Origin of the sequence: Shewanella sp. ALD9 (assembly GCF_002836315.1) — a bacterium.
Lineage (GTDB): Bacteria > Pseudomonadota > Gammaproteobacteria > Enterobacterales > Shewanellaceae > Shewanella.
In genome coordinates this window covers 576715-692057 of record NZ_PJCD01000003.1, presented here as the reverse complement: position 1 = coordinate 692057, position 115343 = coordinate 576715, and the positions used below count along the sequence as shown (strand labels likewise).

Sequence of the window (115343 nt, the reverse complement as noted above, 5' to 3'; positions counted from 1 at the left end):
CGCATGCCGCGCTTTGAACGTGATTTTTTATTCTGTTGTACAGCCATTGGACCTGTCTCCTACGATTACTTGCTCTTCAGTTTTTCTAACACTGCAAACGGATTTGGACGCTCCTCATGAGCGGGTTCGATCTCGCCTACAACTATATCTTTCGATCCAGACTTACAACTATTATCATCGTGCATCGGGATGATAGGCATAGCGACTATCAATTCATCTTCAATCAATTGATGCAGACGTACTTCACCAATCTCATTACACTCAATTGGATCATACGCATCCGGGAGCTCATCGATTTCTGCCTCAGTCTTACAAGGACTAAAACAAAAGTCGACCGTAACCTCAGTAGTAAATTGTGTCATGCAACGTTGACATAGCAGAGTGAGCTCCGTCACAGCCTTCCCGCGAAGGTAGACTATCCCCTGTAAATCGACGCCACATTCCAACGACACAACTACGTCGGAACAGTCGCCGGCACATAACTCGCTTAATCGCTTAAGTTGCTTACCTAAAATGGTACCTTCATATCGAAGGCCGCTAGAGGCAGCGCGTATAGGATCAATTGAAACCGGTATCTTTACTGTTTGCATAAGGCGCGCATATTATAGTTTGAAAACGCTGGAGTCAAAGAAAATTTCCGTAAAAATACGGTAACCTCACCTAACAAGGAACTTTAGGTACTCTTTAAATCCGGCATTGAATTTGAAAGTTGGTAAATTTTACCGAACCCAACCCCATCACACAAGCATTACTCGAGAAAAATGATCCATTTGCATAGATGAATACAGTAAACTGACTAATATTCTGTTATTAGCCAATAAATAATGAAACAAAACCAATGAAATTCAATCTTGTACTTGCGTCAACCTCACCTTTTCGTCAACAACTATTGCAAAAATTAATGCTGCCTTTTAGTTGTGTTAATCCAGATATTGATGAAACCCCAATAAAAGATGAGACAGCATTAGCATTGGTTAAGCGCTTAGCCGAGCAAAAAGCATTAGCAGGCGCGAACTTAATTGATCAAACATCTGTGCCGCAATTAATTATTGGTTCCGATCAAGTCGCGCTGATTAACGGTCAAATTATCGGTAAGCCTTATACTGTAGACAATGCGATAGCTCAATTAAGCTCAGCATCTGGTCAAGCAATTACTTTTTATACAGGTCTTGCTGTATTCAATAGTGCCAATCAACAAATGATATCTTGTGTTGAACCGTTTACGGTTCATTTTAAACACTTATCTGCTGCGCAAATTCGCTATTACGTCGATGCAGAGCAGCCACTATATTGCGCGGGGAGTTTTAAATGCGAAGGGTTAGGCATTGCCTTATTTAGCCGTTTAGAAGGTGACGACCCAAATAGCTTAATTGGACTACCATTAATTAAGCTGATTGATTTACTCTCACAACACGGTGTAGATGTTCTTAGTACAGCAGCAGAATGCTCAATCAACGAATATTAATATCGAATACTAATATCGAATATAAGGTCGATACCGAATCTAAAAAGGTGCATTGATGAAGGTAATGGTGTTTCCGCTTGATGTGGGAACGATAACAGGTGTAACACCGAGATAAGCTAAGCAACATATAAAGCGTATGCTATGCAGAATCGAACACTTATATTCGATGCTGCATTACACATCTGGCAATACATCACCCACAATAATTAAACATAGTCATGTATCGCCGATGGTTGGTCGACAATCGCGCGTGGATTTAACGTTTTTAATCTAGCTTCATTATGTGCGCCGTAACTCACACCAATACTCGCCATGCCAGCATTATTGGCCATGGTTAAATCATGAATAGAATCACCAATCATGACGGCTCTATCGGCAGCAACATCAAAATATCTCAATAATGAATGCAGCATCTCAGGATGTGGCTTGCTCTTAGCGTCATCAGCGCAACGCGTCGCATGAAAATACTGTCCTAAGCCTGTTAATGCTAATACCTTGTCTAGACCGTCTCGTCCTTTACCCGTCGCCACAGCTAATTGATAACCAGCCGCATGTAGATTAATAATGAGCGACTCTACCCCCTCAAATAGAGGTGTAGGCTGCTCATTGGCAAAATGATGACGTCGATAACAATCAATAATCTGTTGATGGTTTTGGTGACCAGCAAATAAAATCGGCATGATTTTAGGTAAAGATAAGCCTATGACATCTCTAATTTGTTGCTCAGAGGGTATAGGTAAAATTAATTCTTGTGCTACATCTTGCATACAAGACACTATTTTACCTACGGTATCCATTAGCGTGCCATCCCAATCGAAAATGACTAGTTCATAAGCTTTATCTTTAATGTTCAATATCATGCCCTACTTCATTTGCACATATCTGTGGGTGTTATACTCTCTTCAATTTATCAAGAGTGCTCAATAACACTGGATCTAAAGGCGCTTTAACTTGCATGATTTCATCATTTTCTGGATGAGTGAATTTAAGTTCAGCCGCGTGTAAAAACAGACGGTCTAACCCTAAAGCACGCATGCTGTCGTCAAATTGTTGCTCGCTGTATTTATCATCACAAGCAATTGCATGGCCTGCATACTGACAATGTACTCGTATTTGATGGGTTCGCCCTGTAACAGGACTCGCCTTAACTAAAGTACACCCTTGGTAACGCTGCATGATCTTATAACGGGTTTCTGACTCTTTACCCTCTTTGTTAACCCGAACGATTCTCTCGCCCGACTTTAAGGTTATTTTTAATAGCGGTGCTTTAACCACTTTATCACTTGCTTGCCATTCACCACGCACCAACGCTAAATAATCTTTTTGCATGGTTTTACTGCGCAATTGCTCATGTAAATGCTTTAGTGCACTTCGCTTCTTGGCCACAAGTAACACACCCGAGGTATCTTTATCTAATCGATGCACTAGCTCTAAAAACTTTTGCTGTGGTCGCAGTGAGCGTAATCCTTCAATCACACCATAATCGACACCGCTGCCACCATGTACAGCAATACCAGCAGGCTTGTTTAACACGATAAGATGATTATCTTCATGGATAATACGATCTTCAAGCTGTGACACTCTGGATAAATTAGGAGATGGTGCCTTGCGATTGTCTTTTTCGGCAACACGAACAGGCGGTACTCTTACGATGTCACCAATTTGTAATTTGTATTCAGGCTTGATGCGTTTTTTATTTACCCGCACTTCCCCTTTGCGCACAATCCGATAGATCATGCTTTTAGGAACACCTTTTAATTTAGTTAGCAGAAAATTATCGATTCGTTGTTCAAAATGATCTTCGTCGATAGTCATGTATTCAACTTGGGGGGTAGTTTCAGTATTCATGATGCGCCATATAGTGATAACCCCAATAGTGTACCTTATCTTGCAAATGATTGGCTATTGCTGCATCAGACTTGAAATAAATACATGAAAGAATATAGGCTTTTGATTGCTGAAAATAACGTTTGTTGCTATATTTGCCCACAGGTTGAGAGTAAACAGTGGATAAAGTGTTCACAACTTTGACCAAATGCGAAACACTAGCAGTTAAAAAAATGAACCTAATCGGTAGCAACTCATTGATTTGCAAATTGTATTAATTAAAAAACGACAAAAACCGTTTGTGCAATTAAACCGTAAGTTTTGAATAAAGATTTCAATTTAACTGTAGTAAATCGCCCCAAATTCGAACAACATTTTAGCTTGTTATCAAACAAACCGATTCGACTTGGGCATTAACGGATTAAAATACCATAATTTATGGGGTTGGTTGTTAGTCAACCAATTCCTTGTTTTTGTAAACATTAGAAAATAAGCCATAAATAGGATGCGACACGCAGTGACTGCGTTTTACAGTAATGAGCACCTAATTGCCTGGATCTAGCCGTGAGGTTATACCGATTAATTCAGGCCCGTAATGCAGAAAAAATCGTGTTGTTTGATGACCTCATTTAGAAGAATCACGTCATCATGAAACGTATGTTAATTAATGCAACTCAATCAGAAGAGTTGCGCGTAGCCCTAGTTGATGGGCAAGAACTGTATGATTTAGACATTGAAAGTCCAGGTCACGAACAGAAAAAATCAAATATCTATAAAGGTAAAATCACTCGAGTAGAACCGTCACTTGAAGCCGCATTCGTTGATTACGGTGCAGATCGTCATGGTTTTTTACCCCTCAAAGAAATTGGTCGCGAATACTTCCCTAAAGGTTATTCATTCCAAGGCCGCCCAAACATTAAAGAAGTGGTACAAGAAGGCCAAGAAGTCATCGTTCAAATCGATAAAGAAGAACGTGGCAACAAAGGCGCTGCACTAACTACCTTTATTAGCCTTGCTGGCTCTTATTTAGTATTAATGCCAAATAACCCTCGTGCTGGCGGTATTTCTCGTCGCATCGAAGGTGATGAACGTACCGAACTCAAAGAAGCAATGGCTGAGCTAGAAGTACCTAATGGTATGGGCTTGATTGTGCGAACTGCTGGTGTAGGCAAAGAATCAACAGAGCTAAAGTGGGACTTAAAAGTACTACAACATCATTGGGACGCTATTCAAGAAGCTGCTCAAAGTAAAGCCGCGCCATTCTTAATTCATCAAGAAAGCAACGTGATTGTTCGCGCTATTCGTGACTACTTACGTCGCGATGTGGGTGAGATCCTTATCGATCACCCACGTATTTTCGAAGAAGCTAAATTGCACATTGGTTTAGTTCGCCCCGATTTTGTAGAACGTGTAAAACTATATGATTCTGAAGTACCGTTGTTTACTCACTTTCAAATTGAGTCTCAAATCGAGTCAGCGTTCCAACGCGAAGTGCGTTTACCTTCAGGCGGATCAATTGTTATTGACCCGACAGAAGCATTAACGTCGATCGATATCAACTCAGCCCGTGCAACTAAAGGCGGCGATATTGAAGAAACAGCGCTAAACACTAACCTTGAAGCTGCGGATGAAATTGCTCGTCAATTACGTCTACGTGACTTAGGCGGTTTAGTGGTTATCGACTTTATCGATATGACACCTGTTCGTCATCAACGTGAAGTAGAAAACCGTTTACGTGATGCAGTACACCATGACCGTGCTCGTGTGCAATTAGGTCGTATTTCTCGCTTTGGTTTAATGGAAATGTCGCGTCAGCGTCTGCGTCCATCGTTAGAAGAATCAGCAGCTCACTTGTGTCCACGTTGTCATGGCCAAGGCACTATTCGCAGTACTGAATCATTAGCGCTATCGATTTTACGTTTAATGGAAGAAGAAGCCATTAAAGAGAACACTACACAAATCGAAGCGATTGTACCGGTTGATGTTGCTGCGTTCTTATTAAACGAGAAACGTAAAGCAATTCGTATTACCGAAGAACGTCACGAAGTTGAAGTTTACATCATCCCAGATGCACACATGCAAACACCAGATTACCGCGTTGTACGTCGTAAGAGTGATGATGAAGTCAGTGAATCTAGCTATAAGCGAGTAGAACAACCAGTCGCCAAATTGTATGAGCCTCGTAAGCTTGAGCGTGCAGCGTCTCCTGAGCCTGCATTAAAAGGCTTTACTGCTCCACAAAAAGCCGCTGAAGATACAGTACAAGCAATACCTGCAAATGTCGCTCCGGTGGCAACGTCTAATCAGCCAGGATTATTCACTCGAATGATCTCAGCAATTAGCGCCTTATTTTCAGGTAATGAAGCTGAGGCCAAAGATACCAAAGCAGCTGAACCAACGAAAGAAACGGCTCAAACTAACACCCGTCGTAATACCCGTCGTAATGACACTCGTAACGACAGCACTAACCGTAATGACAAACGCAATGATAGTCGTCGTCAGCGAAATGACAGCGATAAATCAAAAGACAGCACAGAAGCTCGTCCTCAGAATAAGCGTAATGAACGTAATAGCAGAAATACGGTTCAAGATGACAACGCCAAAAACAAACCGAGAACTGAGAAAGTTGACAAGCCATTGCCTGTCAATGAAACCAAAGCAACAGAGGCTAAAGTAACAGAGTCTAAAGTTGCTACGGAAAAATCTCCAAAACAAGAAGCTGCTCGTGAGCGTCGCCAGCGTCGTAATTTACGTCGTAAAGTGCGTATTGAAAGCGAACAGAGTGAAACATTACCAACAACCGATGTTAATGATAATAAATCAACTGAGCAATCAGTTGAGGTAATGACATCAGAACCTAAAGCGGTAGAGTCAAAAGTAGCTGAAGAAAAAACATCAGAAACGAGAGCGCCACGCAGTCGTCGTCAACCTCGTAAAGAGAAGACTGAACAGGCGGTTGAAGCACCAGCAGAAAATGGAACAGAGCAAACAACTGATCCAGTTACTGAAGTAGCAAATGTTACCAGTACTGCTGCTCCAGTTGAAACTGACGCTACTGCCGTGGTTGAAGTAAAAACAGAAACAACTCAAGCAGATGTTGATACTGTCACTGAAACGGTAGTTGCTAACGCTGGCGTTGTAACTGAAACGGATGAGTCAAGCTCAAGCGCTGACGATGCTACATCAGACAGCGAAGCTGAAGGCCGTGAAGGTCAACGTCGTAGCCGTCGTAGCCCGCGTCACTTGCGTGCAGCAGGTCAACGCCGTCGTCGTGATGATGAAACGGGCTCTACTCAACCAGCCGTTTTCACACCTAATGATGAGCTAGAAAAGCAATTAGATGCTGAACAAGCTAGAGCTCAAGCGAAGACTCCAGATATTGAAGGTGAAGCAATTGCTGAAGTCGTTAATACACCTGTTGAACCCGTTACTAAGCCAGTTGAAGCCTTAGAGACAGAAGCTAACAAAGCTGATGCTGTAGCGGTTAATGTTGAAACAACTGAAACGCCAGTAGAAATAAAGGTGGCACCTCAAGCAGTAAAAGCACCTGAGGCCCCTGAACTTAAAGCTGAAGTAGAAGTTGCTAAAACAACGGTTGATGTTGAAGCTAAACAAGCACCGGTAGCGACACTGACCGAAACAACATCTATTGAAACTGAAAAAACCGCAGCGTTAACTAGCAAGCAAGATAAATCGGTTGCGGCCAATTCATCAGCGCCAATGGCTAAGCCTGCTGCAATTGTGCGCCAAGCTAAACCTGAAGTGGTAAAAGACGTCACGGCGGCAATAGCAGCCACGGTTGCAACTGAAGTTGCACCGTCGATAAAAGCACCTGTAAAAACAAGTCGCTTTGGTTCTATGGTGTCATCTGACACGACTAAACCTACGGTTGATGTACGTGAGCAGAAAGCTGTACCTCAAGGGCGTACTTATGAAGCCCAAGCAACTGAAAGCAACACTCCCAAAGTAGCAAAGAATAACAGTGCATCTGCTGATATGACTCGCCCTGGAGAGTAACGATAATAAGGGGCTAACTAGCCCCCCATTATTTATAAAGCCATGCATAGCATGGCTTTTTTATTGACAATATTAATAGAAAACTCAAAAAACAGTCTCATTGGATTGATATCATCATAGTTCAAAAAACAAATGTTTTTTGTTGAAATAACCCCTCTTTTTATTAACTTACAAACAAAACCAGAGGTTAAATGTTCGATCTCATTCGCCATAAAACAAGTAGTAGTAAAGCCGATATTTTGTCAGGATTAACCGTGGCGTTAGCCTAATCCCAGAAGCAGTTGTCTTTGCGTTCGTCGCCCATGTTGAACCTATGGTAGGACTATACGCTGCCTTCATTATGGGTTTAATCACCGCATTAATTGGCGGGCGACCAGGTATGATTTCCGGCGCTACAGGTGCTATGGCAGTAGTCATGGTGTCATTAGTGATTGAACACGGTGTAGCGGCATTTACCGATCTGGCTTTTGCTGTGTTTGTTGGTGTTATCGTATCTGCTTTGGTGTTTGCATGGCAACATGCAAAACACATCAACGTAGAGATAAGTGAAGACACAAATGGCTGGAAAATATATCGCTTAAATGGGCCATTATTCTTTGGCTCAGTGGCTAATTTCCTTGAATTATTTGATGCTAAAAATAATAACTAAGATGTGATTATTGATTTTCAAAATTCACGAGTGGCAGATCATTCAGCGTTAGAGGCTATCGATACCTTAGCTGAACGTTATGTGGTTGCGGGGAAACGTCTGCATTTACGTCACTTAAGCCAAGATTGTAAAGCGTTACTGCATAAAGCACGGGACTTGATTGAAGTTAATATTATCGAAGATCCCCACTACAAAGTGGCCGACGATAAATTAGACTAAACGGACATAATACCAATGCCAATAATTATCTGGTCATTCAGCGGGAGTTACTCAGGCTTTCCATTTCTTTGTTGCATTGTTTTACAAGGGAACAACCATTCTTTCAACAATGCGCCTCAAACTGGAGAACCTGAGAGGCTCTGATTGAGCGCATAATTAATGGAATTGATATAAAAAAAGGGGTGATTGAATATTCAATCACCCCTTTTTTTATTATGCTTAGCCCTAATACAAGAGCAAAAAATTTAGTTTACACTTTACGCTTATCTGCAAACTTACTCATGACTTTATCAAATTTAGGCTTAACCACTAATTGGCAATAAGGTTGTTCACCATGCTTTGCAAAGTAGTCATCATGATAATTTTCAGCAGGATAAAATGTGTCAAACGCACTGATTTCGGTCACTATCGGCCTAGGCCAAAGTTGTTGTTCAGTTAACGCATGAATAAATCGGTTTGCAGCATCTACTTGTTCACTGTTATGGGCAAAAATAGCTGAACGATACTGTGGCCCTTTATCATTACCCTGTTGATTAAGTGTGGTCGGATCGTGGCTTTCAAATAGTACGCTAAGTAAGGTGTCAAATTGAATAACCGCAGGGTCAAATTCAATATGAACCACTTCTGCATGAGCTGTTTTACCAGAACACACTGCGTCATAATTTGCATCTTTTGCTTCACCGCCACAATAACCTGATTTAACACTGTGCACGCCATTAAGTTGAGCAAAAATAGCCTCAACACACCAAAAGCACCCAGCGCCAAAAGTGGCCTTTTGGTAAGAAGCTACCGCCGAACTTGATTGCGCTAACTCATCACGGGATTTAAAAATCATCGATACTGAATTAACACAATGACGAACATTATTATCCGTTAAATGCTCGCCTTCAAACACATGACCTAAATGACCGCCACATTGTGCACAGGTGATTTCGGTTCGATGACCATCAGCATCAGGAGTATGTTCTACTGCGCCCTCGATTTCATCATCAAATGCAGGCCAGCCACAATGTGCATTAAATTTATGTTCACTGTTATAAAGAGGTGCATGGCACTTTTTACATAAATAAACGCCTTGCGCATCATGATCAACATATTCACCGCTGAAAGGCCGTTCTGTACCTTTTTGTTCAATTACATATTTTTCAAATTCGGTTAAATTATTCATTGTCGGCTCTCATTGAGTTGTTTGTCGCAAATATTAACAAAGGATACGTGAGATCCGCAGCATCAGTTCAACCAATACAACATGAAGACACGCAAAGAATTGCGACAAAGTGTGACTAAGGTTACCATTAGCAGTGGGTCAACACACTAATAAGAAAATATAATGAAACTAAATACAATTGATTACTTAGCACCAGATAGCGCTGAGCGCTTTGTTGAATCGCTTCAACAAACAGGTTTTGGGGTACTATCGAATCACCCTATTCAAAAGCAACTTGTCGAAGACATTTATAAAGAGTGGTACAACTTCTTCCAATCTGAACAAAAACATGACTTTTTGTTCAAGTCAGAAACACACGATGGATTTTTTCCTGCATCGATTTCTGAAACAGCCAAAGGTAACAATGTAAAAGATATCAAAGAATATTATCATGTGTATCCTTGGGGCCGTATTCCTGATTCACTTAGATCCAATATTCTTGCATATTATGAACATGCCAACACCCTAGCTGCGGAATTACTCAGTTGGATTGAAAAATATACACCTGCAGATGTTGCGGCAAAATATACGATTCCATTACCTGACATGATTGCTCAAAGCCAGCAAACCTTATTACGCATTCTTCATTATCCTCCAGTGAACGGAGATGAGGAAATGGGCGCAATCCGTGCCGCGGCGCATGAAGACATTAACCTCATCACCATATTACCTGCAGCAAATGAACCTGGACTACAAGTGAAAACCAAAACCGGTGAATGGATTGACGTACCTAGCGATTTTGGCAGCATCATTATTAACATCGGTGACATGTTGCAAGAAGCATCGGGTGGCTATTTCCCTTCGACATCACATAGGGTTATCAACCCTGAAGGGACAGACAAAACCAAATCACGGATTTCATTACCGCTGTTTTTGCATCCTAATCCAGAAGTCGTGTTATCAGAGCGTTATACCGCTGACAGCTATTTACAGGAAAGATTACGTGAATTAGGCGTCATTTAAACATTAATGCTTCATTTAGCAATGATACTAAGCGCCTTCGGGCGCTTTTTTTATGCATTTAATCTGCTAACGAGGTAGAATATCACTTTTGTATTTATTGTATTTACTCTCCGGTTTATAAGGCAACATCATGGCAATTCAGTGGTATCCAGGACACATGCACAAAGCACGTAAAGAGATCGAGGAGGCAATGCCTCAAGTGGATCTCGTTATTGAAGTGCTCGATGCACGTATTCCATACAGCAGTGAAAATCCGATGGTGTCACAACTACGTGGTGATAAACCCTGCATTAAATTACTGAATAAATCTGATTTAGCCGATCCTAAGGTTACCGCCCAATGGATTGAATACCTAGAACGTGAACAAGGCGTTCAGGCATCAGCAATCACAAGTTTACAACCCAGTATGGTAAAAAGCATTCCTGATCTTTGCCGTAAACTGGTGCCACACCGTGACATTATGGAAAAAGACATCCGCACCATGATCATGGGTATTCCTAATGTTGGTAAATCTACAATTATTAATACCTTAGCGGGTCGCACTATAGCCAAAACAGGTAATGAACCTGCTGTCACAAGACGTCAGCAACGTATTAACTTACGTAACGGAATAGTACTATCGGATACTCCGGGCATTTTATGGCCAAAGGTGGACAATGAAGCCAGTAGCTATCGCCTTGCTGTCACTGGTGCAATTAAAGATACCGCTATGGAATACGAAGATGTGGCAATGTTTGCTGCTGGCTATTTCCTTAAAGCCTATCCCGACGAAATTTGCGAACGTTATAAGCTTCAATCGCTACCCGCCAGCGATATCGAATTACTCGAAGCTATCAGTCGTTCCCGCGGAGCACTTCGCCCTGGCGCACGAGTTGATTACCATAAAGTATCTGAACTCTTACTACATGAATACCGCTCAGGGAAAATCGGACTATTAAGCCTTGAAACTCCAGCGATGGCTGAAATAGAAAAAGAGGAAGTTGCACGTAAATTAGCTGAGAAAGAACTCATTAAACAGCAGAAAATAGAGCAAGAGAAACTTAAACGCTCCGGTAAACGTTATAACGATTAAGCCGAACAAAGTCTAGGTCGTCAACATCAATGCCGGCCTAGCACTTATTATTCAGAAAGAACTGCCATGCTTAAGTAGCCTGAATTAAGTAACCATAATTAATTAACCTAGATAAGTAGCCTTAGTTAAATCTCCTTAGTTAATTGATTATATTTCAACGTTTAGCTAACTTAATCGCCAATGCCATTAAACTGGCCTCAAGCAAATCGATAACCATCTCAAATCCTCGCTCACCACCATAATATGGGTCAGGTACTTCTTCGACTAACGAATCACCATAGCTTAATATCAACTGTAATTTATATCGTAAATGGACAGGACACCTGTCTTTCAAATCATTTAAATTGGCAAAGTCTGCCGCTAAAATCAAATCAAATCGTTCAAAATCAGCATCGATAACCTGCCGAGCTGTCATTCCTGAAAAATCAAGTCCGCGCTTGTTGCCAGCAATAATACTGCGACTATCCGGAGCATGCCCTTGATGATAAGCAATAGTCCCTGCAGAATCGATATCAAGTTGAAGCGAGTGACGTTTCATTTGTTGCCTAAACACTGCCTCTGCCGTCGGCGAACGGCAAATATTGCCCATACAGACAAACAACACCTAGCGAACATTTAAAAGATATTTATCATCGATCATTGATAACCGCCATTTTCTCCAGTTTTATATCATCACTTAATCATGTTGCCGATACCTTAACCGGGGTTATGATCATTACTAATTGTAGTTTTACATTTAGTTCTACATTTAGTTTTACCATTATTATTTAATAATACACCACGCAACATGTCAGCAAGTTTGAGCGTTATTGTGATGGCCTTTGGCGTAGAAAAGTAGCAAATCTTGGTGTCCCTTTTTGAGTTAAGCCTAAATATTGATAAGTAATTATCGAACCAACTAAAGGTGGATTTTCTCGTTGTTTATCGCTTAAACCACTGCCTATATTAAACACGATCCCTGCAGGTGTTTTTACGATTAACGCACCTAGCTTACCTCTATATTTACCTTTACCTTCTGTATGACCAATCACTACAGCTTCAGCGTCATATTTGGGTTTGAGCTTAACAATATACTCACTGCGGCCGACAGCATAATGCGCTTGCTGATAATGTAACATCAATCCTTCACCGCCAGCATTAACGACGGAATCAAGCAGTGTAAACAAAGCTTCCGTTGAAACCACTGGCCCCTGCTTAATGACCTGTAAATGTATGGAGGCCGTTTGTTCTACCAACATTTTCATTGCTGAATAGCGATCAATAAAGGGGCCGGAATGTCGTGGCAAATCAAACATCATAAACTTGACTTCCAGCCACTCTTTATCAGGTACTTGCTGACGTCGAACCAATGCAGAAATATCTTCGAAACGATTACGACCTAACCAAAGTTCACCGTCAATAGCAGTATTAGGAAAACCAAGGGTAAACGACGCAGGTAGAGTCACTTTTCGGCCACTGCGAGTCAGCATATTACTGCCATCCCAATAGCCTCGAACGCCATCGAGTTTCTCGCTGATTAAGTATTCAGTGACGTCGATATCTTGTTGATACTTTGTTGCTAACTGAATAGGAGGAATTGATAACACTTCACTCTTTATCGTAAAACAATGCAGTGAACTAATGACCAAAATTAAAATATAAGGTAGCTTACGCATATGCAATCCTTGCTAATAATAAAATCCATTTAGTGTCTTTTCGTTTTCGTTTTTGTTCAAAAGTTTATTTCAATGCCTCAAGTGTTTACTGTATTGGGCATCAAGTCACTTCCGAGCAATACCGCTCAAAACACTGTTATAACACCTGCCATTCGTGACGAAAGACTTACGCCTGTTTAAAATGATTATCTGTAATGTTAAGTGAGCCTAGTACAAACAGAAGAATTATCCATTCATTGGTCGGGCTTATTTTGATATAAATCGATGCATGATGAGGGCAGATATCAGCACAACGATAAATGTTTTTTCTGCTCTACAGCACATCATAAGACCGAAATAACCGCTGGATGCATATGAACAGAATGTTACAATCTACGGAATGAACATCAAAAAGATAATGAGCAAAATGAAACCAGAGAACAATCATGGTCTAAAACGCGTATTTCGAGCGACAGGATTTTCAATGCTAGGGCTAAAGTCAGCGTGGAAAAATGAAGCGGCATTCAGACAAGAAACCGTGCTTGCTTGCCTAATGCTACCTATTGCACTACTACTCAATATCAGTAGTACTGATCGTATTTTGCTTATCATGACGGTGTTAATTGTATTGATTGTAGAATTGTTGAACTCCGCTATTGAAGCGGTAGTTGATCGGATTGGTGATGAGATCCATCCACTCAGTGGTCAGGCAAAAGACATTGCTTCTGCAGCAGTCTTTATCAGTTTAGTATTATGTGCCATCACTTGGGGCATCGTTATTTGGCCATTACTGTTTTAATAACAGCCAGACGAATATCATTTAGTGTGCTTAGCGGTAGTCAAAATTGAAATGGCTTGTTCAATATAAGCAAGTCTTTCATTTTCAGCCCAATAAGCAGCATACACATGCCGATGGATACATTTTGCATCATCGACAACATACAGAGTCCCGTTATCTAAATAAGGCTGTATGAGTGCCTCAGGCAAAAATGCACATCCGCCGTTATTAAGTATAAAGTCCAACGCCATACGAGCAGAACTTGTATGTAATACCGGCAAAGGTAACATGGTAAAATCCTGAGCATGAGTGATATTAAAGGCAGTCCCCCAATCTACTTTTATATAAGGTAAAGTAGGTGTTTGAGTAAGCTTAACGCCTGCTTGTTTGCAGACTAAATACAATTTTACTTCAGCAAGCTTAACTAATATAACGCCATCAAGCTTTGGAGGATCAAACGTAATCGCAATATCTAAGGTTCGTTCAATAAGTTGACGAGTCATTACTGCTGCAGGTAACACATCCGTTCTTAAAGCCACTCCTTCCAAGCCTAAATGTAATGGCTGTAAAAAACCTTGTAAAAAAGCATCCCAAATATTATCGCCAGCCGACAACGCTAACTGAGCACTGTGCTGCTGATTTAAAATAATATCTTGTTTTGCTCTTTCCCAGGCGTTAAGCACGGCCTCAGCATGGCCGAGCATTCTTTCACCTGCCGGAGTTGGTTGAATGTTGTTACGTAAGCGTTCAAATAACTCTATACCCAGAATATTTTCTAATTGCTTTATCCTAAAACTGACAGCACTTCGAGTGAGGTATAGATTTTCAGCCGCTTTACCAAAGTGTCGAGTACGGGACACTTCTAAGAAGGTTTTTAATAAATCTGTATCCATAAAAATTCTTTACCATTAAGGACAAAATATTTTGATTTAAAAAATGATAATACTAGCCAATACTCCAGTTGCAAATCTTTATATCTCATAATCTAGAAGGTATTAGCCATGTCTCAGCAATCATTTATCAATGCAAAACAAGGTATTGATGCTAACACCAATGGTCATAGCAACAGTTTTCAATCTACTAAACGCTTCTATGATGACGTGAATTTCCCAAAAGGATTTAAACGTTGTGGTGATTTTACCAATAAGGAAGCTGAGTTGCTTGAACAACACGGTCAAGCAATGAAAAATTTAGCCGATGGCTCGCAGTTACCTTGTCATGTTGACGAAGACCAATTTGTTAACGTTTTACAGGGTAAAAAACCTGCAACAACACCAATGGAGCTATTGTGGTCTAAATATTGTCGTCTAGCAAAAGGCAAACCATTTTATGCTGTTGTTGGGACAATTCACGCGCCAGCAAGCTCTAAAGTTGAAATTGAATTTGACGATGTAGAAGAAGATGCTTCTGACACCGATGAGTCAGAATAAACTATCTTTCAACGGCTAAAGTCGCCACATTAAACATGTAACATATTTGTTGCATGAGTAGTAAAAGTAGAGTCAACATCCTGCTCTACTTTTCTTGTTCTGTCACATTTTTGTCACCCACCGCAGATACGCCAATGCTCTGGCGCCTTTATCCGTGTTGACTTTTCGCTGGAATGGTTGTTTTTACACCGTTGAGTTCAAGCTATTAACGAAAACTTGATTTAGCGCAATAATTCTATACAAATACTTCACATTTAGTAGCAAGGTGCTAGTATATGCACTGAACAGTTTGTCGTTTTTATTTTAACTTAATGTTTATGGCTGCGCATTTTGATAATCCTTATTTGGGATATCAGCGCTGAATAGGTTAGGTATTAAATTCGACAAAAGCATCATATGAAGACGCATATCCTGTGATATAGAAAAAATAATAAATGCGGAGTTTCAATGATAAGATCTTTTATTTGTATAGTGTTGTTGATATTAGGTACTCGAACTGCTGCGGCAGAAACGGAACTATCAACTAACAACTCAACAGTTACCGATAAATATACCCTTGATATCGGTATGTTTTATGCTAATTCAGATTCAAACTTCATCGCTACAAACCCTAAAACAGGCGGAACATTCCCGGTAGACTTTGAAGATGAACTGCTACTTGCTGAAGAGCAATACTTACCCTACTTTGAATTCACATTCTCTTTTAACCAACGCCATAGTATTTATATTGATTGGAAGTCGTTGGATCGCAAAGCAGACACTGAAACGGTATCAGAAGATTTTATTCTTGAAGATATTGATGGAAAAGACTACCTGATTGAAACTGGCGCCAAACTGAATACCGAACTCAATATTGATATTCTGCGAATTGGCTATGGTTATGACATATGGCAAGGAACTCACTACGCTGTTGGAGTATCCGTTGGTATACATACCATGTTTATCGAAACCGCTTTTAAAGGCACTATCGGTATTTGCGTGCCAGACTCAACCTTAACCAGTTTATGCAACGATGCAGTAGCAACACCTGAAGTGATAGACGACACTCTAACGGCGCCTCTACCAGACATTGGCCTTTACGGCTCTTACGAATTTTATCCTGGTTGGACATTTGATGCTCACGCCCAATATTTTGCTATCAAATATGATGATGTAGATGGATCACTTATCGATATCCGTTTAGGTGTTGAAGCTAAGGTTTGCGATAATTGGTCATTAAAACTGGCTTACAACTATTATGATGTTGATGTCACAATCGAAAAAACACGTAATGTCGGTAATATTGAACAGCGTACTTTTGATTACAATATAAACTACAGCTTTACTGGCCCAATGTTTGCTGTCTCTTACGTTTTTTAATATGATTCAAGTCACTAAAAAAGCATCTTCGGATGCTTTTTTGTTATTTGTATCACTATAATATCATGGTACAAACTCTGCTATTATTGTTATATTTACTTCAATTGTAGATTTTTTAAAGTCTTTCCTTAGCCCGGATCATGAGGCACTTAATGTCGAACACTCTACTGCAAACCGCTGCAGCCAATTTGAAAAAAGCTGTTCCGTTAATGTTAAAATATAGAATACCCACAACACCAACAAACTACGCGCTTTGGTATGCTTACGTGGGTGAACAAAACCCGTTACTTAATCAAGAGTTAGATACTGCAGTAAAACAAAATCAAACCTGTTCACCAGTGACCAGCGAATTGTTATATCGTAAACATGTGGCTGATCCGGTTGAGCTAGATGTGCGCGACATGCGTAAGAACCTTGATGCTATGGTATGTGAGTTATCTCAGTCACTCAAAGATACTAATTTGGACACTGAGACATTTCAAAATCAAATTGATAAAGATTTTAAAAAATTAAGCGAGCTTGAAAATAAAGGTTTCTCTCTCGAGCAAGTGATTGGTATTATTAGAAATATCGTTAAAGAATCTTCCAGCATCCGTTCTAGTACCGTGAGTTTTACCGAACAACTCCAAAAAGCTCAATCAGAGATTGATACTCTCAAAACTCGTTTAGCTGAATCTGAAAAAGACATGCTATTTGACGCCCTAACCAATGTGTTAAATCGCCGTGCATTTAACACTGACATTGAAGCGCAAATAAGTTCAGCCCCTGCGGGTACCTGCATGATTTTAATTGATATTGATCACTTTAAAACCTTCAACGATAATTTTGGTCATCAACTTGGTGATTTAGTCCTAAAAACCGTTGCGAAACGGATCCAAGAAGCCTGCCGTGACGGAATTAAATTGTACCGTTTTGGTGGTGAAGAGTTCGCCATTATTGTGCCAAGTAGTCAGTTTAGAGTTGCTAGACAATTAGCTGAAGGCATTCGCAGAGCGCTCGAAAAACTCAGTGTCAAAGACAGACGCAGTGACAAGGTTATTGATTCGATAACCGCATCTTTTGGTGTTGCTGAATGGAAACCTAAGCAAAATGTATCGCAATTAATTGAAGCAACCGATAAGTTACTGTACGAAGCAAAACGCTTAGGTCGTAATAGAGTGATGCCAATCGCAAACTAATCATTCTGGTAATATCAATTGATTGATCGCCCGCTTTTGCCTGCTCATACTGAAAAGCTAACTGCGGGCAAAGTTGGGCTTAATATTTTCGACTACGAATTATTTCGGTAATTGCAGATAACTCGCGGCATGTTCAGCTGTTGCATTGGCTAAATGAGGCACATAACCTAAAAATGGTCCCTGCATCATCTGCTGTAAACTGTTGAGGTTATCGTCAATAAAAGCCATATCAGGGTCCACTTGATTAGCAACCCACCCCGCTATCGACAATCCGTCGGCCAACACAGCCTCTTGAGTTAATAACGCATGGTTTAAACAGCCTAGTTTCATGCCTACAACTAAAATAACCTCAACCTGAGATATCGCCTGTTGACCTTGAACCAGCTGAATTTGTTGTAGCTTGGCGTGCAATAATTTAACAGTCTCAGATAAATACTCACCATTACCTAGTGGTAAACGCCAGCCACCAGCACCTTCTATCAAGGCAAAATCTGCATCTAACATCGCGGGATGGTACATAGTATCAAGTACACGTTGAGCCGTTAATGTTTGATTAGTTTGTTTGGCAGCAATGTGCGGCGCTATAGCGGGTTCAAAACAAATAGGATTCACCACTTGATACGGTAAATCCATATTCGACTGAGCTATTAGCATTAAGGCATCACTGTTGCGTAAGCCCGCGTCGGTGGATATACATCCTGATGCTATCGGTTTAAAGCCACATTTATGGCCTTGAGCCTTGGATAATAATGCAGCCGAAACTAAGGTTTTACCGCTGTCGGTATCGGTTCCTGTCACAAAGTACAACATCGTTTCAACCTCGCTTGGCGCGGATATACGCAATTTGATAAGTTAATGGCAAGCCTTTATCGGTACGCATTGTTTCTGCAAGTACGATGCGTTGCTGCCATTGTTGCTTTGTGAGTGGCTGATGCTGTGTTGAATTGTTTTCGTCTTGTTGAGCAAACGACGCACCCACCCCCTTTATTGAGTACAGCAAGCTGCGCAAATCATCAAAATACACGCTAATACTCTCAACATGGATATCAATGCTGTGCCAATCATCCACAGTCGTATGAGATGCACTCAATGCGGCATTAAGTGCCGATACGGAATAAAATGGGTTAACTCTAAAGCCTAATGTTTGTAATTCAGCCAAACTGCCATCAACAACTACACTAAGATGACACTCACCATTTTGTCGCAATACTCGATGAAACTCAGCAAATGCTTGTGGTAACGTTTGGCACCATTGCAAGGCTAAATTAGAATAGATACTGTCAATGGAAGCACTCTGTAATCCAAGCGCCTGTGCGTCGCTGCATATCGGTAAATAATCAGGGTGTTGTTTGGTTAATTGCTTAAGCATGCCATGAGCGATATCAACCGCAACGACCTGCTTAACATCAAAGGCATGAAAACTCGTACCAGGACCGGCACCCACATCAAGTAAGGTGCCAAATAGATGCGCATTGTCTAATAATTGCTTAGCGGTAATACGTTGTAATACATCATGTTGCTTGTAATGAGATGCGGCGATTGAAAATTTGCTTGCCACTGGATTATCTAACGTCATGAGAGTCTCATCGATACGATTTATTTAGCCACTGTTTGTGACGCTAATGCACCTAGCTTTGCGTCAGTATCACTATATTGGTGAATAAGCTGAGTTAAAGTGCTCACAAGTGATTGAATATCAGCGGCTTTATGCTGTGCATTTAACGTAATCCGCAAACGCGCCTGACCTTTTGGCACGGTTGGTGAACGAATAGCACCAACTAAAAAACCTTGTTGTTTTAACTGCTGCGCAATAGCGATAACCTGATGATTATCACCGATCATAATCGGTTGAATTGCGGTAGTAGAAGACATAATACTCAATTTATTTACTAATGCGAGTTGCCTAAACAATGCAATATTAGCCGTTAATTGTTCCAATAATTCTGGGTGAGTTTGTTGCCAATTAATTGCCGCTAATGCTAATTGAGCATTGGCTGGCGCTAAAGCAGTTGAGTAAATATACTCACGACACGTCGCAACCAAGTAATCAATCACTTCTGTGGAGGCTAAAATAGCGGCGCCTTGACAGCCTAGCGCCTTACCAAAGGTGACGACTTGAATATCGACATTATCGGCATTAACAAACGAGCTTGGTAATACCCCAAAACCATGGGCATCATCGACAATGAGCCAACAGCCATGTTGCTTACATAAATCCGATAGCTCAACAATGGGGGCTATGTCGCCGTCCATACTGAATACGCTCTCGGTAACCACTGCGGTATTGGGATTTCGTTCAATAATGCGTGCAGCGCTATTGATTTCGTTATGCAAAAATCGGCTAATTTTGCTGCCGCTGTCTTTTAAACCGTCAATGACAGAGGCATGCACCAATTTATCAGCAATGACCGTATCATCGGGGTTAAACAAGGTTTTCATTAACGCGCTATTGGCACTAAAGCCTGAACTAAACAGCATACAAGCTTGGTGACCGGTAATCTCACATAAACCTTGTTCCAGCGCCACATGGGCTTGGCTATAACCACTTACAAGCGGTGATGCCCCACTGCCCACACCATATACTGTTGCACCGTCGTAAAGTGCTTGTGCTAACGCTGGTTCATGGGCTAAACCCAAATAATCATTATGACTAAAATCAATCAATACTGACTGTTGCGACGTTGCTGTCACATGTCGCTGGCGTAAAAGACCTGCTGCGTTTAGTTCAGCAAGCTTTTCACTTATCCGTAAAGCTATTGGGTGTTTCCCAATCGCAGGCAGGCCTAATGACGTCATGCTTAATTACAGCGCTGCTGCGTCAAAAAACTGCTTGGTCGACTTATCTTGTATGGCGTTAGCTTTGGCTAATAATGCGTTATCTGTTTCGATGTGGACTTGTGGGCCTTGTTCCGGGTGCAAACCTAAACGACGGAACAAATTCATATCATCGTTTTCTTCTGGGTTTGCTGTAGTTAATAGCTTACAACCGTAGAAAATAGAGTTAGCACCAGCAAAGAAACACATAGATTGCAGTTCATCACTCATGCTTTCTCGTCCTGCAGATAAACGCACCCGCGACTTAGGCATAATAATGCGGGCTACAGCAATGGTGCGCACAAATTCAAGCGGGTCAAGATCATCTATATTCTCAAACGGCGTACCGGCCACTTTGACTAACATGTTGATTGGCACCGAATCTGGATGTTGTTCTAAATTGGCCAATTGTTGCAATAAACCGGCGCGATCTGTGGCTTGTTCGCCCATTCCAACAATGCCGCCAGAACAGACTTTCATCCCAGATGCACGTACGTTTGTTAGCGTATCTAAGCGACTTTGATAGGTGCGAGTGGTAATAACGTCGCCGTAATATTCTGGTGAGGTATCAAGGTTATGGTTGTAGTAATCCAAACCAGCATCGGCTAATTTCCCGGCCTGCTCAGATGACAACATGCCTAATGTCATACAGGTTTCCATGCCTAAGGCACGAACATCTTTTACCATTTGCGTTAAATATGGCATATCTTTGTCACGCGGGTTACGCCAGGCTGCCCCCATACAAAAACGCGATGCTCCAGCAGCTTTAGCACTTTTAGCCTCGGTTAATACTTTATCAATTTCAAGCAAACGTTCTTTTTCAAGGCCTGTGTCATAGCGTGCGCTTTGTGGACAATATTTACAGTCCTCAGGGCATGCACCGGTTTTAATTGATAAAAGACGGCTTATCTGCACTTCGTTAGGGTCAAACGTTTCACGATGAATACTGTGAGCCTTAAACAATAAATCATTCATAGGCAGCGCAAACAATGCTTCAATTTGTGCTTTTTGCCAATCGTGACGAACTTCAGCTAACGACATGGTTCATTCCTTTATTTTGATTTTATGTTGGCTAGGATACCCTGAGCCCGTAAACTGTCAACGCAACAACCACTTTGCGCTTTACTAGTGGTCAAATGATGAGCACCTATAATTATGGCACTTCCCGACACAAATACCACTATCGATTACGCTTTCGATGCACAACATATATGGCACCCTTATACCTCTATGACCCAGTCTCTGCCTGTATATGGAGTCATTTCCGCTCAAGGTTGCGAGTTGACTTTAGACGATGGCAAGGTACTTATAGATGGCACCAGTTCGTGGTGGTCTTGTGTGCATGGTTATAGTCATCCGACCATTTTAGCGGCTATGCAAAAGCAGTTATCACAACTGAGTCATGTGATGTTTGGTGGCATAACCCACCAGCCAGCCATTGAAACCTCAAAACGCTTAGTGCAGATGACGAGTGATAATTTAACTAAGGTTTTTTTAGCCGACTCGGGCTCAATTGCAGTAGAAGTTGCATTAAAAATGGCGCTGCAATATTGGCAAGGCCGAAATCAACCACAAAAGCAGCGGATTATGACCGTAAAAAGTGGTTATCATGGCGATACCTTTGCCGCAATGAGCGTATGTGATCCTGATGGTGGAATGCACACCATGTTCGGTAATAATGTCACTGAACAAGTCTTTATCCCTGCGCCAACGTCTAAGTTTAATGACCCCCTTAATCAAACAGATTCACTGGCTTTAGATGCTGCATTTGCTCAACATCACCAAGATATTGCAGCCGTAATTATTGAGCCCATCATGCAAGGCGCTGGCGGAATGCGTTTTTACTCCCCAGCGTATCTGACTAAACTTCGTCAACTTTGCGACCAATACGATGTGCTACTGATTTTAGATGAAATAGCGACTGGATTTGGCCGCACCGGCACCCTATTCGCTTATGAACATGCCAATATTGAAGCGGATATTTTGTGTGTTGGTAAGGCCTTAACCGGTGGATATATTAGCCTCGCGGCCACCTTATGCAGTGACGAAGTAGCTAATGGTATTAGTGACTCACCTGCAGGTGTATTTATGCACGGTCCTACCTTTATGGGTAATCCATTGGCATGTGCAGCAGCGACCGCCAGCTTAGATTTATTGCTTGCAGGCGATTGGCAACAGCAGGTAAAAGACATTGAAGCGCATTTAATACGTACCTTACCTGCTGCCATGACGTCAAAAGAGGTTAAAGATGTACGAGTACTTGGCAGTGTCGGCGTAATAGAAATGCACTCGCCAGTGAATACCGCAGCCTTACAAAAAGCCTTTGTTGACTTAGGTGTGTGGGTAAGGCCATTTAGCCGCTATATCTACATCATGCCGCCTTATACTATTAGCGCTGCCCAGTTATCCGAACTAACCTCTGCCATGTTGTTAGTTGCCGATACCCTTGTTCCTACCGAAGAGAATCAAACGTTGATTAGCCATGGATAATCAACGCTAGGCTTTTCTCTGCATGGGCAGGTCTCAATTTTGGTCATTCTCAGTTTAGGTAGATCAAAGTTTAGCTTAATCTAATACCTCTTGAGCGTGGGAAATGATGGCATCTGAAACGTCTTTATAGACACCTTTAAGTAAAATCCAATGTTGCCAGTAGAGCGTTTCAGTGATGACATGGTCTTTACATATGTGCACTAACTCACCTGAGGCTAGCTCTGGTTTAATTTGCGTTTTTGGCACTAAACAATGGGCAGCGCCATGTTTAGCAATGGTCACAAAAGCATCTGATGAACGTACAGCATGTAATGGGTATTCACCTTGCATCAGACTAAAATGCTGTTGAATATAGCGTGTGTGCATATTGTCTTTGTGATCAAACGCAATACCCCGAGCTTTTCTAAGACTGTCTGCACTAATTCCATTAGGGAAGTAATGACGACTAAACTCAGGTAACGCCACTAGCAGATAGTCGACACAGCCTAATCGAGTTAGTTGACAACCTTTAATCGGTGTAGATAGCACCGAAATGACGCCAAAAGCTTGGCCATCCTTTAACCTATTAATCGTACGATCTTTACCTTCAACATCGTTCAAAAATGTATGGCGAAATCAGTACCAAATTGCAACACATATTACAGCAGCTAATAGTCGTAAAAAAATTATCGGCACCACATTTTCGGTCACCTTGCTTAACCCTCATGTGTATTTAAATACTGTGATGATATTAGGTAGCGTGGGCGGCACTTTTGATGGTAACGAAAAATGGGCATTTGCTATAGATACCATACTGGCGTCGGTTTTGCGGTTTTATACTATTGCACTTGGCGCCGCTAAACTTGCCCCTTGGTTAGGTGCGCCGAAAGTTCAACGCGTGATTGATGTCTTAGTCGGCACAATTATGCTTTTTATCGCCTATTCAGTATTTAATACTTTATTAATAATACCAACAAATTTATAGCGACAGACAACACATGAAAATCAAAAGATATTCATAAAAATAGTAAAGAATTAACTCTCCATCGGCACAAACCCAGCTTGCTGTTTTATGCGTATTAACCATTGATTAATCTTTGGGTAATGGGCTAACTCAAAGCCACCTTGATGAGCTACATGAGTGTACGCAAACAAAGCAATGTCCGCTAAGGTAAGCTGCGAACCACACAGAAAGGGTTGCTTAGCAAGTTCAGCCTCCATAACCACAAGCGCTTTATGGCCTTTAACGTGCAGTGAGTGATATTCAACTAAACGATCATCAGGCAACCCTAAATACAACTGAATAAAGCGTGCAACGGCAATATATGGCTCATGACTATATTGTTCAAAAAACATCCACTGGTACATTTTCGCTTTACTAAAGACATCAGTTGGGATCAACTCAGAGCCCTCTGCAAGATACCCCATAATGGCATTAGATTCAGACAACACTCTGCCATCATCGAGTTCAATTGATGGTATTTTTCCTGCTGGATATTTAGCTAAAAACTCTGGTGTCTGCGTTTCACCTTTCGTGATACTCATTTCTTGCCATAGATGCTCAACACCTAGCATATTCAGCACCAGCTGCACTTTATAACAATTACCTGACATGCTATCGCCATAGGCTGTGATCATTAGTTGTCCTCAACGCTAAATAACTCACTTACTTTTTGACCAGACTAGAAATTAACGCGCGTAATGCGGCAGGTTTAACCATCTTAGCCATATAGTGATAGCCGCGTCTTTCGACATCATCAACCAACTCTTTATTGGTATTGGCAGTAATTAATATTCCAGGTAAATGTTCACCATAACGACTGCGAATACCATTCATCGCATCAATACCATTTTGATCATCATCTAAATGATAATCAGCTAACATGATGTCAGGGGCAACCCCTTTAAGCCCTAACTTAATTCGAGCGTCAGCAAGATCTTTGGCACAAATAACCTCGCATTGCCAACGACTTAATAACGACTCTAGCCCCGCGAGAATGGCATCTTCATTATCAATACACAATACTTTAATGCCAGCTAAAGGCTGTAATAATGTTGGTAAAGGCTTAATGCTTATTTGGCTGACCGTTTCACCTAATGGCACGAATATAGAGAATAGAGAACCATGGCCTAAGGTTGAACTTACATGAATTTGATGATCAAGTACTTTGCTAATCCGATCGGCAATCGCTAGCCCCAGCCCCAAACCACTGACATTACGACTACTGGGATGATTAAGACGTTTAAACTCTTTAAAAATTTCTTGTATATCAAACTCATTAATCCCACAACCCGTATCGAGTACTTGAATCTCGATAAAGTCACCTCGATGTCGGCAACCAAATAACACTTTACCACCTCGAGCATAACGATAAGCGTTGGTTAAAAAGTTTTGTAAAATACGCCGCAACAATGAAGGGTCGGAGTTCACCGTCGCGGTAGAGGGCACCATCGAAAAAGAAATTTGGCTGTCACTTGCCATTGCATCAAATTCAACCGATAAACCATTAATCACTTCAGCAATAGCAAAATCACGGCGGTTAACGTCCACCATGCCAGAGTCGAGCTTAGAAATATCGAGCAAATCGGTCAATAACTCTCCCGCTATTTTCAACGAACTATTCACATGAGTTAAGGTGGTGCGGGCTTCAAGATCCAGATTAGGATATTGTGATAACGATGCTGTAAATAATCTCGCGGCATTTAGTGGCTGCATTAAGTCGTGGCCCACTGCGGCTAAAAAGCGAGTTTTAGACGCGTGTGCCATTTCTTCCTGTGCTTTAGCTTCAAGTAATTCACTGTTTAACATTGCCAATTCATAGGTTCGTTCTTGTACCCGACTTTCTAATGTTTCATTGGCTTCCAGTAACGCCTTCTCTTGTAAGCGATATTGGGTAATGTCAGTAAATGTCATTACAAAACCGCCATCAGGCATTGGGTTTCCTTGAATTTTAATCACTTTACCATCTTGGCGTTCACGCTCAGATGTGTGCGGTGTTCCATTACGCATATGTTGAACTCGCACAGCAACCTGGTTTTCAATGTCTCCAGTACCACAAAAGCCGCGCAATGCATTAAATCGCACCACATCAGCAATAGGCATTCCTTGGACTAAAAAGCTTTCAGGGTACTGGTATAGCTCGACATAGCGATAATTCCAGGCAACTAAATTAAGATCTTTATCGACCACACTCATGCCTTCATAAGCATGTTCAATTGCGCCACGTAACATATCTTGGCTTAAAATAATTTTAGAGGATGCTTCATCAACGAGACTGAATACCTCATCCAGCGCCAAATCGCGGCCTTGCAGGACTGAGTCCATCACTAATGATGCACTTGATGCACCTAAAACCCCTGACAACATATGTTCGGTGTGGGCAATTAATTCTTCTGGGGCAGCTTTGTACCAACTATCACTTTTTACTGCATCGGCTGAAAAACGACTAAAACTCTCATAAGCACGAGTAGGACTCACAAATCGGCTAGCCAAAATTAACAAATCTTGTTGCGAAATAGGCCCTTGACGTTTTTTTGAATCTTTTTTTGATGACCAAGGTTTAACAAAATTACTCGCTTGAATGCGCTCAGCAACACCCGCTCTAAACCAAATAGACCCTAGTACATAGCAAAATATATTCGCTAACAAAGCAATCAAAGTATCACTAACATTTGGGGTTATCGAATTGAGTAAGCCTGACTCACTACCAATCAAACGGGCTTCACCGGCACCTTGAAGTAAAATAAAACACCACAGGCTAAAACCGACAGCAAGGCCTAGATAGACACCAGCTCGATTGCCGTGCTTCCAATATAATCCGCCGACTAGTGCGGGCGCTAGTTGAGAAAATGCACCAAAGGACATCATCCCCAAATGTGAAAGTGAATCACTGTCGGTAAACAGTAAGTAACTCAAATAGCCGAAGCCTAAAATAACCACAATCGATAAACGGCGTACATTTAACAATAATTGAGAAAATTGGCTGAAGTTTTTTTCCCTTATTTGCCCCGTTCGCAGTAAAAATGGCACCAGCCACTCATTACTGACCATCACACTGATAGTCACCACAGCAACAATCACCATCCCCGTTGCTGCAGATAAACTACCTAACAAGGCAACAACCGCTAATATTGGTTGGTCTAGTGCCAAAGGCAAATTAATCACATAGGTATCAGCAGATACCGAATCACCCAAAATAATTTTACCGGCTAATGCTAATGGCGCGACAAACAAGCCAAACAAGGCTAAATAAATCGGAAATATCCAACGTGATTTATTTAAAATATGCTCGCCGCCACACTCGACCACCATCACATGGAACTGCCTTGGCATACATAAAAAAGCGGCCATTCCAACAAATAGTTCAGGGAGAAACGACTCTAAACGAATGTGACTATTTTCGATTAATGCTTTATCTGATGCCTGCTGCCAAATATCGCCAAAGCCATCAAAAACACCAAAACTAATTACCACGCCGACTGAGATAAATGCCGCAAGTTTAACCAATGACTCAAACGCAATCGCGACCATCATTCCAGGATTATGTTCAGTCGCATCTAATTTACGCGTACCAAATAAAATGGCAAAAATGGCCAGTAACATGGTGATCAATAATGGCACCGCCACTGGGCTTAAGGGGGTATCATCAGGTTGAAATAAGTTAAGGCTAAACACCATTGCTTTAAGCTGTAGTGCGATATAAGGCATGATGCCAAACAATGCAATAAGCGTGACTAAAGCCGCTAATAACTGTGACTTGCCATAACGAGCAGCAATAAAGTCGGCAACTGAAGTAATGTTTTGTGCTTTAGACACTACAACCATTTTTCGTAGCATGCCAAACCCAAGGGTAAACACTAATATTGGGCCGACAAAAATAGGTAGAAATGACCATAAATCATTGGCAGACTGACCTACTGTGCCTAAAAAACTCCATGATGAGCAATACACCGCTAAGCTGAGCCCATAAATCCATACTTGAGCTTTTTGGTTTATTTTACTAAACCATCGCTCGGCACCCCATGCCAAAATAAACAGCAATGACACATAACACACCGCAATCACGGCCACGATTAAGGTTAAGTTCATGAAACGTCCGCTATCACTTTATTATTATTAAAAATCTGTTTTATTTTCATCTAAAACATCATGTATTGAGCAGAAAACAACCTACATAAGAGAATCGATATAAATAATCGACCAAATCTGCAGCAATCATTACCATATTAACACGTGCAACAGACTAAATATTAAGGATATTTTAAAACTAGACCAAGGTCTAATAGTGCAAACAGCCCGTTGCAGATGATACTTTAACCACGCCATTTTTAGAAAGGGAAGCCCCATGACCCCGCAGTCTCTTTACAAAGTTCCTAGTGACATTGCAGAAAACGCACTGGTTAATAACGATCAATATAAGAAAATGTACCAGGAGTCCATTATTAATCCAGAAGGTTTCTGGAGAGAACACGGCAAACGTATTGATTGGATTAAACCTTATACCAAAATTAAGAAAACGTCTTTTGATGATCATAATCTTTCGATTAATTGGTTTTATGATGGCACGCTCAATGCCTCGGCCAATTGTTTAGATCGTCACCTTGAAGAACACGGCGATAAGATTGCTATTATTTGGGAAGGCGATGACGCCAACGAACAACGCAAATTAACTTACGCAGAACTGCATACGCAAGTGTGTAAGTTTGCCAATGCGCTACGTAGCCAAGGGGTTAATAAGGGCGATATCGTCACTATCTACATGCCTATGGTGCCTGAAGCTGCAGTAGCGATGCTGGCTTGTGCTCGCATTGGTGCTGTTCATTCAGTGGTATTTGGTGGCTTCTCACCAGACTCGATAGCGGCAAGAGTAATTGATGGAAAATCAAAAGTCTTAATTACCGCCGACGAAGGTGTTCGTGGTGGCCGTAAAATTCCTCTAAAACGCAGTATCGATGAAGCAATATCAAATCCTGATGTTACGTGCGTCGAAAAAGTCATTGTATTTAAGCGCACTGGTGGAGATGTAGATTGGGTTGAAGGCCGAGATGTTTGGTGGCATTCACTCATGGAAGTTGCTTCAGAATTTTGCCAACCAGCAGAGATGAACGCCGAAGATCCATTATTTTTGCTTTATACCTCAGGTTCTACAGGTAACCCTAAAGGTGTGCTGCATACTACTGGCGGTTATATGGTATATGCCTCGATGACACACGAATACGTGTTTGACTATAAAGCAGACGAAGTATATTGGTGTACAGCCGACGTAGGCTGGATTACTGGCCATTCGTATATGGTATATGGACCTTTTGCTAATGCCGCCACGGTATTAATTCATGAAGGCGTACCTAATCACCCTACTCCAGCTCGATTAGGTGAAATGATTGATCGACATAAGGTCAATATCCTGTATACCGCGCCAACCTTAATTCGCGCATTAATGGCTGAAGGTAAAGAACCTTTTAGTAGCTATAAAGGCGATTCATTGCGCATTATGGGTTCTGTGGGTGAACCGATAAACCCAGAAGCTTGGCGTTGGTACCATGAAGTGATTGGTCATGAGAACTGCCCTATCGTCGATACTTGGTGGCAAACTGAAACTGGTGGCATTCTGATTAGTCCATTACCTGGCGCAACTGATACCAAACCTGGCTCAGCGACTCGACCATTTTTTGGGGTACAGCCAGCACTGGTTGATAACATGGGTGATATTGTTGAAGGCACTGGTGAAGGTAACCTAGTTATCCTTGACTCGTGGCCAGGCCAAATGCGAACAGTGTACGGTGACCACGATAGATTTGCGCTGACGTATTTTAAAACATTCCGCGGTATGTATTTTACCGGTGATGGCGCGCGTCGTGATGAAGATGGCTATTATTGGATTACAGGCCGTGTCGATGATGTCATCAACGTTTCGGGACATCGCTTAGGTACTGCTGAAGTGGAAAGCGCTTTAGTGTCGCATGAACTCGTTGCTGAAGCGGCCGTTGTGGGTTACCCCCATGACATTAAAGGCCAAGGCATTTATGCATACGTCACCCTAACTCGTGGCATTGAGCCAACAGAAGAGTTACGTCAAGAACTTCGTCAATGGGTTCGTAAAGAAATTGGTGCACTTGCAACCCCGGATCTTATCCAATGGGCAAGTGGTTTACCTAAAACGCGTTCAGGCAAAATTATGCGTCGATTCTTACGTAAAATTGCGGCTAATGAAGTCACTAACTTAGGTGATTCTTCTACTCTGGCAGATCCTGCAGTGATTGATACCTTGATTGAGTCTCGCTTAAACAAAACAGAGTAATAAAATCAACTTATGATGTTCTATCCACCCTGAGAAATCCTGACCAATTTCTCTTTTCGCCCCTCGATTGAGGGGCTTTTTTTATCTAAAAATTAAGATTCATTGACGTTTTTATTTATCTGAAACCTTAGGCTGTGGGCCATAAGCAGTATCAATGGTGACATTATATGAATGATCATTTAGAGTCATTTTATAGCTCGTTGATTGGCCCACTTTAATCGTTATGGCTTTGTCACCTAATAGATCCGCACCATCATTAGATTCATCACGTAAACTTATCAACAAATTAACCTTATTATCACTATTTGCTGTCGACACTATGGTCACGCCATAGTCTCCTTCGACACTAAGTGACACAGATTCATTTAATCCCATCACAATTTTTGAAGCCGATGCAGTAGCATCATCTGAATGCTTAACCGTTTCTTCAATAGATAAACCAATGACAAGACCTTCTTCGGCAACGGCGAGGTGGCTAACCATTAACAGAGCGGCTAACGATAAAAATTTCATAATGTGTTCTTCCTGATGGTGATAAATTTCATTTTTATTAGTATCAATATCATCTTATTTCAATAGATGAATCTACACCAACTGATATAAAAAAACAGCGCTTAACACGCAAAAAGTACCATCCCAGTGTATTTATCATCTTTAACCATGACCAATTGATTTATTTAACGCATTTAAAACATCATGGTCTATCAATCATTGGCTATGTTAAGCTTTGTATAAACCAAAATAACACTACTCGATAACGTGAAACATTCATCTACTCAACCCGGAAATATCACCTTACGCGACTATCAGCAGCAATCAGTTGATGCGGCTATCGCTCATTTCAAGCACAGCCAACAATCAGCGGTGTTAGTGTTACCTACCGGTGCGGGAAAAAGTATTGTCATTGCCGAACTGGCACGTATTGCTAATGGTAATGTGCTGGTGCTAACCCATGTAAAGGAATTAGTCGCTCAAAATGCTGAAAAAGTGGGTTTGCTCACCCAAGAGGCCAATATCTATTCAGCAGGATTAAATCAAAAAAAGGCTAATGGCAAAACCGTGGTAGCCAGTGTTCAATCGGCCGCTCGCGCCCTAGAAAAATTCACTCAAGCATTTTCATTAGTGATCATTGATGAATGTCATCGAGTCAGTAATGAGTCTACCAGTCAATATCAACAACTGCTCACGCACCTTAAAGCGCGTAATCCTGACATTAAACTGCTTGGGCTAACCGCCACGCCTTATCGTTTAGGTTTAGGCTGGATTTATCGGCACCATTATCATGGGAAAGTAGGTAATACTGATAAACCTGTATTCGAAAAATGCATTTTTGAACTCCCAATGCGACCATTAATCAAGAAAGGTTACCTAACCAAACCGACCATTTTTGACGGGTTGAGTGCGCAATATGATTTTAGTGAACTGGTGGCGCATGACAGTGGTGAATACCCACAAATGGAAATCGATTCTTTATTGCATCATCAGGGACGAGCAACCACTGCAATTATCAAGCAAGTAAAACAACTTGCCGAATGCCGAAAAGGTATTTTAATTTTTGCAGCTACGGTCAGACATGCCAATGAAATCATGACTCTGTTAGACAACGATGCCGCCTCAATTACCGCTCAAACGCCACATAACGAACGTGATGACATCATCCATCGCTTTAAAGCCCAGAACCTCAAATACATTGTTAACGTTGCCGTATTAACCACAGGCTTCGATGCTCCTCACGTCGACCTTATCGCAATTTTGCGTCCCACTGCATCGGTGAGCCTATTCCAACAAATGATTGGCCGAGGGTTACGTTTAGCTCCCAATAAAGCAGATTGTTTAGTCATTGATTATGCGGCTAATGGTTACGACTTATTTTACCCAGAAGTCGGTCAAGCCAAACCCAATAGCAAATCAGTGCCAGTACAAGTGCATTGTCCTGTGTGTCAATTTGCTAATACTTTTTGGGGCCTAGTGGATGGCGATGGTGATATTGTTGAACATTATGGCAGACGCTGCCAAGGATTAATCAATGAGCAACAACAGTGTGATTTTAGATTTCGATCAAAATCATGCCCAGACTGTGGAGCGGAGAATGATATCGCGGCTCGCATTTGTCATAGCTGCCAATCGACCTTAATTGATCCCGATAAACGCCTAAAACAAGTACTTAATGCTCAGCATCATCATTTATTTAAATGTGAGCAAATGTTGTTGCACGATCAAGACAATAAGTTGCTTATTCAATACATTGACATTGAAGGTAATGATTTTAAGCAAACGTTTAACTTCGCGACACCAGCACAACGAAAAGCTTTTTATGCGGTATATGTTCTCAGTCATACCCGCACGCCAGGTATTCCCCATCCTCAATATAAGAAAGTCACTGATGTATTGGCGGATCAAACTCGATTCAGAAAACCCGATTTATTATTACTGAAAAAAAACAAACATCGTTGGGATTTAGTTGATTCATTTTTTGACTATCAAGGCAAATATAAAATCGATATGAGTTAAAACAAAATTAATTGCGTTGAATTATGATTTGAAAAGTACTTATGGTATAAATTGGCCATATCATTAAACAGGAGTCACCATGTTTGTAGTTATTTTTGGCCGCCCAGGTTGCCCATATTGTGTTCGAGCTGTTGAATTATCAGAAAAGTTAGCGGCGCAAAGTGAAGATTTTAAATTCAAATATATTGATATTCATGCCGAAGGCATCACTAAAGCGGATTTATCAAAAAGTGTGGGTAAAACGGTAGAAACTGTTCCACAAATCTTTGTTGATGAACAACCTATTGGTGGTTGCACCGAATTTGAAGCTTATGTTCGTCAAAACAACTTACTCAATTAAGTAAGCTTCTTAAATTTAAACTAAAAAGGCAACCGATCTGGTTGCCTTTTTGTTATCTGCTCAAATACTAAAGAGCATATTTCGCCGAAAACATAATCCGATTTAGGTCGCCATCAGAACCGTCTTCACGTTCATTTAAGGCATGCATAAACTCAACCCCAAATGTTAGTGGCTTTGAAGGTGAAAACAATAAGTTAACGTAACCAGAGTAAGCCTCTTTATTAACTGCACCACCGGTAAGCGCCACATCATTATCTGCGCTAAAACCTGAGAACGTCACACTAGAACGCCATTGCTCCGACCACCAGTGACGATATGACACAAAACCACCAAATGATTTAATCGCTTGAATTTCCCCATTGGTATCAAGCACGCCAGCGTTGGCATAATTTAGCGCCATATAACGACCTAACCCTTCCCCGTAAGTTGCAGTAAATTTGAAGTCATCTTTACCGACAGGAATAACACCCGCGAAACTGACACCATAACCTAGTTCTGATGTGTCATACGTTGTGGTACCAACAACTTGCTCTAGATCTAATTGCCTTACAATCGCCGCAACTGAAAATGCAGAACCACTGGCAGCACTAAAGTTATAGCGACCAACAAAATCAGGAACAACGCCACTGCCACTAGTAATTCGACCACCGCCGCTCAATGGCGTCACAGTTGTTTCAGGATTCTCAATTGAGAACTGCCAATTGCCACTGGTATAACGTAGTTGTGATTGTCTCACAAACGGTGTTCCATCAGCCGCACCGACAAAGTCTAGGTTTTCCGGTAAAGCACCAGGGTTTTGGAAAGTAGTCCACGTTTGCCCTACAGTCCAATTGTCATAACTTACAAATGCATGGCGAATACGTGGAGAGTAACTATTAGAAACTCGTTCATTACCATCTGTATGCGTCATAAAATCCAGTTCAATAAAACCAGTCAGTGTATGCCCTTCAACATCAGTAACCGTCTTAAAATTAAAACGTGATTCACGAGCTTGAAAGTCGACTACTTGCTTACCATTACCCGTCGTACCATAAATAGTGCCTGGCACATAAAACTGACGAGATAACGAACCTGAATCTGGCGCCCCATTGCCATAATCACTAAACATCACATCGGCTTTAATGTAACCACCAAAAGTCATATCTGTAGCAGCCTGAGCTCCCCCACTCATCGCCAATAACGCGCCTGCAACATAAAGACTGAGTTTTTGCTTTTTCATTATTATCTCCCTATTGATATTGTTCTAATCTTGAGCAATATGAGCCAATTAACAGTCATGTAACATTAGCAATAGGTCTATGAGACAAAAGTAGACAAGCAAAAACTAATAAATAGACTACTTCGAAAACAAGATGTTGTTTAATACAATGTAGATCTTGATGAGTTTGGACACTAAAGATTTATAAGAAATTAAACGCTAAATAAGCTGATAACAAAATACATCGACCAGTTACGACCTGGATTGGTTTCGTATAGCATCTTAGGCTCGCTGGAATATAATCATCGAACGCTATACAAATCTTGTAACGTAATAATAAGATTTAACGTTGATAAAAGGGATTATTAGAGGACATAACTAAAGGAGTAAAATAGTGGGTGATGAAAGGTTTAAACATTGGGGAAATGATTCAAAAGTCAACGGCAGCAGTTGATTTCACACAGAGTAACTGAACTGACGATCCATCTTGATTTTGCAAAACCTAATTAAAACAAACTATCCAGATTTAAACATCTGAAAATATACCGAGCTATTTTAGCCAATGATAAGTCTGGTATTCTGTGATGATTTAGAAATAATAGTGAGGGAATAACAGAGAAAGTGGTGGGTCGTGAAGGATTCGAACCTTCGACCAATTGGTTAAAAGCCAACTGCTCTACCAACTGAGCTAACGACCCATCTTGGTGTTGCGATATTCATACTCTTGCTGGAACAAAAGCCAACTGTCTCTATTTCAAGACCAACTAAGCTAACGACCCATCTTGGTTTTGCAAGAACTGATATTCTTACTGAAACAAAAGCCAACTGTCTCTATTTCAAGACCAACTGAGCTAACGACCCATCTTGATATGACATTTAAATTCTTTAACCACGATTTAAAAAGTGGTGGGTCGTGAAGGATTCGAACCTTCGACCAATTGGTTAAAAGCCAACTGCTCTACCAACTGAGCTAACGACCCATCTTGGTTTTGCAAGAACTGATATTCTTACTGGAACTAAAGCCAACTGTCTCTATTTCAAGACCAACTTAGCTAACGACCCATATTGATATGACATTTAAATTCTTTAACCACGATTTAAAAAGTGGTGGGTCGTGAAGGATTCGAACCTTCGACCAATTGGTTAAAAGCCAACTGCTCTACCAACTGAGCTAACGACCCATCTTGATATAACATTTAAATTCTTTAACCACGATTTAAAAGTGGTGGGTCGTGAAGGATTCGAACCTTCGACCAATTGGTTAAAAGCCAACTGCTCTACCAACTGAGCTAACGACCCATCTTGGTGTTGCGATATTCATACTCTTGCTGGAACAAAAGCCAACTGTCTCTATTTCAAGACCAACTGAGCTAACGACCCATCTTGGTTTTGCAAGAACTGATATTCTTACTGGAGTGAATGCCCCATTTTATAACATTTAAATTCTTTAACCACGATTTAAAAAGTGGTGGGTCGTGAAGGATTCGAACCTTCGACCAATTGGTTAAAAGCCAACTGCTCTACCAACTGAGCTAACGACCCATCTTGGTTTTGCAAGAACTGATATTCTTACTGGAGTGAATGCCCCATTTTATAACATTTAAATTCTTTAACCACGATTTAAAAAGTGGTGGGTCGTGAAGGATTCGAACCTTCGACCAATTGGTTAAAAGCCAACTGCTCTACCAACTGAGCTAACGACCCATCTTGGTTTTGCAAGAACTGATATTCTTACTGGAACAAAAGCCAACTGTCTCTATTTCAAGACCAACTAAGCTAACGACCCATCTTTGTTTTGCAAGAACTTAAGGTTCTTACTGGAATGAAACAAACTGCCTATATTTCAAGTCTTGTTAAATTATCATCCCATTTTGTTGTTTGTTAATAACAACTCATATTACAGTAACTGTAGACTAAGTTATTATCACATCAACACACCCCAGAAGGCTCTGCCGTTCTGAGGGCGCCTATAATACCTTTTTCAATTTCTCATGCAAGCCCAAATTTATAATTTCTTGTTGTTTGCATGAAAAACAGACTAAGAGGCTGTTTTTTGGCTTAATTAGCCTTTCAATGCTGATAATTGCTGTTGTGCAAGGCGTGCGGAGGCACTATCTGCGTACTCTTTTAAGACTTTGTTATACAGTGCTCTTGCACCCGCAGAGTCATTTTCTTTTTCTGCAATCATGCCAAGCTTAACTAAACTATCGCCACGCTTATTTGAATCTGCAAATTTACTGACAACTGTACTAAAAGCTTGTTTCGCATCATTGTACTCACTTTTATTGTACAACAATTGGCCTAACCAATAGTTTGCATTAGCTGCATAATTAGATTCTGGGTATGTCGATATAAAACTACGAAAAGCAGGAATGGCTTCATCATACTTGCGTTCTTTAAGAACCAAGTTAACGGCGGCCTCATAGCTTCCTGTTTCACCTAACGTTGAACTGGCTGCGGCAACCGTAGTGGCATCAGCTTGAGCTGGCGCTGCTGGGGTTGATGACTTAGCAGTAAGATTAGCAATTTCCTCGTACAGCTGTCGTTGACGCTGTAACATCTGATTCATTTGATAATTTTGTTGCTCAGTAATGCCTCTTAAATCTAACACTTCATTTTGCAATGCATCCATACGACGTTGCATGTCGAATTCGCCTTGTTGCTTTGCTTTAATGATGCGTTCTAATCTTGAAATTCTGTCATCATTTGAACCACCAGATGCATCCGAAACCGGTGCTGGTGCAGCAAAAGCCGTGGCCGTTGTAAAGAACATCGCCGCAACTAATATGGCTAGTTTCATTTTTATCTCCTAAAAAAGGCCAACCGATAACGGTTGGCCTTACACTTCTTACGCTTTAGTAAACTAACACACCACGACGGTTTTTAGCAAAACCAGTATCGTTACGTGAATAATCTAATGGCTTTTCTTCGCCGTAGCTCACGATGCTCATTTGGCTAGGTTGTACACCCATACCTTGTAAATACTTAGCAACCGCTTTAGCACGACGTTCGCCTAGTGCGATGTTGTATTCTGGAGTACCACGTTCATCAGCATGACCTTCAATCAACACTCGAACATTTGGATGCTCAACTAAATAGTTACCATGAGCTTGAATGATCTCAGCATTTTCACTTTGAACTTCACTGCGATCAAAGTCGAAGTAAATGATATTTTGACGACGTAATTCTTGTTCTTTTAAACGCTGCTGTTCTGCAGAGCTCAGTACAGGAGCTACACCACCAGTTTCAATACCACCATTACCGTATTCACTACCAGTACCACTCATAGAACCGTTAGCGTCAGTTTCAGAGTCTGAAGTTGAGCTACAGGCACCCAGTGCCATAAGCGGAACTGCAACCAACATAGCTTTAAACAACTTATTCAGATCCATTTTAAATCCTTATCAATATCTATTTAGAGAAACGGAGACCATGCTGGTGACTTCACCTCGCCCTGGCCGACAGGCAATCTTGCTTTAAATCTGCCGTCCATAGAAACAGCAGCTAACACTTGTTTACCTTGATGGGTTGTACCGTAGATAACCATAGTGCCATTTGGAGCAACACTTGGTGATTCATCAAGTTGAGTTGATGAAAGCACCTGCATAAAGCGTGTTGCAAGATCCATTCTAGCAATATGGAATTTACCGTTAGTACGGTTTACAAAAATCATACTACGACCGTCTGGGCTAATTGAACCGCCTAGGTTCCATTCACCTTCAAAAGTCATACGCGAGACTTTATTTGTATCTAAACTTACGCGATATAACTGTGGTTTCCCACCACGTTCAGAGGTAAATAAAATTGATTTACCGTCTGGGAACCAAGAAGGTTCAGTATCGATTGCGTAATGCTCTGTAATACGTCGAGTTGCTTTAGTCGCAATATCGACGACATAAATTTCTGGTTGGCCATCTTTTGACAGTGTAACAGCTAATTTTTTCCCATCAGGAGAAAATGCTGGTGCACCATTAATACCGTCAAAACTACTCACTAATGTACGAGTTTGGCTGTAAATGTCTTGAACAAAGATTTCAGCTTTTCTATTTTCAAAACTCACATAAGCTAAACGACGACCATCAGGAGACCACGTTGGTGACATCAATGGCTCTGGTGAACGTAGTAACATTTGTTCATTGTAGCCATCGTAATCCGCAATCATTAGATGGTAAGGCGCTTTTTGACCTTGTTTAACCACAACATATGCAATACGAGTTAAAAATGCACCACGAATGCCGGTGAGCTTTTCATACACAATATCACTGATACGGTGGCTGTACTGTCTAAATTGGTTTGCGCTAATAACCGTTTCACGGCTTTCAAGTAATAACTCATTGTTATTCTGAGGCCCTTTACCCGCTTGAAGTTGTGCTTTGACTAAATCAATCAGCTCAAAACTCACTAAATATTGATCGGCGCCATATGGCTTAACCGTACCAACCACAAGCGCTTCCGCTTCTACATTAGCCCAATTTTGAGCAGTAAATCCATTTACAGACGAAATAGTTGATTGTGGCAATGCACGCACATCAAGTGTCTTAAATGTACCACTGCGAGACAAATCAGATGCTACCACATCAGAAATAGATGCAGGAGCTGGACCTTGACCTTGCCATACAAAAGGTACAACAGCAATCGGTCTTGCTGCATCAACCCCTTCTGTAATCACAATATCTAACGCTGCGCGAGCGGGTGTAGTTAACACTATTAATACCAGTGTTAGCCATTTAGCCAAATTATTCATGCGACTCCTTTTAACTCCATTCCATCATTAAATACGATTGATATTAATTAAATTCCGGTGAAACGGTTAAATTAATTTCTTTTAATTGCTGATAAACAGCCGGTTCAGGCGATACTGGTAACCGTCCCGCTTTATTTATCGACGCTTTGGCTGCTCGACAAACTACCTGATCACCATCTAACGTTTGGCTTGTTGTGACAAAACCATCTGACGCTAGACGAATAAAGACCCTGCAGCTTTTCCCACGCATTGACTCATCAACAACTAAATTTCGTTGAATAGTGGCAATAATCATGGCCTTATATTTATCAACTTCTGACAACACTTGCTTGTTACGTGTTTTAGAAAGTGAATCTTGTTCAGCAGCCATAGCCTCTGCCATTTCACGTTCTTGGCGCGCTTTAGTATCAGCTTCTGCTTTACGTTTACGCTCAGCATCTTCTTTACGCTTACGTTCATCATCAGCACGTTGACGCTCTTCTTGAGCTTTTTTCGCAGCAGCCTCTTCTTGCTTACGTTTTTCAGCGGCTTTCTTAGCTGCGTCCTCAGAAGCTTTTTGCTCTTGTTCTTTTTGCTTGCGTACTACTTCAGCTTTATCTGCTCGCTCTTTTTCTAGCACTTGCTTTGCCTGAGCGGCTTTAGCGGCATCATTAGCCTTTTGAGTTTCCTGCTCTTTTTGTTTACGCTGGATCTCTAAAGTTTTAATTTTTTCTTGTTCACGTTCACGCTCACGGCGAGCTTCTGATGCTTTACGTTCTAGTTCTGCTTGACGGGCTTTTTCTTGCTGGGCCACATCTTGCTTTTGTTTCTTTAATTGCTCAACTCTGTCATTCACTTTCTGTTGATCAATTACAATTGCTTGAACGGCAGGTGCACTTGCTGCTGCCGTTTGCATTTGCTTGGGCTTATCATCAAAACTAATGCCTAAAGCAAGAATGACGATAAATCCAATATGAATACCAGCAGAAATAGAAACTGGTACGGTTAAATCTGAATTTCCAGCCACCTATTTCTCCTTTGGTGAATCGGTCATTAGCCCTACGGCAGGCACACCAGCACCTTGCAAGCTAATCATTAATTGAATAACGCTTTCATAAGGTATCGTGCGGTCCGCTTTTACAACCACTGGCCTTAACGGTTCAAGTTGGATTAATGCTCCAACTTCAGTTGATACTTGCTCTAAGTCCATAACTTCAGAGTTAGAACTACTGCCGATATTCAAAAAATATTGTCCCTCTGCATCAATCGATGCAACGATAGGAGGCTTACTATCAGGTGGCAACGACTCCGCATTACCTTGAGGCAATTCTACTTTGACTCCTTGCGATACAATAGGCGCTGTCACCATAAAAATAATCAACAACACCAACATCACGTCGATGTAAGGTACCACGTTGATTTCTGCAACTGGACGACGACGTTTACGCTGATACATTAAACAGCTTCCTTCTCGCTATACGCTTGACGTTGCAATATGTTGGAGAATTCTTCCATAAAGTTAGCATAACTCATTTCAATTTTATCAACTTGCGTTGTAAAACGGTTATAACCAATAACGGCAGGTATTGCAGCAAACAAGCCCATTGCAGTTGCAATCAATGCTTCTGCAATACCAGGTGCAACCATTGCCAATGTGGCATTTTCTACCGCGCCCAGTGCAATAAAGGAATTCATAATTCCCCATACCGTACCAAACAAGCCAATGTATGGACTGGTTGAACCAATCGTTGCCAATAACGGTAAATGGTTTTCAAGTTTCTCCATTTCGCGCGACAAACTCACTCGCATTGCTCGAGACGTTCCATCCATAACCGCTTCAGGAGCTTTACTGTTTACTTTGCTCAAACGAGTATATTCTTTGAAACCAGCCACAAACATCGATTCTAAACCAGAGATAGCACTACCACGCGCAATTAATTCTTTGTAAAGACGATTTAAATCAACACCAGACCAAAACGTTTCTTCAAAACGTAATGACTTAACTCTTGCAGAGCCTAATAATTTGTTGCGTTGAATGATCACTGCCCATGAGGCAATCGATAATGCCAACAAGGTCAGCATAACTAACTTTACCAACACACTGGCTTCTAAAAACAAACCAATAAATGAAATTTCAGCGTGCACTGTCAAACTCCTGAACAATATTTAGGGGAATAGCACGGGGACGCATACGTGATAAAGATATACACGCGACAACAACAGTCGCTTCACAATAGCAATCACCTTGATGATCAACTAGGCGCTGGTGAAATACCAACGACACTTTTTTTAATTCTATAACCTTGGATTCAACCACGAAATCCTGTTCAAATTTTGCAGCTTTACGAAAATCTAATTCTGCATGTTTGACGACAAAAGCAATATCTTCTGCCAACAGTTCAGCTTGGCGAACACCCATTGCTTTTAACCATTGCGTTCGGGCTCGTTCAAAAAATTTTAAGTAATTCGAATGGTACACAACACCGCCGGCATCGGTATCTTCGTAATAGATTGAAATAGGCCAAACAAACATAATCTGAACATCAATTTTTAGGTTGTAAAAGTTGGCTTACTATACCGAGTACCAACACGCTTGTGAATATTGTACCGAGGGAAAAGCAGACTTTATTTTGCTCAAAATGCGCTAAAACACACTAAAAACCTCAGGAACTGTAAGAGATGAAGCTTTATTAATGTGTTTACCCAAAAATTTAACAATTTATTAAACAAAACATGCCATATAAATAGAATTTTTCCTGGTAACAACAGCCTACTTTTACGGCCTAAAGCTCACAAAAAGACAATAATCAGGTAAAAGTAAACTGCGAATCCCCCTTACCATCGCACACTTTGCAAAATGTAAACGTGAATAAATGTTAAGCCGGTAAAATTCAGCAACCTCTTTTTAGCAAATACATTATCAATTGTTAAGTTAATAGCATTATCTTACTCGTCTTGATGACCATATGCTGTGTGTTAAACATCAAGAAGAGATAACCGTAAAATCCCACCTTAAATATGGGTAGAATAATCATATTCATAGTGGTGTAGAGTAATATTTAACATATTAAAAGGAGTAAGCAGACTTTACAGCATGACGGGATATATACTATTTGTTAAATATTATTGTCGCCTAATTAACTAATCCGAATAGTTATGCATAAAAAATAAGTAATAACCTAATAAAGCGCTATATAAGACGATTAGAGTATAAATAACATATCACCACCGCCACAAAGCATTAGCTTTACTAATGATAACGCTTAATTTTTCTAGTTTGTCAGATTAGTGTATACATTCTATTATTGCCTTGTTTTCAGGACACATCTGATTCAGATGTTGAAAACCAAGAACTCCAAACTGATGTAACCCAATACCTCAGTTATCCCTAGTTCTTATGCTTGACTTCCTTCCTTAAATTTGTTGATTGCAAATTATTTAGCCCACTTGGATTAAGTGGGTTTTTTTTACCTTTTTTTTAGCATCTTTATAAACCCAAATGAGAAGCTTTGCGAAAAAAATTGTAAATTCGAGCGCTACTGATAGGTTGAACCCTTTCAAATGATCACCACGCAAAATACCCTTACATGTTTTATTGATTAGGCTCTTAAAGGAACGATGGTTCATTTATAAAAGAGTATTGTCGATTTGGCTCAATTTAGTGTTACGAATGTTGAATAAATGCCGAGTAAAGCAGACTGATAAACACAGGGAGACTTTGGCTATCGTATCAATACTATTTATTAGAAAAATAGCTGACTCAAGTAAATTGATATCTCAATCATATCCAGTAATAAGGACTACTGCCCATGGCTGAGCAGTGAGTGATACATGAATGGGTTTATATAGGCTTGGTTATTTTAATCACGACTCTGCGGTTCATCTTACGTTCTTCTGCAAGATCATTGCCTGTTACATGGCGTTTTTCACCATGACCCGATGTATGAATCCGATCTTTAGGAATACCACTAGCAATGAGAATATCTTTCACTGAATCCGCACGTTTATCTGACACCTTTTGGTTAACCGAGCGTCCACCGTAACTGTCGGTGTAAGCATCAATCAGTACAAGCTCGACTTCAGGGTCATAAGACAAATAACGCTGTATTTTCTGTAATTGTTGGGTAGAAAAACGAGTCAGCTCTACCCCGCCTTCTTGGTAATTTAACACTGTAAAAGCAATATCATCAAAACTGTAAGGCAGTAAATTAGCCAAGCAGGCGCGAAATTCACGGTATTTACCGCCAAAATTAGCTGACGACAATCCCACGGCAATTTTAGCGTTGTGATTATACCAATCCGCATAATAAAACGTGGGCTCCATTCCTTGACTCAATTCATTCAACATCGACCAAGCGGCTTTTTTGGGTACTTCACCATTAAATTGCTTATTGTAAGTCAGTTGAGTGATTTCTTTAGAATTGTGTCCAGGACGCCAACTAGGGGCTCGACTAATTAATGTCGCGTTGGTCACCGAATCAGGTTTTAACCACATATCTAACGTAAAATGTAAATTTAGCTCTTTACCGGCATTACTGGTAAACACAGCACGCCCATAGTCAGGAATATCATGTTCAAGACGGCATTCTATCGGATTGTTCTCACCGATACGCCATGCTGAGTTTTCCAGTGACGCAACGTAGTGCCTCAAATCGGCATTAGCCGTTGAGCAAAGACACAAACTTGTGAGGACCATCAGTTTTCGCCACATAAAACCACCCTTTATACCCGATTACATTTGTTCTATCGGCCATAAAGTCAGTTCCTTTAGTAAACAATCATGTTTAATCGATGATAAAAACCACAATCAAACATGACACTGCGCTTGAGTTTGCGCATAATACTCGGCTTATATCATTTGCACCGATGAATGATAGCTATTGAGGATAAAAACTGTAATGACTGATATTTGCGACGCTAATAAGTTTAAACACCGATTTCGTGGTTATTTCCCTGTTGTTATCGATGTCGAAACTGCTGGGTTTAATGCTAATACCGATGCGTTGCTTGAAATTGCCGTCAGCTTACTAAAAATGAATAGTGATGGGATCATTGTACTTGATAGAACCCTTCATTTTCATATTGAGCCTTTTGAAGGTGCGAACTTAGAGCCTGCAGCTTTAGCTTTTAATGGTATAGACCCCACTAATCCACTTCGTGGTGCAGTAGACGAAAAAGTCGCTTTTTTAGAGATTTTTAAAGAAGTAAAAAAAGCCCAAAAAGCAGCAGATTGTCATCGCAGTATCATTGTCGCGCACAATGCCGCTTTTGATTTAGGTTTTGTTAACAAGGCTATTGAACGAAATGGTTTAAAACGTTCTCCTTTTCATCCTTTTGCTAGCTTTGATACCGCGACACTTGCAGGCCTGGCTATTGGACACACAGTATTAGCTAAAGCCTGTAAAATGGCAGGGATCGATTTCGACAACAATGAAGCCCATTCAGCATTATATGATACCGAACGTACCGCCGAACTATTTTGCCTTATAGTCAATCGATGGAAAGCATTGGGTGGTTGGCCATTAGCGGCTGTGGAAGATGATACCGACTCAGCAAACGAATAATGAATACTCAGCCCTTTGATCTCATGCCAGCCATCTTCACTTGGCTAGTGCGATAACAAAGTATTAATTTTATCCAATAAAAAAGCTGCCGAAGCAGCTTTTTTATTATCTCTAACTTGCTAGATTATAGCTTGTCAGAATTATCTTTTAGATATGCAGCAACACCTTCAGTGCTTGCAGTCATACCTTTTTCGCCTTTTGACCAGCCCGCTGGACAAACTTCACCGTGCTCTTCATGGAACTGAAGTGCGTCAATCATACGGATCATTTCATCAACGTTACGGCCTAGTGGTAAATCGTTAACCACTTGGTGACGAACTTGGCCTTCTTTGTCTACTAAGAAAGAACCACGGAAAGCCACACCAGCTTCTGGATGCTCTACGTCGTATGCTTTACAAATTTCGTGCTTAACATCAGCAACTAGAGTGTACTTAACTTGGCCAATACCACCCTTGTCTACTGGAGTGTTACGCCATGCGTTATGAGTAAACTGTGAATCAATAGAAACACCAATCACTTCAACACCACGTTTAGTGAACTCTTCCATACGGTGATCAAAAGCAATTAGCTCTGATGGGCATACAAAAGTAAAATCGAGTGGGTAGAAGAAAATAACTGCAGGCTTACCTTTAATTGCGGTAGCAAGGTTAAATGTGTCAACAATTTCACCAGAACCAAGAACGGCTGCTGCGGTAAAATCTGGGGCTGGACGGCCTACTAATACGCTCATTATCTATCTCCATTTAATGGCTTAAACACTCAACAACGGTATATGCGTATCGCAAAATGATGATCCACCAAGCAATTACCCATACCGTTGGGACTTATATCAGTCGTATACCATACATCTAAATTAACGGACTTATAAGTCATTTCAGATGAAAGTTGGTTTACTTGCTGAAAAATAAAACATGATGACCCATTAAATAATAAGTTTCAAATATGACAAAATGATTTGATAACAAGATTTCACTCATCACTATCAACAACCATATGTTAAACAGCAAATAATTCTGAGCTAACTATCAGCAAAAAATACCTAAAAAAGCGATATGCGCTGGACAAATAGACACTAGACAGTCAAGAATAGCGGCCTCACTTACTTTTAAGAAAAATGATTATGAATGCGGTTGTTATCGCGGTTTGCTTAATGCTGTTTTTAAGCTTTATTCGAATTAACGTTGTGGTCTCACTAACCATCAGTGCTGTTGTCGCCGGTTTAGTCGGTGGATTAGATATTCATCAAACAATTGCAGCCTTTAATGATGGCCTAGGCGGCGGCGCTCAAATAGCCCTAAGCTACGCATTGCTTGGTGCATTTGCAGCAGCTTTGTCACATTCAGGCTTAACAACATTGATTTCTCATTCAATTATAAAGAAACTCGGTAAAGAACCTAATAGTAGTAATACTCAAGTTGTACGTTGGTTGTTATTGGTCACAATATTATTGATGGCGGTTTCATCACAAAATATTTTGCCTATTCACATCGCTTTCATACCCATTCTTATTCCACCATTACTGCATGTCATTTCAAAGCTACATATCGACCGCCGTCTTATAGCCTGTATTCTCACATTTGGCTTGGTCACCACGTACATGATTCTACCCATCGGTTTTGGCGGTATTTTCCTCAATGATATCCTGTTGGCAAATTTAAATACAAATGGGCTAAATGCAATCCGTGAACAAATTCCTAACGCAATGCTATTACCTGCTATGGGCATGGTTGTAGGTTTACTCACCGCAATATTTATTAGTTACCGCAAACCTAGACAATATATGATTGAAGAACCAGTGGTAAGCGACAATATTGAAACCACGATAAGTCGAAAAAGCCTAGTGATATCACTCTCAGCAATAGTGGTCACTTTAATTGTTCAATTACAAACTGATTCGATGATATTTGGTGCATTAAGTGGATTTATTATCTTTCGTTTTTCTGGAATCATTAAACACGAAGTAAGCAAAGACCTGTTTAATCAAGGTGTGCACATGATGGCCAGCATCGGCTTTATTATGATTGCAGCAGCAGGCTTTGCTGCAGTAGTTAAATCTACCGGGGAAGTTGGCACACTAGTGACCTCTCTAGGTGACATCATTGGTGACAACAAAGCGTTAGCCGCATTACTGATGCTTATTGTTGGATTATTGATCACCATGGGAATTGGCTCTTCGTTCTCAACCATTCCCATTATTGCCACTATTTACGTGCCTTTAGCGCTCAGTTTTGGTTTTTCTGTCGCTGCAACAATTGCGCTAGTGGGTACCGCTGCAGCGCTTGGTGACGCGGGTTCGCCAGCATCAGATTCGACACTAGGTCCCACAGCTGGTCTTAATGCCGATGGGCAACATGATCATATTCGCGACAGCGTGATCCCAACGTTTATTCACTATAATATTCCACTGCTTGTTTTTGGTTGGATTGCTGCGATGGTGCTTTAACATTCAACAGATATCTACGGCTTATCAAGATAAAAAATAAAAACGGGAGCCTCATTAAAGGCTCCCGTTTTTATGGTCTCGTACATGATATTAATCATATCGAGCCTGGGTATCTATAATCTCGGATAACGAACTATTTGGTACCGAATATCTTATCGCCCGCATCACCTAAACCTGGCAAGATATAACCTTGCTCGTTTAAGCAATCATCAATCGCAGCGGTATACAATTCAATATCAGGATGCGCGAGTTCAAGTGCTTTAATACCTTCTGGTGCAGCAACCAAAACCAACGCTTTAATTGAAGTACAACCACGTTTTTTCAGCAGGTCGATAGTCGCAATCATTGAACCACCAGTTGCTAACATTGGGTCAACCACTAAAGCAATACGCTCTTCAACATTACTGACTATTTTTTCAAAGTAAGGTATAGGTTGTAGTGTTTCTTCATCACGATAAATACCCACTACAGAAATACGCGCACTAGGAAGATGCTCAAGAACGCCATCCATCATACCTAAACCCGCACGAAGAATAGGCACTACGGTCACTTTCTTACCTTTAAGTTGCTCAATAGTAACAGGGCCATTCCAACCTTCAATTGTCACCGTTTCAGTTTCAAAATCAGCGGTAGCTTCGTAGGTTAATAAACTGCCAACTTCAGTGGCAAGTTCACGAAATCGTTTGGTGCTGATATCAGCTTCACGCATCAAACCGACTTTATGACGTACCAGTGGATGCTTTACTTCAACGACTTTCATTTCTTTCTCCTAGATTTCTGACTATTTCAGGCAAATTTGACAAATGTTAGTCGATTTATCCTCTCTATAAAACATAAAGTTTCAAAATTGCAGTAAATCGTGACCTAAACCAATAAAAAATAGGCAATTCATCGTTTTCTTTATAGGATAAAGTAAAAACATGGCTTCCGACTAGCAGCACAAACTGGTAGAATATTGCCGCATAAAATTCCATAAAACGATGTACCCTAGAGGATCCTCCGTGACCACTCCTACCCCCCTAAGTTACAAAGACGCCGGCGTTGATATCGATGCAGGTAATGCGTTAGTAAACAACATTAAATCTGCGGTAAAACGCACTCGCCGTCCAGAAGTTATGGGCAATTTAGGTGGTTTTGGCGCATTATGCGAATTACCAACTAAATACAAACATCCAGTGCTTGTTTCGGGCACTGATGGTGTTGGCACTAAATTAAGATTAGCCATTGATTACAAAAAGCATGACACCGTCGGTGTTGATTTAGTTGCTATGTGTGTCAATGACCTGATTGTTTCTGGCGCTGAACCGCTTTTCTTCCTCGATTACTACGCGACTGGTAAGCTTGACGTTGAAACGGCAACCTCAGTTGTTAGCGGCATTGCAGAAGGTTGTTTCCAATCTGGTTGCGCATTAATCGGTGGCGAAACGGCTGAAATGCCGGGCATGTACGAAGGCGAAGATTACGACCTTGCCGGATTTTGTGTTGGTGTTGTTGAAAAAGCAGACATCATTGATGGTACCAAAGTCAAAGCCGGTGACTCACTCATAGCACTTGGTTCGAGTGGTCCTCATTCAAATGGTTACTCATTAATCCGTAAGGTATTAGAAGTCAGCAAAGCAGACCCTCAGCAAGATCTTGCTGGTAAGCCATTGATTGACCATTTATTAGAACCAACAAGAATATATGTTAAGCCTTTGTTGAAACTGATTGAACAATCAGACATTCACGCTATGGCGCACATTACCGGTGGTGGATTCTGGGAAAATATCCCACGAGTGCTTCCTGATGATTGTAAAGCTGTAATCAAGGGTGACTCTTGGCAATGGCCAGTGGTGTTCGATTGGATAATGACAAACGGTAACATAGCACAACACGAAATGTTCCTAACATTTAACTGTGGTGTGGGTATGGTTATTGCGCTGCCAACAGACAAAGTCGATGCTGCATTGGCATTATTAACAGCAGAAGGCGAAAATGCTTGGTTGATAGGTGAAATTGCTACGCGTCAAGGTGACGAAGAGCAAGTGGAGATCATCTAATGAGCCAAAGCTGTCGTGTTGTGGTACTGATTTCCGGTAATGGCAGTAATCTTCAAGCTATCATTGATGGCTGTGACGATAACCTAAAAGCTGACATTGTTGGTGTGATTAGTAACAAGCCGGATGCTTATGGGTTAATTCGCGCTCATCAAAGCGAGATTGATACCAGTTGCGTTATTCCTTATACCAATGAAGTACGCAGTGATTATGATGCGCGTTTATTGAAATCAATTGAAAAATACCAACCGGATCTGATTATTCTTGCAGGTTTTATGCGTATTTTGACAGATGATTTTGTAAGTCACTTCCTTGGAAAGATGATTAATATTCATCCATCATTATTACCTAAGTATACCGGGCTTCACACGCATCAACGGGCTATTGATGCCGGCGATAAAAAGCACGGCGCTAGTGTGCATTTTGTTATTCCAGAGCTCGATGCCGGACCGGTAATATTACAAGCTAAAGTCCCTATTTACCCTGAAGATAATGCTGAAGTATTAGCTGAGCGTGTTCATGAACAAGAACATGCCATTTATCCTCTTGTAGTAAAATGGTTCAGCTTAGGTCGTTTAGCGATGGCTGATGGTAAAGCTTACTTAGATGGCGAGTTAATTGGTCCATCTGGTTACGCACCAGATTAATATCGATGACTAAGTTACTAAGTTACTAAGTTACTAAGTTACTAAGTCTTTATGTTAAAAACAAAAAACCTCGCTAATTCGCGAGGTTTTTTTATACAATAAACATTGTCGATATACAGTGCTAACGTACCGGTAATGTAATGTCTGCAAACATTTCATCAATCAGTTGTTGATCACGAAGCGCGACCGCTTTTTCTACCACATCTCGGGTTAAATGCGGTGCAAAATGTCGCATAAAGTCATACATGTAACTGCGTAAAAAGCTACCACGTCTAAAACCAATTTTGGTTGTACTATGAGCAAACAAATGACTCGCATCAATCGCGACTAGATCTTTATCTACTGCTGGATCGATAGCCATTGAAGCAATAACCCCTACCCCTAACCCTAAACGTACGTATGTTTTAAGTACATCAGCACTGGTTGCACTAAACACCACCCGAGGATCAAGATCCGCCCGCTTAAAAGACTTTTCAATTTCAGAGGCTTTATCAAAACCAAACACATAAGTCACCAGCGGAAATTTGGCTAAATCTTCAATACTAATTTTTGTCGATTGAGTCGCGAATGGATGGTCACGAGTCACAACAATTGATCGATTCCAATGATAACAAGGCAGCATAATTAAATCGGTATACAAGTGCATTGCTTCAGTAGCAATGGCAAAATCAGCATCACCTCTAGCCGCTTGTTCACTAATTTGTGACGGCGTACCTTGATGCATATGCAAATTCACTTTCGGATATCGTTTAATAAACTCTTTAATAATTTGTGGCAGAGCATATCGAGCCTGAGTATCAGTGGTGGTAATATTTAAATCACCCTGATTAGGCTGAGTATATTCTTCAGATACCTTTTTAATGCTATCGACCTTGCCAAGTATATCATTTGCAATATCAATAACTTGCTGACCTGCTGGAGTCACGTGAGTCAAGTGCTTACCACTTCGACCAAATATTTGAATACCTAATTCATCTTCTAGCATTCTAACTTGCTTACTAATGCCGGGTTGTGAGGTATAGAGGTTCTCAGCCGTTGATGACACATTTAGGTTGTGTTTAACAACCTCTGCAATATATCTAAGTTGTTGCAGCTTCATGGTTTTATCCTTTATTTAACCAGCACTCATCAGCAAAATATGCAAATAAGAACAAATCGATCTATGTTTCACATGGCAAGAACAGTTGTTCAACTATAATAAAACGTTATATGACAATTGAAATGTAATATAAATAGGAATAACGAGCAAGTAAAAATCACCTGCAATTTAATTGACTTAGCTTTTGATAAACATCCTTACTCAAATGTTTAATGATTTATCAACAAAACGACTTATTATTCAACGACAGCCGCGATAACATACGCTAAGATATATAATCATTTTGATGCAGTTTTATTGCAACAATTTATTCCAGCATCAAAATAACTTTTAGCCATTGTCGTTTGGCTATATTTACCATGAGATATGAAAGATAAAATGGAACCTTTATGTCCTTAATTTTGGTATTAATTCTTATTGGTGCACTCTTATTGCTGATTATCGGCTTTAGTATTGTCCAACAACAAAAAGAGCGTGCTGAAGCTGAACGTCGAGTAGAAGTATCTCGCCAACGCGCCATTATAGATGAAACCGATGCAGTATTATCCAACACAGGTATGACCCCGTCTTCTAGCCACATTATGTTAGTACTCTATCGCCGCATTCAAGATGCTTTAGAACAATCTGTTATCCATGCATCAGGCCAATTAAAATCGGATTATGAGCGTCGCCTAGCTGACATTAAAATGCAAATAGCCACAGTATCGAATTCACCAAGCCAAGTCCCTGCAATTGAGAATTTTCGTTTACCTGATAATGATAGACAAGTTTTAGAATTAGTAAAAACACTGAAGAAACTTAAAGCTATTTTACGTGCAGAACATAATAAGGGAAAAGTTGATCCGTCTATTTTTGCTGAAGAAGAAATGCGTATCGACAATCTGCAATTAAGGATTAATGTTGATTCTATGATTAGCCGCGCTCGTGCAGCATGCTTTATGAAGCAGTACGGTTCCAGTAAACAAATGGTCACAAAAGCATTAAACACGTTGCACACTATTAAAGCGCAAACGCCAAATGATCCTTTTATTGCTCGTAAAGTCGATGAAGCTAAGCAGTTACTCGATGAAATAATGGGCGCTCAAAAACACAGTGAACCGAGTGCTCCAAAACCAAAAAAAGAAGGCGATGATCTTGATATGCTGTTTCAACCGAAAAAGAAATGGTAATTATCTTTATCTTCGCTAACTAAAAAACCAGGTCTCCTTAGGAGGCTTGGTTTTTTTATACGCAAAATCTATTTAATATAAAAACTGCGTTATTTTTTAACCACACATAAAAAATGCAGTAATACAGTGAGTTAGTAAAATAACTTACGTTCGTCAACACAGTTGTCCACAGAATCTGTGGATAACTGTGTGAGACATTCCTTATCACTATGTTTATTAGCAATAATAAATCGGTATGAACAAACACTCTCTATCGTTGTTTCTATACAAGTCTTGTGCGTTGATACAATTAACTTATGACATGTCATTTTGATTGCGTCAAGCCATTAACTACAAAAGTATCCTCATTTGTAGTTAATCGAACAAATAATAGCTTATCAGTAAACTGAAATGAACCATTGATACTTTCAATATATTACAAAATATGAGCATATAAGGCTTTACGCTACAATTATTGATAATGATATTATTTAAATCGAGCCTATCCTTGTAAGCTATAGCATAAATCGAGATACTAGATAAAAATTATAATATCAGCAGTAAAAAAGCCTTATGTTAAAAATGACTTCCATTAAAATATTCTCTGTATTTCTACTGTTCATTCTCACTGCTTGCGGACAATCAGATGAATTTGGTCAACCTCAACTCACACCAGAACAAGTTTCTTTGGGTTTCTTCGAAGCTATTTATGTCGATCGTGATGTAGAGAAAGCTAAAAAGTTTGTCGCACCTGATATACAGGATGTTATGGATCATTATCATATAGCATCAGCGGTGCAACGACACGTATTAGGCTTATCCATGAAGCAAGTGACGATGTCTATTGATGAAATTGATATCGATTTTTTCCGAAAATTTACCGATGACGTGACTGTAATCGTTAAAATGCAAGGATTAAAAGGTGGAAGACAATGGATTGATGATCGAACCATTCGTCTGCATAAACAAGGCAATACCTGGATTATTGTTGAGATACTACCCGAAAAAGGTCGTATTGAAGGTTAGTATTGAGTCAAAACAGATTACCAAAATTAGCTAAGTTTAGTGTTTAATCATGATGGGAGATCAAAAACAATTATCGTTCATTTCAGATACTCACCACTATGCGATATGTTTAAGCATTATAAATAATTGATAAAATAAACAATGAGCAATAACCAATAAAAATAGCAGCCTAGGCTGCTATTTTTATTTTTTGTCGGAGTATTTAATGCATCAACTGAGTTGCCAAAGCATTAATAAGCTCGTTCAATCGTCTTATTCTTCGTTAGAAGGTAAAGACTCTAACACGTCATCTTTCACTTGATAGTAAGCGTTTTCGTATTCATGAACTTCCATAATAACTCCAATCTTTTAGGTCGTTTTGTAGGTGTGGGCCTGTCTTTTTATAAACAACAACACGATATTGAATCCTTAATACTGACGACATCGTGTTAATGCTGGGGGGATGACATTTGCCTTACAGAGAGAAGAGTACCAATCACTTTCTTCTTGGCGATGAGTATATCAATAGTCAGATCACTTTCAAACCACAATTACGAAAAACTTTCAGTTCTGTTTTGCGGATAGTCTAAATGTGACTTAAAATTGAGATTTTGCACTAAAAAAACAGAAAGTCTTTCAGAAATTGAGACGTAATCGACGTGACAACATACTAGCGCATTGCGATACAAGTCGACGGTTCCATTGCTGCTGTTAAGGCTAAATACCTATTACTATGCCCCTATAACGGCAACTCAAACTCTATAGTTCTGATTATTTATTGAAAGAATAATGCCCTTAAAAGATGAGGCCACAACATGATGAAATACCTGAGTGCCTCACTCAAAAATAATGCCCTGCACTCAGCCTGCACTATCAAAGCATTTAACGAATATGGCTAAGCTTTTGGTTTAAAATTAATCGTTAAAACGGATTAGTTGCCAGGAAATGACAGGTCTTACAGGCATAACTAAAAATTGAATCAATTTGGGATAATAAAAAACCGACATCACCTAAGTGATATCGGTTTTATTCGCATCGTCATGCGATAGAGCAACGCATCAAGGTTACACTTGACTGATGGAATTCAATACTCGCTTTTCTGAAATAGGATAAGCGGTACCTAATACCTGAGCAAAACAAGATACCCGGTACTCTTCTATCATCCAACGAGCTTCAATGAGTGCCTCTGGGACCGGTTGTGAACGCGGCACTTTGGCTAATTGAGCCGTTAACGCCTCTTGTACTTTTGCAATACTGTGCATGTGTAATCGATCACGTGTTGGGTCAACAGGTAGCTTATCGAGTCTATTTTCAATAGCTTTCAGATAACGAACAACATCCGTTAACCGTTGCCAGCCACAGTCTTCGACAAATCCTTTATACACAAGGCTATCAAGCTGAGTTTGAATATCACTCATTGCAAATGCAATATCTAAGCTAATTTTGCCCTTAAGACGTTTTTTAATACGTTGATAAATTGTCAAAATTTGTTCTACATTGAGCGCAATATTCTCTGCTGTTGGGTTAAGCTCTTGGCGAACCCACTCTTTTGCTTGCTCGAACTGCTGCTCATTGCGAATGTCTAGTTGCTTTTGATCTAACAACTGCTGTACCGCTGCATTAATAATATCTTCGATTAATATCTGCACTTGTCCAAATGGATTAAAGTACATTGCTAGCTTTGCTTTATTAGGCAAAGCTTGTTGCAAATGTTTCACTGGCGAAGGAATGTTTATCAACAGTAATCGGCGTAAGCCTACTCGATGATGACGCTTTGCTTCATGTTCATCATCAAATAACTTAATCGCCACATCGGTTTTATTATCAATCAATGCCGGATATGCTTTAACTTCGTAATTACCTTTGCGCTGCTGATATTGAGCGGGTAAATCACCAAATGACCATGTGGTTATTGCCTCTTGCTCAATGCCTTTGTCAGCTACTTTACGTATTGCTTTAGCCACAACACCTTGCAGTTGGCCTTTTAATAGCTCTAAATCACGACCTTGGGCAACTAAACGACCATGGTCATCCTCAATCTTAAAGTTCATCTTAAGATGTTCTGTCAGTTGAGTTACATCAAAGTCGTCAGCAGAAATGCGTACACCGCTCATGCGCAGTAACTGTTTACACATGGTAGCAAGCATCGATAACTCAAACGGCTTCATCGCTTGATAACATGCCCGAGCATAATCTGGGGCGGGAACAAAATTACGACGCAAATTTTTAGGCAAAGATTTAATCAGTGCAATCAACTTTTCTTGTCGTAACCCAGGCACTAGCCAATCAAAGTCACTGTCATCAATTTGATTAATCAGTGCAACAGGAATATGCACTGACACGCCGTCATCAATACTACCCGGTTCAAAATGATAACTGACAGTTAAGCCGAGATTACCTTTATGCCATATTTCTGGAAAATCGAGCGCAGATATATGGTCGGCACTACGCTGCATTAATAAGGCTTGGCTGTAATCGAGCAAGTCTGGCGTTTGTTGACGCGCTTTTTTCCACCAGGCAAAAAATAGTGGCCCATTATAAATGCCAACGGGTATTAGTGGTTCATAAAAATCCACCAACACTTGTTCATCGACCAAAATATCTCGGCGGCGAGATTTATGTTCTAGCGACTCTATGTCATTAAGCAATTTTTGGTTATTAACAAAAAACGTTTCTTTCGTCTGTAACTGCCCTTCGGCTAAAGCACTACGCACAAAAATCTCTCGAGCTTCTATAGGGTCAATCGGCCCATATTGTACTCGACGGCGATTGACTATGGTCAAACCATAAAGTACCTGGTTCTCCAGTGCTATAACGCTTGCAGCTTTGGCTTCAAAATGCGGTTCTAGATAATTCTTTTTCACTAAATGAGATGCGAGTGATTCTAACCATTCAGGGTCTATTTTGGCACAACAACGCGCAAATAAACGTGAGGTTTCAGTCAGCTCAGCAGCCATTATCCACTTAGGACCTTTTTTCGCTAAAGGCGATCCCGGAAACACAAAGAATTTACGGTTACGCGCCCCTAGATACTCGTTGTTCTCGCCTTTAAAACCAACATGGCTTAACAAGCCTGATAATAATGCTCGATGTAACTGTTCATAACTGGCTGCACTGTCATTAATACGCCATTTCAATTCATGGACGGCTTGTTTCACTTGAGTGTATAAATCTTGCCATTCACGTACGCGTAAATAGGCGAGATATTCGTCACGACATTGTTTTCTAAACTGACTGGCTGATAGCTCATGCTTTTGATCTTTAACGTGATCCCATAACTTCACCCAGCTGGCAAAGTCTGAGTCTTTATCCGCATACCGGCGATGGAACTCGTCTGCAGCTTGTTTCTTTTCTGCGGGACGTTCACGCGGATCTTGAATCGACAAACCTGCAGTAATCACTAATGCTTCGTGCAAACAACCCAATTTGTTCGCTTCAATAACCATTCGGGCTAAACGCGGATCGAGTGGGATTTTCGCTAAATCTTTGCCTAATGGCGTTAACACTAGGTCGTTACCGGATTTTTTAACCGCTTGTAATTCTTCAAGCAATAAAAAACCGTCTCGAATATGCTTTTGGTCCGGTGGTTGAATAAATGGAAATCCGCCAATATCACCTAATCCAATCGCCAGCATGTGTAAAATAACCGAGGCAAGGTTAGTACGCAAAATTTCAGGATCGGTGAATTCGGGGCGCTGAATAAAATCCATTTCATCGTAAAGTCGAATACAAATACCTGGGCCTACACGACCACAACGTCCTTGACGTTGATTGGCACTGGCTTGCGATATGGGTTCTATCGGTAAACGTTGTACTTTCGTACGGTAACTATAACGGCTTATGCGTGCGGTACCAGGGTCGATAACATAACGGATCCCAGGCACGGTTAATGACGTTTCGGCAACGTTGGTAGCTAATACAATACGACGGCCAATATGGCTTTTAAAGACTTTAGATTGTTCACCGTAAGAAAGGCGCGCATATAGTGGTAAAACTTCAGTATCGCGATATTGCTGTTTATTGAGTAAATCAGCGGTATCGCGAATTTCACGCTCACCATTCATAAATATCAATATGTCGCCAGGACCCGCGGCCATTAACTCGTCTACGGCGGCAAAAATGCCATCACTAACATCTAAATCTTCATCAGTGTCGCGCACTAAAGGACGATAACGCGTTTCAACTTCAAATGTACGTCCAGACACTTCAATAACAGGTGCATTATTAAAGTGTTTTGAAAAACGATCTACATCTATGGTAGCCGAAGTAATAATAACTTTTAAATCAGGACGTTTTTTTAATACCTGCTTCAGATATCCCAATATAAAATCAATGTTTAAGCTGCGTTCATGCGCTTCATCAATAATAATCGCATCGTACTGGTTTAAAAATCGGTCCGAGGTGAGTTCGGCGAGCAAAATACCGTCGGTCATCAGTTTAATGTAACTGTTGTCGCTCATGGCATCAGCAAAACGAACTTTAAAGCCAACAACTTCGCCTAATGGGCTGTTAAGTTCATCAGCAATACGGTTCGCAACACTTCGAGCAGCAAGACGACGAGGCTGAGTATGGCCAATTAAGCCTCTCGTTCCTAATCCCAATTCAAGACAGATTTTAGGTAACTGAGTGGTTTTACCAGATCCTGTCTCCCCCGCCACAATCACCACTTGATTATTGGCAATAGCAGAGGCTATATCGTCACGTTTTTGCGACACAGGCAGTTCATCTGGATAACTAATAATAGGTCTAGACTGCAAGCGCTGCTGCGCTTTTTGATAGGCTTGCTGCGCAGCTTCCGTTAATTGCGCTAACGTTTGGGATTTTTTTTCAGACTCGGCTTCTTTATTGACACGATACAAACGACGACGAATTTTAGCAGCATCGGTTTGATAACAAAGATTGAGATACGCCTTAGATAGCGGGTGAAGGTCCGAATTCAAATCTGATTCCCTTGCTTACATCAAAAAAAGCGATCCTAGCAAGGAAAACAGCAGAATGGTATTGATTTTAACGATTGTTAAGCTGGAGATAAGTAACACTGTTGCATATAAATATTCATCGCCTTAAGCACATTGGTCCGATTAATGGTTCCAATGACTTTTCCGGCACTCAATACAGGATAAATTTTTGGTTTAGAGCCTAACATTTGTTCAGCTAATTCCAATATACTTTCATCGGGAGCAACTGATAATACAGGGCTTTTCATACAATCTGCCACTGTACTGGTCATATCACAGTGGTAGCTACTTTTTAACATCACTGACAAGCAATCTTGTTGGGATAAGAACCCCACTAACTTTCCAACACTATCCACAACTGGCGCGCCGCTCTTATTACTTTCGAGTAGTTTCTCAACCGCTATTGCCAGTGACATATCTGCGGTTAACAGTATCGGACGTCTATCCATGTGATCTTTAATTTTTATTGAATCCATATTGCCCCCTAAATGCACGCTAATTGACTACGTGCTTAATAAATCTCGTCAATCAATTCAAAATGAATCAACATTCAAGTACTGACTTAATTTAAGTTTAGTCAATAATGGCTCAGTGGATAGAAAATAAAACCGATTGTTTTAATCGGTCTTTATCATCACAGCTAGGACTTACTTGTCACGCCAGATCATGACTGTGGCAGCTTGGCCTTTGCTTCGAGTTGCACGATACATACCTTCGGTATTAAATGGCGTTGCGATATTGCCACGCGGATCAATTGCTATCACGCCTCCAGTTCCACCAGCTGATATTAAACGTTGATTAATGACTTCATCAGCCGCTTGAATAATCGATACTTGTTGGTATTTAACTCTAGCGCATATGTCACCCGCCACTTGATAACGGATAAAATACTCACCGTGCCCTGTTGCAGATACCGCACAGACACCATTTTCAGCATACGTTCCGGCGCCAATGACCGGAGAATCACCAATACGGCCAAAACGTTTTGCTGTCATGCCGCCAGTTGATGTCCCTGCAGCAAGGTTACCTTGCTTATCAAGTGCAACAGCACCCACGGTGCCGTATTTATAATTGGCTTTTAACTGTTCTACTGACGCCTGATAATCTCCGCCATTATTTTGCTCGGCTTCAATGATACTCGCCTTAGCATCAAGCAACTGTGCATAACGATGTGGGGTATCAAAATGACTGTTAGGCACTAAACTAAATTGTTGGGTTAGCGCAAATTCTTCCGCCCCTTGTCCATAAAGCATCACATGGGGTGATTTTTCCATCACCTTTCTTGCTAAATCAATCGGGTTTTTAATATGTTTAACCCCAGCGACGGCACCTGCATTCATAGTGTTACCGTCCATGACTGAGGCATCAAGTTCATGGCCACCATCAAAAGTATAAACAGCGCCAACCCCTGCATTAAATAATGGGCTATTTTCTAACACATTTATCGCAGCTTGAACCGCATCGAGGCTGTCGCCGCCTTTATCTAACACTTTATATCCGGCATCAACTGCCTGTTTAAGTTTGTCGCGAATGGCTTTCTCTTGCTCAGGGCTTAGACTGGCTACTGAAATAGTGCCGGCGCCACCATGGATTGCTATAGCAAAAGGTGTATCGTCTTTAGCAAAACTGCTATTGGACGTTAAGCTTAAACATAGCGCAATCGTTAAATATAATTTATTCATGTTAGAAAAATCCTTGAAGGTGGTTTATCTTTGTAACCATTTCTGTTTGTAATTTCAATCATATCCTTGCGACTTTTATACTTTGTAGCGACAATGGTCATCATCATCAATTTTGGAAAAGTTAGCTTAACTTGTCGACAAAACGCCTTAAAATTAGCCAATTCCTATTGCTTTCGTTGACATTACTGATGTCAGGCTTGGTGCTGGCCGACGAAAATTGGTTAACGATTAACGTTACCGGCGTGCCGAAAAAAATTGAAAAGAACATTTTTGCTCATTTAGGCACATTGCCAGATAACGATGTTCAGCGCCGAGCATTTTTATTTACCGTTGACGATAACACCCATGATGCGCTTGAATCCATGGGCTATTACCATGCAATTTTAGATATTGATGTTAAAGAGAATGATAAAGGCCCTTGGGAGTTAAGCCTCAATATAACCCCAGGTGAACCGGTCATTATTCAATGGGTGGATATTAATTTTCAAGGTGACATGCTCCAAGATAATACTTTTTCGCTGTGGCTTAATAGCTTGAAAATAAAACCTGGTGATACCTTAAACCACGGTGTATATGATTCGATAAAATCACAGTTAATCACGTTAGCGCTGGCAAGAGGATATTTTGATGGTCAATACACCAAATCAGAAATCAACATTAATCGTGACTTAAATACCGCCCAAATTAACCTACAGTTTAATTCTGGTAAACGCTATTTATTTGGTGATGTTGACTTTGAAGGCAGTACTCTCAATGATGACGTTGTTGAATCATTGATTCCTTTTGATGCTGATGCGCCTTACGCCACACAGCTATTAACTGAGTTTAATCGTAATTTATTAGATACTGGTTATTTTAGTAATATCAAAGTATTGCCACAGCTAAACAAAATAGATACTGGGGTAGTTCCGATTAAAGTTGAGCTAAGCCCTCGACCTAGCCATCTTATTGAAGTGGGTTTAGGTGCTGATATAGGTAATAGTACAGAAAACAGTGTTGATCCTCGTGTGCGAGTCACCTGGCGCACGCCGCAAATCAATCGCTATGGCCATTATCAAGAAACCACTGCTGAATGGTCACCTGAGCGACCTAAGATTTTAACCACTTATACTATTCCGTTAACTCATCCCTTAGATGATCAACTGAAAATAAAACTCGGATTATTACGCGACACCTATGGTGTCACCCAAGATTACGACGCTGATAAACGCCAATTTAATAATACCGGGCAATTAGAGTCTAAAAAGTATCTCGTTGGCTTAACGCGTCAAAGGCGATCTAAAAGTAATTGGTTACATGGATATTCAATTGAATCCGTTAGAGAGTTTTATAATCAACTCGATACAGATTACGATCCACGTTTTTATTTGTTGGGTTTCAACCTCACCAAAACAGTTCGTGGTGACAACACGCTAGATCCCAAATCTGGGTATCGTCAAACTTACAGTGTTGAATACGCCGACCCGTCCTTAGGCTCCACCATCCGCCTAGCACGTTTACAAGCCCGATTTAAATGGGTAGAGACTATATTCGATAAACATCGTTTTGTTGCTCGAGTCGATTTAGGAGCCAATATTGCTGATAAAAACGATATGGCTAATATACCGCCATCGTTACGATATTTTGCCGGTGGCGACCAAAGCATACGAGGTTACAGTTACCAAGAATTAGGTCCCTATATTGACTACACCAACAGTGAAGGCGGCTTATCTCGACAGGTTGTCGGTGGGCGCTACTTGGCGATTGGCAGTGTTGAATATCAATATTATCTTACCCCGACATGGCGAGTTGCCACCTTTGTCGATGCTGGTAATGCTTTTGATACACAACAGTTTGAACCGGTAGTATCGGTTGGTGGAGGATTACACTGGATATCACCTATTGGCCCGATTCGAATGGACCTAGGTTTTGGCTTAAAAGAAACCGAGACAGTTGCACGTTCATATCGTTTCCATTTAACCATGGGAACTGACTTATGATAGATAAACATACTGAACAAAGTACTTTGCAACATAATGAGCAAAACGCTCAGTCAGAAGAATCACTCAAGCCAAGTAATAAAAAAGCACCTAAATCAACCCGTCTATCTGCAAGAATTTGGCGCAGTATTAAGCTATCTACCCGAATACTGATTTATGTCCCTTTGGTATTATTGATGCTGTTTGCCATCATCATGGGCACCCCATTTGGCAGTAAAATGGGGGTGATGTTCGTTAATCAATTTGTCAGTGATATCGATGTTGAATATGCTTCAGGCACCTTAAATGATGATATCACGTTGCATCACTTGTCATGGTCAATGCCAGGGATTAGCGTCGAAGCTGATGATTTAACTTTAAAATGGCTGCCAACATGTCTGATTAACAAACAGCTTTGTGTCACAAATCTGCTGGCATCAAGTATTGATGTGAACATTATCAGTGATGATATTCCAGTAACCAAAAATACCGTTGAAACGGGGGATATCGTCGATCCCTTTACCGAGCTTAAATTACCGATTAGTATTAATCTCAGCCACGCCCAATTGGCCAATATTAATGTAGATGTTAATGGTATGACTTTTTATGCCGACAATTTAACGACTCAAGCTATCTGGAATAACGCTGGCCTTGTGGTTGAATCACTCACCAGCCAAGGGCTAATCGTCAACATCCCAGATGCAACATCAACAAGCCAAACACGTTCTCAGCCAAATAATAAAGCAACAAACCAAACCGCCGCGCCCAAAGAAACTTCATGGCCATTGGCTAACTTACCACAGGTGTTTATGCCTTTTCCTGTCAATGTGAGACAGTTTAATGCCACCGACAGTCAGCTCATTATCGGCCAGCGCAACGACCATTTTAGCCATATCGCATTAGCTGCCAGTTTTCGTCAATTTCAGCTTGGGATAACCCAACTAGACATTCAACATGATGATGGTGATGTGAGTGTTATCGGTGATATTAGCTTACACGATCATTACCCACTGACATTAAAACTACTTGCTAATGTCGAAAATCTGCCTGAGTTGCCAGGGCTTCAACAGCAACAACTCCGTGTAGATCTTACCCAAGACTTAAGCCAATTAAATATCAACGCCATCGCTAAAGGCGATAGCCATTTCAATCTTGCAGCCGACATTAATCTCACCACGCCGGCGCTTGAATACCAAGTAACACTGACCGATGCCGCTTTGCAATGGCCGTTAAAAAATCCCCAGTACACCAGCAACATTACCCACTTTACCAGTAAAGGTAATATAAAAGACCAAGTGGCGCGGTTTGAAGGGCAACTGACAACACCTTACCACCCTACTTTGGCGGTTATTGCAGATGTTGTTAACCACAATCAAAAGTTGGCCATCAATACACTCAATTTACAGTCAATCGCTGGCAACCTAGATCTAACTGGGCAGCTATCATATAAAGATGACATAACCTGGCAAACCAAGGTGCTTACCAACGACATTCAGTTGCAATATATTGACTATATTAATCAGCAAAATCCGATCAAAAGTAAATTCAGTGGCCATTTTAATAGCACGGGCAGCATTGCCGATAAGCAGTGGCAAGTGGCCATTCAAGACGCCGATTTAACCGGTCGATTAAATGGGTACCCGTTGAACTTGCAAGGCGATATTTCATTAAATCAAGATTTTGCGATTAACGCGACAAACCTGCAGGCCAATGCCCTTGGCGCTCAATTAATCATCAATGGCCAAGCCGACAAAACATGGGACATCGATGCCGAACTTAGCGTTCCCGATGTCAGTCAGTGGCTAAAAGGCGGCCGCGGCAATATTTTTGCAAAAGTTGATGTTACGGGTGATAGTGCCGACCCAATTGTGGATATTAATGCGCAAATCAGTCAATTCAGTTACCAAGGAAGTAAAATTGACAGCCTTGATTTACTGGCTAATTATCGTCCTTATTCGCAGCATCAATATCGGATAGAACTGCATAATAATAATCTTGTATGGGACAGCTATAAGCTAACAGATATCGCATTCATCAGTGAAGGCAATCAACATCAACAACAAAGCACACTTAATACTCAAGGTGATGTGGTCATCAATACTCAAATGGCCAGTAGTAGTAATATTGATAAACAACAGTTCAATGCCACATTAACAGAATTCAATATCAGTAATGCTCTTGGACAATGGCAACAAGATAAACACATTACCTTCAGCTGGGATCAGCTCAATCATAGTGGCAGTGTAAGCAGTTTTTGCTTAGTTCATCCCCACAATAAATTGTGCTTAATCAATGATGTTAATCTAGGTCACACCGGCCAGGCCAATATCACCTTTACCGGTAATCCCGGAAAATCATTGGCACCTGTGTTGTCTAAAAAAATCACCTGGAGCGGTGAAGCAGCGCTAACCAGTCAAGTTAATTGGGCTAAAGGTAAAAAGCCCACTGCTAATGTTCAGTTTACGCTTTTACCGGGCAATATTAAGCTAAGCCGCGCCAAAAACAACACCATCAGCATCGACTACCAGCAGTTACTATTACAAGCATCGCTTGATGAGAAACAAATTACTAGCTCATTGAGTTTCGATTCATCCGGAATCGCCAGTTGGCAAAGCCAACTAAGTGTCAACATCACGCCCGATCGGACCTTACAAGGTACGATTAATGTTAATGAACTTAATCTCGCTCCTTTTGGAGAGTTCTTTCCAAGGCTAGAAACCTTAGAAGGCATGTTATCCAGTCGATTAAATTTATCCGGCACCCTTATGGACCCGAGTGTCTCGGGTAATATCAAACTCAGTGACGGTGCATTTGCCTTATCCACTAACCCAACATTAATCGATAAACTGTACTTGTCACTGGCTCTAGAAGGTCAGCAAGGACAACTCAATGGCCAATGGCATATGGGTGACGGGCAAGTGAGCACGACAGGTACCCTTGCTTGGCCTCAAGGGAAATTTAGTGGTGACATTGATATTAAGGGTGAAAATTTAGCGGTAATTCAACCACCAATGGCAATATTAAATGTCTCTCCAGATATTAATATGACCTTTGATGAGCAACTGTTTGCGATAAAAGGCAACGTCAACGTGCCATCAGGACAAATAAAAATTACTCAGTTAGCTGAAGGAGGCGTTGCGGTATCGAACGATGTGGTATTTAACGATTCAGTGTCTGAACAAACCGTTAAAACCAGTCCTTACGCCGTTACAGCCGATTTGAATATCAGTGTCGGTAAACGCCTTACTATTGATGGTATGGGTCTTAAGGGAAGGCTAGAAGGCGATCTGGTACTAAAACAGCAAGCTTTTAAGCCGCCCATGTTATTTGGTGATATTAAAGTCAACAAAGGGACTTATAAGTTTATGGGGCAAACCTTAAGTATTAATACTGGTGAAGTCCAATTTATTGGTCCAACAGAATTGCCAAACCTAAATATAGAAGCAACTAGAGACATTAAAGAGAGCGATATCACCGCCGGTGTTCGAGTCACTGGTACCCCAATGCGCCCAGTGGTCACCTTATTCTCTAATCCAGCAAAAGAGCAAGCCGAGGTGCTTTCTTATATTTTGACGGGTAAAGGTTTTACCAGTACAACCAACCAACAAAGTAACTCACTAATGATGGGAGCCGCGCTCAGTTTAGGTTCACAATTTGATGGTGGAGCAATGAATAGCATTGGCAGTACTGCGACAGGACTGATTGAAAAGTTTGGATTTTCGAATGTACAACTTGATACTAATGATGACGGAAAAGTGGCCGTGAGTGGGTATATAGGTGAAGACTTAATGATTAAGTATGGCGTGGGAGTATTTAACCCCGGTTATGAAATGACCGTACGATATTATTTGTTTTCACAATTATATTTAGAGAGTGTGTCTAGCACCTTAAGTCAATCACTGGATATCTACTATAGCTTCGAAATCGATTAGCATTTGGCATTTGGCATTTGGCATTTGGCATTTGGCATTATAAGAATAAATTTAGCGATAAACATTCAGTCATAAAAAAAGCGCCCTAAGGCGCTTTTTTTTCACATTTGCGATTAAGCAAACATAAAGTCAATGTGTTCAACCAATTGCTTGAATGCGTGACGTTGGATAGCTTTTACACGAACTTTAACTTCTTTACCTTCAATAGAAACGGTTAAGTCAGTTGTGTAAAAGTCATCATTTAACTGGATGTTAATGATGTCTTTGTGTTCAAACTTGATTGATACAGGCTCTTTACCTGGACCATAAATTACTGCAGGAACTTTACCGGCATGACGTAGGCGGCGGCTCGAACCTTTCCCGATTTCTGTGCGGGTTACTGCGTTGATTGTGTAAGACATTAGTCACTCACTTAATAATTAATAAGGTATGAAGGCGTCATCATTTTCGACCAACGATGACTCAAATAAAGCGCGCGGATATTACCACAGCCATTATCAACCCACAAGAAGATATACCAATCCTATTAAATATGTGCTCTTTCAGCGGGAGTTCAAAGTGCTGTAGGCAAGGCAGATGATTGAAACGAATAGTGATGATCGGTAACAAGCTCATGCGTTACTCTACCTCTAGCATCTAACCGCTAGCATCTGACCGCCATGAATAGTGGGAATGTCTTATTTTTATGGAAATAGACCATGCAGTCGTATTTTGAAAGCATCTAACAAAGCATAAAGTACTTTGAAACCCGCCAGAATAGAGTCTCTCAGGTATGCCACTTCTGTGTTGCATCGATTTAAAAGGGAACAACCATTTCTACATCAATACGCCTTGAAATGAAAAACCTGACAGACTCTGAACTGACCAGATATTTAATGATATTGGTATTAATTAACCCCAACGCCTCACTGGCCCACAATCAATATGCACAAACCCATCTCGAGGATAAAATCCTACACCACCTAACTTAAGCGACTCAGCAGCATCGCGTAAGTGTTTAGTTTTCACTCCGGGTAAAGCAATATCCATCGCCATGCCTTTCATGTGATAACTTTTCTTGGCAACCCCATTGCTTCGCGATGCGAGCATTTGATTTGTTTTGGGTGAACGATAAGCTGAAATAACATGGATTTCATCTTGATTATCTAATGTAACCTGTAATTTATACAAATATTCAAATAATCTTTTATCAATCGGTGCGGCTAAATTTTGGCGATGATCCCGTAATACTTGATTAAATTCAGTCAACGTTTCTGATTGATATTGACCATCAACCCAAAAACTTCCTTGGCTTCTTTCACCAGTATGCAAATTATAAAAACGTAAATCTTTAACACCAAGAGTAGAACGACTTGCTTGCGCGGTATTCGGTAACAGAGTTACCACTGCGGCACCGCTTAAGCCTAATAATAACTGCCGACGAGTTAGGCACTCTATTGTCATTTATACACCACTTAAATTATCTAAATTACGATACTTATCGGCTTTAAAAGCACGATTTCATCTTCACAGCGCTTTTCATTGCGTTGTTGCTTTTTTATCCAACTGGCGAATAAATTAACCATTAATGCTGATAAATGCAAGTATGCCTATGTTGAGATGTGCATTAAACACACTAACTTACATAAGAGTGTGATATAGCTCAAGTACTTAGGGATGAAGTAAAACCTCATTAACTTTGTTTCATCAATTATGATTATTGCACAATATCGTTACTGGTGACTTTATGGCTTAATAACTTCATCGACTCTACTGGGGTTAATTGATAAATGTCATCTCGGTACTGCGCAACATGCTGTTCATCGACCCAAGCGCGCCAATATACCATGTGAACAGGCAAGGTTGATGATAAGGCAAACCATTGAGTTTGAGTGTGATTAGACTGCAAATGGGCCCAAGTACGCTTATCAATAACTAAATGGTTGGCAAACCAGTCGGCTAACTGTTGTACTTTTTCAATTCGCACACAACCTGATGATACATCCCGCTCCACATGTGCAAACATTTCAGGTGTTGGCGTATCATGTAAATACACGCTCTGGTCATTGTTAAAGTGGAATTTATAACGGCCTAATGCATTACCGTTACCGGGGCGCTGAACCACTCTGTACGGGAATTTCCCTTTTGCAGCCTGTTGCCACTGTTGAGGTGTTTTATCGACACGATGACCTTCATAATCAAACACATCAAAATGTCTATCGGTAAAGTAAGCACCATTTAATCTAACTTGCGGTAAAATATCCTTACGTAAAAGTTGTCGAGGTACTGTCCAGGTGGGATTGATAACTATATTAGAAATTTGCCCCGTCATCACCGGAGTCTGTCGATATGGCTTACCCACAATCACTTTCGACGTCAACACCACTTCATTTTGATCGACTAATACCATTTGAAAAGCCGGAATATTAATCAACAGATAAGACTGAGGGAGCTGGCTTAAATAGGTCGTTTTTTCGACAAAGCTTTTTGCTAATAAAGAGGCTCGTTGTTGTGGAGTTTGATTTAACCAGAACAAGGTTTTAGGACCAATAACCGCGTCGGCCTTTAACCCATGCCGAGACTGAAAGCGTTTAACACTTTGCTCCAAAGCCGGTTGATATTTATCTTCATCCGCAAGGTATGCGTACGCATCACCTAACAACCACAAACGTTGATTAATTTGCTTAATGCTTGGGTGACTATCTCCAGGGCGCAACAGCCCTTCAAGCGTGATGGTTGGCCAATCTTGCGTTTTCGATAACCACATTAACTTACGCAGATCATTTATTACCCCAAGGTAATCATCTGCAGCAGGCTCCAGTGCAATGTTTTTATCACGTAACGAAGTGGTGTTAGCTATTGAATCAAATGGCAGGGGTACTTGTTTATTATGCCAAAAAGCGGCCACACTCTGTTGAATGTTGTCGATATATTCTAATTGTTCAGCAGCGGACCCTGTCTGTAATATCGCTAAATATTGTGCCCGCTGTGCTGTGGGCTCAGCCAAATACTGTAATTGCAGATGTTGAGTCAAATTGCCGTATTGCTCTTCAGTGTTAGCCAACACAAATGGCGACACACACAAAAGCAATATACCCATTATGCTAACGTTTACAGACAGTTTCAGTTTGCTGAACATGCTATTCCCCATTGGCCCCACACAATGATATTGTCATGTTTTTTCACGTAAGTGAAATGAATATAGCCATTATGATTAATAATAAATGTGCTTGGGTGCAAGAAACAATTAATCAACAAAAGTGAATACCAAAGCGTTACCTATTCGCTACCTAAGCCTTACCTAAGTCAGTGAAAATTAATCATCTAGATGAAAAGTAACCAGTTAACATTAATTTATGAATACACAACTAGGAAGGGCCATGCTGAATTGTTATAAGGTGAATAAGAAGTACTGAAGCAATAGAGAATCACATGAATAAAAAACAACTCACTCAAACCATGGCCAACAAAATGGACATTCCTCAAGTTCAAGCTAAGCAACAACTTGAACAAATCCTAGCGGTTATTCATCAAGGTTTAGCAGAAGGTGAAAAAATTTACATCCCCCAATTTGGTACATTTGAATTACGTTTTTACTTACCAAAACTAGGTCGTAATCCACAAACCGGTGAAACCATAGAAATTGACGGATTTAATCAACCCAGCTTTAAAGTATCACCCGCATTAAAAGCATTGATTAACGCTTAAGCCAAAGTGGTAGAAACCTTATAAGCCTAGGTACTAGAACGCTTCGCGGCTAGAGACTATAACTGCGTCACGAGAAAACGGTTTGCGGATTATTGTTGCATGCTGAGCGTAGAGTGCTCAACGTCTGGAGATTAAAAGCCTAGGTACTAGAACGCTTCGCGGCTAGAGACTATAACTGCGTCACGAGAAAACGGTTTGCGGATTATTGTTGCATGCTGAGCGTAGAGTGCTCAACGTCTGGAGATTAAAAACCTAGGTACTAGAACGCTTCGCGGCTAGAGACTATACCTGCGTCACGAGAAAACGGTTTGCGGATTATTGTTGCATGCTGAGCGTAGATGGCTCAACGTCTGGAGATTAAAAATCTAGGTGCTAGAGCGATCGTAGCTAGAGGCTATACCTGCAGTTATCCAGTTTAACTCTACCTAACTGAAACTAGCCAACGACTTTCCCAATAACCCGCTCTTATAGCCGCGTAGCGAACTAGTAGGACGAAGTCCGCCCTAGCATCTAGGCTCGTTCGCTCTTATCGCTCTCACCTTTTTTAGCGTTTGTTACCGTTCACAACCAAATTTCAGACGTAAAAAAGCCCCAACATAAGTTGAGGCTTTTTTACACCACTCTCTATTGCTAGAGATTATAATGGTACCCGAGGCCAGACTTGAACTGGCACGCTTATTCAGCGAGGGATTTTAAATCCCTTGTGTCTACCGATTCCACCACTCGGGCAAACTGAGCGTGTCTTGATAACAAACATCAAATCACTTAATTCATATTTGCATAAGATAAACAGGGTTACTTTCGCGTCCCGCTTAACTTGGTGACACTTTACTGTTTTTTTTTGGCCAAGCAACTAAAATATTCATCACATCGAACTGAACGCTTCAAAAAACGTCAATCCGATGTAAAATCCAACAAAACAAGATGCTTAGCACAAAAATGATTAATTAGCTCTAACAGGGGTTAACCCTTTACTGCGATTGGTGACAGCTTCCTCAATTTCAAAACCTGCTTCGCTCCACACTTGTGCTTCTTCAACATTAAACGATTCTTTAGCCCAAATGGTCGCAGTATCTAAATTGAAGTTGGCTTTTATCCAACCATCAGATTCTGTAGGGCCAAAACCTCTTACGCGCCAATTTTGCGCTTGGGTTGAATCAAAGCCTATTGCTTTCCATTGGCTGATCTCACGTTCAGACATTCCTTGCCAGCTAGGAGCTGACGCGCATGCTACCAATAACGATACTAACAAACCTAACAATAATTTTTTCATACAGTCCTAATAACCAATGTAAATGCTGCGGCGCATAAATCGTCGAAAAACAGCACAATAAGTCGTAAATTTTGAGAATCATATCTGAGAAAAAACTTTTGACAAGTAGGTGAGCAATAATTAATTTTCATCGAAAAAAACTAACAAAAAAGGCCGCATCCGCGACCTTCTATAAAGTAACCTAAATATCAATATTAGCTACGCTGACGAGTTGGTTTACCGTGATTACCAACCACTTTATGCTTATGAACTGCACGGCGGATTTTAGCACTTTTAACTTTAGAACGAGCAACACTGTGTTTATCCGAACCTAAAACAGATCGTGTTTCAGCTTCTAAACCAGCAAGTTGGCGTAAATAGTTAACTTGGTCCATTGGCAACTCAATCCAACCACCACGCGGTAATGTTTTTGGTAACTCAACTTTGCCATAACGTACGCGGATTAAACGGCTGACCTGCACGTCTTGTGATTCCCACAAACGACGAACTTCACGATTACGTCCTTCGCGAAGAGTGACATGCCACCACTGGTTTATGCCTTCGCCACCAGCAGCTTTAATGGTATCAAACTGTGCTGGACCATCTTCTAAAGTCACGCCGGTACGTAAACGCTGTACAGCTGCTTCTGGCACTTCACCAAATGTACGCACAGCATATTCACGCTCTACTTCATTTGAAGGATGCATTAAACGGTTAGCTAATTCACCATCACAGGTAAATAACAGCAACCCTGAAGTATTAATATCTAAACGCCCTACCGCAACCCAGCGAGCATCGCGCACTTTAGGTAAACGTTCAAACACGGTAGTACGGCCTTCAGGATCTTTGCGCGAGCAAATCTCACCTTCAGGTTTATGGTATGCCAGTACACGACAAATAATGTCGTCAGCTGATTTTAATGAAATAGCACGGCCATCAATACGTATTTTGGCGTCAACCTCTACACGATCACCTAAACCAGAAATTTCACCGTCAACACTAACTCGGCCTGCAGCAATCCATGCCTCCATCTCACGACGGGAGCCATGGCCTGCACGGGCCAAGACTTTCTGCAATTTTTCACTCATTAGCGGGGACTCTTTAAAGAAATTTTATAAAAAACAAAAGGTTAATTACTCTTGCTTTATTGTCTTTTTAGGATTGTACCCGCCAATGGCGCATACAATTAGAAAAGTGCGTAGATTATACGCTGAATGGGGCTTGTGAGCAAAAAATACCATCACTAAGCTTAACTCAGGATAACAGATGCCATAAACGCTTAGAAATCAGGCTGTTTAACCTGAACTCGATGTATGGACTCCTTTTGTTTTAGACTCCACCAATCTACGACCGTAGAGTGGTGGAGTCCATACATCGAGTTACGATTGCTTAATACTTTTATCAGCCTGCCTAACCCAAGCCAATAGATTTATTCAGCCCATAAAAAAAGCTGCTAACATTATCCGTCAGCAGCCTTAATCATTTAATAAACAATTCGATATTACGATTAAATATAAAACGTAGCGCTTAGCGAGTCACGTTAAGATTAAACACAAGACTATACATTACCGGCAACACCACTAAGGTGAGTAGAGAAGCAAAGCCCAAACCAAAAATGATGGTGATGGCCATAGAACCAAAGAAAGCATCACTAATTAATGGGATCATGCCTAACATAGTAGTAATGGCCGCCATCATCACCGGGCGAACACGGCTCACACACGAATCAACCAGTGCGAATCCAGGTTCTTTACCTTCTTCAAGTTCGAGATTGATCTGGTCCACTAATACAATGCCATTTTTAATCACCATCCCGGAGAGACTCAACAACCCAAGTAGCGCCATAAAGCTGAATGGGGCATCGAACAACAGTAATCCCGCAGAAACACCGATGACCGCTAATGGTACAGTGAACCAAATGACTAAAGGTTGCCTAACTGAATTGAACAAAAATACCGTGATTAAAAACATGGCTAAATAACCCATCGGAATCGAGCTAAAGACGGCTGTTTGAGCTTCTCCTGCTGATTCAAACTCCCCGCCCCACTCTAAGCGATAACCTGCCGGCAGCTGAATGTCCTCCACTTTACTTCTGACTTTTTTATGTACCGAGTCTGCGGTTTCATTAGATCCCAATTTGGGATCGCCCAATACTGCCAACATACGAATTCGGTCACGGCGCATCACGAGAGGGTTTTCCCATTCAGTGCTGAACTCACTAACAACTTGTGTTGCGGGTACAAATATATTGTTCTCTGTGCTCCATATTTGCATTTTCCACAAGCTATCAGCTTGAAGACGTTCGGCTGCAGGTGCACGAGCAACAATCGGTAACAGATGGCTAGTTTCACGATACAAGCCAATTTGTTTACCACTAAAATTAACCAGCAAGGCATTATCTAAATCTTGCTTACTGATGCCAGTTTCACGCGCTTGAGCATTTTGCAGTTGCGGGCGAATGAGTGGCACTTGATTGCGCCAATTATGGCGAACACCATCCATTGTCGGCTCATTTCTAAAAACAATTTCAGCTTGTGCGGCCAAATTGCGCAGCACTTGAGGATCTTCGCCATAAAAACGGGCTTCGATTTTAGCCGCTGGAGACGGACCATTTTCCATATTTTTTAAGCGATATTGTGCTTGGGGAAAATGGCTATTTAACAGCTGTTCAACTTGCGGCATATAAGCCTTAACGGCTGCTAAATCACGCATTTCGACGATAAGCTGAGCAAAAGCTGGATAACCTTTTTCAGGCTGATAAGGTAATACAAAACGCTGGGCACCCTGGCCGATGACAGATGTCAGGTGCACTAAACCTGTGTCATTAAGCTCACTTTCTTGCAGTAGCTTTTTCTCTATTTCGCCGGTAAAACGTTCAGTTGCTTTAATGTCTGTCCCTTCTGGCATCCATACATCAACAAAAAATATTGGCGTATTAGATGCGGGAAAAAATACGTTTTTAATATGACCAAAGCCTATTACTGCTGTGACTAACATCGCCAACACCACTGACAATGTAACGAGACGAAAGCGCAATACAAAGTACAAAAAACTGCGATAAGTGGTAAATAACCAACCTTTATAAGGGTCTACCTGCTCAGCTTGTGGCGAGGTCTCTTTGAATAGTAAATTACAGAAAAACGGTGTTAAGGTGATTGCCGTTATCCAACTGATAAACAGTGAAATCATCAACACTTGGAACAATGAACGACAAAATTCACCGGCAGCATTTTGTGACAAACCAATGGGTGCAAAAGCAATAATGGCAATCACAGTGGCACCTAACAATGGCCACTGCGTTTGCGATACCACTTGCTTGGCCGCTTCAAGACGGGTTTTACCGCGTTGTAAGCCAATCAAAATACCTTCGGTCACCACAATGGCGTTGTCGACCAACATGCCTAAGGCAATGATCAGCGCGCCCAGAGAAATAAGCTGTAATTCAATGTCTAATACTTTCATCACAATGAAAGTACCTAGAATAGTGAGTAGCAGAATTAGGCCCATCAATAATCCAGAACGAAGGCCCATAAACAATAATAATACCGCGATAACAATCGCAATCGACTCTAAAAGGTTAATCAAAAAACCTTTTACGGTATTATCGACAGCAGAGCTTTGGTTATAAACGGTATCAAGGCTCATCCCTAACGGTCGTTGTGATTCAAGCTCAACTAAGCGTTCACTAACACGTTGACCCACATCGACTACGTTTACGCCGCCAGAAAACGCAATACCTAACGATAACGCCGCCTCACCACTATTGTGATAAAGCACATTGGGAGTGTCGTCATAGTCTTTTTCAATGTTGGCAATATCCCCAAGATAAATAAGCTCAGTGCTGCCAGGTGAGCTCACCACTAAACGAGACAATTCCTCTACCGAACTAAACTCACCGGTAGGATGTAAACGGATACGATTATCACCAATGACAATACTGCCAGCATTAGACACCACGTTCTGATTGTTGACTAATCCATAGATGTAATTTTGATCTAAGCCTAGCGCTGACAATTTTTGTTGTGAAATCTCAATCACCACTTGCTCTGTCACATCACCCACCACAGAGACTTTTTTTACCCCGGGAACAAGCACCAGTTCGCGGCGTAAATAATCTGAATAGTTGCTCAGTTCTCGGTTACTAAAATCGTTACCTGACAAGTTAAGTAAAATACCGTATACATCACCAAAGTCATCAATCACTTGTGGCTTTGCGGTGCCGGGTGGTAAACGCCCTGTAGTGTCATTAACTTTTCGACGTACCTCGTCCCACACTTGTGGTAAGCGATGTTTGTCATAACTGTCTTTAATTTCAACCTGAATTTGTGATAGTCCAGCACTGTTAATAGAGGTGATATGTTTAATACCATCAAGCTGCTGTAATGCATCTTCAAGCGGTAATGTCACCTCTTCTTCTACTTGTTCAGGCGACGCACCAGGGTAAGCGGTGATCACCAACGCTTGCTTAATGGTAAATTCAGGAAATTCTAATTGTCCTAATCCAGTAAAAGCAACACTGCCGCCAATAAGCAGTAAAAACGCGAACATCCAGCTAATGACTTTGTGATTGATGGAATACTCAGCAACATTCATCAATTACACTCCTCGTTGCCAGCGTAAAGGTTTTACTTTCATGCCTTCAGATAATTGCGATAATCCTGCGGCAACAATAGCATCGCCTTTTTGGAGCCCAGTTAACACTTCTACGCCGTCAGTACTCACCCGCCCGAGAGTCACTTTTACCGGGCTAACATCTCCACTCTCTGGCTGATAACGCCACACGGTTACATCACCATTTTGGTCTTGTTTGTCTACGGCTGAAATAGGCACTATGGTACTAAAGCCTTTTGGGGAGTCATTTAGCGTCGCTAAAGTTAATTCGGCACTCATGCCTGGCAATAGTTGTACATTGTCAGGTTGTGGTAATGAAAACACTACTTCGTAAGCTTGTGTGCCTGGTGTCACTTGAGTTGAGTATTCTTTAAATTTTGCATCAAACACCATGTCATCTAATGCGCTAAAACGAACTTTTGCAGCTAAACCATTGGCAATATCTTGAGTTAATACTGCCGCCATTGCTTCAGGTACCTGAATGCTGACATCAAGTAACTGATTATTTTGCAGGGTCATCACACCTTGGTTTGCTTGAACAATTTGGTGGTTATCTACCAAACGTTTTGCAATGGTGCCGCTAAATGGCGCTTCTAAACGGGTATAACTGACTTGATCATTGGCAGCAGCTAACGCTGCTTTGGCCGATTTAAGTTGGGCTTTACTGCTGTCAAATAGCGCTTGCGAAATTAATTTACGTTCTAATAAGGTTTGATTACGGCTAAAGTCTGCGAGCAACAAGTCATACTCGGCCTCACGAGTCATTAAATTATTATGCGCATCGCGATCGTCTAATTGAGCCAGTAAAAAACCTTGTTTAACATGTTGCCCTTCAACAAGATCCAGTCTGACAAGTTGGCCTGAAATCCTAAATGATAATTCTGCACGGCTATTTGCTTCGACTCTTGCAGGAAACTGACGAATGGTATTGCCTGATGACTGTGTCACATCAAACAATTTTACTGGGCGCACCAGTACATCTTGTACGGCGCTTTCAACAGGCGTACAACCGACTAAAATAAGAGAAATAAGCAATGCCAACGGCAACGTTGAGTGATATTTCATCGACTATGATCCTTGAGAACTAAGCGTTAAAAAGACGTGGTGACAACAATATTCCCCTTTTCAGGGATAACAGTTAATTCACAATTGGGCCGAACAATACCCTGAATTATAGTTGCAATAAATGGGTTTATTTGGGAACATCAATCCCATTATTTGAGTTTGACTTATTTGCCATAATCAGAGCAATCCACATGAAAACCGAAGACATTGCATTATTTCACCGGATTGTCGAAACCGGCAGCATACTTGAAGCCGCTAATTTGTTGAATTTACCTAAATCGACGGTCAGCAGACGCTTACAATCGTTAGAAGAGTCATTAAATTTAAAGTTGTTTCATCGCCAAAGTCGCGCAATAACACTGACCTCTGCAGGCAGTCATTTCTACGAAAAAACCTTGGTAATGTTAGCTGACTTAGATCGAACTCTTGCAGATATTACCGACAACAAAGCAGAGTTGACTGGCCACTTACGGATTTTGATATTTCCTATCCCGCAGATAATGGATATCGTGAGTAAAATATTTGCCTTTATGGATGAAAATCCTAAGTTTTCGCTTGAGATCATTACCAGTACCGAGCCCTTAGACATGGTGCGTAACAATATTGATATCGCATTTATGGTGAATGAAACGTTTAGTGAGCTCGACATGGTGGCCAAACCGGTTATCAGTGAAGATATGTGTTTCTTTGCCAGCCCAGAATACTTAGCCAAAGCTGGCATGCCTGTCACCTTGAGTGATATTGAACAACACAACTCAATTTTATTTCGCTTCCCAAATGGTAAAACCTTCAGTGAAGTGCCACTCGCCAATGACGCTATGCAGGCCGTAAAAGGCAATTTATGCACCAATAGCATTCAACTGGCTTATGAAGCTACAAAATTAGGCCGAGGGATTGGTTATTTACCCAAAAAATTATGTCAGGATGACGTAGAGCAAGGGGCGTTAGTGCGCTTATTTAATGATTTAGCGCCTTATACTGGCGTGGTATTTCTAGTGTATCCGTCAAGACGATTTTTAAGCCTAACGGGTCAGCGCTTACTCGATTACATGCTCGCCCAGCTCCCTGTTCAAACTAGCGACAAAGGGGCGGCAAACAATACTAAAGTGTGGATTTAATGGGTTAGATTTTGGCTGTTTTTAACAACATCATCGGCTTCGTCGTCTACATCATCAAGTTCATTTGTGGTTGTATCACTGCTGTTTTCGCTATCGTTTTGCTCGTCATTAACTTGTTGACCATCGTCTTGGTGATCATCACTACTGGCATCATCTGTAGGCTCATCGAGAGCAACTTGCACTTTATCAAATAACCCTTGCAGTGATGCTGCATCGGTTAATGCAGGTAAATCGGCAAGTTTTGTTAAATTAAAATAATCCAGAAATGCAGGGGTGGTCGCATACAATGCTGGTTTACCAGGTACTTCCTTATGGCCAACCACTTTAATCCACTGCCGATCCGCTAAGCTTTTTATGATATTACTGCTAATCGCAACGCCTCTAATATATTCAATATCACCACGCGTTACTGGTTGCCGATATGCAATCACCGCCAACGTTTCAAGCGTTGCACGAGAATACTTAGGGGATTTGTCTTGCCACAGAGGTTGTAAATAAGGGCTGAGTATTTCTTGAGTTTGAAAACGATAACCACTAGCGACTTTAACTAGCTGTACGCCCCGCTCTTGATAATCTTGCTGTAATTCATCAAGCGTTTCCTGAATGCGCGTGCGCGATACACTAAAGTCAGCTAACACCGTTTCTTTAATGGCTTTTACCGACAACGGCTTAGCTAAGACAAACAAACTGGCTTCAATAAGCTGTTTTAACTGAATAGGATTAATGGGCTTCATGGATCTCTTCGAATATCGTTAATTAATACGCTTTTACATAGATGGGTGAAAACGGTTCATTTTGCACTAACTCAACGAGTAACTCTTTAACCAGCTCCATGAGTGCCAAAAAACTCACCACTACACCGGCTCGACCTTCACTGACATCAAACAAACACTCAAAACCAATGTATTCTGTACTGGATAATTTAGCTAAAATTTGGCTCATGCGTTCACGGGTAGATAAATGTTCACGCTTTACATGATGATCTTCGTTGGCATCAATGCGTTTTAGCACTTCGCCAAACGCACGAGCTATATCCACCAGCGAAACATCTGGTGGTACCGTCACCGGTTTAATGTCTGGGGCTGCGCTAACAGATGCTGGAAACACATCTCGTTCAATCCGCGGTAACGTATCAATATCCACAGCAGCTTGTTTGATCACTTCATAGGCTTTTAATTGCCGTATAAGCACCACGCGAGGATCTTCTTCCTCATCATCTTCACTGGCCATTTTAGGTAACAATAATCGGGATTTAATCTCCGCTAATGTTGCCGCCATCACAAGGTAGTCGGCAGCCAGTTCAATGCGCGCTTCAGTGAGAATTTCAATATAGAGTAAATATTGTTGGGTGATTTGTTGAATAGGCAAATCAACCACATCTAATTTTTGTTTGCGGATTAAATATAATAATAAATCTAATGGGCCTTCAAAGGTTTCAAGAAACACTTCTAAGGCCTCAGGCGGAATAAACAAGTCTAGGGGCATGCTATTAAGCGCTTGGCCACGAACCATTGCTAATGGCAGGCTTTGCTGACTGCCTGGCATGTTTATCTTAGATGATTCGTCTGCGGGTATCACGTTGGTTTATTCAAATGCACTGGTATCGCCAGCACCATGACGTAATATCACCATCTCATCTTCAGACATATCAATCACTGTCGTTTGATTTTCAGGTAAATAACCACCGTGAATAATACCGTCTACCAAGTTATCGAGTATATCGCGAATATGTTCAGGGTCAGATTCAGCAAATTGCTCATTTGGCATCACTAAACTGGTGGTCATCATTGGTTCACCCAATGCTTCAAGTAACGCGAGCGCAATGACATTATTAGGCACGCGAATACCAATAGTGCGCTTTTTGTCACACTGTAAACGACGTGGCACTTCTTTAGTGGCTTTGAAAATAAACGTATATGGACCAGGCATACAGCTTTTTAATAAACGATATGCTTGGTTATCAACGCGGGCAAAATTGGCCAGCTCAGAGAGATCACGACACATTAATGAAAAATTAGTGTCATTTTCAATCTGGCGAATGCGCGCCATACGCGTCATGGCATTTTTTTCGCCAATCATACAACCCAATGCATAACCTGAGTCAGTGGGATAAACAATGACTCCACCTTGTTTAAGAATCGCCACAGCTTGGTTAATTAATCGTGCCTGTGGGTTCTCATCATGAATATACCAAAATTGACTCATGCTCTTTTCGTCCAATGTTGTGATTGCCAAACCCATTCCACACCTTGTGGTTGGAATAAGTTTTTACCTAACTCGATCCAATTACTCGGGAAGTGGAAATCGCTCCCCACAGAAGCAAGTAGGTTATTTTGCTTACTTAATGCGATAAGGTTATTACGGTCGTCTAATGTTTGCTGGCCTAAAATAACTTCCATCGCATCGCCACCGGCCTCTGCAAATTCACGCACTAAGCGCTTAAGCCATTTGGCCGATAATTTATAACCGCTAGGGTGAGCTAATACTGCAACACCACCGGCTTGATGAATATGCGCTATCGCATTGGCCATATCGCCCCAATTATTGGGTACATAACCTGTTTTTCCACGAGCTAAAAAGCGTTTAAACACACTAGGCATATCTGTCGCATGACCATTATCGGCTAACCATCTAGCATAATGGCCACGACTCAGCGCTGCATCGCCGGCAATAGCTTTAGCACCGTCATAGGCACCCTCTATCCCCGCTTTAGCTAAACGTTCACCAATTTCTTGGGCTCGGACTTCACGTAACTCACGTTGATGAGTTAAAAAATCCAATAATCCCGTATGAGCGATATCCAAGTTTAATCCGACGATATGAATATCAAAACTGTTCCAACGAGTCGAAATCTCACAACCATTAATTAATACTAATGGCGTGGCATGGTTTTGATTAGCAAGATGCGCTTCCGCTAACCCTCCGACAGTGTCATGGTCAGTAATAGCAAACATCTCAACGCCTTTTTCAATAGCGCGAGTTAATAATTCTGTTGGTGTTAATTGACCGTCTGATGCGGTCGTGTGGCTGTGAAGATCGGCCAAGAGAGTCTCTGTAATCATGTGGTTATTGTACTAGAGTGGCGATTAAAATACTGCTTGGATTTATGAATAAATGATGGCAATTGATGAATTATTTATGCATAAGTTAGTTAGAGGGCTCAATAAGTAGACTAGATTTGTCCATATTGCCATTTTTTGTTAGCTTTTGAGAAATATTCAATTGACATTAATCTCCAGCTGGGTTTTCCTATAGGCATTAAACACAGACACAACATAGCGATTAACAATGACACACTCTTTAGCTTCATTACACATTACTTGGTGGTGGCACTTCCCAAATTAACGGGTGGTGTGAAGCGTTGTGCTCATTTTTAAGAGACAAGATTTTACCAAAAAGCCCGCAGAGATGTGGGCTTTCTTGTTATTTGGCCCACTCACTTTAGTCACTCGGGTTACATAATATTAAAGGCCAACAGATGATAAACAAACAGGATACAAGGAGCGGCGACATAGTGATGACAACAGTGACCACACCAAACCAACTCGCTCAGGTTAGCACGCAAAAGCAGGCATTAACCTACCATACTGATCCATTAAAACTGTATCAGCAAGTGACTAATAATGCGCCTCATACCATGCTGTTAGAATCAGCAGAGGTCGAAAGTAAAGACCATTTAAAAAGCATCGTACTCACTCATGCGGCAATGATGATACGTTGCGACGGTTATCAGCTCAGCTTCAGCGCATTAACTCAAAATGGTGCAGCGTTATTAACGCCAATAGCCAACTTCTTCAGCGATGCACAGCAACAACGAGATAATAATACTCTCATCGTGACGCTGCAAAAGGCCACCGAGTTACAAGATGAAGATGCACGTTTAAAGTCAACATCTCCTCTTGATGGTTTAAGAATGTTTATTAAACACATTCAAACCAATAATCCGCTTAAATTTGAAGATTTATTTTTAGGTGGTGTATTAGCCTATGACTTAATTGATACTGTCGAGCCACTCCCTGCAGCGCCCAACGCTCACAATGATTGCCCAGATTATTTATTCTATCTTGCTGAAACACTTATTTTAATTGACCATCAAACTCAGCAAGCCGAGATTGTTAGCCACCAATTCGGTCAAGATGAAATGATTGCACAACAATTAGTTCAGCAACTGCAACACGTTATCGAACAATGTGCCGATCTAGGTGATATAGCTCAATTAACACCAGTGACAACCGACGAAGAAGTTAACATCACCGACGAGCAATTTAAGCAAACCGTGATTGATTTAAAAGAACACATTGTCGCCGGCGATATTTTCCAAGTAGTGCCATCTCGTTGTTTCAGCTTACCTTGCCCAAATACACTCGGGGCTTATCGGGCTTTGCGTTTAACTAATCCAAGTCCGTATATGTTCTATTTTAGAGGTCCTGATTTCACCTTATTTGGTGCGTCGCCAGAAAGTGCCCTGAAATACGATGCGGCCAGTAACCAAGTTGAAGTGTATCCCATTGCTGGCACGCGTAAGCGCGGTAAAAATGCTCAAGGTGAGATTGATTTTGACCTAGACAGCCGTATAGAGCTCGAGCTGCGTTTAGATAAGAAAGAATTATCAGAACATTTAATGCTGGTCGATTTAGCCCGTAACGACATTGCTCGCATCAGCCAAAGCGGTAGTCGTAAAGTGGCCGAACTGCTAAAAGTTGATCGTTACTCGCACGTGATGCATTTAGTCAGTCGCGTCACTGGTCAATTACGTTTAGATTTAGATGCCCTGCACGCTTATCAAGCTTGCATGAACATGGGAACCTTAGTGGGTGCGCCAAAAGTGCGTGCATCGCAATTAGTTCGCCAAGCGGAGCAAGCTCGTCGAGGCAGTTATGGTGGCGCAGTGGGTTACCTCAATGGTCTCGGCGACATGGATACCTGCATTGTTATCCGTTCAGCGTTTGTTAAAAATGATGTTGCTCATATACAAGCAGGTGCTGGAGTGGTGTTTGACTCAGATCCACAAGCCGAAGCAGATGAAACACGTCAAAAAGCCCAAGCGGTCATTTCTGCGATAAAAATGGGAGGTGGGCTATGAGCACCGCAACCACACAAAACGATCAACGGATGAAAATATATTTACTCGATAACTTCGATTCGTTTACTTACAATCTAGTCGATCAATTCCGCAGCCTTGGCTGTGAAGTTGTCATTTATCGTAATGATGTCAGTGCCGATTATGTTGCTGAAAAACTCATGAATGAAACGGGTAAAAAGGCATTAGTGCTATCACCCGGACCTGGAGCTCCTCACGAGGCTGGCTGCATGATGGAACTCATTGGCAAAGTGGCTGGTAAAGTCCCGATGCTTGGCATTTGTTTAGGTCATCAAGCCATGGTTGAATATTATGGCGGCAAAGTAGAGCGAGCGCCGTTTGTTGTCCACGGTAAAGCCAGCCCGACCTTCCATAATGGTCAAGGCGTATTTGCAAACTTACCCTCACCATTACCGGTGGCCCGTTATCACAGCTTAGTTGCGACTAAGGTACCTGACTGCTTAGACGTTATTGCCACCACAGATGACATGCCAATGGCAATATTACATCCACAACATCAAGCTATGGGCTTTCAATTTCATCCAGAATCAATTTTAACCACCCTAGGCAGCCAGTTACTCACGCAGACATTAGCGTATTTAACCCAAGACCATGCCTTTACTGGAGGAGAATAATGGATAATCTGCAAACGTTATTCGACCATCTGTATCAAGGTAAGCCATTAACTCGTGAACAAATGGCACAAGTGTTTAGCGCTATTATTCAAGGTGATATGCAACCTGCAACCATGGCGGGTATGTTAGTGGCGCTAAAAATGCGTGGCGAAACCATTGATGAAATAGCCGGAGCGGCTGACGCATTGCGCCAAGCAGCTAAACCCTTTCCACGAAGTGATGCCTCAAAGCAAACTGGCATTGTTGATATTGTCGGTACTGGCGGCGATGGCCATAACACCATCAACATTTCTACTACTGCCGCTTTTGTTGCAGCAGCAGCAGGCGCAAAAGTAGCTAAACACGGTAACCGCAGCGTCTCAAGCAAGTCTGGCTCTTCTGACTTACTGTCACATTGCGGTATCGCGCTCACCATGGCGCCAGACGCAGCAAGCCAGTGTTTAGATAAGCTTGGCTTATGTTTTCTATTTGCGCCGCATTACCATGGCGGGGTGAAACATGCTGTACCTGTAAGACAAGCGTTAAAAACCCGTACTATTTTTAATGTGTTAGGCCCATTAATTAACCCTGCAAGCCCAGAATTTATGCTGTTGGGCGTATATACACTTGAACTCATCGAACCTATTGCACAAGTGTTACATGCCCTTGGCGTTAAACGCGCAATGGTGGTGTATGGCAGTGGCTTAGATGAAGTGGCGCTTCATGATAATACTCATGTGGCAGAACTAAAAGACGGTGTGGTGCGTACTTACCAACTGAGCCCTGAAGATCTCGGCGTTAACCGTGCAGACATATCGCAGTTAACGGGTGGAGAACCAGCTGATAATGCCTTAATCACCCAAGCCATTTTACAAGGTAAAGGTCTACCAGCACATAGAGATGCGGTGGCGATTAATGCAGGTTGTGCTTTGTATATCAGTGGTATTTGCGACTCAGTTCAAGCCGGTACTCAGCTAGCGCTCACGACACTCGCCAGCGGTACAGCTTTTACCTTATTAACCGATTTAGCTGCCGCGAGCCAAGCTGGAGAACACCATGAGTAAGCCAGAAAGTAATGTATTAACCCGTATCGTTGATACTAAAGTGGCACATATCGCCGCGCTAAAACTGCGTTTCCCTGAAGCCAGTCTACAGCCTAAAATATCTGACCGTAGCTTATACGATGCCCTGAAAGCACCTAATGCTCAGTTTATTTTTGAATGTAAAAAGGCCAGTCCTTCTAAAGGGCTTATTCGCCCTGTATTTGATGTTGAAGCCATCGCAGATATTTATGTCAATTACGCTGCAGGCATCTCTGTACTCACCGATGAACAATTTTTCCAAGGTGACATGGACTACATTCCAAAAGTCCGCGCCAGAGTGACTCAGCCCATTATCTGTAAAGACTTTTTTGTCGACCCGTATCAAGTGAAATTGGCGGCCCATCAAGGTGCTGATGCTATTTTACTCATGTTGTCAGTGCTTGATGATGAGCAATATCGTTTATTAGCCAGCGAAGCGGCTAAGTATCAATTAGATACCTTAACTGAAGTGAGTAACCAAGAAGAATTGATCCGAGCGATTGATCTCCTTGCCCCAATAATTGGTATTAACAATCGTAATTTACGCGACTTAAGTACTAATTTGGCGACAACTGAGTTATTAGCGCCACAGATCCCCGCAGACAGAGTCGTTATTAGCGAATCAGGTATTTATAACCATCAACAAGTTTGCCGCCTAAATCCATTGGTTGACGGTTATCTTGTTGGCAGTTCAATTATGGCGCAAGACGATATTGATTTAGCGTGCAGACAACTTATTTTTGGAAACAATAAAGTCTGTGGTTTGACTCGAATTGACGATATTGAGGCGGTGGCAACTGCTGGGGCGGTATTTGGTGGGCTAATTTTTCATCCCAAATCACCTAGAGCCGTAACACCAGCACAAGCAAGTGAATTAGTCGCCCAAATGCAGCAACGTAATATTGGCTTAAATATGGTGGGTGTGTTTGTTAATCACCCCGTTGCAGATATCGCTTCATTGGCCCAAACACTGAATCTTTTTGCAGTGCAATTACACGGCAATGAAACTGAACTTGAAATCACCGAATTAAAAGCGTTATTGAATCAACAGCAGCTAAAAACCGAGATTTGGAAAGCCGTTGCAATTGACAGCAACAGCGACGAAGTGAGTCAACAACCTGCTGGCGCCGATCGTTATTTATACGACAGCAAATCAGCACAACAATTTGGCGGCACCGGAAAAACATTCAACTGGCAAGCCAATATTGATGATAAACAAGATGCGATGTTGGCCGGTGGATTAACCCCTGACAATGTTTATCTAGCAAGCCAACAAGGATTTTATGGGGTCGACTTAAATTCAGGAGTAGAATCTACCCCTGGCCATAAAGACCATCAAAAACTGATTGCTGCATTTACTCAATTACGCCGTAATTAATTTTCTATTTACCACACCATTTTTAGTTAAAAACATGATTACTCGAAGGGAATATTTATGACCGAGCTCAAGCTTAACCCTTATTTCGGCGAATACGGTGGGATGTACGTACCGCAGATTTTAGTGCCTGCATTAAAACAACTCGAAACGGCCTTTGTTGAAGCACAACAAGATGAAAGCTTTATCGCTGAATTTACCGACCTGCTAAAGAACTATGCTGGCCGCCCAACAGCGCTAACACTGACCCGTAATTTAAGTCCAAATCCGTTGGTAAAAATTTACCTAAAACGTGAAGACTTACTTCATGGCGGCGCCCATAAAACCAACCAGGTATTGGGACAAGCGTTGTTAGCCAGACGCATGGGTAAAAAAGAAATCATCGCTGAAACCGGTGCGGGTCAACACGGCGTAGCCACTGCTCTAGCCTGTGCGCTTTTAGGCTTAAAATGTAGAGTCTACATGGGCGCTAAAGACATTGAACGTCAATCGCCAAATGTGTTCCGCATGAAATTAATGGGCGCTGAAGTTATACCGGTTACCTCAGGTTCATCAACCCTAAAAGATGCGTGTAACGAAGCCATGCGCGACTGGTCGGGCAGCTATGATAAAGCACATTACTTATTAGGCACCGCTGCTGGACCGCACCCATTCCCGACAATTGTGCGCGAGTTTCAGCGCATTATTGGTGAAGAAACTAAAAAACAAATTCTTGAAAAAGAAGGCCGTTTACCCGACGCCGTTATTGCCTGTGTTGGCGGAGGCTCAAATGCTATTGGTATGTTTGCTGACTTTATTGACGAAGCATCGGTTGAGTTGATTGGCGTTGAACCTGCAGGTAAAGGCCTTGATACGGCAATGCACGGCGCGCCGCTTAAACACGGTAAAACAGGTATATTCTTTGGCATGAAATCACCGTTAATGCAAAACAGTGACGGACAAATTGAAGAATCGTATTCAGTTTCTGCCGGACTTGATTTTCCATCGGTAGGCCCACAACATGCACATTTAAACGCTATTGGTCGTGCTCGTTATGAGTCTGCAACCGATGATGAAGCACTTGAAATGTTCCAAACACTCGCTCGTTGTGAAGGCATTATTCCTGCATTAGAATCAGCCCACGCACTTGCTTACGCCGTTCGCATGGCAAAGGAAGCCACTAAAGAAACCATTTTAGTGGTTAATTTATCAGGTCGTGGTGACAAAGATATTTTCACAGTGGCAGATATTTTAGAGGCCAAACAAAAACAACAGGAGAGCGGCAATGAGTAACCGTTATCAAGCAAAATTTGCTGCACTGAAAGCACAACATCAAGGCGCATTTGTTCCCTTTGTGACCATTGGCGATCCAAGTCCTGAATTATCGATGAAAATCATTCAGACCTTAGTTGATAATGGCGCTGATGCACTTGAATTAGGTTTTCCTTTTTCAGATCCATTAGCCGATGGCCCGGTGATACAAGGTGCTAACCTGCGCTCATTAGCGGCAGGTACTAAACAAAGTGATTGCTTTGACATTATCGCTAAAATACGTGCGCAATATCCTGAGCTGCCTATCGGATTATTGCTATATGCCAACTTAGTATTTGCTAATGGTATCGATTCATTTTATGCCAAAGCACAAGCTGCTGGTGTTGATTCTGTATTGATTGCCGATGTGCCTGTAGAAGAATCAAAACCCTTTAGTTTGGCTGCAAAAGCACATGGTATCGCGCCTATCTTTATTGCACCGCCTAATGCTGATGCTGACACCTTAAAACTGGTTAGTGAACAAGGTGAAGGTTATACCTACCTATTATCTCGTGCCGGCGTAACGGGCACTGAATCCAAAGCGGGTGAGCCAATTGAGAATATTCTGGCGCAACTGGTCGAATTTAATGCCCCACCGCCACTATTAGGTTTTGGTATTGCTGAACCGGAGCAAGTACGCGCCGCCATCAAGGCTGGAGCCGCGGGTGCTATTTCAGGTTCTGCCGTGGTTAAAATCATTGAAGCGCATCAACATGATGAAGTGACATTATTGGCCAAACTCGCCGAATTTACCGAAGCAATGAAAGCGGCTACATAACGACCAATTTCAGGTTGAAAAAGGAGCGATTTTATTGCTCCTTTTTTTATGTCCGTTATACTAGGATAAATATCAACCAATTCGGTATTATATGAAAAGTTCGTTAATAGGGATTTTAACGATTGCCATTCTATCTGTTATCTGCAGTTTTAAAACTGTGCCGACGTCTGAACAACCTAAAATTATTGTCACTTATAATGCTGCAATTCAAGGCACTGATCCAAAACAGGCATATTTTGTGTCGTTACTTGAACTTGCGTTAGAGAAAAGTCGCGATAAATATGGCGACTTTCAAATGAATGCCGCCATGATCCAAATGCCACAGGGTCGAGCACTTAAAATGGTGGCTGATAACACGATTATTGATGTTGTCTGGACCATGACCAGCATTGAACGAGAAGATCAATTACAAGCTATTTATGTGCCATTACTTAAAGGACTAATGGGTTACCGAATTGGGCTAATCCGTAAAAATGATCAAGCTAAATTTGACAACATAAACGCCATAGAAGACATCAAAAAGACCTTAATTGGCCAAGGCGCTGATTGGCCAGATGTACCTATTTTGCACAGTAATGGTTTTACCGTCACATCTGGCAGTGATAGTCGTTTAATAGCCATGTTACTGAAAGGTCGCTTTGACTACTATCCCCGCTCAATACACGAACCATGGCGAGACTTGGACCGTTATCCAGACCTAGCACTTGAACAAAAAATCTTATTAAAGTATCCCGCACCCATTTATTTTTTTGTCAGTAAAGACAACACATCCTTAGCTCAGCGCATCGAATACGGCCTCAGAAAAGCTATCGATGACGGTAGCTTCGATGACTTATTCTATAACCACCCAATCACTCAAGGTATGCTCAGTAAATCCGAATTAGATAACCGCACCGAATTTGTGCTGCATAATCCCTTTTTATCTAAAAAAAGTGCTGATCTACTAAGTGAAACTCAGTTATGGCTCACCTTAAAACAACAATGATCACTAAGGTTGCAATTGCACAACTGCTTATGGTTCATAAACACTATCTCATCATGTTACAATCGGCGTATATTGTCGTAGTGACAGCTGTTTGTTGTCCTTTTTCTGCAAGAGATTTTTATGAAACAACTGTTAGACTTTTTACCACTGGTCATTTTTTTTGCCGTTTACAAATTCTATGATATCTACGCCGCAACAGGAGTATTGATTGCTGCCACGGCTATTCAACTCGTCATTACGTATCTGATTTATAAACATATTGAAAAAATGCATTTAGCCACCTTCGCCATGGTGACTGTATTTGGTTCACTCACCCTATTTTTCCACGATGATGCTTTTATCAAATGGAAAGTCAGTATTGTTTATGCCTTGTTTGCTATAGGGTTAATTACCTCACAAATCATGGGGAAATCAGCGCTTAAGAGCATGTTAGGCAAAGAAATGAAAGTAGACGATAGAATATGGACTCAAGTCACATGGTATTGGGTTGGATTTTTTGTATTATGTAGTTTCGCCAATATATATATTGCGTTTAATTTACCTTTAGAAACCTGGGTTAACTTCAAAGTATTTGGCTTAACCGCCCTTACCTTAATTAACACAGTGATAACGGTAGTGTATCTGTATAAAAATATGCAAGATGACAACTCGCAACCTACTGATAACCAATAATTGTTTATGTAAAATCAAATAAAGGAAGCAGCTATATGTGGTATATGATTTCATCTCAAGATATTGAAAACAGTTTAGAAAAACGTTTATCTGTTCGTGCTGAACATTTAGCCCGTTTACAAGTTTTAGCCGATGAAGGCCGTTTATTAACCGCTGGACCACATCCTGCTATTGATAATGAAAATCCTGGTGAAGCGGGTTTCACAGGGTCATTAGTGGTTGCTGATTTCCCTTCATTAGAAGATGCACAAGCTTGGGCAGATGTGGATCCTTATATTGGTGCTGGCGTGTACAAAAGCGTTATCGTTAAGCCATTTAAACGAGTGCTTCCTTAATGAAAATAGTTTCTTTTAATATCAATGGTATTCGTGCTCGCTTGCATCAACTGCAAGCTCTCATCGACAGTCATTCACCCGATATAATTGGCTTACAAGAAACCAAAGTACATGACGAAGCTTTTCCTGTTGCTGACGTTGAGGCTATGGGGTACAAAGTCCATTATCATGGTGGCAAAGCACATTACGGTGTCGCTATGCTGTCAAAAGCAGAACCTCTTGAAATCATTAAAGGGTATGAAACCGATGATGAAGACGCGCAACGCCGTCTTATTATTGGTCAGTTCACACAAGATAATGGCCGTATATTAACGGTTTTTAATGGTTACTTCCCACAAGGTGAAAGTATCCATCACGAAACGAAATATCCAGCTAAGCGCAAGTTTTATCAAGACTTAATGCTGCATTTAGATAAACATCACAATCCAAGTGAAGACATCGCGATTATTGGCGACATTAATATTTCGCCAACCGATTTAGACATCGGTATTGGTGAGGTTAACGCCAAACGTTGGTTAAAAACCGGTAAATGTAGTTTCCAACCAGAAGAACGTGAATGGTTAGCGCGTTTACAGCAATGGGGCTTTATCGACAGTTTCCGTCAATTACACCCTACTCGCACTGAACGTTATTCATGGTTTGATTATCGTAGTAAAGGTTTTGATGATAACCGTGGACTTCGAATTGACGTCATTCTGGTCACAGAGTCAATGTTGCCACGTTTAGTTGAGTCAGATGTAGATTACGAATTACGTGGTATTGATAAACCATCAGACCATGCGCCAATTTGGAGCACATTTAGTTAATCGAAGTGGATGTTAACTGACCCTTAGATTAAACGATATGATGCTTGAACAAAAACGCTATGCCTAACAGCATAGCGTTTTTTTATGATTGTTGACTCTGCGTTAGCCATTAGCCCATGCTTGTAGTTAACCCATATTAGCCGTTAACTAACCTAAACTTGGAATAATAAACACCTTTCAAACTGCCCCTATCTTGCTAACTTTATCTTGCTAACTTTATTGAATTAACTTGCAGTAGGCTTAACTAAAAAAAGTAACGGCTAGATAGTTGCCATTGTTGCTCAAGCAGTTCGACCGATTCATTAAGATACGCTCTAGCAGGTCTAGTTGAATCGACAGCATTGTATTCAAATTGAATAAACCACGGTCTATCGAGTTGATATTGATATGCAAGGGTCAATGATTGGCCATCTTCATTATTATTATCTTCAGGAGTAAGATCATTATCGGTAACAGAAAAGTCTTCAACTCTTAAACTTAATCTGTGCTTGTCCCAACGTTTACTCAATAACACGTAACCCGACTGAAAATCATTATCGACCACAGGATAACCATCAGTGTTGGTCATTAAGGTGGTTCCTTGCATAAATTGACTGATTAAACTGACACCAAAAGGCAAACGCCATTTTGCGCCAACATGACCAAATCGGGTCAACCACACATATTGACCTTGCTTAACAATATGCGTATTGGCGTTATTGTCATAATAACCGGCTTGAACACTGCCTTTATTACGCCAAGTCCACTTTGCGAGTACATGCCCACCAATGCGGTCGTCAAGTTCAGTAAAAGGGTCTGAGTTAGCGGCTTGGGCCTCTAACATACCCCCCTCTGCCATTGCAGGAATGGCAGCGATGGGAATGGTTTGCTGCACTAATGTTTGTCTTGAGGTTTGAGTCCAGCCGTGCCAAGCCAGCATCGCGCCGGTGGTATCGTTAAACATAAAGGCTTCTGCAGTTAACGAAAAATCATGCTCTGATTGCCGATATTTCCCTAATGATTCAACCGTTGTCGACAGGCCAATGTGCCTAACCTCTTCGGCCAGCCAACTATTCATGGTTGAATAGTTTAAGGTGAAAGGTGATGCCCATGCGGTAGCAACATTTTCTAACGATATTTGCGGATACATCAAGCCAAACTGAACATCAAACCGAATACCTTGCTCACTCGGAATATCCCGATAACGTAAAATGGCTTCAGTGATACCTAACCCATTATTGATACCATCAACATATCCATTAGCCACAATACGACTCGACCAGGCATCGCCCCATTGGCTGTGATAACTTAACCCCAGTTGTGATAAGGCTAAGTGCGCGCCATAATTAACGCCAAACTTGCCCAATCCACCATCCAAATAAGAATCGATGCTATCGGCATAACCAACACGGACATCTATCACGCCACTGAAATCATGCTCAACATCTGCATGACCAATCACGTCATTATCCAATGGTTCGGCATAAATACTGCTACTCACACACAGTAAGCAACACACTATCCTTGTACGTAAGCCGCAAATAATCAATTCTCCTACAGGTAATCAGATTGCCCTAACCAGTCATTAAACTGTTGTTCAGGCAATGGTCGCGACAAATAAAAGCCTTGGCCCATTTCGCAGTTTAGATTGGTTAACCATTCTAAAGTAGCCTTGTCTTCAATGCCTTCGGCAACCACTTTAAGGCCTAAATTATGAGCTAATTGTAACGTCGATTGCACAATGATTTGGTCTGCTTCATTTTCAAGTAACTTTTGCACAAACGACTTATCAATTTTAAGTTCATCGACCGGCAGCTGTTTCAATTGTGCCAATGAAGAATAGCCAGTGCCATAGTCATCTATTGATAACGTGAGTCCATTTTGACGCAATAACGTGAGCTGTTTTATTGCCAGCTCGGGATCAGATACCACCGCATCTTCAGTTATTTCTAACGTCATCGCGGTAACAGGTACATTATGCTCAGCGAGGGCATTAATGACCCAGTGGCAAAACTGCTCGTCTTTTAAATTTTCAGCCGAAATATTTACTGCTATACACATATCAATGCCCAGTAATTGCCAACGATGATATTGAGCCATAGCTTCGGTAATCACCCAGCGGGTCAATGCATCCATTTGCATGGTTTTTTCAGCGATAGGAATAAACGTATCCGGTGGAATAATGCCTCTAGCGGGATGATCCCAGCGAACTAACGCTTCAACATGGGTAATTTTTTGTTTGGCTAAGTTTAATTTTGGTTGGTAGTAAAGCACTAACTGATTTTGCTCAATCGCCACTTTAAGCTCGTTAATGAGTTGAAAACGTTCAATGCTATTTTTATCGATATTGGCATCGTAGATTTGATAATCACGCTTATTTATTTTAGCGTGCTGCAAAGCCGTGTCAGCTTGTCTTAGCAGGGTAACAATATCTACGTTTGGCTGATAAAAACTGACACCAGCAGTAAACTGCAAATGTAACATTACATCTTGATAGTGATAATCTTGGCCAATCTGATCTTGGAGCTTTTTGAGAAGCACATCAAACGATTGATGTTCACAATGCTTAAATGCTAAAACGAACTCATCACCCGACAATCGATAAGCTAAGGCATCGGGATTAACCTCACATAAACGTTTAGCCACTTCTTTAATTACTTCATCACCTACAGCGTGACCTAAAGTGACATTAATTTCAGTCATACGGCGAATATTAATTAAACACAGCCCCATGGTTGACCCCGATACTAACCAAGGTTCAATCATGCGCTGTAATTCATTACGATTGCCTAAATTGGTTAATGGGTCATGATAGGCTTGATGAGCAATGGCTTTTTCTCGTTGTAGAATAGCTTGCTGCATCGAGGTAAATTCATTGGCTAATTGCTGTAGCTCAATACTGGAATCGACACTCACATTAGAATCATAATTACCTTGTGCGATAAAACGTGCCTGGGCAATTAACTGTGTAATAGGTCGAGTGATACTGCCCGATATCCAAAACGCCAACAGTAAGGACACCGGTAACATCATGACTAACACCGCAACTTGTTGTAACCACTGTGACTCTATTGAAGCCAATAAATCAGAGCGGGATTTATACATATAGGCATGTAGAGACTGACCATCGACTTCACCTAAAGATTGCTTCCAGAGAATATAATCGTGGTTGGTTTTCTCTTCAATGATATAACGCGATAATAATGAGCTTTCATCTTCAGGCAACGACAGACCTGAATGACCAATTTCAGTGACTTTACTTTCAGTTGTTAACATAAAACCGCTGTTTAAGCCGGTGAGCTTCTGCAACGAATTAGCTAAGGTATCATCGATAAGAAACCCAAAACCCACCCAACCGATAACGCTATTACCGCCACTAGTGAGTGGTGAAAACTTAATTTGATACAGTTTATTATCTAATAAATAGAATGGACTTAGTGTTTCAAATTCAGAACCTAACTTGTATCGAAACACCTCGTTCTGCTCCGAGCCCAGAGCAACGGCTTCACGACCTAATTCACCTTGTGAAGCCACCAGCTGGCCAATAACTTTACCTTCAGCAGACACCGCCATTGCTAAAGATGCATTAATCCGACTGCGATGATTATTTAACGCCACTAGAAAACTACGATTATCGCCATCAATAAAGATATCTTTTAAACCAAAATCCTTTGCGGCCGTCGCGGCAAATGCCGCCAAATAATAATTTCGGTTATCATATTGCGACTCGAAAACTAAACTCGCTACTTCAAGTTGATTGGCCACATACTGTTGCTCTAACCTTTGATTAGATTGATACGTTAACCAAAAAGACAAACTCAGTACGGCAATGATTAGCAATACAAAAAAAGCAAAAATCCGAGTTTGCAACCGATTAAAAAATAGCAATACTAGTATCCTTCTAAAAATTCAAATTCATCTAAACTTTGCTGGTTGGGAATATTATCAAATTCTGCCTGTAAGGTGATAGTCATAGCGTTATCTCTAGGGAAATGAACAGTTTTCACTTGCTGATTATCAGGCATTTTTAGCTGTGGATGCCACACAACCAGCTTGAAGTCATCAGCAGGTAAATCCGCAAATGTTACTATCCCTTCTAAATTGGTCACAGCATAATACGGGGTGTCGACCACCAATAAATGTCCAGACATCCAGTCATGAACATTGCAGCCCATAGACACATGCCCTGTTTGCTCAAATCTCAATATTTGCTGTTGTTGCTGATGACGAAGTTTGAATGAAAAACGCTTCGGCCCTAATGCAGAAAAAATATGATGAGTAATATCATCTTCATTGACAAAAGCCACATCATTGCCTTTTTGTACAACAGTAATATAGGGAGAAAACTGCTTATCTTTTTGATGAACTTCAGCTTTTGGCGGAGCAACGGTGGTAACAATATTGGCAGGGTCGCTGGGGAGTAAATACACCACCATGTTTTGTGCTGGTTGGCCTTGGGCATTTAACACCGCAATACTCTGCGGTGCTGCGATCGCGGCAGAGGTACTCAATAATACACAGCTTAAGGTCAGCGCGATAACAACGCGCGTAGAGATAATAATCATTGATACTCCTAATGATGTTTGCCGAATAACACAATAAAGCGCCGCAATAAGGTGGCGATGACACATACACCATGCTATTCACAGATATCTAATAGTATAGTGCGACTAACTCAAGTGGTGTTCGACGACTAAATTAGAGTCAATACACTTAAACCACCACTTAACAACTTAGTAACAGACCAGATACCTTAGTACTTTATTTCAAGCTAATCAAAAATATATCAACGATCTCCTCTTTAATGATAAGGCTGTAAGCGCTAGATTTTATATTGACTTAAAATCGCAGCTAAACCTTTAGACGATTGATTCAAATCTTTAGCTAATACACCAGCTTGTTTGGAAGTACTGCGAATCGTTTCCGATTGATGACGAATTTGATTAAGTTGTGAGGCGATATCCCTCGCAGACATGCTTTGTTGTTCCGCGGATGCGGCTATTTGGCTGCTCATATCGAACACCGCATTAATAGACTCAGCCATATGAGTAATATCATCACCGACCGCCTTAATGCTCGCACTCCCTTGGTCTGCTTCAGCAACAATCACATTGGTAATACTGGTCAGTTTTTTAGAACCTTGTTGCAACCCTTCAATCATGTTTTGAATTTCTACGGTGGCTTTTTGGGTACGCCCCGCAAGGGTTCGCACTTCGTCCGCCACCACAGCAAAACCACGACCTTGCTCCCCGGCACGCGCCGCTTCAATGGCAGCATTTAATGCCAATAAATTGGTTTGTTCAGAAATACTATCAATGGTAGTAACAGCATCATTAATTTGGGTGGCATCGCGGGAGAGCTGCTCGACAGATGAAAACGCTTCAGCGATACGCTCAGACAAATAGCTAATACGTTTGACGGCATCGTTAATCTTACTTTGGCTTTGATCCATTTGCGTTGCATTTTGCTTAGTATTTAATGAGGTATCACTCGCGTGATGTGACACATCGGCTATGGCGGCCGTCATTTGATCCATGGCGTGTGCCACTGAGTCTAAAAAGTGATGTTGCTGATCAATCAGCTCGTCGTTGGTACTGGCTTGATGATTAAACTCGTTAGCGGCAACAGCCAAGGTTTCAGCATTACTGCGGATAGCACTGACCATTTCACTCATATTATCGGCGCAACGATCAATATCTTTGGCGATTAAACTGAAGTCGTCTGTACCAAAAAAATTTAACCTCATGGTTAAATCACCGTCAGCTAGACGCTTGATTGCCATGTACATTTCCCATAAACCTCCCCCTAATGAGGTTGAGATCCAGTAACTCAACTGAAATAAGGGTAATAAACCCACCAATGCGATTATTAACATAAAACTAGTTTGGCTTAACGGCTCTTGTTCCGACGGTTGTACATTTTGACTCATCGTTAAAAATTGGTTGCCCACACTCGCCGATGCCGTCACTACATCGCCACTACGTAACGTATTGTCGCGCCCAGATAGCTGCAATTGATTTTCTTGGGCAAATTGCTTAAGGGCATCATTTGCTAAACCTTGATTATTAGCAACCGAAGCATAACTTTCAATACTTGCTTTAACACGTTGTAACGATGTTTGTTCAATTAAGTCGTTTGTTTGTTGGTAATTCATTAGCGCTACAACACTGGTGATCAATGCCACAAGTGAACAAACCACCCAAAATTTTCCATTTAGGCTGAATTTAATCAAAATTGCATCAATTTTTCTAAACTGGATTTGCTTCATATAAGCTTCCTAAGGCAATTGGCCATTATCTCAACAGTGAGAACAAAACGACATAAACGAATAACACCCACACAAACGCCAATTAATATTATAGAAGAGTCTGATTATTCAGATTCAATTACTATTCAATAACCAACATTTTTAAATTTTTTTGTTTGCACACAATAATAATGCCTAAGTGCGCATACACTTAGGCATTTGGCTTATTTATTATCGGCTTAAGATAATAAAACTTAAGTGCTATAGCTCACGAAAATGGCTAGATCGATAAAAACTTATTAAGCGGTAAATCGCGATATCTGATCCCCGTGGCCGCAAAAATTGCATTGGTTAAACTCGGTGCAACAGGCGGTACGCCTGGCTCACCAACACCGGCAGGTTTTGCCGTAGACTCAATAATATAGGTCTCAATATCTGGGCATTGCGGTAAACGCAATAACGGATAATCATGGAAGTTAGATTGTTCAACCTTGCCATCTTTAAAGCTGATTTCGCCCATCATGGCTAAACTTAGCCCAAAAATGATTGCGCCTTCTAGTTGTGATTTAACCCGATCAGGATTAACCACTCTACCGGCGTCAATCACCGCTATGGATTTCAATACTTTAAGCTGTTTATCCACCACTTCAACTAATGTTGCTACCGCAACATAGCTAACAAAACTGCGATGAACAGCCATACCCCAACCTTGGTTTTCAGCCGCTTTAGGCGCATCTGCCATTGCAGCTTCTAACTTATCTAACACCTTATGATAACGGCCCACATCAACGGGATGATCCGCTAACTCCTCACCGTAATTACCATAAGTAAAAGCTTGATTTTCAAACGGCTCAATTCGAGATGGACCTAATAAATCACGCCACATTTGCACACAGGGTTTGTTAGCATTTACCGCTATTTCGTCGACAAAACTGCCAATACCAAAAGCATGTTGAATATTACATACTGATCGCATCCAACCTATACGAGTGTGTGCAGGAGCTTTAACGGCTTCAAGTTGGATATTTTTAAGGGCTAGCGGTACATCGCTAAAACCTAAATCAAGTTCGCCAGCTGAAGGATATTCAACACCTTCGGCAAATGTTGAACTAATTGAAGGGAAACCAGTACGCGCTAACAATGCTGTCGGCATCTTATTGCTGTCTAATGCAACTTGATACATCTGTGCACTGATCGCATGGTAATAACCGTTTTGAATTTCGTCTTCTCGACTCCAGCAGACTTTGATCGGCTTATTGAGTTTTTGCGATAAAATAGCAGCTTCAACACTAAAGTCCGGCTTAGATTTACGTCCAAAACCACCGCCCAACAAAGTCACATTAACCGTAACTTGCTCTTCTTTAAGCCCTAACGCACCTGCCACATTTTGCTGGGTACTTTGTGGTGTTTGGCTCGATGCCCACAACTCACAACCTTCAGCCGTCACATTCGCCGTTGCTACTGGCGGCTCCATCATTGCATGAGTTAAATACGGAACGGTATAAACGGCCTTAACCGTAGAAGCTTGTGGCCAATCAGTAACAGACTCACCTAATTGACGCATCACTTTACCCGGTTGGTTAACTCGCTCGACCAAGCCTTGCAAATATGTCTCTGAGTCATGACTATCATTAATCGATTTAGACCAGGTAATGGTTAACGCTTTACGTGCTTCAATTGCACTCCAGCTGTTTGTTGCAATCACGGCAACCCCACCTAGAGCTTGGAATAATGGCGCACCTTTAGGCACTGGCAAAGTAATAATATCAACCACCCCAGCAATCTTACGGGCTTTTGCATCATCAACACTAACCACATCACTGCCTAATACTGGCGGACGAGTGATACTGGCATACAACATTCCATCGAGTTTAATATCATATCCGTATATTGCTTTACCCGTTAGCATCGCATCCATGTCGACAATGGTGTGGGATTGACCGATATGAGTGAATTCACTTTCGGGCTTGAGCACAACCGAATCTAACTCTGGCATCGCTAATGTCGCTGCAACTAGTGCTAACTCACCGTAAGTAAGACTCTTTTTACTGCCTTTGTGATGGACTTTATGAGCTTTAGCGTACACTTCAGTCACTGGAACTTGCCATATTTGTGCTGCGGCTTGTTCAAGCATGGTTCTGGCGGTTGCGCCCATTTGGCGCATACGTTGATAATGCTTACGGATACTGCGGCTACCATCGGTATTTTGGCTGCCGTAACGTTTATCTGCTAAACCTTGAACCACGACAACCTTATCCCAATCAGCTTCCAATTCATCAGCTAAAATTTGTGGTATGCCCGTTCGGATCCCTTGTCCCATCTCAGAGCGATGACAGGTCAAATACACCTTATTATCTTCCCCAATGGCCACAAACAAGTTCATCATTGCTTGCTTGTCTTGAGCTAACGCCATTGGGCTCCAACTTAAGCCTGTTGCGCCTAACGCTAATCCACCACCGACTGCACCAAATATCTTTAATACGTTACGACGACTAATATTTTCAACTGCTGTGAATGTGGTCATGATCACGCCTCCGAAGCCGATTGAATAGCGGCTTTTATCCGTGGATAAGTCCCACAACGACAAATATTACCCGACATGGCATCGGCTATTTGTGTTTCAGTAGGTTTGGGCGTCGAGGTTAATAACGCAGCAGCAGACATCAACTGCCCCGCCTGACAATAACCACATTGCGGTACATTATGTTCTAACCAAGCTTGCTTTAACTTTTCAGCCTCAAGACCTTCAATAGTGGTAACTTGCTTGCCTTGCACTTGTTTTAAACTGGTTAAACACCCGCGCATAGGACTACCGTCAACATGAATAGTGCATGCCCCACAGAGCCCTGCGCCACAACCAAATTTGGTACCAGTTAGGCCTAATATGTCACGCAATGCCCAAAGAACGGGCATATTAGGGTCAGCATCGAGGGTGAAATCCTTTCCATTTACCATCAGTTTTTGTGTTGGGGTTGTCATAATTAATCCTTATTATCTAACCAACGAGCTAAGTCAGCTGGTGTATCAATATCAAATTGCGCTTGTTCCATCTGAACAACGTTCAAGCTATTATTTTTATCATGTTGTTTTAAAATGCTTTTAGCACCTTTATCGCCATCAATCGACATCAAAACATTAATATCTTCAGCTAAAAAAATAGCTGGAACACCCACATTTTGCAGGTAAAAAGCGCAAGTAGTTAAGTTATTACGAATATAGGCTTCTATCAATTGCAAATACTCTGTCTCTTGCAAAGCCACTTGGTCGGCTAATACGATTAACAATGCTTCTGCTTGTTGGCTTTGAGCATATCGCCCTGCAAGTTTTACCGAGGTTGATAAGCCTAACTGCCAATTATCATTGATGAGCCGATGATGATCCGCGGTGATCGCCAATACTTCATCCGTTTGATGTGCACCTAACATTACCACCGCTGGGGCGATACCTACTGCGGTGGTGACGCGATCGAGAGTCTGCAGGCAATGCTCAAGTAAGCTTAGTTCGCCTTGCACTTTAGCGACAATTTTAGCACCGTTAAAACGACTGCTAGCGCCAGCGGCTAAGATTACAGTAACAATTTTAGGCTTCATGAATGCATGTACTCTGAGAGTTTATGACAACATCACCGTATCAAGGCTGGTTAACTGACTTTGATACAGCACGCCATGGCATTGGGATAATATACTGAGCCCAACCGAACCAGGCAGCTCGCCGCCTAATGCTAACCCTGCAGGTGCCGAAAAATAGCCACTAAAATCATCGACACTGAGTTCAGCCATGCTCAACACCTTGTCACGACGATGGGTAGGACCCAATAACGAAATATAAGCCAAAGGTATGGTTTGGAGTACCTGTAATGTTTTAGCATCAATTTGTAAATTATGGCTCATCACAAAGGCGGCATCTAAACTAGCCAAAAGTGTTGTAGACACTTCTGCTGTTGGTTTCTTGATGATCTGACATCCAGGAAAATCATAAGTACGCGCATAAGCAGTACGTTCATCAAACACACTGACTTTCCAACCAAGTGTTTGCGCCATTTGTGCAATAGGTTGTGCATCTAAGCCACCACCAAAAATACCAATGTGAACTGGTGGTCTAACTGGAATATGCAACACAGTATTATCTTGATCGACTACAGCGCGAGTTTTACTATTGAGAGTGACAGATGTTGATAGCTCGGCGTCTTGTTCGACAAAGTGACCACTTAGTTTATTGACCGGCGTGGCATCTGCAACAACATCAATTTGATACACACCTGCATGACCACGCATTAAGGCGTCATGAACACTCACCAAACCAAGATAATTGTTCGATTTATTTAACGACACCATCATGATATTAACAATACCACCACAGCCCAGCTGATAACTGGTATCAGACTCATCGGTTGCGTCATAGGTTAACTGAATAACTTGCTGAGTTTGAATCGCACGTTGGGCGTGACGACGTAAATCCGCCTCAAGACAACCACCACTTAACATCCCTAGGCTTTTACCCATTGGATGAAATAGCATTATGGCGCCAGGTTTGCGGTAAGAAGACCCTTGTACTTGGGTAAGAACGGCGAGTACCCAGTCTTCTTGATAAGAAGGTAACCAGGTATCGAGTAAATCAACGAGGTGTTGAACCATGTTGGCTGTCCATCATTTGTAAACGCATTATCTTAAGCTAACAGACTGCGTTTACAATGCAAAGAATCAATGGTTTCAACTTATTAATAAATAACCTCAATGACCTGATCACATAACAATTTGTTAATCAAATAACTGATCGGCAACAAAAGGGTTATGTTGTCGCTCATCAGCGAACGTCGACATAGGCCCATGACCGGGAATAAAACTGACATTGAGCCCTAATGGCCATAATTTGGTGGTAATGGAGTGAAGTAAATCTTGATGATTAGATTGCGGAAAATCAGTTCGACCAATTGAGCCTCTAAAAAGCACATCGCCAACCCAAGCTAAATCAGCCATTTTATCATAAAAAACAATGTGTCCGGGTGTATGCCCTGGACAATGCAACACCTGTAAATGTTGTTCTCCCACACTCACTTCATCACCTTCATTAAGGTACTGATTCGGCTCAAAAGCTTCAGCGCGTGGAAAACCAAAGTTTTGACTTTGTTTAACTAAATTTTCTAACCAAAATTTATCCGCTATGTGCGGGCCTATAATCGGAATAGCTAATTTTTTGGCTAATTCAGCTGCACCACCAACATGATCTATATGACCATGGGTTAATAATATTTGTTCAACACTTAACCCTAACTTAGCCACCTCAGCTAAAATTCGGTCAATATTGCCACCAGGATCAACAACCGCAGCCTTTAAGGTCTTTTCGCACCATATAACACTACAATTTTGCTGAAAAGGCGTTACGGGGATGATTTGATACTTCATCGACAACCTCGTTCTTTATGATCATTCGGTTAATTATCAGTTAATTTTACCTAGGCAGATTTGATCTAGATACCTATTTAATGTGATTTCCATCGAGTTACCGATTGTTAATCGTTAAGATGGCTCATAAAATAGTACCATTCGCGCCTAAATAAGCGCCCAAACACCGTATGAATCAAACCATATAGATGCGCCTCTAACACCAAAAAATAGCACCGGTACATCAGAGTTTGAAGAAATTTGCTGTCCCATTAATCAACACTGAATAGGCATTATATGCACACAGAACTCACCTTAGCAGACATTGTTGCTCGTAAGCACTTTTTCTCTGTGCCGTTAGACTATCAACAAAGTCCAAGTAAACAGATTACAGTTTTCGCTCGGGAAATTGTCAGCGTTGAGAACCAACATAAAAAGTTGCCTTATTTAGTGTTTTTTCAAGGTGGGCCAGGATTTGGTGCCGTCAGACCGATCAGCAATAACGGTTGGATAAAACGTGCGTTAACTGAATATAGAGTATTATTACTCGATCAACGGGGCACCGGACTATCAAGCCCGGTTAATGCCACCAGCTTAAGCTACATGAGTTCAACAGACCAAGCGGACTACCTAAGCTTTTTCCGTGCAGACAATATTGTTCGAGATGCGGAGTATATTCGCGCAAAATTATCGCCAGACCAACCTTGGAGTATTTTAGGCCAAAGTTTTGGTGGGTTTTGTGTATTGCATTATTTGTCTGCTGCGCCAGAAGGCCTCAAAGAGGCATACATTACTGGTGGTATTCCTTCACTAGACCGCCCTGCCGAAGAGGTTTATCAAGCCACTTATCAACGTGTCATCGCTAAAAACAATGACTTTTTCAAGCGTTTTAGTGATGCACGCACCTTAGTCGATGACTTAGCAAAATACCTTTACGAAAACAAAGTCTACTTAGCCACTGGCGAGCAACTCACGGTCGAAATGTTGCAGTTGCTAGGCATTAATATCGGTATGGAACAAGGCCCTGAAGCGGTTTACTATCTGCTTGAACAAGCCTTAATTGAAACGCCGCATGGTATCGACATTAATCCACTGTTTTTGCATCAGTTCAGTCAATTTCTCGACTATAACACCAACCCTATTTTTGCATTAATGCATGAGTCTATTTATTGTCAGCAACAAGCATCAACTTGGGCCGCACACAGAGTACGAGCTCAATACAGCCAATTTAACTATCGTCCTGACAAACCATTATTGTTCACTGGCGAAATGGTCTATCCGTGGATGTTTGCCCAATTTGAACAACTCATTCCACTGCAACAAGCCGCTGAACTTATCGCAGCGAAAAAAGACTGGCCTGCGTTATATGACCTAGAGAAACTGGCGAATAATAAAGTCCCGGTTGCAGCCGCGATATACAGCGAAGATATGTTTGTCGAAATGCAATACAGTTTAGAAACCACTAAAAAAGTGGCTAACCTTAAGTACTGGCTCACATCAGAATATGAGCACAATGGTATTCGTATGGACGGCGAACGCGTACTCGATAAATTGATCAGCCTCAATCGTGGCCACTGTTTGCGCTAGTGACTCAACACTGGTCAACGTGTTCAGCTTCAATAACATAAAAAAGGGGCATAAGATTACTCTTATACCCCTTTTTTATTAACATCAGCCGCGTAAATAGCGACTTGTTAATTATAAAACCTGTAACACTTGATCAATGTTTAAACGAGATTTTGGTAACTTGGCGTTGTAGTCTTCATCTGAATGATGATAACCAAATGCTAATGCAACTTCACACACATAACCGTCCAGCTCTTTAGCAAATATTTGACCTAGCATTTCACTATCAACACCTTCCATTGGCGTAGAGTCGATACCAAGACGCGCTAGCGTATGCATAGTGTTACCTAGTGCTAAATAGGTCTGTGACTTAGTCCAAGCCGCATTGTTACCCGCTTCATCAGTGTTTAAGTCAACAAATGCGTATCCACCAAACGCAGCTTCGCGATCTTCAGGCTTAGTACGGCCATCAATAATGCCTTGATCTACCACTTTGGCATAATCTTCACGGGTATACTTAGGGTTATATGCAAACAATATAGTATGTGAAGCCGTTTTAGCATGCGGTTGATTAAACTGAAACTTATTAGCATAAGAGTCATGTAAACGTTGCTTGGCCTCGTCACTTTCAATCACGATAAACTTCCATGGTTGAGAGTTAATTGATGACGGCGATAACACCATAGCATCATAAATCACGGCTAAATCTTCTTTTGGCACGTGTTTAGTCGCATCGTAGCGTTTAGCGGTGTAGCGTTTTTCTAAATCAGCAATAATGGCATTGGTCATGTGATATCTCGATTTTAACAATCATTAAAAGGACTGGCAGTTAACGACATTGATTAATACTGTTGATTAATATCATCGAGTAACTAACCTTGTTAGTCACAACCATTGGTCGTAAATAACATCTAAAACTCAAACTAAACACAGAAAAAACAAAATACAAAATAACAATAAATACAATTAGTTAACAACACAGTTAACTTAAAAATTTCTTTGCATTATTATTGTGCTTAAAAACAATTTTTCAAGGTTTATAGCTCATTAAATTTATCGCTAACAAAAATGGCTTATCGCCATTTAATAGAGCAACCCATGCTGGCTGTTTGTTGTTTAGGCCCTTTGCCTATTGCAGCAATCATTTGCATGGCTTGTAGTAGTTCAGGTTCTCTGTTCGGCGCATCTTGCAAACGCGCATCATCTAACCTGCCACGATATTGCAATTCACCGAAATGATTAAAACCAAAAAAGTCAGGAGTGCACACTGCACCATATTGCTTAGCCACTTGCTGATCTTCGTCCACTAAATAAGCAAATTCAAAACCATGTTGCTTGGCAAAACGCAGCATATTTTGTGGCGAGTCAGCCTCAACATCATGATAATCATTAGACATGACCGCTAACACATTGACGCCTTCAGCCATTAATTGCTTTGTATCCGCAGCTAAACGCATCGCAATGGCTTTAACATAAGGACAATGATTACAAATAAACATAATCAATAAGCCCTTTTCACCTAAGTGATCACTCATGGTAAAAGCATTACCATTGGCATCTTTCAAGGTGAAATCAGGGGCTTTCCAGCCATAATCGCAAATGGGTGTATCAAGTAGCATCAGTATCCTTTAGCGTGTCGCTGTATGTCTATAGCCCTATTACAGCTCAATTCACTCAATATTCAAGGCTATCTGCATTAATGTGGTTATGATATACAAAAGTTTAATCGCCATATACAGCATAATAATTGAAACATTATCAATTATTATTAGAAAATAAACTCACAAACAAAAATAGCCAACCTAAGTTAGCTATTTAGAGACTCTTTAAACACGACGGTATTACCCCTGAGAAACCACCGCCCGATAACCATCTTGGTTTTCATCTTGCACAAACTCAATATAATGCTGAATACTGTCTAGGCTATCTTCTTGATAATGCGAGACATACAACAATTGACTTAAGTGTTCTTTGGCAATGAGTTCAAGGGCATTTTTAATCAGTCGGCGCCCCAAATAATCCAAACCTTGATAAGGCTCATCGAGGATCAATAAGGTGGGTTGTTTCACTATGGCACGAGCAATGAGTAATAAGCGTTGTTGGCCATATTCTAATTGTCGAAAAGCGGTTTTACTTAAATGGCCCATGTGTAAAATGGCCAACCATTCTGTAGCGACAGATATTTGTTGTGCCGTCGGTTTTTGGTACAAACCAATAGAATCATAAAAGCCAGAAACAATCACATCCAGTGCACTGCAATTAACCCGGTATTGAAGATGTAATGCCGAAGACACCATACCGATGTGTTTTTTAATTTCCCAAATACTTTCGCCAGAACCTCTTTTGTTACCAAAAATATCAATGTCATTACTGTAACATTGTGGATGGTCACCAAAAATAAGCCCAAGCAAAGTACTCTTACCGCAACCATTTGGCCCTTTGACCTGCCAATGCACGCCATTATCAATACGCCAGTTCACACCCGAGAAAATCACTTTATCGCTGTAAGCCACTCGTCCATTGTTTAACTGAAAAACCGGGTTAGCAAATACTGGTTTGTGTCTGTGACGACGAATAAGCGCTAACATATCATCGCTTTGTTGACCCGCTTGCGCCGTTAACTGGGCTATAACCGGATGGTTATCCCACTGTAATTTGGTCATCATACTGTCTAATTTACCATGACTAAACATAGCAACATGTTCAATCCAATCTGGCATATCCTCTTCACGCGACACCACGACCAGTATCTGTTTAGTTTGAGATAATTGTTGTAAATATTCTGTGAGAGTCTGTCTGTGCGCAACATCAAGGCCTGCATAAGGTTCGTCGAGCACTAAAAAAGGCACTTGAGTTGCCACTGCACGGGCAAGCATTACTCGGCGGCCTTCACCGGTAGACAATTGAGCAAAAGGACTTAAGCTTAAATGCGTTAAATCTAATTGCTGCAGCAATTGATGGGTTAAGTCATTGTCATGGCATTGATTAAAAACAACCCCAAACACGGTCGTTTTAGGATCGGTATATCCCAGTGACTCGCTGTCATCTTGCTCTAAAATAGCTTCAAGCAGTGATTGTTGCTCAAGCAATGACACTAATGCCACACAAGCTGGCGTGACACCGGTAATATCGCCACTATACGTTAAGGTTTGTGCATCAACTTGCTGGGTTAATAACTGACCAAGTAATGCACCGACATCACCTTCGGTGCTAAATACCCCCCAAGATTGTTGTGATTCAATCACCCAATCATCAATATCGACAGTGACACTCGATGAACAACACTGCAACTGCGTAAATCTGATTTCCATCTTGCCACTTATCCTAATATTTAACCTGAACTAGGTTTAATCAAGTCGATTTATCACTTGAGTGTCTCATAAGAGACTAAAAAAAATCGACAAAAAAGCAGAACATTTTATGTTCTGCTTTTGGATGTCATTCAATTGAATAGCTAACTTGAATAAAACTAGTCGATAACGGTCATTTCATTCAACGTAAATTCATCAACAGCGCCTTGTGTTGCAGCCACAAAATCGGCTAAATGTTGATTTTCCATATGCACACGCCATAATTCACGGGTCTGCCAAGTCTCATAAAACATAAAGTGAGCAGAGTTATCATTGTCTCGGTGTAATTCATAGCTAATACACCCTTCTTCAGCGCGTGTAACGTCAATCAGCTTCAGTAACTCAGTTTTCACCAATTCAATTTTGTCCGCTTTGGCTTTAATATTGGCTACAATCGTTAAATATGACATGTTGATTCCTGTTCGATAATATAAGTGTTCGATAATATAAGTATTTAACATTACTCAATAATATAATTTAAGGTCTTAATTAAAACCCTTCTAACACAATTTTACCAATCGCACGGCCAGCTTCTAACGCCTCATGTGCAGCACGAAGATTTGCAGCATTTATTGCGCCCATGTGCTGGCCTAACGTAGTTTGAATAAAACCTTGGTCGACAAGATCCGCTACTCGGTTAAGTAAACGTCCCTGCTCATCCATATCGACTGCGTTAAACATCGAACGAGCAAACATAAACTCCCAATGTAATGACAAACTCTTTAGCTTTAATTTAGTCACATCAAGCGCAACTGGATCGTCAATCATCGCAATCTTACCAAACGGTGCTAATAACTCTGTGTAACTGTCAAAATAAGTATCGGTGCTGTTTAGACTCGCAACATGAGTAACAGGGCCAATGTTTAATGCCGCTATTTGCGCAACAAGCGGTTTAGTGTGGTCGACAACATAGTCCGCACCCAATTTCTTAACCCACTCACTTGAACTGGCACGTGATGCGGTACCAATAATGGTTGCACCCGTAATGGCTTTAGCCAATTGTACAAATATAGAACCCACACCACCCGCTGCGCCAACAACCAAAATCACTTCGTTTGATTTCTCTACAGCGCCAGGGCTTTGCTGCTTAATCGATAAATGTTCAAACAACAATTCCCATGCTGTTATCGCCGTTAAAGGTAGTGCAGCAGCTTCTGCATTCGATAAACTCTTAGGCTTCATGCCCACTAAGCGTTCATCTACTAACTGATATTCAGCGTTACTTCCTGTGCGAGTAATATCACCAGCATAGTACACCACATCACCCGGTTTAAATTGACTTGCCTTATCACCCGTTGCAATGACTTCGCCAACCGCGTCCCAACCAATCACTTTTACTTCACCGTCTGCCGGTGGCATGTTTAAGCGCACTTTATAATCGGCAGGGTTAACGGCAATGGCACTCACTTTAATCAATAAATCACGACCTGTTGCAATGGGTTGATCCAATGTCACATCGATTAATGATTCTGGGTTCGAAATTTCAAGAGACTGTTTATATCCAATAGCTTTCATAAGATTGTTCCTGTGATATATAAAATAAGGTTGCTCAAACTTGATGAAGCTATATTAGCGCTTGTTTTATCTCCCATAAACAGCATAATAATTGAAACATTATCAATTAAAAATGGATAATCATGTTATTAGAAGACCTTTATGTGGTGCTTAAAGTCGCAGAGTTTCGCAGCATCACTGCCGCGGCAACCAATCTAGACATGCGCACCGCTACCGCTAGTGCTGCATTAAAACGCGTTGAAGCCAGTTTAGGCGTTGAACTTTTTATTCGCACCACCCGGCAACTTCGTTTATCGAGCGCTGGCGAAAAGTATATACCGCAGTGTGAGCAAGCCATGTTAATGCTGGAGCAAGCAAAGCAAAACATGAAAGGTGAGCTGGACATTATTGATGGTGACTTACGCTTAGCCATATCATCGGATCTGGGGCGTAATATTGTAATCCCTTGGCTTGATGAATTTATGGATACTCATTCAAAAGTGAGTTTGAGAGTCAGCATTAGTGATGCCAACGTTGACTTTTATCGCGACGCTGTCGATTTAGCTTTACGTTATGGTTCACCTAATGATGCTAATTTATACGGCTTTAAAATTTGTAATGTGCCAAGGCTAATTTGTGCATCACAAACTTACCTTGATAAATTTGGCACCCCAACACATCCACAAGAATTGGCAGAACATAATGCCCTGCTATATCAATTACAAAACTTAACTCACGACATCTGGGAGTTCACCCAAGCTGACAACAGTATTAAAGTAAAAGTATCCGGTGACCGGGTTGCCAATGATGCAGACTTAGTTAGACGTTGGTGCGTTAATGGCAAAGGAATATCAGCTAAGTCATGCTTAGACATGTCACATGACTTACTGACCAATAACCTAGTGAGGATAATGGCGGACTATCCCGTTAAATCCACTGAACTCTGGTTGGTATTTCCTAGCAGACAATCTATTACCCCCGCAGCGCGATTACTGCGTGACATGCTTAAAGACAAAACTCGCAGTATTTTACTGCAACTAATAGATAAAGGCATACTCGATAAAAGCGTGTTGGATTGACAAGACTAACTATGACATCTTATTCATTATTATTCCGATAACCTTATTCAATTCTGGCCTACGGCATTAACGTTTTAACGTTCGCTAACTCCAGCGTTGGAAAAGCAAAAGACTATCGCGTAACGACGTGCCAGATGACATAAAACCAAGATAAAAAACCATGAAAAATTGCCCATAAAACTGACTTATTTACACTCCATGAAATAGCGATAGATAACGCTGTTCCAAAGGTTATTCCATATTTCGCTATTTCATTCCTTGAATCTTTCATTAATCCTATTCCTTGTTTTATTTTATTCAGTATAAAATCATAATTCAATTTGATAGTGATAATACACGGAGCTGCGGCAAGTCGGTGCCTAAGCCTGCCTGCCTGCCTGCAAATAATATTTTTGTTATGTTGTTATACGCCAACATAACCCTAAAAAACGATTAATTCAAAAAAGTGCTTTTTCTAAAGGGTTTAACTCTTTTTCACACTCTAACTTTTTTTCACACTCACATTCTTTTTCACAATCAAATTCTTCGCAACCCCCATACCCCTTTGCTTTTGTATGGGGGGTACCTGAAGCGCCAAAATACAAGTAGCGACTGCCATAAATTAAGCCTAATGTGTCGCTTTATCACCCCAAATTTCATTTAATCTTTTGTCTCTGCCACAATTCCAGCGATAAGCATTATAGCGAATTGGGTTGTTCTTATAGTAATCCTGATGATAACTTTCATCGCCTTTTATAGGATAAAAAATTGAAGCATTTAAAATAGGCGTCACAACTTTACTATTAGGAAATTGCTTTTCAACATTGCTTTTAGACTGTTGTGCAATTTCTCTTTCTGTGTCGTTTGCCACAAAAATCGCGCTTAAATAGCTAGAACCTTTATCGCAAAACTGTCCGCTTGCATCAAAAGGGTCAATGTTCACCCAGTAATGTTCTAACAGCTCGGTGTAACTCACTTTGCTAGGATCGTATGTTATTTCAACCGCTTCATAATGACCACTGTGGTTACCATTATAGGTAGGGTCTTTGATGTTTCCGCCAGTAAATCCTGAGACCACATCGGTTACGCCATCAAGCTTTTCAAAATCTGATTCCATACACCAAAAACATCCACCAGCTAAAATGGTTTTATCTGCTGTGGCATTAGATGCATAAGACAATAAACTTGCTGCAAATATCGTTAACACTAGTGTGCTTTTCATAACACTCTCCTTTATTTTCCTAGGTTATTAGTATGTTTGTCTGTAAATATCTACTATATGAACTTAATGGTTTAAAAGTTCACAATGACATTTACAAAGTTCCTAATGGTGAGTTAACACAGTTATATTTCCGAAATACCTAGACTGTAATGCAAGTAACTCTTGCCAATTTAGCTTTTCGCTTTAGCCTTCTTTTTATACGTTTTTTTAAAACTGCGCTTTGGCGCGCTACTGGCAACACCTTGTAATGCTGAGGGTAACTGGCTCGATGCTTGAGTGATGAGGCCATCTAATTGGCTCAACAATGGCTGCATAAAAGCATCATACTTTAAACGTTTTTGGCTGATAGCATCCAAGCTATTTTCCCATAATGCGGTCATGTCGGGCGTGGTTGCTGATTCGGGTAAACTGCGGATTAAGCCAGTACCCACAGGGGTGGCCAATATCGATTTACCCTGGCGAATTAAATAACCGCGTTTAAACAGCAATTCAATAATTCCTGCACGTGTGGCCTCTGTACCTAAACCATCGGTTTCTTTAAGGATTTTTTTAATCTCGCTGTTTGTCACATAACGGCTAATACCCGTCATCGCGCCCAATAATGTCGCATCGGTAAAATGCTTCGGCGCTTGGGTCATTTTCTGTAGTAATTCACCACGCTGACAATGCAAAATTTGACCTTTAACCAGTGGCGGTAAAGACTGTACCGCGTCTTCATTGTCGTCGTCGCTGCTAGTTGAATTAGAACTAGATTGATTTGCAGTGGCAGAACGTTTAAACAGTTGTTTCCAGCCTAAGGTTTTATCTTGACGTGCTTTAGTGGTAAATAATCCACCGGCAATGGTCACTTCAACTGCGGTTTCTGCATAGATATAAGCGGGATAGAACTGGGCTAAATATTGCCTTGCCACATGTTGATATAACTTAGCTTCGTTGCTTGATAATGTCGATAAATTAGCCACCTTTTCAGTTGGCACTATCGCATGGTGAGCATCTACTTTAGTGTCATCCCACGCTTTAGATTTAAGTTTACTATTAGGAGACTCACAACCCTCAATTAAGCCTGAAGCGCCTTTGAGCACGGCGTCCAATACTTTTGGCGCCAAAGCATGCTGATCTTTAGGTAAATAGCGACTGTCTGAGCGCGGATAAGTAATCAATTTGTGGCGCTCATACAAACTTTGGCAAGTATCCAGTACCTCTTTCGCTGACAGGCCAAAACGTTTAGCTGCATCTATTTGCAGTGCCGATAAGCTGTAAGGTAATGGTGGGTTTTGGCGCTTATCTTTAGCCTCAATTTTAGTGACTTCCGCTGGTTTCCCATTGATACGGGCAACGACATTTTCGGCTAAACCTTTAGCTAATACTCGTCCGTCTTCATCCATATATGGCTGACATGCTTCGCTAGGTTGCCATTTTGCGGTGAATGCTTGTTGTTGGTCTGTCAATAAATGGGCTAATACTTCGTAAAATGCTTTAGGGGTAAAATCAGCGATTTCATCATCGCGGCGTACCACTAACCCGAGTAACGGTGTTTGTACTCGACCAACCGACAACACGCCTTGATAGCCGACTTTACGGCCTTGAATCGTGTAGGCTCGGGTCATGTTCATGCCATATAGCCAATCAGCACGGCTGCGGGCCAATGCAGAGGTCGATAATGGAATAAACTCTCGGTTACTGCGTAATTGCCCTAATGCACGTTTTACCGCTTGTGGGTTTAAGTCACTGATTAACAAGCGCTGAACTTGACTCAGCTTGTCTCCTTTTACACCCAGATAAGAAATCACTTCATCGACCAGCAACTGCCCTTCGCGGTCTGGATCGCCAGCATTAATGATCGATGATGCTTGCTTGACCAATTTTCGTAACACCGTAAGTTGACTGCGTGTTTTAGGTTTTGGCTGTAGTTTCCACGTTTGTGGCACGATGGGAAGGTGTTCGAGTTTCCATGACTTAAATGCATCGTCATAGGCGTCCGGTTCTGCTTGTTCGAGCAAATGGCCAATACACCATGACACGCAATCACCATTAGCAGCAGTGATAAAGCCATCACCTTTTTTATGTGGTTTTGGCAGAACATCGGCAATAGCACGACCTAAACTGGGTTTTTCAGCAATATATAAAATCATAATCCACTGTTGGGTCGCTAATATTCAATGAAATGAACCGCGCCACTTAACTGTATAAATTTACAGTATAGATTAGCGTTAAATACGCCAAGCTGCAAATATGAAATAATTAACCACTTAGTCACTTAAATCATTACAATGCGCAGGTTCACTTCCAAACACGACAAACAGATGAAACTCGGCCACCGCTTAGCACATATCAACATGATGATCCCCAATGGTTACACTCATATTTGGGATTGCTGTTGCGACCATGGATTACTCGGCGCCGCGTTGCTTGACAGACATGCTGCCACGATTCATTTTGTCGACATTGTGCCAGCATTGATGCAGCAGTTAACCGCCAAGCTCGAACGTTTTTACCCACAGCAAAACCAACCAAAATGGCAGGTACATTGTGTTGATGTGTCAGCGATCCCTTTGGATCAAGATGAGCATACACCCTTAGTGATTATTGCCGGAGTGGGTGGAGATTTGATGATCGAGTTTGTTAGGTCACTTTGCCAGCAATATTCGAACCGAAAAATCGATTTTATCTTGTGTCCAGTTCATCATCAATATGAGTTACGCCAACAACTTATCAAGCTTGATTGTGAATTAATTGACGAAAAACTGATTGAAGAAAACCGTCGTTTCTACGAAATCCTTTATATCAGACGTGATCCCAAACTCCCCGCGAATGTTGCTAATGATCCGCTTACAGACATTGACCCTATAGGCAGTGTAATTTGGCAAGCGAGTGATGCTGTACAGCAAGACATTGCTATGCGTTATTTAGCTAAAACGATTGCGCACTACAGTCGCATCAATCAATCTCGTTCAGGAAACACCTCTCAAGCACTAAAAGAGTATCAACAGGTAAACATCGCTTTAAAATAATGCCTAAAACGCTTCAATTGGCAGTCCATTTCTGGGTATATAAAGTATCAAGGACGCTACGCCGTAAATGACAAGGACGGACTTCGTCCTGCAATAAAGAGCTGGATTCCCGATCAGCTGCATCTCAGGAATGACGTAATTGCAGTATGACTACCCATGTAGTTTTCTATGTAAAATATCGTACTTTGGTTTTTTAGTAGAAGGCCGTGGATAGGTGTCATCATTTAAGGTTAACGTTGCTTCACCAAGGCTTATTGGGCCACCATTAAGCTGACTTTTCCATCTAACAAGATACTTAGCTGGAGGTAACTTAGGAAGATTAAAATAAAAAATAGTCCCAGGATCTTTTGGCACTTGAACATCTAAGTTAAGTAAATAACCATCATTATTTCTAATGACTATTGAATGCAAAGTCACACTACTTTCAAACGTTACCTTCAAAGATCGCGTAGGCTCGATAGTAAACTCAATCGTCACATCGCTATTATTCGCAGAAAGCTCACTAGCATATATATTATTTGATACCAGCAAAGCGAAAAAGATCATGGTTAGGCAACGATAAACTCTCATTTCAATATCCTTTCTTATAACTAAATTTAATGAGCTGACCGCATGGTCCAAACACAGCAACGATTTCCTTTATCGACTTAGTACTTTTCTTTTGCGGCTAGCACAAAGTGCCTGTATGAATGATGGGTGTAATCCAATATCGACACGGATTATGTTTACAAACCGCAGACAAGGCACCTAATAACGCATCTTGATGATCCACAGGATGCATAATTTCAAACTTACAAAATTCCCTGTAGCCTTCAACTTGCTCTTTGATATTAAAATGGCTGTGTTCGCGGCTAAAACCGCAAATATTACCTAGGCTAAAACCAGATAAAAACTCAAGCTCAATCAAGGTATCAACGATGTCGTCCTTAATATCATTTTGGGCGATCAGCACTAACAATTGCTCCGTGATCATTGACGTTTCTCCAGCCAGTAATAAAGGATTGGTAACAAATAAAGGGTTGTAATGGTTGATGTCAGCAAACCGCCAATAACAACAATGGCTAATGGCTTTTGGATTTCAGCACCAGGGCCCGATGCAAACACCAATGGCATTAAGCCAAACATGGCTGTCGTGGCGGTCATCAAAATAGGCCGTAAACGTCTTGCTGCACCTTGCTCGACTCGCGCCAATAAACTGCTAAAGACATGTTTGGTCTGCTCGTAATAACTCACCATCACCACACCGTTAAGTACCGCGACGCCGAGTAATGCAATAAAACCAACCGAAGCAGGCACAGATAAATACTCGCCCGAAACATACAAGCTCACGATCCCGCCCATCATAGCAAAGGGGACGTTAGCCAAAATCAAGCCCGCTTTAGCAAGCGAACCAAAAGTGGTAAACAAAATGAGAGTAATAAGCGCAATGGCGACGGGAATAACCAGTAATAAGTTATTAGTGGCACGTTGTTGATTTTCAAACTCGCCACCAAAACTGACACTGTAACCGCTAGGTAACTTAACCTCAGCGTCAATTTTCGCGTTGAGTTCTTCAACAAAACTGACTATGTCTCGGCCCTGCACGTTGGTCGTAATCACCGAGAAACGATCACCTTGTTCGCGTTCAATTAAAATAGGGCCTTCTTTGTAGGTTAATTTAGC

At 41.2% G+C, this 115343-nt stretch carries 96 protein-coding genes, 7 tRNA genes and 2 pseudogenes (2 of these 105 only partly in view); 37 read left to right on the top strand and 68 right to left on the bottom strand.

The features are described from left to right. Both rpmF and yceD read right to left on the bottom strand, forming a co-directional pair. Nucleotides 1–47, bottom strand: partial view of a 50S ribosomal protein L32 gene (rpmF, locus tag CXF88_RS10640; protein ID WP_011636967.1) — the beginning only. Its footprint begins 124 nt before the window's first position; 47 of the gene's 171 nt are visible here — the first part of the coding sequence; its start codon is at nucleotides 45–47; the stop codon falls past the left edge of the window. Between the two features lie 18 nt (nucleotides 48–65). Then, on the bottom strand, nucleotides 66–590 hold the full coding sequence (yceD, locus tag CXF88_RS10635; protein ID WP_101086810.1) for a 23S rRNA accumulation protein YceD: 525 nt from the start codon (nucleotides 588–590) through the stop codon (nucleotides 66–68). A gap of 248 nt (nucleotides 591–838) precedes the next feature. Between yceD and CXF88_RS10630 the strand changes: the two genes are divergently transcribed. Continuing rightward, nucleotides 839–1465: a nucleoside triphosphate pyrophosphatase gene (locus CXF88_RS10630; RefSeq protein ID WP_101086809.1), complete on the top strand. Its 627-nt coding sequence runs from the start codon at nucleotides 839–841 to the stop codon at nucleotides 1463–1465. Between the two features lie 206 nt (nucleotides 1466–1671). Here the strand turns inward: CXF88_RS10630 and CXF88_RS10625 are convergent, their stop codons facing one another. Then, nucleotides 1672–2325: an HAD-IA family hydrolase gene (locus tag CXF88_RS10625; RefSeq protein WP_101086808.1), complete on the bottom strand. Its 654-nt coding sequence runs from the start codon at nucleotides 2323–2325 to the stop codon at nucleotides 1672–1674. 31 nt (nucleotides 2326–2356) lie between these two features. Next, on the bottom strand, nucleotides 2357–3313 hold the full coding sequence (rluC, locus tag CXF88_RS10620; protein WP_101086807.1) for a 23S rRNA pseudouridine(955/2504/2580) synthase RluC: 957 nt from the start codon (nucleotides 3311–3313) through the stop codon (nucleotides 2357–2359). Between the two features lie 627 nt (nucleotides 3314–3940). Between rluC and rne the strand changes: the two genes are divergently transcribed. After that, the gene (gene rne / locus CXF88_RS10615; RefSeq protein WP_101086806.1) at nucleotides 3941–7309 is read left to right on the top strand and encodes a ribonuclease E; all 3369 of its coding nucleotides are present in this window, start codon (nucleotides 3941–3943) and stop codon (nucleotides 7307–7309) included. Nucleotides 7310–7500: 191 nt separating this feature from the next. Further along, nucleotides 7501–8177, top strand: a pseudogene (locus CXF88_RS10610) (SulP family inorganic anion transporter). Between the two features lie 250 nt (nucleotides 8178–8427). Here the strand turns inward: CXF88_RS10610 and CXF88_RS10605 are convergent. Next, the gene (locus CXF88_RS10605; protein ID WP_101086805.1) at nucleotides 8428–9345 is read right to left on the bottom strand and encodes a bifunctional methionine sulfoxide reductase B/A protein; all 918 of its coding nucleotides are present in this window, start codon (nucleotides 9343–9345) and stop codon (nucleotides 8428–8430) included. Between the two features lie 162 nt (nucleotides 9346–9507). Between CXF88_RS10605 and CXF88_RS10600 the strand changes: the two genes are divergently transcribed. Together CXF88_RS10600 and ylqF are read left to right on the top strand one after the other, a co-directional pair. Beyond that, nucleotides 9508–10347 carry a 2OG-Fe(II) oxygenase family protein gene (locus tag CXF88_RS10600; RefSeq protein WP_101086804.1) on the top strand — a complete coding sequence of 280 codons (840 nt, stop codon included), beginning with the start codon at nucleotides 9508–9510 and terminating at the stop codon, nucleotides 10345–10347. 130 nt (nucleotides 10348–10477) lie between these two features. Next, nucleotides 10478–11419 carry a ribosome biogenesis GTPase YlqF gene (ylqF, locus tag CXF88_RS10595; RefSeq protein WP_101086803.1) on the top strand — a complete coding sequence of 314 codons (942 nt, stop codon included), beginning with the start codon at nucleotides 10478–10480 and terminating at the stop codon, nucleotides 11417–11419. A 154-nt stretch (nucleotides 11420–11573) separates the two neighbouring features. Here the strand turns inward: ylqF and CXF88_RS10590 are convergent, their stop codons facing one another. Both CXF88_RS10590 and CXF88_RS10585 read right to left on the bottom strand, forming a co-directional pair. Beyond that, a complete protein-coding gene (locus tag CXF88_RS10590; protein ID WP_347400439.1) occupies nucleotides 11574–12023 on the bottom strand; it encodes a low molecular weight protein-tyrosine-phosphatase in 450 nt (149 codons plus the stop codon). A 202-nt stretch (nucleotides 12024–12225) separates the two neighbouring features. Further along, nucleotides 12226–13074 carry a DNA ligase gene (locus CXF88_RS10585; protein WP_101086802.1) on the bottom strand — a complete coding sequence of 283 codons (849 nt, stop codon included), beginning with the start codon at nucleotides 13072–13074 and terminating at the stop codon, nucleotides 12226–12228. Nucleotides 13075–13480: 406 nt separating this feature from the next. Between CXF88_RS10585 and CXF88_RS10580 the strand changes: the two genes are divergently transcribed. Continuing rightward, on the top strand, nucleotides 13481–13852 hold the full coding sequence (locus CXF88_RS10580) for a diacylglycerol kinase (RefSeq protein ID WP_101086801.1): 372 nt from the start codon (nucleotides 13481–13483) through the stop codon (nucleotides 13850–13852). Nucleotides 13853–13869: 17 nt separating this feature from the next. On the opposite strand, the gene hdfR is transcribed toward CXF88_RS10580, so the two are convergent. Then, a complete protein-coding gene (hdfR, locus tag CXF88_RS10575; protein ID WP_101086800.1) occupies nucleotides 13870–14724 on the bottom strand; it encodes an HTH-type transcriptional regulator HdfR in 855 nt (284 codons plus the stop codon). A gap of 108 nt (nucleotides 14725–14832) precedes the next feature. On the opposite strand from hdfR, the gene CXF88_RS10570 reads away from it, so the two are divergent. The 3 genes from CXF88_RS10570 (at nucleotide 14833) to CXF88_RS10560 (ending at nucleotide 17798) form a co-directional block, all read left to right on the top strand. Further along, nucleotides 14833–15261 (top strand): DUF413 domain-containing protein, encoded by a 429-nt coding sequence (locus CXF88_RS10570; RefSeq protein ID WP_101086799.1) that lies wholly within the window; start codon nucleotides 14833–14835, stop codon nucleotides 15259–15261. 447 nt (nucleotides 15262–15708) lie between these two features. Continuing rightward, nucleotides 15709–16620 (top strand): hypothetical protein, encoded by a 912-nt coding sequence (locus tag CXF88_RS10565; protein ID WP_101086798.1) that lies wholly within the window; start codon nucleotides 15709–15711, stop codon nucleotides 16618–16620. Nucleotides 16621–16772: 152 nt separating this feature from the next. Further along, on the top strand, nucleotides 16773–17798 hold the full coding sequence (locus tag CXF88_RS10560; protein WP_101086797.1) for a GGDEF domain-containing protein: 1026 nt from the start codon (nucleotides 16773–16775) through the stop codon (nucleotides 17796–17798). A gap of 99 nt (nucleotides 17799–17897) precedes the next feature. Here the strand turns inward: CXF88_RS10560 and bioD are convergent, their stop codons facing one another. From bioD to bioB, 4 genes are read right to left on the bottom strand one after another with little or no spacing between them, the layout of a single operon-like run. Continuing rightward, nucleotides 17898–18605: a dethiobiotin synthase gene (bioD, locus tag CXF88_RS10555; protein WP_197708446.1), complete on the bottom strand. Its 708-nt coding sequence runs from the start codon at nucleotides 18603–18605 to the stop codon at nucleotides 17898–17900. A gap of 7 nt (nucleotides 18606–18612) precedes the next feature. Further along, the gene (locus tag CXF88_RS10550) at nucleotides 18613–19374 is read right to left on the bottom strand and encodes a methyltransferase domain-containing protein (RefSeq protein ID WP_101086795.1); all 762 of its coding nucleotides are present in this window, start codon (nucleotides 19372–19374) and stop codon (nucleotides 18613–18615) included. Nucleotides 19375–19394: 20 nt separating this feature from the next. Further along, entirely contained in the window at nucleotides 19395–20594 is a 1200-nt protein-coding gene (locus CXF88_RS10545; RefSeq protein WP_101086794.1) for an 8-amino-7-oxononanoate synthase, read from the bottom strand. A gap of 6 nt (nucleotides 20595–20600) precedes the next feature. Next, nucleotides 20601–21653 carry a biotin synthase BioB gene (gene bioB / locus CXF88_RS10540; protein WP_101086793.1) on the bottom strand — a complete coding sequence of 351 codons (1053 nt, stop codon included), beginning with the start codon at nucleotides 21651–21653 and terminating at the stop codon, nucleotides 20601–20603. Nucleotides 21654–21767: 114 nt separating this feature from the next. Between bioB and bioA the strand changes: the two genes are divergently transcribed. Continuing rightward, nucleotides 21768–23102 (top strand): adenosylmethionine--8-amino-7-oxononanoate transaminase, encoded by a 1335-nt coding sequence (gene bioA, locus CXF88_RS10535; RefSeq protein WP_101086792.1) that lies wholly within the window; start codon nucleotides 21768–21770, stop codon nucleotides 23100–23102. Nucleotides 23103–23177: 75 nt separating this feature from the next. On the opposite strand, the gene CXF88_RS10530 is transcribed toward bioA, so the two are convergent. Further along, nucleotides 23178–23630, bottom strand: a complete 453-nt coding sequence (locus tag CXF88_RS10530) for a hypothetical protein (protein WP_197708431.1) — start codon at nucleotides 23628–23630, stop codon at nucleotides 23178–23180. 4 nt (nucleotides 23631–23634) lie between these two features. Here CXF88_RS10530 and CXF88_RS10525 point away from each other — a divergent pair, with 4 nt between their 5' ends. Further along, on the top strand, nucleotides 23635–24066 hold the full coding sequence (locus CXF88_RS10525) for a LysE family transporter (protein WP_242445133.1): 432 nt from the start codon (nucleotides 23635–23637) through the stop codon (nucleotides 24064–24066). 50 nt (nucleotides 24067–24116) lie between these two features. Here CXF88_RS10525 and CXF88_RS10520 read toward each other — a convergent pair whose 3' ends face one another. Then, complete coding sequence (locus CXF88_RS10520) at nucleotides 24117–24716, bottom strand: glutathione S-transferase family protein (protein ID WP_101087211.1); 600 nt, start codon at nucleotides 24714–24716, stop codon at nucleotides 24117–24119. 31 nt (nucleotides 24717–24747) lie between these two features. Beyond that, a complete protein-coding gene (locus CXF88_RS10515) occupies nucleotides 24748–28170 on the bottom strand; it encodes a PAS domain-containing hybrid sensor histidine kinase/response regulator (protein ID WP_101086791.1) in 3423 nt (1140 codons plus the stop codon). 256 nt (nucleotides 28171–28426) lie between these two features. Between CXF88_RS10515 and acs the strand changes: the two genes are divergently transcribed. Then, a complete protein-coding gene (gene acs / locus CXF88_RS10510; protein WP_101086790.1) occupies nucleotides 28427–30379 on the top strand; it encodes an acetate--CoA ligase in 1953 nt (650 codons plus the stop codon). Between the two features lie 111 nt (nucleotides 30380–30490). Here the strand turns inward: acs and CXF88_RS10505 are convergent, their stop codons facing one another. Then, on the bottom strand, nucleotides 30491–30892 hold the full coding sequence (locus tag CXF88_RS10505) for a hypothetical protein (RefSeq protein WP_101086789.1): 402 nt from the start codon (nucleotides 30890–30892) through the stop codon (nucleotides 30491–30493). A gap of 246 nt (nucleotides 30893–31138) precedes the next feature. Here CXF88_RS10505 and CXF88_RS10500 point away from each other — a divergent pair, with 246 nt between their 5' ends. Further along, the gene (locus tag CXF88_RS10500; RefSeq protein WP_101086788.1) at nucleotides 31139–32890 is read left to right on the top strand and encodes a DEAD/DEAH box helicase; all 1752 of its coding nucleotides are present in this window, start codon (nucleotides 31139–31141) and stop codon (nucleotides 32888–32890) included. A gap of 79 nt (nucleotides 32891–32969) precedes the next feature. Continuing rightward, nucleotides 32970–33230 carry a GrxA family glutaredoxin gene (locus CXF88_RS10495; protein WP_011636939.1) on the top strand — a complete coding sequence of 87 codons (261 nt, stop codon included), beginning with the start codon at nucleotides 32970–32972 and terminating at the stop codon, nucleotides 33228–33230. A 67-nt stretch (nucleotides 33231–33297) separates the two neighbouring features. Here the strand turns inward: CXF88_RS10495 and CXF88_RS10490 are convergent, their stop codons facing one another. The 15 genes from CXF88_RS10490 to CXF88_RS10415 all read right to left on the bottom strand — a co-directional run bounded on the left by CXF88_RS10490 (nucleotide 33298) and on the right by CXF88_RS10415 (nucleotide 43862). Then, entirely contained in the window at nucleotides 33298–34449 is a 1152-nt protein-coding gene (locus CXF88_RS10490) for a DcaP family trimeric outer membrane transporter (RefSeq protein ID WP_101086787.1), read from the bottom strand. Nucleotides 34450–35050: 601 nt separating this feature from the next. Beyond that, a tRNA-Lys gene (locus CXF88_RS10485) sits at nucleotides 35051–35126 on the bottom strand. Between the two features lie 206 nt (nucleotides 35127–35332). After that, nucleotides 35333–35408 (bottom strand) — tRNA-Lys (locus CXF88_RS10480). A 125-nt stretch (nucleotides 35409–35533) separates the two neighbouring features. Further along, nucleotides 35534–35609, bottom strand: a tRNA-Lys gene (locus tag CXF88_RS10475). A 42-nt stretch (nucleotides 35610–35651) separates the two neighbouring features. Beyond that, a tRNA-Lys gene (locus CXF88_RS10470) sits at nucleotides 35652–35727 on the bottom strand. A gap of 167 nt (nucleotides 35728–35894) precedes the next feature. Then, a tRNA-Lys gene (locus CXF88_RS10465) sits at nucleotides 35895–35970 on the bottom strand. An 86-nt stretch (nucleotides 35971–36056) separates the two neighbouring features. Then, a tRNA-Lys gene (locus tag CXF88_RS10460) sits at nucleotides 36057–36132 on the bottom strand. A 358-nt stretch (nucleotides 36133–36490) separates the two neighbouring features. Then, a complete protein-coding gene (gene ybgF / locus CXF88_RS10455; protein WP_059745509.1) occupies nucleotides 36491–37228 on the bottom strand; it encodes a tol-pal system protein YbgF in 738 nt (245 codons plus the stop codon). 55 nt (nucleotides 37229–37283) lie between these two features. Continuing rightward, nucleotides 37284–37820, bottom strand: coding sequence for a peptidoglycan-associated lipoprotein Pal (gene pal, locus CXF88_RS10450; RefSeq protein ID WP_101086786.1), 537 nt, complete (start codon nucleotides 37818–37820; stop codon nucleotides 37284–37286). A 23-nt stretch (nucleotides 37821–37843) separates the two neighbouring features. After that, complete coding sequence (gene tolB, locus CXF88_RS10445; protein ID WP_011636935.1) at nucleotides 37844–39172, bottom strand: Tol-Pal system beta propeller repeat protein TolB; 1329 nt, start codon at nucleotides 39170–39172, stop codon at nucleotides 37844–37846. A gap of 43 nt (nucleotides 39173–39215) precedes the next feature. Continuing rightward, nucleotides 39216–40178 carry a cell envelope integrity protein TolA gene (tolA, locus tag CXF88_RS10440; protein WP_101086785.1) on the bottom strand — a complete coding sequence of 321 codons (963 nt, stop codon included), beginning with the start codon at nucleotides 40176–40178 and terminating at the stop codon, nucleotides 39216–39218. After that, the gene (gene tolR, locus CXF88_RS10435; RefSeq protein ID WP_101086784.1) at nucleotides 40179–40607 is read right to left on the bottom strand and encodes a protein TolR; all 429 of its coding nucleotides are present in this window, start codon (nucleotides 40605–40607) and stop codon (nucleotides 40179–40181) included. It abuts the gene before it with no gap. Next, nucleotides 40607–41296, bottom strand: a complete 690-nt coding sequence (gene tolQ, locus CXF88_RS10430; RefSeq protein WP_101086783.1) for a protein TolQ — start codon at nucleotides 41294–41296, stop codon at nucleotides 40607–40609. Before tolQ ends, tolR begins: the two co-directional genes overlap by 1 nt. Continuing rightward, nucleotides 41286–41687, bottom strand: coding sequence for a tol-pal system-associated acyl-CoA thioesterase (ybgC, locus tag CXF88_RS10425; RefSeq protein WP_101086782.1), 402 nt, complete (start codon nucleotides 41685–41687; stop codon nucleotides 41286–41288). Before ybgC ends, tolQ begins: the two co-directional genes overlap by 11 nt. A gap of 1305 nt (nucleotides 41688–42992) precedes the next feature. Next, nucleotides 42993–43862 (bottom strand): OmpA family protein, encoded by an 870-nt coding sequence (locus tag CXF88_RS10415; RefSeq protein WP_101086780.1) that lies wholly within the window; start codon nucleotides 43860–43862, stop codon nucleotides 42993–42995. 187 nt (nucleotides 43863–44049) lie between these two features. On the opposite strand from CXF88_RS10415, the gene rnt reads away from it, so the two are divergent. Further along, the gene (rnt, locus tag CXF88_RS10410) at nucleotides 44050–44715 is read left to right on the top strand and encodes a ribonuclease T (protein ID WP_101086779.1); all 666 of its coding nucleotides are present in this window, start codon (nucleotides 44050–44052) and stop codon (nucleotides 44713–44715) included. Nucleotides 44716–44839: 124 nt separating this feature from the next. Here rnt and CXF88_RS10405 read toward each other — a convergent pair whose 3' ends face one another. Then, nucleotides 44840–45445, bottom strand: a complete 606-nt coding sequence (locus CXF88_RS10405) for a peroxiredoxin C (RefSeq protein ID WP_011636928.1) — start codon at nucleotides 45443–45445, stop codon at nucleotides 44840–44842. 390 nt (nucleotides 45446–45835) lie between these two features. On the opposite strand from CXF88_RS10405, the gene CXF88_RS10400 reads away from it, so the two are divergent. Further along, on the top strand, nucleotides 45836–47158 hold the full coding sequence (locus tag CXF88_RS10400; protein ID WP_101086778.1) for a Na+/H+ antiporter family protein: 1323 nt from the start codon (nucleotides 45836–45838) through the stop codon (nucleotides 47156–47158). Nucleotides 47159–47291: 133 nt separating this feature from the next. Here the strand turns inward: CXF88_RS10400 and upp are convergent, their stop codons facing one another. Beyond that, nucleotides 47292–47918 (bottom strand): uracil phosphoribosyltransferase, encoded by a 627-nt coding sequence (gene upp, locus CXF88_RS10395; RefSeq protein ID WP_101086777.1) that lies wholly within the window; start codon nucleotides 47916–47918, stop codon nucleotides 47292–47294. Between the two features lie 241 nt (nucleotides 47919–48159). Here upp and purM point away from each other — a divergent pair, with 241 nt between their 5' ends. After that, nucleotides 48160–49197, top strand: coding sequence for a phosphoribosylformylglycinamidine cyclo-ligase (gene purM / locus CXF88_RS10390; RefSeq protein ID WP_101086776.1), 1038 nt, complete (start codon nucleotides 48160–48162; stop codon nucleotides 49195–49197). Next, complete coding sequence (gene purN, locus CXF88_RS10385; protein ID WP_101086775.1) at nucleotides 49197–49841, top strand: phosphoribosylglycinamide formyltransferase; 645 nt, start codon at nucleotides 49197–49199, stop codon at nucleotides 49839–49841. The genes purM and purN overlap by 1 nt, the downstream gene beginning before the upstream one ends. Nucleotides 49842–49962: 121 nt before the next feature. On the opposite strand, the gene cysB is transcribed toward purN, so the two are convergent. After that, nucleotides 49963–50940: an HTH-type transcriptional regulator CysB gene (gene cysB / locus CXF88_RS10380; protein ID WP_101086774.1), complete on the bottom strand. Its 978-nt coding sequence runs from the start codon at nucleotides 50938–50940 to the stop codon at nucleotides 49963–49965. A gap of 389 nt (nucleotides 50941–51329) precedes the next feature. Between cysB and CXF88_RS10375 the strand changes: the two genes are divergently transcribed. Together CXF88_RS10375 and CXF88_RS10370 are read left to right on the top strand one after the other, a co-directional pair. Next, nucleotides 51330–52109: a hypothetical protein gene (locus tag CXF88_RS10375; RefSeq protein ID WP_101086773.1), complete on the top strand. Its 780-nt coding sequence runs from the start codon at nucleotides 51330–51332 to the stop codon at nucleotides 52107–52109. A 552-nt stretch (nucleotides 52110–52661) separates the two neighbouring features. Further along, nucleotides 52662–53114: a DUF4878 domain-containing protein gene (locus CXF88_RS10370; protein ID WP_101086772.1), complete on the top strand. Its 453-nt coding sequence runs from the start codon at nucleotides 52662–52664 to the stop codon at nucleotides 53112–53114. A gap of 1043 nt (nucleotides 53115–54157) precedes the next feature. Here CXF88_RS10370 and hrpA read toward each other — a convergent pair. The 3 genes from hrpA to CXF88_RS10355 form a co-directional block, all read right to left on the bottom strand. Then, nucleotides 54158–58033, bottom strand: coding sequence for an ATP-dependent RNA helicase HrpA (hrpA, locus tag CXF88_RS10365; RefSeq protein ID WP_101086771.1), 3876 nt, complete (start codon nucleotides 58031–58033; stop codon nucleotides 54158–54160). Between the two features lie 77 nt (nucleotides 58034–58110). Then, the gene (locus CXF88_RS10360; RefSeq protein WP_101086770.1) at nucleotides 58111–58527 is read right to left on the bottom strand and encodes a CBS domain-containing protein; all 417 of its coding nucleotides are present in this window, start codon (nucleotides 58525–58527) and stop codon (nucleotides 58111–58113) included. Nucleotides 58528–58698: 171 nt separating this feature from the next. Continuing rightward, nucleotides 58699–59733, bottom strand: coding sequence for an isoaspartyl peptidase/L-asparaginase (locus CXF88_RS10355; RefSeq protein WP_101086769.1), 1035 nt, complete (start codon nucleotides 59731–59733; stop codon nucleotides 58699–58701). Nucleotides 59734–59921: 188 nt separating this feature from the next. On the opposite strand from CXF88_RS10355, the gene CXF88_RS10350 reads away from it, so the two are divergent. Together CXF88_RS10350 and CXF88_RS10345 are read left to right on the top strand one after the other, a co-directional pair. Next, on the top strand, nucleotides 59922–61712 hold the full coding sequence (locus CXF88_RS10350) for an autotransporter assembly complex family protein (protein WP_101086768.1): 1791 nt from the start codon (nucleotides 59922–59924) through the stop codon (nucleotides 61710–61712). After that, the gene (locus CXF88_RS10345) at nucleotides 61709–65623 is read left to right on the top strand and encodes a translocation/assembly module TamB domain-containing protein (RefSeq protein WP_101086767.1); all 3915 of its coding nucleotides are present in this window, start codon (nucleotides 61709–61711) and stop codon (nucleotides 65621–65623) included. The genes CXF88_RS10350 and CXF88_RS10345 overlap by 4 nt, the downstream gene beginning before the upstream one ends. A 113-nt stretch (nucleotides 65624–65736) precedes the next feature. On the opposite strand, the gene rplY is transcribed toward CXF88_RS10345, so the two are convergent. The 3 genes from rplY to CXF88_RS10330 all read right to left on the bottom strand — a co-directional run bounded on the left by rplY (nucleotide 65737) and on the right by CXF88_RS10330 (nucleotide 68741). Next, nucleotides 65737–66024: a 50S ribosomal protein L25 gene (rplY, locus tag CXF88_RS10340; protein WP_011636915.1), complete on the bottom strand. Its 288-nt coding sequence runs from the start codon at nucleotides 66022–66024 to the stop codon at nucleotides 65737–65739. 490 nt (nucleotides 66025–66514) lie between these two features. After that, on the bottom strand, nucleotides 66515–67066 hold the full coding sequence (locus CXF88_RS10335; protein WP_101086766.1) for a DUF882 domain-containing protein: 552 nt from the start codon (nucleotides 67064–67066) through the stop codon (nucleotides 66515–66517). Nucleotides 67067–67319: 253 nt separating this feature from the next. After that, entirely contained in the window at nucleotides 67320–68741 is a 1422-nt protein-coding gene (locus CXF88_RS10330) for a L,D-transpeptidase family protein (protein WP_101086765.1), read from the bottom strand. 293 nt (nucleotides 68742–69034) lie between these two features. On the opposite strand from CXF88_RS10330, the gene CXF88_RS10325 reads away from it, so the two are divergent. Further along, nucleotides 69035–69310, top strand: a complete 276-nt coding sequence (locus CXF88_RS10325; RefSeq protein ID WP_101086764.1) for an HU family DNA-binding protein — start codon at nucleotides 69035–69037, stop codon at nucleotides 69308–69310. Nucleotides 69311–69953: 643 nt separating this feature from the next. Here the strand turns inward: CXF88_RS10325 and CXF88_RS10320 are convergent. From CXF88_RS10320 to CXF88_RS10300, 5 genes are all read right to left on the bottom strand, one after another. Continuing rightward, a tRNA-Leu gene (locus CXF88_RS10320) sits at nucleotides 69954–70039 on the bottom strand. A 214-nt stretch (nucleotides 70040–70253) separates the two neighbouring features. Next, nucleotides 70254–70583 (bottom strand): hypothetical protein, encoded by a 330-nt coding sequence (locus tag CXF88_RS10315; RefSeq protein WP_101086763.1) that lies wholly within the window; start codon nucleotides 70581–70583, stop codon nucleotides 70254–70256. Nucleotides 70584–70777: 194 nt separating this feature from the next. Next, nucleotides 70778–71650 carry a 23S rRNA pseudouridine(2605) synthase RluB gene (gene rluB, locus CXF88_RS10310; RefSeq protein WP_101086762.1) on the bottom strand — a complete coding sequence of 291 codons (873 nt, stop codon included), beginning with the start codon at nucleotides 71648–71650 and terminating at the stop codon, nucleotides 70778–70780. A 439-nt stretch (nucleotides 71651–72089) separates the two neighbouring features. Continuing rightward, nucleotides 72090–75155 (bottom strand): efflux RND transporter permease subunit, encoded by a 3066-nt coding sequence (locus CXF88_RS10305; protein ID WP_101086761.1) that lies wholly within the window; start codon nucleotides 75153–75155, stop codon nucleotides 72090–72092. Nucleotides 75156–75158: 3 nt separating this feature from the next. Further along, nucleotides 75159–76238, bottom strand: a complete 1080-nt coding sequence (locus CXF88_RS10300; RefSeq protein WP_101086760.1) for an efflux RND transporter periplasmic adaptor subunit — start codon at nucleotides 76236–76238, stop codon at nucleotides 75159–75161. A gap of 191 nt (nucleotides 76239–76429) precedes the next feature. Here CXF88_RS10300 and CXF88_RS10295 point away from each other — a divergent pair, with 191 nt between their 5' ends. Next, a complete protein-coding gene (locus tag CXF88_RS10295) occupies nucleotides 76430–77356 on the top strand; it encodes a LysR family transcriptional regulator (RefSeq protein WP_242445132.1) in 927 nt (308 codons plus the stop codon). Between the two features lie 137 nt (nucleotides 77357–77493). On the opposite strand, the pseudogene scpB reads toward CXF88_RS10295, so the two are convergent. The 4 genes and pseudogenes from scpB to CXF88_RS10275 form a co-directional block, all read right to left on the bottom strand. Then, nucleotides 77494–78090: pseudogene (scpB, locus tag CXF88_RS10290) on the bottom strand (SMC-Scp complex subunit ScpB); the annotation flags it as partial. A 22-nt stretch (nucleotides 78091–78112) separates the two neighbouring features. Next, complete coding sequence (locus CXF88_RS10285) at nucleotides 78113–78901, bottom strand: ScpA family protein (protein WP_101086757.1); 789 nt, start codon at nucleotides 78899–78901, stop codon at nucleotides 78113–78115. Between the two features lie 39 nt (nucleotides 78902–78940). After that, nucleotides 78941–79561: an L-threonylcarbamoyladenylate synthase gene (locus tag CXF88_RS10280; RefSeq protein WP_101086756.1), complete on the bottom strand. Its 621-nt coding sequence runs from the start codon at nucleotides 79559–79561 to the stop codon at nucleotides 78941–78943. Beyond that, nucleotides 79558–80418, bottom strand: a complete 861-nt coding sequence (locus CXF88_RS10275; RefSeq protein ID WP_101086755.1) for a PHP domain-containing protein — start codon at nucleotides 80416–80418, stop codon at nucleotides 79558–79560. Before CXF88_RS10275 ends, CXF88_RS10280 begins: the two co-directional genes overlap by 4 nt. Before the next feature lie 455 nt (nucleotides 80419–80873). Here CXF88_RS10275 and CXF88_RS10270 point away from each other — a divergent pair, with 455 nt between their 5' ends. From CXF88_RS10270 to xthA, 10 genes are all read left to right on the top strand, one after another. After that, nucleotides 80874–82439 (top strand): anthranilate synthase component 1, encoded by a 1566-nt coding sequence (locus CXF88_RS10270; RefSeq protein WP_101086754.1) that lies wholly within the window; start codon nucleotides 80874–80876, stop codon nucleotides 82437–82439. 29 nt (nucleotides 82440–82468) lie between these two features. Beyond that, entirely contained in the window at nucleotides 82469–83071 is a 603-nt protein-coding gene (locus CXF88_RS10265) for an aminodeoxychorismate/anthranilate synthase component II (RefSeq protein ID WP_101087210.1), read from the top strand. Continuing rightward, nucleotides 83071–84114, top strand: a complete 1044-nt coding sequence (gene trpD / locus CXF88_RS10260) for an anthranilate phosphoribosyltransferase (RefSeq protein WP_101086753.1) — start codon at nucleotides 83071–83073, stop codon at nucleotides 84112–84114. The genes CXF88_RS10265 and trpD overlap by 1 nt, the downstream gene beginning before the upstream one ends. Beyond that, nucleotides 84107–85510, top strand: a complete 1404-nt coding sequence (trpCF, locus tag CXF88_RS10255) for a bifunctional indole-3-glycerol-phosphate synthase TrpC/phosphoribosylanthranilate isomerase TrpF (RefSeq protein WP_101086752.1) — start codon at nucleotides 84107–84109, stop codon at nucleotides 85508–85510. The genes trpD and trpCF overlap by 8 nt, the downstream gene beginning before the upstream one ends. Nucleotides 85511–85567: 57 nt before the next feature. Next, nucleotides 85568–86779, top strand: a complete 1212-nt coding sequence (gene trpB, locus CXF88_RS10250; protein WP_101086751.1) for a tryptophan synthase subunit beta — start codon at nucleotides 85568–85570, stop codon at nucleotides 86777–86779. After that, nucleotides 86772–87575 carry a tryptophan synthase subunit alpha gene (gene trpA, locus CXF88_RS10245; protein ID WP_101086750.1) on the top strand — a complete coding sequence of 268 codons (804 nt, stop codon included), beginning with the start codon at nucleotides 86772–86774 and terminating at the stop codon, nucleotides 87573–87575. The genes trpB and trpA overlap by 8 nt, the downstream gene beginning before the upstream one ends. 91 nt (nucleotides 87576–87666) lie before the next feature. Further along, nucleotides 87667–88560, top strand: coding sequence for a hypothetical protein (locus tag CXF88_RS10240; RefSeq protein WP_101086749.1), 894 nt, complete (start codon nucleotides 87667–87669; stop codon nucleotides 88558–88560). A gap of 120 nt (nucleotides 88561–88680) precedes the next feature. After that, on the top strand, nucleotides 88681–89232 hold the full coding sequence (locus CXF88_RS10235; protein WP_101086748.1) for a septation protein A: 552 nt from the start codon (nucleotides 88681–88683) through the stop codon (nucleotides 89230–89232). 35 nt (nucleotides 89233–89267) lie between these two features. Further along, nucleotides 89268–89567: a YciI family protein gene (locus tag CXF88_RS10230; RefSeq protein ID WP_101086747.1), complete on the top strand. Its 300-nt coding sequence runs from the start codon at nucleotides 89268–89270 to the stop codon at nucleotides 89565–89567. Next, a complete protein-coding gene (xthA, locus tag CXF88_RS10225; RefSeq protein ID WP_101086746.1) occupies nucleotides 89567–90373 on the top strand; it encodes an exodeoxyribonuclease III in 807 nt (268 codons plus the stop codon). Before CXF88_RS10230 ends, xthA begins: the two co-directional genes overlap by 1 nt. A gap of 244 nt (nucleotides 90374–90617) precedes the next feature. On the opposite strand, the gene CXF88_RS10220 is transcribed toward xthA, so the two are convergent. The 9 genes from CXF88_RS10220 to CXF88_RS10180 form a co-directional block, all read right to left on the bottom strand. Further along, complete coding sequence (locus CXF88_RS10220) at nucleotides 90618–91853, bottom strand: hypothetical protein (RefSeq protein WP_242445131.1); 1236 nt, start codon at nucleotides 91851–91853, stop codon at nucleotides 90618–90620. A gap of 53 nt (nucleotides 91854–91906) precedes the next feature. Continuing rightward, the gene (locus CXF88_RS10215; protein WP_101086744.1) at nucleotides 91907–94240 is read right to left on the bottom strand and encodes an EAL domain-containing protein; all 2334 of its coding nucleotides are present in this window, start codon (nucleotides 94238–94240) and stop codon (nucleotides 91907–91909) included. A gap of 2 nt (nucleotides 94241–94242) precedes the next feature. Beyond that, nucleotides 94243–94917 carry a hypothetical protein gene (locus tag CXF88_RS10210; protein WP_242445130.1) on the bottom strand — a complete coding sequence of 225 codons (675 nt, stop codon included), beginning with the start codon at nucleotides 94915–94917 and terminating at the stop codon, nucleotides 94243–94245. A gap of 257 nt (nucleotides 94918–95174) precedes the next feature. Beyond that, nucleotides 95175–96620, bottom strand: coding sequence for a methyl-accepting chemotaxis protein (locus tag CXF88_RS10205; protein ID WP_101086743.1), 1446 nt, complete (start codon nucleotides 96618–96620; stop codon nucleotides 95175–95177). A 259-nt stretch (nucleotides 96621–96879) separates the two neighbouring features. Then, nucleotides 96880–99123, bottom strand: coding sequence for a molybdopterin cofactor-binding domain-containing protein (locus CXF88_RS10200; RefSeq protein WP_101086742.1), 2244 nt, complete (start codon nucleotides 99121–99123; stop codon nucleotides 96880–96882). A gap of 2 nt (nucleotides 99124–99125) precedes the next feature. Next, the gene (locus CXF88_RS10195) at nucleotides 99126–99578 is read right to left on the bottom strand and encodes a (2Fe-2S)-binding protein (protein WP_101086741.1); all 453 of its coding nucleotides are present in this window, start codon (nucleotides 99576–99578) and stop codon (nucleotides 99126–99128) included. Nucleotides 99579–99580: 2 nt separating this feature from the next. Continuing rightward, on the bottom strand, nucleotides 99581–100189 hold the full coding sequence (locus CXF88_RS10190; protein ID WP_101086740.1) for a nucleotidyltransferase family protein: 609 nt from the start codon (nucleotides 100187–100189) through the stop codon (nucleotides 99581–99583). Nucleotides 100190–100210: 21 nt separating this feature from the next. Continuing rightward, the gene (locus CXF88_RS10185; RefSeq protein ID WP_101086739.1) at nucleotides 100211–101233 is read right to left on the bottom strand and encodes an XdhC/CoxI family protein; all 1023 of its coding nucleotides are present in this window, start codon (nucleotides 101231–101233) and stop codon (nucleotides 100211–100213) included. Between the two features lie 123 nt (nucleotides 101234–101356). Next, nucleotides 101357–102001, bottom strand: a complete 645-nt coding sequence (locus CXF88_RS10180) for an MBL fold metallo-hydrolase (protein ID WP_101086738.1) — start codon at nucleotides 101999–102001, stop codon at nucleotides 101357–101359. Between the two features lie 276 nt (nucleotides 102002–102277). Here CXF88_RS10180 and CXF88_RS10175 point away from each other — a divergent pair, with 276 nt between their 5' ends. Further along, nucleotides 102278–103567 (top strand): alpha/beta fold hydrolase, encoded by a 1290-nt coding sequence (locus CXF88_RS10175; protein WP_101086737.1) that lies wholly within the window; start codon nucleotides 102278–102280, stop codon nucleotides 103565–103567. A gap of 111 nt (nucleotides 103568–103678) precedes the next feature. On the opposite strand, the gene CXF88_RS10170 is transcribed toward CXF88_RS10175, so the two are convergent. From CXF88_RS10170 to CXF88_RS10150, 5 genes are all read right to left on the bottom strand, one after another. Then, complete coding sequence (locus CXF88_RS10170) at nucleotides 103679–104335, bottom strand: nitroreductase family protein (RefSeq protein WP_101086736.1); 657 nt, start codon at nucleotides 104333–104335, stop codon at nucleotides 103679–103681. Between the two features lie 284 nt (nucleotides 104336–104619). Continuing rightward, nucleotides 104620–105165 (bottom strand): thioredoxin family protein, encoded by a 546-nt coding sequence (locus CXF88_RS10165; RefSeq protein WP_101086735.1) that lies wholly within the window; start codon nucleotides 105163–105165, stop codon nucleotides 104620–104622. A 222-nt stretch (nucleotides 105166–105387) separates the two neighbouring features. Further along, a complete protein-coding gene (locus tag CXF88_RS10160) occupies nucleotides 105388–106857 on the bottom strand; it encodes an ATP-binding cassette domain-containing protein (RefSeq protein WP_101086734.1) in 1470 nt (489 codons plus the stop codon). Nucleotides 106858–107015: 158 nt separating this feature from the next. Further along, the gene (locus CXF88_RS10155) at nucleotides 107016–107306 is read right to left on the bottom strand and encodes a putative quinol monooxygenase (protein WP_101086733.1); all 291 of its coding nucleotides are present in this window, start codon (nucleotides 107304–107306) and stop codon (nucleotides 107016–107018) included. A 79-nt stretch (nucleotides 107307–107385) separates the two neighbouring features. Next, entirely contained in the window at nucleotides 107386–108411 is a 1026-nt protein-coding gene (locus tag CXF88_RS10150; RefSeq protein WP_101086732.1) for a zinc-binding alcohol dehydrogenase family protein, read from the bottom strand. Between the two features lie 122 nt (nucleotides 108412–108533). On the opposite strand from CXF88_RS10150, the gene CXF88_RS10145 reads away from it, so the two are divergent. Next, the gene (locus CXF88_RS10145) at nucleotides 108534–109469 is read left to right on the top strand and encodes a LysR family transcriptional regulator (protein ID WP_101086731.1); all 936 of its coding nucleotides are present in this window, start codon (nucleotides 108534–108536) and stop codon (nucleotides 109467–109469) included. 607 nt (nucleotides 109470–110076) lie between these two features. On the opposite strand, the gene msrA is transcribed toward CXF88_RS10145, so the two are convergent. Then, a complete protein-coding gene (gene msrA, locus CXF88_RS10140; protein WP_101086730.1) occupies nucleotides 110077–110670 on the bottom strand; it encodes a peptide-methionine (S)-S-oxide reductase MsrA in 594 nt (197 codons plus the stop codon). A gap of 170 nt (nucleotides 110671–110840) precedes the next feature. After that, entirely contained in the window at nucleotides 110841–112802 is a 1962-nt protein-coding gene (locus CXF88_RS10135) for a DNA topoisomerase III (protein WP_101086729.1), read from the bottom strand. 171 nt (nucleotides 112803–112973) lie between these two features. Here CXF88_RS10135 and CXF88_RS10130 point away from each other — a divergent pair, with 171 nt between their 5' ends. Continuing rightward, the gene (locus CXF88_RS10130; protein WP_101086728.1) at nucleotides 112974–113681 is read left to right on the top strand and encodes a tRNA (adenine(22)-N(1))-methyltransferase TrmK; all 708 of its coding nucleotides are present in this window, start codon (nucleotides 112974–112976) and stop codon (nucleotides 113679–113681) included. A 150-nt stretch (nucleotides 113682–113831) separates the two neighbouring features. Here the strand turns inward: CXF88_RS10130 and CXF88_RS10125 are convergent, their stop codons facing one another. The 3 genes from CXF88_RS10125 to CXF88_RS10115 form a co-directional block, all read right to left on the bottom strand. Beyond that, nucleotides 113832–114251: a hypothetical protein gene (locus CXF88_RS10125; protein WP_101086727.1), complete on the bottom strand. Its 420-nt coding sequence runs from the start codon at nucleotides 114249–114251 to the stop codon at nucleotides 113832–113834. A gap of 97 nt (nucleotides 114252–114348) precedes the next feature. Then, nucleotides 114349–114654 carry a DUF3240 family protein gene (locus CXF88_RS10120; protein ID WP_101086726.1) on the bottom strand — a complete coding sequence of 102 codons (306 nt, stop codon included), beginning with the start codon at nucleotides 114652–114654 and terminating at the stop codon, nucleotides 114349–114351. Beyond that, a protein-coding gene (locus CXF88_RS10115; RefSeq protein WP_101086725.1) for a CusA/CzcA family heavy metal efflux RND transporter crosses the window boundary here: on the bottom strand, nucleotides 114651–115343 show its 3' end. The gene runs 2361 nt beyond the window's last position; the window shows 693 of its 3054 coding nt (coding positions 2362–3054); its start codon lies beyond the right edge, outside the window; its stop codon occupies nucleotides 114651–114653. Before CXF88_RS10115 ends, CXF88_RS10120 begins: the two co-directional genes overlap by 4 nt.

Bases quoted from the DNA above. Each gene is read 5' to 3' on its own strand.
- yceD (WP_101086810.1), bottom strand. From the start codon at position 590: ATGCAAACAGTAAAGATACCGGTTTCAATTGATCCTATACGCGCTGCC.
- CXF88_RS10630 (WP_101086809.1), top strand. From the start codon at position 839: ATGAAATTCAATCTTGTACTTGCGTCAACCTCACCTTTTCGTCAACAA.
- CXF88_RS10625 (WP_101086808.1), bottom strand. From the start codon at position 2,325: ATGATATTGAACATTAAAGATAAAGCTTATGAACTAGTCATTTTCGAT.
- rluC (WP_101086807.1), bottom strand. From the start codon at position 3,313: ATGAATACTGAAACTACCCCCCAAGTTGAATACATGACTATCGACGAA.
- rne (WP_101086806.1), top strand. From the start codon at position 3,941: ATGAAACGTATGTTAATTAATGCAACTCAATCAGAAGAGTTGCGCGTA.
- CXF88_RS10605 (WP_101086805.1), bottom strand. From the start codon at position 9,345: ATGAATAATTTAACCGAATTTGAAAAATATGTAATTGAACAAAAAGGT.
- CXF88_RS10600 (WP_101086804.1), top strand. From the start codon at position 9,508: ATGAAACTAAATACAATTGATTACTTAGCACCAGATAGCGCTGAGCGC.
- ylqF (WP_101086803.1), top strand. From the start codon at position 10,478: ATGGCAATTCAGTGGTATCCAGGACACATGCACAAAGCACGTAAAGAG.
- CXF88_RS10585 (WP_101086802.1), bottom strand. From the start codon at position 13,074: ATGCGTAAGCTACCTTATATTTTAATTTTGGTCATTAGTTCACTGCAT.
- CXF88_RS10580 (WP_101086801.1), top strand. From the start codon at position 13,481: ATGAAACCAGAGAACAATCATGGTCTAAAACGCGTATTTCGAGCGACA.
- hdfR (WP_101086800.1), bottom strand. From the start codon at position 14,724: ATGGATACAGATTTATTAAAAACCTTCTTAGAAGTGTCCCGTACTCGA.
- CXF88_RS10570 (WP_101086799.1), top strand. From the start codon at position 14,833: ATGTCTCAGCAATCATTTATCAATGCAAAACAAGGTATTGATGCTAAC.
- CXF88_RS10565 (WP_101086798.1), top strand. From the start codon at position 15,709: ATGATAAGATCTTTTATTTGTATAGTGTTGTTGATATTAGGTACTCGA.
- CXF88_RS10560 (WP_101086797.1), top strand. From the start codon at position 16,773: ATGTCGAACACTCTACTGCAAACCGCTGCAGCCAATTTGAAAAAAGCT.
- CXF88_RS10550 (WP_101086795.1), bottom strand. From the start codon at position 19,374: ATGACGTTAGATAATCCAGTGGCAAGCAAATTTTCAATCGCCGCATCT.
- CXF88_RS10545 (WP_101086794.1), bottom strand. From the start codon at position 20,594: ATGACGTCATTAGGCCTGCCTGCGATTGGGAAACACCCAATAGCTTTA.
- bioB (WP_101086793.1), bottom strand. From the start codon at position 21,653: ATGTCGTTAGCTGAAGTTCGTCACGATTGGCAAAAAGCACAAATTGAA.
- bioA (WP_101086792.1), top strand. From the start codon at position 21,768: ATGGCACTTCCCGACACAAATACCACTATCGATTACGCTTTCGATGCA.
- CXF88_RS10525 (WP_242445133.1), top strand. From the start codon at position 23,635: ATGACGCCAAAAGCTTGGCCATCCTTTAACCTATTAATCGTACGATCT.
- CXF88_RS10515 (WP_101086791.1), bottom strand. From the start codon at position 28,170: ATGAACTTAACCTTAATCGTGGCCGTGATTGCGGTGTGTTATGTGTCA.
- acs (WP_101086790.1), top strand. From the start codon at position 28,427: ATGACCCCGCAGTCTCTTTACAAAGTTCCTAGTGACATTGCAGAAAAC.
- CXF88_RS10505 (WP_101086789.1), bottom strand. From the start codon at position 30,892: ATGAAATTTTTATCGTTAGCCGCTCTGTTAATGGTTAGCCACCTCGCC.
- CXF88_RS10495 (WP_011636939.1), top strand. From the start codon at position 32,970: ATGTTTGTAGTTATTTTTGGCCGCCCAGGTTGCCCATATTGTGTTCGA.
- CXF88_RS10490 (WP_101086787.1), bottom strand. From the start codon at position 34,449: ATGAAAAAGCAAAAACTCAGTCTTTATGTTGCAGGCGCGTTATTGGCG.
- ybgF (WP_059745509.1), bottom strand. From the start codon at position 37,228: ATGAAACTAGCCATATTAGTTGCGGCGATGTTCTTTACAACGGCCACG.
- pal (WP_101086786.1), bottom strand. From the start codon at position 37,820: ATGGATCTGAATAAGTTGTTTAAAGCTATGTTGGTTGCAGTTCCGCTT.
- tolB (WP_011636935.1), bottom strand. From the start codon at position 39,172: ATGAATAATTTGGCTAAATGGCTAACACTGGTATTAATAGTGTTAACT.
- tolR (WP_101086784.1), bottom strand. From the start codon at position 40,607: ATGTATCAGCGTAAACGTCGTCGTCCAGTTGCAGAAATCAACGTGGTA.
- CXF88_RS10415 (WP_101086780.1), bottom strand. From the start codon at position 43,862: ATGTGGCGAAAACTGATGGTCCTCACAAGTTTGTGTCTTTGCTCAACG.
- rnt (WP_101086779.1), top strand. From the start codon at position 44,050: ATGACTGATATTTGCGACGCTAATAAGTTTAAACACCGATTTCGTGGT.
- CXF88_RS10405 (WP_011636928.1), bottom strand. From the start codon at position 45,445: ATGAGCGTATTAGTAGGCCGTCCAGCCCCAGATTTTACCGCAGCAGCC.
- CXF88_RS10400 (WP_101086778.1), top strand. From the start codon at position 45,836: ATGAATGCGGTTGTTATCGCGGTTTGCTTAATGCTGTTTTTAAGCTTT.
- upp (WP_101086777.1), bottom strand. From the start codon at position 47,918: ATGAAAGTCGTTGAAGTAAAGCATCCACTGGTACGTCATAAAGTCGGT.
- purN (WP_101086775.1), top strand. From the start codon at position 49,197: ATGAGCCAAAGCTGTCGTGTTGTGGTACTGATTTCCGGTAATGGCAGT.
- cysB (WP_101086774.1), bottom strand. From the start codon at position 50,940: ATGAAGCTGCAACAACTTAGATATATTGCAGAGGTTGTTAAACACAAC.
- CXF88_RS10375 (WP_101086773.1), top strand. From the start codon at position 51,330: ATGTCCTTAATTTTGGTATTAATTCTTATTGGTGCACTCTTATTGCTG.
- CXF88_RS10370 (WP_101086772.1), top strand. From the start codon at position 52,662: ATGTTAAAAATGACTTCCATTAAAATATTCTCTGTATTTCTACTGTTC.
- CXF88_RS10360 (WP_101086770.1), bottom strand. From the start codon at position 58,527: ATGGATTCAATAAAAATTAAAGATCACATGGATAGACGTCCGATACTG.
- CXF88_RS10355 (WP_101086769.1), bottom strand. From the start codon at position 59,733: ATGAATAAATTATATTTAACGATTGCGCTATGTTTAAGCTTAACGTCC.
- CXF88_RS10350 (WP_101086768.1), top strand. From the start codon at position 59,922: ATGTCAGGCTTGGTGCTGGCCGACGAAAATTGGTTAACGATTAACGTT.
- CXF88_RS10345 (WP_101086767.1), top strand. From the start codon at position 61,709: ATGATAGATAAACATACTGAACAAAGTACTTTGCAACATAATGAGCAA.
- rplY (WP_011636915.1), bottom strand. From the start codon at position 66,024: ATGTCTTACACAATCAACGCAGTAACCCGCACAGAAATCGGGAAAGGT.
- CXF88_RS10335 (WP_101086766.1), bottom strand. From the start codon at position 67,066: ATGACAATAGAGTGCCTAACTCGTCGGCAGTTATTATTAGGCTTAAGC.
- CXF88_RS10330 (WP_101086765.1), bottom strand. From the start codon at position 68,741: ATGTTCAGCAAACTGAAACTGTCTGTAAACGTTAGCATAATGGGTATA.
- CXF88_RS10325 (WP_101086764.1), top strand. From the start codon at position 69,035: ATGAATAAAAAACAACTCACTCAAACCATGGCCAACAAAATGGACATT.
- CXF88_RS10315 (WP_101086763.1), bottom strand. From the start codon at position 70,583: ATGAAAAAATTATTGTTAGGTTTGTTAGTATCGTTATTGGTAGCATGC.
- rluB (WP_101086762.1), bottom strand. From the start codon at position 71,650: ATGAGTGAAAAATTGCAGAAAGTCTTGGCCCGTGCAGGCCATGGCTCC.
- CXF88_RS10305 (WP_101086761.1), bottom strand. From the start codon at position 75,155: ATGAATGTTGCTGAGTATTCCATCAATCACAAAGTCATTAGCTGGATG.
- CXF88_RS10300 (WP_101086760.1), bottom strand. From the start codon at position 76,238: ATGAAATATCACTCAACGTTGCCGTTGGCATTGCTTATTTCTCTTATT.
- CXF88_RS10295 (WP_242445132.1), top strand. From the start codon at position 76,430: ATGAAAACCGAAGACATTGCATTATTTCACCGGATTGTCGAAACCGGC.
- CXF88_RS10285 (WP_101086757.1), bottom strand. From the start codon at position 78,901: ATGCCAGGCAGTCAGCAAAGCCTGCCATTAGCAATGGTTCGTGGCCAA.
- CXF88_RS10280 (WP_101086756.1), bottom strand. From the start codon at position 79,561: ATGAGTCAATTTTGGTATATTCATGATGAGAACCCACAGGCACGATTA.
- CXF88_RS10275 (WP_101086755.1), bottom strand. From the start codon at position 80,418: ATGATTACAGAGACTCTCTTGGCCGATCTTCACAGCCACACGACCGCA.
- CXF88_RS10270 (WP_101086754.1), top strand. From the start codon at position 80,874: ATGACAACAGTGACCACACCAAACCAACTCGCTCAGGTTAGCACGCAA.
- CXF88_RS10265 (WP_101087210.1), top strand. From the start codon at position 82,469: ATGAAAATATATTTACTCGATAACTTCGATTCGTTTACTTACAATCTA.
- trpD (WP_101086753.1), top strand. From the start codon at position 83,071: ATGGATAATCTGCAAACGTTATTCGACCATCTGTATCAAGGTAAGCCA.
- trpCF (WP_101086752.1), top strand. From the start codon at position 84,107: ATGAGTAAGCCAGAAAGTAATGTATTAACCCGTATCGTTGATACTAAA.
- trpB (WP_101086751.1), top strand. From the start codon at position 85,568: ATGACCGAGCTCAAGCTTAACCCTTATTTCGGCGAATACGGTGGGATG.
- trpA (WP_101086750.1), top strand. From the start codon at position 86,772: ATGAGTAACCGTTATCAAGCAAAATTTGCTGCACTGAAAGCACAACAT.
- CXF88_RS10240 (WP_101086749.1), top strand. From the start codon at position 87,667: ATGAAAAGTTCGTTAATAGGGATTTTAACGATTGCCATTCTATCTGTT.
- CXF88_RS10235 (WP_101086748.1), top strand. From the start codon at position 88,681: ATGAAACAACTGTTAGACTTTTTACCACTGGTCATTTTTTTTGCCGTT.
- CXF88_RS10230 (WP_101086747.1), top strand. From the start codon at position 89,268: ATGTGGTATATGATTTCATCTCAAGATATTGAAAACAGTTTAGAAAAA.
- xthA (WP_101086746.1), top strand. From the start codon at position 89,567: ATGAAAATAGTTTCTTTTAATATCAATGGTATTCGTGCTCGCTTGCAT.
- CXF88_RS10210 (WP_242445130.1), bottom strand. From the start codon at position 94,917: ATGATTATTATCTCTACGCGCGTTGTTATCGCGCTGACCTTAAGCTGT.
- CXF88_RS10205 (WP_101086743.1), bottom strand. From the start codon at position 96,620: ATGAAGCAAATCCAGTTTAGAAAAATTGATGCAATTTTGATTAAATTC.
- CXF88_RS10200 (WP_101086742.1), bottom strand. From the start codon at position 99,123: ATGACCACATTCACAGCAGTTGAAAATATTAGTCGTCGTAACGTATTA.
- CXF88_RS10195 (WP_101086741.1), bottom strand. From the start codon at position 99,578: ATGACAACCCCAACACAAAAACTGATGGTAAATGGAAAGGATTTCACC.
- CXF88_RS10190 (WP_101086740.1), bottom strand. From the start codon at position 100,189: ATGAAGCCTAAAATTGTTACTGTAATCTTAGCCGCTGGCGCTAGCAGT.
- CXF88_RS10185 (WP_101086739.1), bottom strand. From the start codon at position 101,233: ATGGTTCAACACCTCGTTGATTTACTCGATACCTGGTTACCTTCTTAT.
- CXF88_RS10180 (WP_101086738.1), bottom strand. From the start codon at position 102,001: ATGAAGTATCAAATCATCCCCGTAACGCCTTTTCAGCAAAATTGTAGT.
- CXF88_RS10175 (WP_101086737.1), top strand. From the start codon at position 102,278: ATGCACACAGAACTCACCTTAGCAGACATTGTTGCTCGTAAGCACTTT.
- CXF88_RS10170 (WP_101086736.1), bottom strand. From the start codon at position 104,335: ATGACCAATGCCATTATTGCTGATTTAGAAAAACGCTACACCGCTAAA.
- CXF88_RS10165 (WP_101086735.1), bottom strand. From the start codon at position 105,165: ATGCTACTTGATACACCCATTTGCGATTATGGCTGGAAAGCCCCTGAT.
- CXF88_RS10160 (WP_101086734.1), bottom strand. From the start codon at position 106,857: ATGGAAATCAGATTTACGCAGTTGCAGTGTTGTTCATCGAGTGTCACT.
- CXF88_RS10155 (WP_101086733.1), bottom strand. From the start codon at position 107,306: ATGTCATATTTAACGATTGTAGCCAATATTAAAGCCAAAGCGGACAAA.
- CXF88_RS10150 (WP_101086732.1), bottom strand. From the start codon at position 108,411: ATGAAAGCTATTGGATATAAACAGTCTCTTGAAATTTCGAACCCAGAA.
- CXF88_RS10145 (WP_101086731.1), top strand. From the start codon at position 108,534: ATGTTATTAGAAGACCTTTATGTGGTGCTTAAAGTCGCAGAGTTTCGC.
- msrA (WP_101086730.1), bottom strand. From the start codon at position 110,670: ATGAAAAGCACACTAGTGTTAACGATATTTGCAGCAAGTTTATTGTCT.
- CXF88_RS10135 (WP_101086729.1), bottom strand. From the start codon at position 112,802: ATGATTTTATATATTGCTGAAAAACCCAGTTTAGGTCGTGCTATTGCC.
- CXF88_RS10130 (WP_101086728.1), top strand. From the start codon at position 112,974: ATGAAACTCGGCCACCGCTTAGCACATATCAACATGATGATCCCCAAT.
- CXF88_RS10125 (WP_101086727.1), bottom strand. From the start codon at position 114,251: ATGAGAGTTTATCGTTGCCTAACCATGATCTTTTTCGCTTTGCTGGTA.
- CXF88_RS10120 (WP_101086726.1), bottom strand. From the start codon at position 114,654: ATGATCACGGAGCAATTGTTAGTGCTGATCGCCCAAAATGATATTAAG.